The sequence below is a fragment of the Microbacterium mangrovi genome (genome assembly GCF_000802305.1).
GTDB classification, from domain to species: domain Bacteria; phylum Actinomycetota; class Actinomycetes; order Actinomycetales; family Microbacteriaceae; genus Microbacterium; species Microbacterium mangrovi.
The window spans coordinates 1-113,780 of sequence record NZ_JTDK01000002.1 but is presented as its reverse complement, the minus strand read 5'-3'; the positions used below and the strand labels follow the sequence as shown (position 1 = coordinate 113,780).

Below are 113,780 nucleotides of genomic sequence, written 5' to 3'. Positions count from 1 at the left end.
CGCCTTCGATCTGGAGGCGATGCGCCGCACGCTCGGGGAGGATTCGATCGGCGCCGGTGCGTTCGGGCCGTTCAAGGCGGAACTGGCCGCGGAGCTCGGGCGTCTCGGCTACTTCGTGAACGAGTACGCCATCGCGGACGTCCTGATGCACATCGCGATCGCTGCCGACCGCGTCGACCAGGGACGCCCCCTGGACGGCGTCGACGGCCGCGCCACGGATGCCACCGCCGAGGTCGCCGCGCTCATCGACCGGCTGATGCAGGAGCGGCTCGGCGTGCGGCTCGGCGCGGGGGATCTGCGCCACCTCGCCACCCTCGTGCTCACCCGGGTGGTCGCGCCGAGCGCGACCGAGCCGGTGCGCCCGGCCGCCGACATCGAGCAGGCGGTGACGGAGGTCGTGCAGGAGGCGGCATCCGAGTTCCTCGTGGACATCGCCGACGACGCCTTCATCCTCCGGCTCGCGCTGCACGTGGAGAACCTGCAGAGGCGTGCCCGCGAGCGCGCGTGGTCGCGCAACCCGCTGACCAAGTCCCTGAAGTCGACGTATCCGATGCTGTTCGAGGTGGCGGTGTTCATCACCAGCCGGCTGCAGGAACGGCTCGGCACCCCCATCGTCGACGAGATCATCGACGACGAGATCGCGTACGTCGCCATGCACGTCGGCGAACGCCTGGAGCGGCGCCGGCGGGCCGCGCAGCTGCTCACCGCCACGATCGTGTGCCCCGGGTACTACGAGCTGTCGGAGCTGCTGCGCTCGAGCGTGGACCGGTCGCTCGGGACGGCGATCGAGGTGGTCGGCGTGGAGACCCGCGTCGACCCGGACTGGTCGGCGATCGACACCGACCTGGTGCTGACGACCATCGACCCGGCGCATCCCGGCGATCGCATCGTGCGGGTGCAGCCGTTCCTCACCGACAGCGACATCGAGCGGGTCCAGGCCGTGGCGGGGCGCGTGCGCCGGGCCCGGCGCCTGGCCCGGCTGCGCGGCGAGCTGGAGCGGTACCTCGACGCGTCGGCCTTCGTGCACGGCCTCGCGCCCGTCGGGGAGGCGGCCGTCATCCGGCAGCTCGGGGAGCTGCTCATCCGCCAGGGCGTCATCGACGAGGACTACGTGACCGGCACGATCGCCCGCGAGGAGATGTCGTCGACGGCGTTCACGGATGCCCTGGCCGTGCCGCATGCCCTGACGATGACCGCCACGCGCACGGCGATCGCGATCGGCATCGCCGACCCGTCCATCCCGTGGGGCGACGGGCGGGTGCAGGTCGTCGCGATGGTCGCCTTCTCGGAGGCCGACCGCGAGGCGTTCCAGACCGTCTTCGAACAGCTCGTCGAGGTGTTCAGCGAACGCGAGTCCGTGCAGCGCATCCTGCGGGCGGCGACCACGTTCACCGCGTTTCTGGACGAGCTGGTCGCCGTCATCGACGGCTGAGGCCGTCCCCGTTCGACGGGGAGGGATGCCGCGGCGCCGACCGCAGGGCGGCGGCGATGACCGTGAACACGGCCGCCGGCAGGTAGAACAGCCCGATGCTCATGATGCCGAGCACCGTGAACGAGACCACCAGGACGGCGGCGACCACCGCCGCGATGGATGCCGCCCGCCCGCGCAGCACCAGCGGGACGGCGGCCACGACGGCCGGGAGCAGCAGTATCACGAGGTAGCCGCCGCCCATCACCTGCAGCACCGTCAGCGTCTGGGTGGTGCGGACGGTCCCACCGCTCGAGGAGGTGGTCGACGACGCCGTGCTGTAGAGCGGCAGCACGCTGAGCACGAGCCCGGCGACCAGCGCGAGGATGGCGGCGATGAGGCTCATCAGGCGCTTACGGGTCATCGTGCGCCCTCGGCCCGCTGCAGTCGCTCGCGAAGGCCCAGCCGCACCGCCGGCCACTCGACCGCGATGATCGAGAACACGACCGTGTCGCGGATCGTCCCGTCGCGCCCGAGCTGGTGGCTGCGCAGCACGCCGTCCTGCTTGGCGCCCAGCCGCGCGATCGCGGCACGGGACTGGCGGTTGTGCCAGTGGGTGCGCAGCTCGACGGCGATCGCACCGCACGCCTCGAACGCGTGTCCGAGCAGCAGCAGCTTGGCGGCCGTGTTGACCGCGGTGCGCTGAGCCGTGAGCCCCAGCCACGTGGCACCGATCTCGACGTGCCGGTTGGGCTGGTCGATGTGGAGGAACGTCGTCTGCCCCACGACGCGGTCGTCGGCGAGACGCCGCACCGCGAACGGGTTCATCGTGCCGGCGGCCGCCTGCTCCAGCCGGCGCTCGATGTCGGCGGCGACGTCGTCCGGGCGCGGCACCGACGTGTACCAGGCGTGCTCGAGGCCCTCGGCCGCATCCGCGAGGTCGCGCGCGTGCGCGAGCGACAGCGGCTCCAGCCGCACGTGCGCGTTCTCGAGCACCACCGGCGCCGCGAAGGCCGCGGCGCCGGCTGCGGCGGCGGTGATCGGCTCGCTCACTGCTGCGCGCTCGCGAGCAGCTGCTCGACGGCCTCGCGCAGCGCGGACAGGCGAGAGGCGGCATCCTCCGCGGAATCTCCGCGCACGTCGAGGTACGCCTTCAGCTTCGGCTCGGTGCCGGACGGACGCACGATGACGCGCGAGCCGTCCTCCAGGCGCATCCGCAGCACGTCGGCGGGCGGCACTTCGCCGTCGCCCTCGGGCTCGAGGAGGTCGTCGATCCCGGACACGGCGACGTCGCCGAGCGCGCTCGGCCGGTCCGCGCGCAGCGCCGCCATGATGCGCCCGATGACGGTGAGGTCCTCGACGCGGATCGCGACCTGGTCGCTGGCGAAGAAGCCGAACTCCTCCTCGAACGCCGCGAGCACGTCGGCGAGGGTGAGCCCGCGGCCGCGGGCCTCGGCTGCGATCTGCAGCAGTGCCACCGTCGCGGAGATGCCGTCCTTGTCGCGCACCGTGTCGGGGTTGACGAGGTAGCCGAGCGCCTCCTCGAAGCCGAACACCAGCCCCGGCGCGCGCGAGATCCACTTGAAGCCGGTGAGCGTCGCGTGGAAGTCGAGCCCGTAGCGCTCCGCGATCACCTGCAGCCCGGGCGACGACACGATCGAGCAGGCGAGGGATGCCGACAGGCCCGCGGTCACCGACAGGCGCGCGGCCCGCCAGCCGAGCAGCAGACCCACCTGGTTGCCGGTGAGGCGGCGGTAGCCGGCCTCGGCCGCGGCATCCGGGATCGCGACCGCGAGACGGTCCGCATCCGGGTCGTTCGCGATGACGAACTCCGCGCCGCTGTCGCGCGCGGTCGCGAAGGCCAGGTCCATCGCACCCGGCTCCTCCGGGTTGGGGAACGAGACGGTCGGGAACGCGCCGTCGGGCTGGATCTGCGCCAGCACGGTGGTCGGAGCCGGATACCCCGCGGCCTTCAGCACGCGGGCGGTGGTCTCCCACCCGACCCCGTGCATCGCCGTGTAGGTCCACGCCATCTCCGCGGCGCTCGCCGGAGCCGGACCCACCGCGGCGGTCGCGGCCACGTACGCCTCGACGAGCGATTCGGGAGCGGTCTCGTATTCGGTCGACCGGGGCAGGTCGCCCACCGGGCCGGACTCCGCGACCCGCAGGATGTGCGCGGCGATCTCGGCGTCCGCCGGCGAGACGATCTGCGAACCGGCATCCTCCCCGCCGAGGTACACCTTGTAGCCGTTGTCGTTCGGAGGGTTGTGCGAAGCCGTCACCATGACGCCGGCGGCGGCATCCAGATGGCGCACCGCGAACGCCAGCACGGGCGTCGGCAGCAGGCGCGGCAGCAGCACCGCGTGCAGGCCGGCTCCGGCGAACAGCTCCGCCGAGTCCTCGGCGAACACGCGCGAATTGCGACGCCCGTCGTAGCCGATGACGACGGTGGGGGAGGCATCCTCGCCCGCCTTCTCACGCAGATACGCCGCGAGCCCCGCGGCCGCCTGCGACACGAGTACGCGGTTCATGCGGGCGCTGCCCGGGCCGAGCTCGCCGCGCAGGCCGGCGGTGCCGAACTCCAGCCGGCCGTCGAACCGGTCGGCCAGCTCCGCCTCGGCATCCTCGTCGCCGTCCTTCGTACGCTGGATGAGGTCTGCCAGCTCGGCACGGGTCTGCTCGTCGGGATCCTGGTCGCGCCAGGCCTTGGCCCTCTTCAGCAGCTTGCTCACAGTCGACCCACCACCTCGGCGAGGAGTTTCGTGATGACCGGCTCGGCGAGCTGGCCGGCCTCGATGACTTCGGCATGGCTGAGGGGGGTCTTCTGGATGCCGGCCGCGAGGTTCGTGATCAGCGAGAACCCGAGCACCTCCATGCCGGCCTGGCGTGCCGCGATGGCCTCCAGGGCCGTCGACATGCCGACGATGTGCCCGCCGAGGGTCTTCGCCATCTGCACCTCGGCCGGCGTCTCGTAGTGGGGACCGGTGAACTGGCAGTAGACGCCCTCGTCGAGGGTGGGGTCGACCTCGCGGGCGATGGCGCGCAGCCGCTGCGAGTACAGATCGGTGAGGTCGACGAACGTGGCGCCCTCGAGCGGCGAGGCCGCGGTGAGGTTGATGTGGTCGCTGATCAGCACCGGGGTGCCCGCCGTCCAGGTCTCCTTGATGCCGCCGGCGCCGTTGGTGAGCACCATGGTCCCTGCCCCGGTCGCGGCGGCGGTGCGCACGCTGTGCACGACCCGGCGCACCCCGTGGCGTTCGTAGAAGTGGGTGCGGGCGCCGATGACGAGCACGTGCCGGCCGTCGCGGGCGCGGATGCTGCGCAGGGTTCCGGCGTGTCCGGCGACCGCCGACTTCGTGAATCCGGTGACCTCGGTGGCGGGGATCGTCGCGACCGTCTCGCCGAGCAGATCGGCCGCCTTGCCCCACCCGCTGCCGAGGGTCAGGGCGATGTCGTGGTGGTCGACGCCGGTGAGGCGCGCGATGTCGGATGCCGCGGACGCCGCGATCTCGAACGGATCGGCGGCCGGGTCATCGAGCGGGTTGACGAGGTTGTCGGACATGGAACCACATTAGAGGGCCGCAGTGCTGTGCGTGGGCGTTCACTTTCCGGTCGGCGGGCCCTGAGAGAATGGGATCCATGTCTGAAAGCTTCCTTCTCTCGCAGAGCGTCGCCATCATCGGAGGCGGCCCCGGCGGCTACGAGGCGGCGCTCGCCGCCGCTCAGCTGGGTGCCAAGGTGACGCTCGTGGAGCGGGTCGGGATCGGCGGATCCGCGGTCATCACCGACGTCGTGCCCTCCAAGAGTCTCATCGCGACGGCGGATGCCGCGGTCGCGATCGCCCAGGCGTCAGATCTCGGCGTGCAGCTGTTCGCGCACGACGCCGACGACAAGCCGCTGCGCCCGCAGCTCGCGATCAACCTGGCCGCGGTCAACCACCGGCTGCTGTCGCTGGCCCGCCAGCAGTCCGAGGACATGCACCAGGCACTGCTCGAGGCGGGCGTGCGCATCATCTCCGGACACGGACGCCTCGAGGGCCGCAACGCGGTCGTCGTGTCGACGGCGCCCGGCGGCACCGACTTCGAGCGCATCGAGGCCGACACCATCGTGGTGTCGGTGGGGGCATCCCCGCGCGAGCTCGCCACGGCCAAGCCCGACGGGGAGCGCATCCTCACCTGGACGCAGCTGTACAACATGAAGAAGCTCCCCGAGCACCTGATCGTGGTCGGATCGGGCGTCACCGGCGCGGAGTTCGCCGGCGCCTACATGAACCTCGGCGCCAAGGTGACGCTGGTCTCCAGCCGCGACCGGGTGCTGCCGGGGGAGGATGCCGACGCCGCCGCCGTGCTCGAAGACGTCTTCACCCGCGGCGGGATGACCCTGATGTCGAAGTCGCGGGCGTCGAGCGTGGAGAACACCGGTGACGGGGTGAAGGTCACGCTCGGCGACGGCACGGTGCTCACCGGCAGCCACTGCCTCATGGCGGTGGGGTCGATCCCGAACACGGCGGGCCTCGGCCTCGAGGATGCCGGCGTGCAGATGACCGCGTCCGGGCACATCCAGGTCAACGGCGTCTCGCGCACCTCGGTGCCCAACATCTACGCGGCCGGCGACTGCACGACCTTCTACCCGCTGGCATCCGTCGCCTTCATGCAGGGGCGCGTCGCGATCTTCCACGCGCTCGGCGACTCGGCCATCCCGATCGACAAGCGCAAGATCACGTCGAACATCTTCACCGCCCCGGAGATCGCGACGGTGGGCTGGCAGGAGCAGGACGTCATCGACGGGGTCGCCGACGGCGTGGTGCTGAAGCTTCCTCTCGCGGCCAACCCGCGGGCGAAGATGATGGGCGTCACCGACGGTTTCGTGAAGCTCATCGCGCGCCGCGGCAGCGGCACCGTGATCGGCGGCGTCATCGTCGCCCCGAAGGCGTCCGAGCTCATCCTGCCGATCGCGATCGCGATCGAGCGCCGACTCACGGTCGACCAGATGTCGCGCACCTTCGCGGTGTATCCGTCGCTGACCGCCACGATCATGGATGCCATGCGCGGCATGCACCTGGTCGAGCGCGCCGGCCACGAGCACGACTGACCCGGCATCCCGCCCTGCGTGCCGCACCCCCGCGCGTCGCGGGCGAGCCGCGGGCGAGCCGCGTCGTTCGGTCGTCACGATGTACGGCTCGTGGCGCGTTTCGTGACGACTGAGCGCGGGATGCCTCGTTCGGTCGTCACGATGTGCGGTGCGTGGTGCGCTTTGCGACGAGTGAGCGGTGTGCCCCAGCGGCGGGCGGGCTGATTGCTTGGGTCGTCACGATGTGCGGCGCGGGGTGCGTTTCGTGACGAGTGAGGCGCGGTGCCTCGTTCGCTCGTCACGATGTGCAGGGTGTGGTGCGCTTTGTGACGAGTGAGCGGTGTGCCCCAGCGGCGGGCGGGCTGATTGCTTGGGTCGTCACGATGTGCGGCGCGGGGTGTGGTTCGTGACGAGTGAGTCGCGGGATGCCTCGTTGGGTCGTCACGATGTGCGCGGCGTGACGCGTTTCGTGACGACTCAGCGCGGGATGCCGCGTTCGCTCGTCACGATGTGCCCGGCGTGGTGCGCCTTGTGACGAGTGAGGGGTGTGCCCGAGGGGCGGGCGGGCTGGTTGCTTGACTCGTCGCGATGTGCGGCGCGGGGCGCTTCGTGACGACTAAGCGCGGGATGCGTCGTTCGCTCGTCACGATGTGCGTGGCGTTACGCGTTTCGTGACGACTCAGCGCGGGATGCCGCGTCCGCTCGTCACGATGTGCGCCGGGTGCGCTTCGTGACGAGCGAGTGCGCGACGCGGGGCTGCGGCGAACGACGAGGGGGGATGCCGCGCGGCATCCCCCCTCGTCACTCGACCCGCTAGGAGATCGTCAGCAGCTGGTGGCCGGCGGACACCGTGGTGCCGGGTTCGGCGTTGATCGCGCCGATCACACCGTCCTTGTGGGCCTGGATGGGCTGTTCCATCTTCATGGCCTCGAGCACGACGACCAGGTCGCCCTTGACGACCTCCTGGCCCTCTTCGACGGCGACCTTCACGATCGTGGCCTGCATGGGCGACTTCACGGCGTCGCCGGAGGCGCCCGCCGACACCGTGGTGGTGTGGCTGCGCCGCGACGGCGGAACGGCCGCCGGGCGCCCGGCGCCCTCGCGCGGGGCGGCGACGATGCGGTCGGGGAGACTCACCTCGAGGCGCTTGCCGCTGACCTCGACGACGACGGTGTGCCGTGCCTCGGGGCCGGCCGGGTCGGACAGCTCGCCGTCCCACGGCGGGATGTCGTTGACGAACTCCGTCTCGATCCAGCGCGTGTACACGCCGAACTCGCCGTCTTCGGCCGTGAAGGCGGGTTCGCGCACCACCTTGCGGTGGAACGGGAGCACGGTGGGAAGGCCCGCGACCTCGAACTCGTCGAGCGCGCGGCGGGCGCGTTCGAGCGCCTCTTCACGGTTGCGGCCGGTGATGATCACCTTGCCGAGCAGCGAGTCGAAGGCGCCGCTGACGACGTCACCGGCGGTGACGCCGGAGTCCAGGCGCATGCCGGGGCCGCCGAACGTGCGGAACGCCTTGACGGGTCCGGGCTGCGGGAGGAAGCCGCGACCGGGGTCTTCGCCGTTGATGCGGAACTCGATCGAGTGCCCCTCCGGCTCCGGGTCGGGGTAGTCGAGCGTGCCGCCCTCGGCGATGCGGAACTGCTCGCGCACGAGGTCGATGCCGGTGACCTCTTCGGAGACCGGGTGCTCGACCTGCAGGCGGGTGTTCACCTCGAGGAACGAGATCGTGCCGTCGGCGCCGATGAGGAACTCGCACGTGCCGGCGCCGACGTAGCCGACTTCGCGCAGGATCGCCTTGGACGCCTGGTAGAGGATGCCGTTCTGCTCGTCCGAGAGGAACGGCGCGGGCGCCTCCTCGACGAGCTTCTGGTGACGGCGCTGCAGCGAGCAGTCGCGCGTGGAGACGACGACGACGTTGCCGGCGGCATCCGCCAGGCACTGGGTCTCGACGTGGCGGGGCTTGTCGAGGTACTTCTCCACGAAGCACTCGCCGCGGCCGAAGGCGGTGATCGCCTCGCGCGTGGCGGACTCGAACAGCTCGGGGATCTCGTCGAACTCACGCGCGACCTTGAGGCCGCGGCCACCGCCGCCGTAGGCCGCCTTGATCGCGATCGGCAGGCCGAACTCGCGGGCGAACGCGGAGACCTCGTCGGCGCCGTCGACCGGGCCGGGCGTGCCGGGGGCGAGCGGAGCGCCGACCTTCTCGGCCACGTGACGGGCGGTCACCTTGTCGCCGAGCGCCTCGATGGCCTCGGGCGAGGGGCCGATCCAGACGAGTCCGGCGGCGATGACGGCGCGGGCGAACTCGGCGTTCTCGGCGAGGAACCCGTAGCCGGGGTGCACCGCGTCGGCGCCGGAGCGGCGGGCGATGGAGAGGATCTTCTCGATCGACAGGTAGGTCTCGGCGCTGGTGGCGCCGCCGAGGGCGTACGCCTCGTCGGCGAGCTTGGCGTGCATCGCATCGCGGTCCTGGTCGGCGTAGATCGCGACCGAGCCCTTTCCGGAGTCGCGTGCGGCGCGGATGACGCGGACGGCGATCTCGCCGCGGTTGGCAACGAGAACCTTGGCGATAGCAGGCATGAATGTCAGCCTAGCGATGCGTGGACGTCCAGTTTTTGAGGAATCCGCACAAGAAAGGCCGCAAAACCTCGTCGGATGTCTCCTAGGCCCGCGGATCAGGCCGATCGCGTCTGCCAGAGCGCGGTCCACGAGACGCCGAGGTCGCGCACGAGGTGCCGCAGCGTCGACAGCGACATGCCCACGACGGTCGACGGGTCGCCGTCGACGCGTTCGATGAACGCGCCGGCGAGACTGTCGAGCGTGAACGCCCCGGCGACCTGCAGGGGCTCGCCGGATGCCACGTACGCGGCGATCTCCTCGTCGTCGACGTCGGCGGCGAACGTCACCGAGGCCACCGCGACGGCATGCGCCTCGACGGCCGGCCGCCCGGGCTGGAGCCGGAACACGCTGTGACCGGAGTGCAGGATGCCCGTCCCGCCGCGCATCTCGCGCCAGCGCGCCGCCGCCACCTCGGGACGGTGCGGTTTGCCGAGGATCTCGCCGCCGAATGCGAACATCGAGTCGCCGCCGATGACGATCCCGTCGAAGTCCGGATCGCGTTCGCGCAGCGTGGCCGCGACATCCGCGGCTTTGCGGCGGGCCAGCAGCAGCACGTGCTCGTCGGGCGTGAGGGTGCGCTCCTCCGCCTGCTCGACGGCGGCGACGACCGCCTCTTCGTCGACACCCGGAGCAAGGGTCTCGGGTTCGATGCCGACCTGCCGCAGCAGCATCAGGCGGGCGGGAGAGGTCGAGGCCAGGCAGACGCGCACCTGCCCAGCGTATTGCGCGTGGGATGCTGGATGCATGGATGCCGGCCAGCTCATCGACCTCGACATCGCCGACGTCGCGCACGGCGGGGTGTTCGTCGGCCGACACGAAGGACGCGTGGTGTTCGTGCCCGACACGCTGCCGGGCGAGCGGGTGCGGGTGCGGCTCACCGACACGTCCAAGGCGTCGTTCTGGCGCGGCGAGGTGCTCGAGGTGCTGGACGCCTCCAGCCACCGCCGCCCGCACATCTGGCGGCAGGCCGACCTCGACGTCCCGCCGCAGGATCGTCCCGGCGGCGCCGACTTCGGGCACATCGACATCCCCCACCAGCGCCGGCTGAAGGCGCACGTCATCGAGGACTCCCTGAAGCGGTTCGCCGGATTCGAGGCATCCGTGCTCGTGCATCCGGCCGGGGTCGGCGAGGACGAGCACACCTGGGAGCACCCGCAGGCCACGCGCTGGCGCACCCGTGTCAGCCTGCACGTCGACGCCGACGGGGCCGTCGGGCCCTTCGCGCAGCGCAGCCACCACGTCGTCCGGTTCGACGACCTCCCGCTGGCGACCGCCGAGATCGAGCGCGTCGCACGGGCGGTGGCCGATCGCGGCGGGGCTCAGCCGGGCCGCATCGATCTCGTCCAGCCGGCCGACGGGGAGGTTCGCGTCATCCCGCGTCCGGAGGCCACCCGCGGAACACCGCCCGCGGCGCGCGAGACCATTGTCGAAACCGTCGGACGCCACCGTTTCCGGCTGGATGCCGGGGGCTTCTGGCAGGTGCACCGGCTCGCCGCCGACACGCTGTTCGACACGGTGAGCGCAGCGCTCGGCGAGCTCGGCGTCGACCCGGAGGCGCAGCACTTCGACCTCTACGGCGGTGTCGGCCTGTTCGCGACGGCCCTCGCCGAGCACGGCGGAGGCCGCGTGCTCAGCGTCGAGTCGGATGCCCGGGCCACCGGCCACGCGGCGCAGAACCTGTCCGCGTGGCCGGACGCCGAGGTGGCCCGGGTGCGCGTGGACCGCTGGCTGCCGCGCTTCGCCGCCGACGCGGATGCCGCCGCCCGCGAACGCATCGGACGCGGTGTCGTCGTGCTCGATCCGCCGCGTTCGGGGGCGGGGCGCGAGGTGGTGCAGGCGCTCGCCGGCCTGGCGCCCGCCGGCATCGTCTACGTGGCGTGCGACCCGGTGGCGCTCGCGCGCGACCTGCGCACCTTCCGCGACGCCGGGTATGAGACGTCGCACCTGAGCGCGTTCGATCTGTTCCCCCATTCGCACCACGTCGAGACCATCGCGACCCTCCGGCGGCCGGGCGCTGCCCGGTAGTAGTGTGACGACGTGACACGCGTTGCCCTGATCGACGACCACGAGTCGGTCCGACTCGGGCTCGAAGCGGCCTGTGCGCGCACCGGAGGCGTCCTGGAGGTCGTGTTCTCCGGTGCGACGGTCCTGGCCTACCTCAAGGAGCGGCTCACCGTCCGGATGCCGCCCGCCGACGTCGTCGTGCTCGATCTCACCCTCGGCGACGGCACCACGGTGACCGAGAACGTGCAGCGCCTCACCGCCGACGGGTCGAGCGTCATCATCCACAGCGTCGCCGACCGCCCGGCAGCCGTCCGCGAGGCGCTCGCGGCGGGGGCGGTCGGAATCGTCAGCAAGGCGTCGCCCACCGGCGACGTCCTCAGCTCGATCATGCTCGTCGCCGCTGGCGAGGCGCTCAACAACGTCGAGTGGGCCAGCGCCGTCGAGGGCGATCGGGCCTTCGCCGACGCGCAGCTCTCGCAGCGCGAGCGCGAGGTGCTGCGCCTGTACGCCGCGGGTCTTCCGCTGAAAGCCGTCGCCGCGCAGCTCGGCGTCGCCTATTCGACGGCGAAGGAGAACATCACCCGCATCCGCGTCAAGTACGTCGAAGTCGGACGAGACGCCCCGACCAAGCTCGATCTGCGCCGCCGTGCCGAGGAGGACGGCCTGCTGCCCGAGGATGCGCCGCCCCGTGGCTTCTGAGGCGCGCACCGGGCCGACCCCGACCGGGGCTGTCGAATCGATCAGCGCCGTGGACCTCGGGCGGTTCACCTCCTCCCGCGTGGAGCGGGCCATCGAGGTCGTCGTGGGGTTCGGCTGCTCCCTGCTGGGCGCCCAGGGTCTGGCCGCGGCGCTCGGCGGTGCGGAGACGGCCGATTCCTGGCATCCGCTGCTGGAGCTGATCGTGTTCGTGCCGCTCGGCCTCATGATCGTGGCGTGCTTCACCGGGCGCGCCGTGAAGCTGTTCGCCGCGCTCTTCTCCGTCGTCGGGATCGTCGGCATCGCGCTGTGGCCGTTCATCCACGGCGCCGGCACGATGTCGGGCGAGGAGCAGCCGTGGATCTTCTTCCTGCTCAACGTCATCACCGCCGCGACGCTGCTGGCCTTTCCGCTGGTCTGGCAGGTCGTGCTGGCGTTCTTCGTGCCTCTCGAGTGGCTCGTGGTGCGGCTGGTCGGCAGCAGCGGGCAGCCGCTCGATGTTCCGATGTTCCTGCTGGAGGCGTCGTTCGCGCTCGTGCTGGGCTCGATCGTGGTGACGCTGGGGTGGCTGTTCCGGCGGGTGGCGGCGACGGTCGACCGTCGCCGTGCCGAGGCGGATGCCTCCTATGCCGAGGCGGTCGCGGCGGATGCCGCCGAGCAGGAGCGCCTCGCGGTGGGGGCCCTGATGCACGACAGCGTGCTGTCGGCTCTCATCGCCGCGGCACGCGGACATTCGCCGCGTGAGCGGCTGCTGGCGGTGAGCATGGCCAGCGAGGCCCTCACCCGGCTCGCCGACGCCGAGCAGGATGCCTCGATGGGTCCGGAGGGCCCGGTGGCGCTCGTGGTGATCGCCCAGCAGCTGCAGCGGGTCGCCGCCGATCTGGGAGTGCCGATCACCGTGCCGTGCCCGGATGCGGCCGCGGTGCCCAGCGCGGTGGCCCGCGCCCTCGCGATGGCGGGCGTCCAGGCGATCACGAACGCGGTGGAGCATGCCGGCGGAGCGGGCCTGGCCGCCTCGGTCACCGCGACGCGCGACCCGCTTCGGGTGCAGGTCACGGTGTCCGATCGGGGGAGCGGCTTCGACACCTCGCATGTTCCCGACGACCGCCTGGGCATCAGCGCATCGATCATGGCGCGGATGGCGGCGGTGCGCGGCCGCGCGTTCGTGGATTCCGGGCGGGACGGCACCACGGTGACGCTCACCTGGACGGCGTCGGAGCCGGTGGTGTGATGGGCGCCCGGCCGATCCTGCTGACCCTCGGGGCGGCGTTCACGATCTACCTGACCGTGCGCGGCGAGCTGTGGACGACGCCGCCGCTGCACCCGGGCGGGCTGCTCGTGAGCGACCTGCTGTACGCGGTGACGAGCATGCTGTGCCTGTTCGTCGGTGTGCGCGGCGACGACAGGGATTCGACCGACCGGCGCGGCCGTCCGCGCACGCAGGGCGTGGCGAGGCTGCCGTTGTGGGTGACGATCCTCGCCTTCGTGGTCGCGATCGTCCAGCCGCTGGTGACGACCTGGGCGGTGGGCGCGGCACTCGCCACGAGCGTGGTGGGCACGGCGTACATCGGCCAGATCGGTGCGCTCATGACGATCCTGATGGCCCGGCGTCGTCCGCTGTGGGCGTGGGCGGGCACGGCGGCACTGGTCGTGCTGTCGTCGGCATCCCTCGGCTTCCTCACGGCGCTCGGATCGGGCCTGGTCGGGTCGCTGATGTGGGTCGCGGCCGCGCAGCTGCTGCTGTGGTCGATGGACCGGGCCGTGCGCGACACCGTGCGCCTGGCCGAACTGCAGCGGACCGCGATCGCGCTGCGCGCCGACCAGGAGGGCCGCCAGCGGCAGCGCCGCGTGCAGGTGCAGCGGGCTCTGGAGGTCGCCGGGCCCGTGCTCACCCGCACCATCGAGACCCGCGGGGCCCTCTCCACCGCCGAGCGCGCGGAGGCGCTGCGGGCGGAGGCGCGGCTGCGTGACGAGCTGCGTGCCCCGCGTCTCCTGGACGACCATGTCCGGGCGGCGCTTGATTCTGCGCGCCGCCGCGGGATCCAGGTGACCCTCCTGGACGAGGGCGGCCTGGAGGGGGTGGATGCCGACGCCCTGTCGCGGATCCGCCGGTCGCTGGCGGTCATCATCGCGGGCGCCGATTCGGATCGCCTCTACATCCGCACCTCGCCCGACCCGCACGTCGCGGTGACGGTCGTGGGCCGGTCGGCGGCGGGGATGCTGTCGGACGAAGACAACGTGGACCTCTGGCACGAGATCCGTCACGACACCGAGTCCGCACAGAACGAGAACTGACGGCGGAGAAGTAGCCGCAGAAAAGAGTGGAGGTGAGGGGCGGCTCTGCCGCCCCTCACCTCGGCGGACGGTTACCCGAAAAACCGTCGGCCAGGGCCGAACTCACGATCGGTCTTCCCAGGACTGATCGTTCGGCCGAACGCGTTGAGAGCGTTCCAGCACATTTAGTATCGCTCGGTTGCTTGAGGTCGTCTGTAGGTATTTCGGGGGACAAATCCTGAGAGAACGCTGACAGCTCCGATTCGGCCCGTCTTCAGTCCGGGAAGTTGTTCCAGCCGCGCTCGCGCGCGAAGGGTCGGCGCAGCCCCCGCTGCGACAGCGACCAGGCGCTCGGGCGCCGATCGTCGTCCGCGAGCGCGTCGGCCGCCTCTTCGGCGTACGCGGTCGAGACGACGGCCAACAGGGCGCCCAGCTCCTCGTCCGTGGGGTTGCCGCGCAGCACCTCGACGCGCAGGGGCGCGGCATCCGTGTCCGAGTCGTCGGCGAGGGTCATAGGGTCCATTGTGCCGCGAGCGTCGCTCACAGCGGAATGTTCCCGTGCTTCTTCGGCGGCATGCTCGCGCGCTTGCCGCGCAGCGAGCGGAGGGCCTTCGCGATCGAGACGCGGGTCTGCGCCGGCTCGATGATGCCGTCGAGCTCGCCGCGCTCGGCCGCGAGGAAGGGCGACGCGACGTTGTACAGGTATTCGTTCGCGAGGCGCGCGCGGACGGCGGCGACGTCCTCGCCGGCCTCCTCGGCCCGCTTGATCTCACCGCGATACAGGATGTTGACCGCACCCTGTCCGCCCATGACCGCGATCTCGGCGGTGGGCCAGGCGAGGTTGATGTCGGCGCCCAGCTGCTTGGAGCCCATCACGATGTACGCGCCGCCGTAGGCCTTGCGCAGGATGACGGTGACGAGGGGAACGGTCGCCTCGGCGTAGGCGTACAGCAGCTTCGCACCGCGGCGGATGACGCCGGTCCACTCCTGGTCGGTGCCGGGGAGGTAGCCGGGCACGTCGACGAGGGTGACGATCGGCACCGAGAACGCGTCGCAGAAGCGGACGAAGCGGCTGGCCTTCTCGCCGGCCTCGATGTTCAGCGTCCCGGCCATCTGCGAGGGCTGGTTGGCGATGATGCCGACGGTGCGGCCCTCGACGCGTCCGAAGCCGATCACGATGTTCGGTGCGAACAGCGGCTGGATCTCGATGAACTCGCCGGCATCGACCACGTGCTCGATGACGGTGTGCATGTCGTACGGCTGGTTGGGCGAGTCGGGCACGATGGTGTTCAGCGTGCGGTCGGCGTCGGTGGTCTCCCACTCGAAGTCCGCCTCGTAGACCGGCAGCTCCGACATGTTGTTGTCGGGCAGATAGCCGAGGAGGGTGCGCACGTAGTCGATCGCGTCGTCCTCGTCTTCGGCGAGGTAGTGCGCGACGCCGGAACGGGTGTTGTGCGTGTACGCGCCGCCCAGCTCTTCCATGCCGACGTCTTCGCCGGTGACGGTCTTGATGACGTCGGGTCCGGTGACGAACATCTGGCTGGTCTTGTCGACCATCACGACGAAGTCGGTCAGCGCGGGGGAGTACACGGCCCCGCCCGCGGCGGGACCCATGATGATCGAGATCTGCGGGATGACGCCCGACGCCGCAGTGTTGAGGCGGAAGATCTCGCCGTACTTGCCGAGGGCGATGACGCCCTCCTGGATGCGGGCGCCGCCGGAGTCGAGGATGCCGATGCAGGGGATGCCCGAGCGCATCGCGAACTCCATCACCTTGATGATCTTGTCGCCCGCGGTCTCGCCGAGCGAGCCGCCGAAGGTGGAGAAGTCCTGCGAGTACACCGCGACGGTGCGCCCGTGGATGGTGCCGGTGCCGGTGACGACCGAGTCGCCGTAGGGGCGCGCCTTGTCCATGCCGAACGCGGTGGTGCGGTGGCGCACGTACTCGTCGAGTTCGGTGAACGAGCCCTTGTCGAGGAGGAGCTCGATGCGCTCGCGCGCGGTGAGCTTGCCCTTGGCGTGCTGTTTGGTCTTGGCGGTCTCCTCGGAGTCGACCACCGCCTCCTGGTAGCGTGCGCGCAGGTCGGCGATTTTTGCCGCGGTCGTAGAGAGGTCCGGCTGATCCGTCACGGATTCCAGACTAGCGATCGGTCTGCGCGCACGGTTGGAGGCTCAGCACAAGGCGATCCGACAGACTTGGTGGACATCCTCCCAACGGGCCGTCGGTCCTAGACTTGCCGGGTGTCCACCGAAGGTCAGTTCCCGCGCCTGTCCGCCGTCGCCTCCCGCGTCGAGATCGTCCCGGCAACGGGCTCCACGAACGCCGACCTGGTCGCCGCGGCCGCGGCCGACCCGGGCGCCCTGCCGCACCTGGCGGTGCTGCTCACGCACGATCAGACGGGTGGTCGCGGACGCCTCGACCGCACCTGGGTCGCGGGCCCCGGCCGCGCGCTGGCCGTCTCTGTGCTGGTGCGGGTGTCGGCGATCCCGGTCGCTGCGCGCGGGTGGATCCCCCTCGCGGCCGGTGCCGCGATGACGCACGCCGTCGCGGCGCAGCTGCCGCAGCACTCTGTGCGGATGAAGTGGCCCAACGACGTCCTCGTGGACGGGAACAAGATCTGCGGCATCCTCGCCGAGGTCGTCCCCGGCGACGCGGATGCCGTCGTCATCGGCTCGGGCGTGAACACGACCATGCCCGCCGACGAGCTTCCGGTTCCGACCGCGACCTCCTTCGCCGTGCTCGGCGCGGTCGCCGACGAGGACGCCCTGATCGCCGACTACGTCGACGGACTCGACCGGGCTCTCGCCGCGCTCGCCGGCGGGGCGTCCGACGCCGTGCGCTCCTCGGTGCAGACGGTGTGCGCGACGATCGGCCGCGAGGTGCGGGTGTCCCTGCCCGACGGGTCGACGGTCTCCGGCCGCGCCGAACGCCTCGACGACGACGGACGCCTGGTGGTGGCATCCGACGTGGGCGAGCGTGCACTGTCGGCGGGGGACGTCGTCCACGTGCGGTGAGGCGCGCCGTCGCTACTCCCGGAAGTGCGCCGGATCCGTGCGGGCGTCGTGCACGGCGATGTTCACGGTCGCCGGGGTGATCTCGTCGTCGGTCTCCAGGGGGCGCCGGGTGAAGTACTTCGCGCCCTTTCGCCAATAGATCGCCATGGGCACGAGCCCGATCGCGATGGTGCCGACGCCGATCGCGAGGATGAGCCACGCGGTGCCGGGGTCGTTCGACTTGAACTGGTTGGGGATCGACAGCACGAACAGCACCGCCATGAAGATCGCGCCGATCGCCGGCCACAGGCCGATGAAGATGAAGTTCTTCACCGACTTGAAGATGTGCTTGCGGTACGCGACCACGACGGCGGTGCCGGCGAGGGCGTAGTAGAACGCGATCTGGAAGCCGATGGAGTTGATCGCGGCGCCCATGATCGTGCCGACGCTGCCGAGGAAGTTCGAGCCGATGAACAGCACGAGCGAGACGCCGGTGACCACGAGCGTGGCGAACGCGGGCGTCTTCCACTTGGCGTGGGTGCGGCCGAAGGCCTTCGGCAGGGTGCGGTCGCGACCCATCGCGAACAGGGAGCGGGTGACCTGGATGAGGGTCGTCTCGAGCGTCGCCACGGTGGAGAGCATGACCGCGAGGATGAGGATCTTGCCGCCGATGCCGGGGATGATCGCCTGGCCGAGCTCGCCGATGAGGTTGCTGCTGTTCTGGATCGTCTTCTCCGGCAGCATCACCTGGACGGCGATGGTGAACACCTCGAAGAGCAGGAACACGATGATCACGCCGATGATGCCGCCCAGGCCCGACGCCTTCTTGCCGTTGTGGGTCTCTTCGTTGAGGTTGGCGCTGACATCCCAGCCCCAGTAGTAGAAGGCGGCGATGAGGGCGGCGCCGATGAAGCCGCCGAGGCCGCTGAAGTGGCTGAAGCCCAGCCACGACCAGGAGAACGCGGCGCCGGAGGTGTGCACGCCGGCCATCGCCTTCACGAGCGCGACGATGCCGAAGACGACGAGGATGCCGACTTCGATGGACGACATGATCCACTGCGCGGTCGCGGTGACGGTGACGCCGACCAGCACGCAGACGGCCATCACGAGGAACCACACCGCGCCGATGGCGGTGACGAGCCCCGTGTTGCTCGCGGCCTGCTCGTTGAACAGCGACACGGTGTACTGGCCGGCCGGCAGTGCTCCGGCGACCATGAAGATGGTGGCCGAGATCACCAGCGACCATCCGGACAGGTAGCCGAGCACCGGGTGCAGGGCGCGGCCCACCCAGGAATAGGAGGCGCCGGCGTTCACGTCGGCGCGGCCGAGGTACGAGAAGGCGAACGCGATGCCGAGCATCGGGATGCCGCACCACAGCAGCGCCGCCGGCGCGGCCAGGCCTGCGGCGGCGATGATGAGCGCCGTGCTGGCGGCGATGGAGTAGGCGGGCGCGGTGCCGGCGACGGCCATGACGACCGAGCCGAGGCCCGAGACGCCGTTCTCCTTGAGCTGATGCTCGGGCTCGTGTTCCGGGGCGGGGTCCAGGGTGGGGGATGAGGTCGACATGGCGGTCCTTCGGGGGTTGACGCACACTTCGTCGGGGGGACGGGCTGACGCTGAACGTACGCCCGATCGGCTCGGAAAACCTGATGAGGTCGTCCTGAATCCGTCGGGTACGGCTCGCCCCGGACGCGCGCCGGCGCGGTCACGGGATTCCCGGCTTGCGGGCGCACAATAGAGGGGTGACCCAGCCCATCGGGCCGATGACCCGCCCGCTCGTGCCGGTGCAAGGCGCGCCGACGCCCGAGCTGCGCGTCGCGCGCTTCCGCAAGCACGGCATCTGGCTCGTCTGGCCGGCCCTGGTGCTGATCGCCACCGCGGGCGCGACGGGGTACTTCTACGACAACCTGCCGTGGCCCTGGGCGAAGAACTGGATGCTGGTCGCCGTCGCTGCGGCCGTGGTCCTCCTCCTCGCCCTGCTGCCGTTCCTCGCGTGGTGGACGCACACGTACACGATCACCACGCGCCGGGTCATCGAGCGGCGCGGCATCCTCTTCTCGCACCGCCGCGAGCTCAGCCACGCGCGGGGCTACCACGTCACGCTGCGGCGCAGCATCCTGCAGCGCCCGTGGGGCACCGGCACGCTCACCCTGTCCGACGGCGTCGAGCAGCCGATGCGCCTGACGAACGTCCCCACCGCCGGACTCGTGAACGAGGTGCTCATCGACCAGGTCGAGGTGAGCCAGATGCTCGCCCACCGCGACGGCGGCAGCCTTCCCGGCCAGGCGATCCCCCCGATGCCCCCGATGCCCCCGGCTCCCGCGTCCTGAGCGTGCCTGCGGCTCCGCGCGCATGCGGGAGAATGGGTGCCGGACGGAAGGAGCACCATGGGTCTGCGAGTCGGTGTCGTCGGTGGAGGTCAGCTGGCACGGATGATGATCGCACCGGCGGTCGAACTCGGCGTGGAGATCCGGGTGCTCGCCGAGCAGCCCGGGATGTCGGCGGCGATCGCCGCGACCGCGGTGGGCGACTACCGCGACGCCCCGACCGTGCTCGCCTTCGCGCAGGACGTGGATGTCATCACCTTCGATCACGAGCACGTCCCGCAGGACGTGCTGCACGCCCTCGTTGACGCGGGCGTCGCGGTGCACCCGGGTCCCGAGGCGCTGCAGTACGCGCAGGACAAGCTCGTGATGCGCGCCAAGCTCGCCGAGCTCGGCGTCCCGCAGCCGGAGTGGGCGGCCGTGCACGACGCCGCCGAACTGCAGGCGTTCCTCGACGAGAACGGCGGCCGGGCGATCGTGAAGACGCCGCGCGGCGGCTACGACGGCAAGGGCGTGCGGGTCGTGGCATCCGGCACGGACGCCGACGACTGGTTCGCGGACGCCGCCGGCTCGCCGCTGCTGGCCGAGGAGCTCGTCGACTTCCGTCGCGAGCTCGCCCAGCAGGTCGCCCGTCGTCCCTCCGGCGACATGCGGGCGTACCCGGTGGTGCACACCGAACAGCGCGACGGCGTGTGCGCCGAGGTGATCGCCCCGGCGCCGGAGAGCACGCCGCGCCTGCAGGCGGTCGCCGCCGGGATCGGCACCGGCATCGCCGAAGGACTCGGCGTCACCGGCATGCTCGCCGTGGAGCTGTTCGAGACCACCGATGACCGCCTGCTCGTCAACGAACTCGCGATGCGGCCGCACAACAGCGGCCACTGGTCGCAGGACGGTGCCGTGACCAGCCAGTTCGAGCAGCACCTGCGGGCCGTGCTCGACCTGCCGCTCGGCGACCCGACGCCGCGTGCCCCGTGGACCGTGATGGTGAACATCCTCGGGGGCCCGACCGACGGCACGCTCGGCGACCGGATGCCGGCGGCCCTGCACGCCCACCCCGACGTCAAGGTGCACACCTACGGCAAGGAGCCGCGCCCGGGGCGCAAGGTCGGCCACGTCAACGCGACCGGGGACGCCCTCGACGACGTCACCTACGACGCCCGCGCCGCGGCCGCGCTCTTCCTGTGACAGCCTGTCCGTTCGCCGGAACGTCGCGCCGTTGCGACGATTTCCAGCGTTGCGCCCTACCCTGAGCAGGTGACTGAGCCGCAGCCCGCCACCGTGTCCAGCCCCGAGTCCGGCGCCTCCGCATCCCGCCCCCTGGTCGGGGTCGTGATGGGGTCCGACTCGGACTGGTCGGTCATGAAGGATGCCGCCGCGGTCCTCGGCGAGTTCGGCATCCCGTTCGAGGTCGAGGTCGTCTCGGCCCATCGCACCCCGGACAAGCTCATCCGGTACGGGCGCGACGCCCGTGCGCGCGGGCTGCGCGTGATCATCGCGGGCGCCGGCGGCGCCGCGCACCTGCCCGGGATGCTGGCATCGGTCACCGCCCTCCCCGTCGTCGGCGTCCCCGTGCCGCTGGCCCGGCTCGACGGCATGGACTCGCTGCTGTCGATCGTGCAGATGCCGGCCGGCATCCCCGTCGCGACCGTCTCGATCGGCGGCGCCAAGAACGCCGGCCTCCTCGCCGCGCGCATCCTCGGGGTGGGAGACCCCGCCGTGGCCGACGCGGTCGAGGCGTATGCGGCCGACCTCGAAGCCCAGGTGGAGGAGAAGAACCGCCGGCTGAAGGCGTCGCTGTGACCGCTGCATCCCTTGGCCTTCGCACCCAGCCGATCCGTCATCCCGACGGATCCGAGCAGGTGATGACGCGCCGCGGCTGGTGGCTCGTGCTGCTCAACTTCCTCATCCCCGGATCCGCACAGGTGCTGGCCGGCAACCGTCGCCTGGGGCGCTTCGGCCTCGTCTCGACGCTCGTGATGTGGGCCCTGCTCATCGTCACCGTCGTCGTGTCGCTGCTGTCGCGGCGCACCATGTTCGACCTCGTCACCAACGGGTTCGTGCTGCTGATCGCGGAGGTGCTGCTGGTCGCGTACGCGATCCTGTGGATCATCCTGACGATCGACACCCTGCGGCTGGTGCGACTCGTGCGCGTGCGCTCGTGGACGCGCCTGGGCATCCCGATCCTGTCCATCGGCCTGCTGGTCGTCGCGTCCGGCAGCGCCCTCACCGGCGCCAGCTACGCGCAGACCGCGCGCGACACGTTCGGCACGCTGTTCGGGGCATCCGGCCCGTCGCAGGCCCCGAGCGACGGCTACTACAACATCATGCTGCTGGGCGGCGACGACGGGCAGGGGCGCACCTCGATGCGCTTCGACAGCATCTCGGTGGTGTCGATCAACGCCGAGACCGGGGCGATCACCACCACCGGCGTGCCGCGCGACCTCGCCGGGTTCCCGTTCGCCAAGGGCAGCCCGATGCGCACCTACTACCCGACCGTGCACACCGGTCACGCCGACCCCACCTGCGGATGGGGGCCGGGCATCAACCAGCTCAACACCGAGGTGGTGGTGTGCGGGCACGGGGCATCCCTCTACCCGAACGCGAAGAGTCAGGGCTCGACGCCGGGCATCGAGGCCACCCGCGATGCGCTCGAGGGCATCCTCGGCATCAAGATCCAGTACTACGTGCTGATGAACTACGGCGGGTTCGCGCAGCTCGTCGACGCGCTCGGCGGGGTCGACATCACCGTGACCGAGCGGCTGCCGATCGGCGGCGGCCCCAAGTACAAGGGCCAGCCGGCCAGCGAATGGGCCAAGGGCTGGATCGAGCCCGGCCGGCAGCACATGGACGGCAACACCGCCCAGTGGTACGCCCGCTCCCGCGAGACGACGAGCGACTGGGACCGCGTGAAGCGTCAGGCGCAGCTCGAGCAGGCGATCGTGCATCAGGTCAACGCGACGACGCTTCTGACGCGGTTCCGCGAGGTCGCCTCGGCCGGTCAGAACCTGTTCAAGACCGACATCCCCGAGGGGATGCTCGGATACCTCGCCGATCTCGGCGTGAAGTCCCGGTCCGAGAAGGTGCAGGCCATGCAGCTCGTCCCCAAGCAGGGGGTCGATCAATTCAACCCGGACGTCGCCGCCATCCAGGCTCACCTGCAGAGCCTGCTGCATCCGGCGTCCCCGTCTCCGTCGAAGTAGGACCTCCCATGACGACGACCCTTCGCGTGGTGCTCGATCAGCTCGTCACCGCGACCGATCCGACCCTCGCATCCGCGTCGCGCGAGCTGGCCGCGGCGCTCGTGGAGACGAGTCCGGCAGGCTGCGACGTCGCCGCGATCGTGCCCTCGGGCGCCGACATCGTGAAGATCCCCGGGCTCGCGGAGGTGCACCGGCTCGGCCTCGGGCGTCGTGAGCTCGCGGCGGCGTGGCAGATGGGCGTGTCCGCGGGGGCGCCGCGCGGACTGGTGCACGCGCCGACGCTGCTCGCCCCGCTCGTGCGGCACGACCGGGTGCACGACAACGACCAGGTCGTCGTGACGCTCTGGGACCTGCAGGCGTGGGATGCCCCGTCCGGGATGCCGCGCACCACCGTCGCCTGGAACAAGGCGATGCTCAAGCGCGCGGAGAAGCACGCGGATGCGGTCGTCGTGCCCACCCACGCCATCGCCGAGCGTCTGGGTGAGATGACGCGCCTCGGCGCGCGCGTGCGCGTGATCGCGGGCGCGGCGCCTGCCGCGTTCGGAGTGCCGACGGATGCCGTCGGCCGCCGGCGGACTCTCGGCATCCCCGACGGGTGCATCGTCTGCGCCGGCGACGCCACCGACTCATCGGCCCTTCGCACCGCCTTCGACGCCGTCGCCCGGGCCGGGATCGCCCTCCCGGTCGTGGTGATCGACTGCCCCGACGACCAGATGCCCGAGGTCGCCGCGGCGGCGCTGGCCGCCGGGCTCCGCGACGGCCAGGTGCACACCCGCGGACGACTCGGCGACGCCGACCGCGCCGCGGTGCTGGATGCCGCGGTCGCGTTCGTCGCCCCGTCGCGCCGCTCCGCGTTCCCGTGGCGCGTGGTCGAGGCGCTGCGACTGGGCGTGCCGGTCGTCGCTGCGGCATCCCCCGACCACCGGGAGACGATCGTCGACGGCGGACTGGTGGTCGGGGAGACCCATTCCGCCGACACCGATGCGGACGTGCTGGCCGAGGCGCTGCAGCGCGCGCTGGCATCCACCCAGGCCGCGGACCGCCTCGGCGTGCTGGCGGCCGATCGCGGCCGCGCGTTCTCCTGGCACGAGGCCGCCGACCGGGTGTGGCAGCTGCACGCCGAGCTGTGACGGGCCCGGAGAACGCCCTGGTCGTCTGCAGAGGGTTCTCAGCGCCGGGTTCACTACAATCAAGGGTGGCCCGGACGCGAGTGCGTGTGGCCGCAAGGACATGTCTGTGACAACCACCACTCCCACTCTCGCAAAGAGCGCCTTCGACACCCCGGGCAAGGGGCGAGGGCTCCTCGACATCTTCAACCACCGGTATCTGCTGAAGCTGCTGATCGGCAAGTCCACCTCGCTGCGCTACCGCAACTCGGTGATGGGCTGGCTGTGGTCGTACGCACGGCCGACGGTGCAGTTCCTCCTCTACTGGTTCGTGATGGGGCAGCTGCTGGGCATGCACAAGAACGTGCCCTACTTCCCGATCTACCTGTTCTCCGGGCTCGTGGTCGTCAACTTCTTCAACGAGGCGATCGGCAACGTCACGCGGTCGATCGTGGACAACAAGGCGCTCGTGCGCAAGATCTACCTGCCCCGCGAGCTCTTCCCCGTCGCCGCGCTGATCAGCGCGTTCGTGAACTTCCTGCCGCAGCTCGCGGTGCTCGTGGTCGTCTGCATCTTCAACGGCTGGGTGCCGACCTTCGAGAACATCGGCATGTTCCTCGGCGGCATGGCGATCGTGATGCCGTTCGTGCTCGGGCTCGGCCTCATCTTCTGCGCGGTGAACGTGCGCTTCCGCGACGCGCAGAACGTGGTCGAGATCATCCGCACGATCGCGACCTGGTCGTCGCCGGTCATGTACACGTGGCAGATGGTCTACAAGCACGCCCACGGGTGGCATTCGTGGCTCTTCGACATCTACATGAGCAACCCGGTGACGGTCGCGGTCGAGCTCTTCCACAAGGCGTTCTGGGGCCCGGTGGTCCCCAAGGACGACCTGAAGGCTCTCGCCCAGGTGGCGTTCCCGCCGCACTTCGGCCTGTACATCGTCTTCGGAGTGATCGTCACGATCCTCCTCCTGCTCATCGGCCAGATGGTCTTCCGCCGTTTCGAGCGCACCTTCGCCCAGGACCTGTAAATGACGACCGATTCCATGAGCACCGACGCCCCCGAGCGCAAGCCCGTCCCCGACTACTCCAACGCGCAGCCGAGCATCATCCTCGACCACGTGTCGAAGTGGTTCAGCAAGCGCACGACGCACTCCTTCAAGGAGGCGTTCATCAACTGGGCCAAGCGCAAGTCCGTGCGCACCCAGCAGTTCCAGGCGCTCAACGACGTGTCGTTCACGATCCACGAGGGCGAGTCGGTCGCCGTCATGGGCCTGAACGGCTCGGGCAAGTCGACGACGCTCAAAATGGTCTCCGGCGTGCTGCTGCCCGACGAGGGCAAGGTGCGCACGCGGGGCCGCGTCGCCGGACTCATCGAGGTCGGCGCCGGCTTCCACCCCGACCTCACCGGTCGCGAGAACGTCTTCCTGAACGCCGCCATCCTCGGCATGAGCGAGAAGGAGACCAAGGAGCGCTTCGACCAGATCGTCGAGTTCAGCGAGATCGGCGACTTCATCGATCAGGCCGTCAAGCACTACTCCTCGGGCATGTTCATGCGTCTTGCCTTCAGCGTGGCGATCCACGTGGAGCTGGACGTGCTGCTCGTCGACGAGGTGCTCGGCGTCGGAGACGCCCCGTTCCGCGCCAAGTGCAACGCGAAGCTGCGCGAGATGAGCGAGAACGGCGTCACGATGATGATCGTGAGTCACAGCGCCGGCCAGGTGCGCGAGCTGTGCTCGCGCGGCATCGTGATCCGCAAGGGCAAGGTCGTCTTCGACGGCCACATCGACGACGCGCTCGACGTGCTGAACGGCAAGTAGCGGTCACCCGGCCGCGATTCTTCGCTCCTTCTCAGCATTCGGCGCGTTTACTTGGGCGGGTGATGATCGGCTCGCGCAACTGGCATTGGTGGGTGCTGTACGGCGCGCTGGCGGTGATCGCGTTCGGCGCGCGATTGACGATCGTGGTGCGCGGCGGTGGCCTGCTGACCCTCGGCGCCTACGACGACGGCGTCTATTACGCGGCCGCCGACGCCCTGGTGCACGGCCGGCTGCCGTACCGGGACTTCCTGTTCCTGCAGCCGCCCGGCGTCATGCTCTCGGGCACCCCGTTCGCCTGGTTCGGCAGCGTGACCAGTGATGCGCTGGGCCTCGCGGTCTGCCGGGTGGCGTTCATGGCTCTCGGCGCCCTCAACACGGTGCTGGTCGCGGTGATCCTGCGGCGCTTCGGGTATCTCGCGGCGGCGGTCGGCGGATTCTTCTACGCGTTCACCTACGTCGCGGCATACAGCGAGCGCAGCATCCTGCTCGAGCCGGTCGGCACGACCGGGGTGCTCGTCGCGCTGGCGATCCTCGCGCATCCGGCGATGGTGCGCCGCACGGTCTGGCCCGTGCTCGCCGGCGTCGCCCTCGGCGTGGCGTGCGGGTTCAAGATCTGGTACGCGGTGCCCGCCGCCGTCATCGTGCTGTTCGCCTGGCGTGTCTGGTACAAGGTGCTGCTCGGACTCGTCGCGGGCGTGACCGCGCTGTGCCTGCCGTTCTTCGTGAACGCCCCCGCGCAGATGTTCACGCAGATCGTGACCGATCAGACGGGGCGCGGCCGGGCCGCGTACACCCTGCTGGAACGGATGCAGATGATCCTCGGCAGCTACCGGGTGCGCAATCCGGCGCTCGTGGATGCCGGCCTCACCACCGACCGGCTCACGGTCATCCTGATCTTGGTCACCGTGGTCCTCACCGCGATCGCGTTCACCGTGCGCGGCGGGCGGCTGTATCCGCTGCTGCTCGTGGTCGACGTCGGGCTGCTGCTGGCGGTGCCCTCGTTCTACCCGCACTACGCGGCCCTCACGACGCCGATGATCGCGCTCGTGACCGGCCTGGCCGTCGGGAGGGTCGCGGAGCTGGTGCGCGTGCGCGCGGCAGGCTTCGCGATCGCGGCCGTCGCGATCCTCGGGATCATCGGTCTCAATGCGGGGATGATCGCGCGCGGTTTCGGCGTCCCTGTGCCCGTCACCGGTCTGACGTCGGCCGCGGCGACGGTGGACGGATGCGTGATGTCCGACGACCCGACGATCCTCGCGGTGATGAACGTCCTCAGCCGGGACCTCGCGCGCGGCTGCCCGATGCAGCCGGACCTCACGGGCTGGATCTATGACGCCGACACTCTGATGGTCGCGGGCCAGGACGTTCCGCGCTCGGTGAACCCGTTCTGGCAGAAGCACGCGGTGGCGTACCTGACCTCGGGCGCCGCATCGATCATCGTCTGGCCCAATGGGTTCGGCCGGGCGTCGACGGTGGACCTGACCGCCGGCCCGGTGCTCTTCCAGGAAGGGAGGTGGGTCCTGCACGCGACCGCGCCGTGACGCGCTCTCAGGACCTCCACACCAAGGCACCGCTAGGGTTTGACGGTGACCGTCGTCGAACCGAGCCCTTCCGTCGCGCCCGCGCGCCGCACGGGTCGGGCGGCGACCTCCGGCCGGGTCGGCGGAGACGACAAACAGCGCAAGGACATCCAGGCGCTGCGTGCGATCGCGGTGCTCGTCGTCGTCGTCTACCACTTCTTCCCCGGCTTCCTGCGCGGCGGATTCGTCGGCGTCGACATCTTCTTCGTGATCTCCGGATTCCTGATCACGAGCCACCTGCTCTCCCGGCCGCCGCGCTCGGCGCGCGACCTCGCGGAGTTCTGGGGCCGCCGCATCCGGCGTCTCCTCCCGGCCACGTTCGTCGTCCTCGCGGTGACCGCCGTCGGCGTGATCATCTGGGCGCCGCAGACGGTGTGGACGAACTGGGAGACCCAGATCGCGGCGTCGGCCCTGTACATCGAGAACTGGTTCCTCGCCGGCCAGGCGGTCAACTACCTCGCCGCCGACAATGCGGCCAGTCCGGTGCAGCACTTCTGGTCGCTGTCGGTCGAAGAGCAGTTCTACATCATGTGGCCGATCGTGCTCATGCTCGCGGTGCTGCTCGCATCCCTCGCGCGTCCGGCGCTGCGCCGACGCGTCGTCACGGGCGTCCTCGGCCTCGTCGTGGCGGCTTCCTTCGTCGTGTCGGTCTGGGTGACCGCGACCAACCCGGCCGGCGCGTACTTCCTCACCTGGACCCGCATCTGGGAGCTCGGCATCGGCGGACTCGCCGCCTGCGGGTTCGGATGGATCCAACGACGGCTCGAAGGACGCGACGGCTGGCGGGTGGTGCTGGCGTACCTCGGCCTGGCGATGATCGCCTGGTCGGCCCTGACCTTCACCGGATCGATGCCGTTCCCGAGTTACACCGCGGCGCTGCCGGTGGTCGGTACCGCGCTCGTGCTGGTCGCGGCCGTGCGAGGTGGCATCCTGTCGCCGCGACCGGTGATGTCGTGGCAGCCCGTGCAGTTCGTGGGTGACGTCTCGTACGGCCTCTATCTGTGGCACTGGCCGCTGGTGGTGCTGCTGCCGTACGTGATCGGCCACGCGCTGCACCGCTCGGACAAGATCGTCGCGATCATGGCGGCCGTCGTCCTCGCGTGGCTGTCGAAGGTGCTCGTCGAAGACGTCTTCCGCGGTCGCAAGCCGCTCGGGATGCCGCTGCGGCGGTCGTTCATCTTCGCGGCCACGGGCATGATCGTCTTCGTGGTCGCCGCTGCAGGCGTGGTGGGCTGGCAGGCGTACCGGACGGCATCCGAGAAGACCGCCATCTCGCATGCGCTCAACGACCCGTCGTCGTGTTTCGGCGCGCGCGCCCTGGCGCACCCGTCGTCGTGCACGCCGCACGGCGACAAACTGGTGACCAGCCCCACGTTCACCGCCGCCGACCAGCCGGCGCCGTACAAGGACGACTGCTGGATCCTCGGCGACTTCGCCGAGCAGAAGACCTGCCATTACGGCAGCAGTGCGCCCGACGCCGTGCAGGTGGCACTGGTCGGCAACTCGCACGCCGGTCACTGGCTGCCCGCGCTGCAGCAGATCGCGGAGCAGAAGAACTGGTCGATCACGACCTACCTGATCTCCGAGTGCTACACGGTCGACGCGGTCGTCAACTACGAGTCCCCGGCGCGGACCTCCAACTGCCTCGCCTGGAACAAGAAGGTCATCGAATCGGTCGCCGACAAGAAGTACGATCTCGTCGTCTTCTCGAATCGCACCTTTGCGAGGATGCCCGGAAAGACGCTGGCGCAGACGCAGGTCGCGGCGGAGCGGGAGTACGAGAGCGTGCTGCAGAAGTGGAGTGCGGCCGGCCGTCACGTCCTCGTGCTGCATGACACCCCGTACGCGACCGATCTGCCGGACGTGCCCGACTGCGTCGCCAAGCACATCAGCGACCTCTCGGCGTGCGACGGGACGACCGCCCGCAAGCAGGGCGATCCCCTCGCGACCGCCGCGCAGCAGCTGAACGACCCGCGGGTGAAGATGCTCGACCTCACCGACCGCATCTGCTCGGGCGACACGTGCTACTCGGTCGTCGGCGGCGTGATCGTGTACTTCGACCGCGGACACCTGTCGGCGACCTTCGCCCGCTCGCTGACGCCCGACATCCGTGCCGCGGCCGACAAGCTCCTGCAGGGCTGACCGCGCTCGAAGGTGACCCAGAGCTCCTGGTCGGCCGGTGAACAGGGAACGGTGAATAGGATGTCTGGATGCTCCTCTCCGTCGTGATTCCCTGCTTCAACGAAGCAGAGGGCATCGACCGCACGGCCGAGGTGCTCAGCGCCGAATTGGCGTCGGTCGCGGAGGAGTTCGAGGTGATCCTCGTCGACGACGGCAGCACGGACGACACCCTTCCCCGGCTTCGTGAGATCGCCCGCCGAGACCCGCGCTTCCGCTACGTCGCCTTCAGCCGCAACTTCGGCAAGGAGTCGGCGATGCTCGCCGGTCTCGATGAGGCGGCCGGGGACGCGGTCGCGATCATGGATGCCGATCTTCAGCATCCACCCGAGATTCTGGCGCGGATGCTGCCCTTCCTTGAGCAGGGCTTCGACCAGGTCGTCGCCCGACGCACCCGGACCGGCGACGCGAAGGTGCGTTCGTTCGCGTCCCGGCTGTACTACCGGATCATGGATCGCATCGTCGACGTCCCGCTCGAAGACGGGGTGGGCGATTTCCGGGTGCTCAGCCGCAAGGCCGTGGACGCCCTCCTCACTCTGCAGGAGTACAACCGGTTCTCGAAGGGCCTCTTCTCGTGGATCGGGTTCGAGACGGCCACGGTCGACTACGAGAACGTGACGCGGGAGATCGGCCAGAGTAAGTGGGGCTTCAAGAGCCTGTTCAATTACGGACTGGACGGGGTGCTCTCGTTCAACAGCCGTCCGCTGCGCGCCGCGATCTACTTCGGCCTGGTCATCGCCCTGATCGGCGTCGTGTATGCGATCTGGGTCGTGGCCGATGCCCTGATCAGCGGTGTCAGCGCACCGGGTTACGTCACGACGATCTGCGCCGTCATCGTGTTCGGCGGGCTCAACATGCTCATGCTCGGCATCGTGGGCGAGTACATGGGCCGCATCTATCTCGAAACCAAGCGCCGCCCGCACTACGTGCTGAAAGAAGCGGTGCGGCCCGTACGCCGGTCCGGCGGCGACGACGAGACGACGCGGCCGGCCCCGTGACGTCCTCATCGGACGGGGCGGCCGCGACGCCGCCGGGGTCGCGCGAAGATCGTCCCCTCATCGTCAACCTGAAGCGCCTCGTCCGTTTCGGGCTCGTCGGCGTGGTCAACACCGGTGTGTACTACGGCCTCTACCTGGCGCTGCACACATTCCTGCCGTACCTCGTGGCGCACATCATCGCGTTCCTCATCGCGATGATCGGCTCGTACTTCCTGAACTGCTGGATCACCTTCAAGATCCGCCCGAGCTGGCGGACCTTCCTGCTTTTCCCGCTGTCGAACGTGACGAACTTCGTCATCACGACGGTGGGCCTGCAGATCGCGGTGGGGGTGTTCCACTGGAACTCGCAGTGGGCCCCGCTCGCGGTGGCGCTCATCGCCGTGCCGATCACGTACGTCGTCGCCCACTACGTCATGATCGGCCCGCTGAGCCGGCTCGGCGACAGCAATCCCGAGGCAGCCGCCGCGCGGCCTACTTCGAAAGCGTGATCGTCAGCCCTGGCGGCAGGTCGTAGTACAGCTTGTAGCGGTCTTCCCAGACGGTGCCCGGGGTGGGGTCGGCGTGGTGCACGTAGTCGGCGAACGGAAGCGGTCGCAGCATCACGCTGGACTTCCCAGCGGCGGCAGCCGCCCGTGCGGCCTCGAGCCGGTGCGTCGCCGCCACGGTGATGATGCTGTAGACCACGAAATAGCCGGCCAGCAGGCCGATCGCCGCAGCTCCGGCGACCGCTGCCAGCCCGGACAGGGACACGGGGCCGAGCCCGCCCGCGGCCTCCTGGAAGAGCACGTTCACCAGGACGAGTATCACGCAGTAGGTCGCGAGGAACAGTCGCGGGCCCAGGGGTGAGACCACCGCCAGCGGTGCGACGAGGATGAGCACCGTCCCGAGGCCGGCGGCGAACAGAAGCCGCCGCTCGCCCGTCAGCGAGAACGCGATCGTGACGAGTGCCGCGAGCAGCAGCAGCGCGCCGAGGCCGGCGAACGTCCCCCAGCCGGAGGGGACCAGGGTGAGCGCGGTGTCCGGCAGAAGCACCGACAGCGGCACCACCGTGATGAGGAACAGCACGATGAGCACGAGTGGCGCGATCGCCCGTCGCACTCCGCCGCGGCGGGCGACGATGACCGCGAGGAGGATGACCGCCCCCGCCAGGACGATGTTCAGGGCGACGTTGTCGACCACCCCGCGGCGGCTGACCTGCTCGAGGAGCTTCGTCATGATGCTCTCGGTCCCGCCCACCTGCTGATACTGCCCACCGCCGGCGGCACCGCCGGGCAGCGCACGACCGTAGGCCCCGTTCGAGAACATCATGGCCGCGCCGAGGAGGAAGCCGATCACCCAGCCCCACGCGTCAAGCGAGACGCGCCGTCTGATCAGCTGCGCGACCAGCACCACGAGGGAGGCGACGACGAAGTAGAGCGTGACGTTCTCCATGAACTGCGCCGCGAGGAACGCGAGCACGATGATCCCGATCATCCGCAGGACGCGGTGGGCGGGCGGCTGCTCACGCCGCCAGTCCCGCTGCACGGCGCGGAGGTAGACGAGCACCAGTAGGGTGCTCAGCGTGTAGTTCGTGAATCCCGACAGCCACGAGACTGTCTCGCGCCACATGGTCAGTGGCATCGCCAGGAGCAGTGCGGTGGTGATCGCGTAGCCCCACACCGTCCGGTTGCGACTGAGGTCCACGATCAAGAAGATGAGGGCGGTGAGCCCGGCTCCCACCACCAGCGGGGCGATCAGCGGGACCCGGGTCAGAGCCAGCACCACGAGGTTGGCGACGTACCGCCCGTTGTAGTCGGCGAACAGCGTGTGCAGGCGCTCCGCTCCGATGCTCGAACCCCACGCCCAGTCGTCGCCGTTCGCCGGGAACAGGAAGGCGAGCGCGCTCAGCACGACGAACGTGGTGAGCAGCCAGATGGTCTCGAACCGGCGCCCCATGCCGACCTGTCGGACGGGCTGTTCCTGCGTGCGCGGCGGCGACGGGATCGGATTCTGCACCCGGGCAGGATAGCCGTCGTTTCTGGCGCGCCCCTGGACGCCTCCAGGTTCGGGCCGCGTCGGGTCGGCGCTGTGGGCGGATCTTCACCTTTACTCAGGCGCGACCGGGTTTAATGGCTCAGTGACAGAAGGCGCGCGCAGCACTCGATGGTGGATCCTCTACGCGGTCATCGCCGTCGTCGCTTTCGGTTCCCGACTCGCCATGATGCTGCGCGGCGGGGGCCTCGACAGTGTGGGCAAATACGACGACGGCGTCTACTACGCCGCCGCGGCCGCCTTCGTGCACGGCCGGATGCCGTACGCCGACTTCTTCTTCATCCAGCCGCCGGGCGTGGTTCTCGCCGGCGCCCCGTTCGCCTGGTTCGGTTCCGCGACGACGGATGCCACCGGCTTCGCGGTCGCACACGTCGCGTTCATGATCGTCGGCAGCGTCAACGCCGTGCTCGTGGCCGTCATCCTGCGACGCTTCGGATTCGTCGCCGCCGCCGTCGGCGGGCTCGGCTACGCGATCTCGTTCGTGACGGTGTTCACCGAGCGCAGCATCCTGCTTGAGCCGTTCGGCACTCTCGGCATCCTCGTCGCGCTGCTGGTGCTGTCGCGCCCAGCGTGGCGGGCGCGCACCCCGTGGCTGCTCGCCGCCGGTGCCGCCCTCGGCATGGCCGCGGGCTTCAAGATCTGGTACGTGGTGCCTGCACTGATCATCATCGCGTGGTCGCGTCGCGGCTGGTGGCGGATGCTTCTCGGGGCGATCATCGGCGGATGCCTCATCTACCTCCCGTTCTTCCTGCGCGATCCGGGGGCGGCCGTGCAGCAGATCATCCTCGATCAGCTCGGGCGGGCCGACGCGTCGCTGCCGCCGCTGCAGCGGCTGGGCCTCATCCTGGGCGACTTCACCATCCCTCCCTCTCTCGCGCACCACGGCCTCACCCCCCTCCGGCTCACGGCGGTACTCGCGGTCATCGCACTGGCGGCGACGATCCTCGCGGCCACCGTCCGCGGCGCGCGGCTGTACGTCGTGCTGCTGATCGCGAACCTGACCATCCTGCTGACCGCGCCGTCGTTCTTCCTGCACTACACCGCGCTGACGTCCCCGATGCTGGCCCTCGTCTTCGGCGTGGCGGTGGGGCGCTTCGTCGAGCTCGTTCCGATCCGCGGCGTGGGCGTGGCTGCCGCCGTCGCGATGATGGCGGTCGTCGCGGCGCTGAACGTCCCGATCGTGTGGGCCGGCTACGGCGACAAGATCCCGATGGCGGCGCTCACGGCGAAGGCGCACCAGGTGAAGGGCTGCGTCCTCTCCGACGACCCGACCATCCTCGCCGCGACCTCCATGCTCACGCGGAATCTCGAACAGGGTTGTCCGCTCATCGTGGACATCACGGGACTCACGTACGGCCCCGACCGCGAGGTGAAAGCCGACGGCACCGTCGTGCCCCGATGGCTGAATGAGCGGTATCAGGCCCACCTCGTGCGGTACTTCACGTCGGAGCCGGCGGTCATCCTCGGCCGGCCGGGCACGGCGCTGAGCAAGAAGTCGTACCTGGAGATCACGAAGGGGACCATCCTGCATCACCAGCCCGGCATCGTGCGCGCCACGCCCGACGGTGTGAAGCTGCACGCCGAGATCGTCCTCGTGAAGATGCCCTGAACAGTCCTCCGAGGGGGGATTCTTCTCCCGTTCTTAGTGCGATCCGCATTGGATGGAACCGTGAGGAACGGCGCGCGCGACATTCGTTGGTGGATCCTGTACGGGTCGATCGCCGCTGTCGCCTTCGGCGCGCGCCTGCTGATGGTGCTGCGCGGCGGTGGCCTCCTCGGCGTCGGCGGCTATGACGACGGCGTCTACTACGCGGCTTCGGCCGCGCTGGTGCACGGCCGGCTGCCCTACCGGGACTTCCTCTTCATCCAGCCGCCCGGAGTCGTCGTCGCGGGTGCCCCGTTCGCGTGGTTCGGCTCCCTCACGTCCGATTCCCTCGGGTTCGCCGCGGCGCACCTCGGCTTCATGCTCGTCGGGGCGATCAGCGCCGCCCTCGTGGCGGTGATCCTGCGCCGTTTCGGATTCATCGCCGCGGCCGCCGGCGGGCTGGCCTACGCCGTCTCGTACGTCGCCATGTATGCGGAGCGCAGCATCCTGCTGGAGCCGTTCGGCACGCTCGGCATCCTGCTCGCGCTCGTGGTGCTGTCGCGGCCGCGCCTGCGCGCTCAGCCGGGCTGGCTGATCGCGGCCGGGGTCGCGCTGGGCATGACCTGCGGATTCAAGATCTGGTACATCGTGCCCGCCGTGATCATCATCGCCTGGTCCGGACGTGGCTGGTGGCGGATGCTGCTCGGGGCCGTGATCGGCGGATGCCTCATCTACCTGCCGTTCTTCCTCGCCGATCCGGCAGCCGCCGTCGGTGAGATCGTCCTCGACCAGCTCGGTCGCTCCGGGGCTTCGCCCTCGCTCGGATCGCGCGTGCACATGATCGTCGGCGACTATCCCGCGCCGACCGCGCTGGCGCACCTCGGCGTCAACAAGTACACCGTGACGATCGTCAGCGCCCTCGTCGCGCTCGCGGCGGTCGTGATCGCCGCCACGGTGCGCCGCGCGCGGCTGTACGTCGTGCTGTTCGTCGCCGATGCGGTCGTGCTGCTGACCGCGCCGTCGTTCTTCCTGCACTACACCGCGCTCACCGCGCCCATGCTCGCACTCGTCTTCGGCGTGGCGGTGGGGCGGGTCGCCGAGCTCATCCGCGTGCCCGGGGCGCGGTTCGCGTTCGCCGGCGGAGTCGCGGTGCTGCTGGTCGCGCTCAACGCCCCGACGGTGCTGCACGGCACCGGCCGGGAGGTGCCCGCGCCGCGGCTCACCGCGGAGGTGCAGGCCGTCGACGGCTGCGTCATCGCCGACGATCCGACCCTCCTCGCGGTCACCGACGTGCTCAGCCGCGACCTGCGGGCCGGATGCCCGCTCTGGCCCGATGTCACCGGCTACACCTACGGGCCGGCGCAGGAGCTGCGCGCGAACGGGCAGATCGTTCCGCGCGTGTCCAACGCGAAATGGCAGCGCACCGTCGTGCGCTATCTGACCTCCGGGTCGGCGGTGATCCTCGGCCGCCCCGACACCGGGCTGTCGAAGGCGTCCTACCGCATCGTCACGGACGGCGAGGTGCTGCACTCACCCGACGGCGTCGTGGTGGTCGTCCGCACGGTGGGGCACAGCGGATAGTCGTCCTGCTCAGCGGCGCTGCATCCGATCGGCGGTCTGTCGCGCGGTGCGGCGCACGGCGCGCTTGACGCGGCTGGCGGCGTCACGGAGGCGACTGGTCTTGCGCGGCGGCTTCTCGACGATCGCCCGCAGGGTGCGGTGGCCGCTCTCCAACACGAAGGTCGACTTCACGCCCGGCACGCGGGTGCCGATCCGCAGGCGCACCGCGCCCGCGTCCGGCCGCACCAGCACCAGCTGCTGCCGGTCGCCGGCCACCTCGATCGTCGCGGCCGCCTTGTACCAGCCGTCCGTGCGCTGCGGGCGGCCGAGCATCAGCTGGCCGCTGCGCAGCAGGGACCGGGCCGCGCGCTTGCCGGCGCCGTCCGGGTTGATCTCCACCTTCGTCGCGCCCGACCAGTCCGCCCCGGCCGGGAGGCCCGTGACGTCGATGATGGTGCGGTCGCCGTCGCGGCGCACCGTGCCGGTCGGCTGCACCAGGACGGACAGCGGCTGACCGGTCTGGTCGAAGTCGAGCACCACCTTGCCGTCCGGGCGGGTGTACACGGCTGCGGAGCCGGTCTCGTCGAGGACGATCGCTGGCGTGATCTCGCCCGGGATCATCTTGTGCTGGGTGGTGCCGCCGAGCGTCCCGCGGGCGGTGAAGTGCCAGATCCCGCGCGAGAGCGGCTTGCCCATCGCGGCCGTGGCCGGTTCGATCCGGCCGGTCGCGGTGAGGAAGAAGTCCGGATCGTTGCCCTCGTCGAGCCAGTGCAGCCGGGCCTCGGTGGGCACCATCCAATTGATCCGCGAGCTCTGCGAGCGCACGCCGATCTCGACGGTCGCCCCGGCGACGTCGTCGGTGACATCGAGCAGCTCGGGCGCGAACACGCCGTCGTAGCCGGCGGGGAGGTCCTTCACGATGCGACCGTCCTGCATCCGGTGCCGGAAGCGCCGCCCGGTGCTGTCCACCCACATGGTCTCGACATCGAGCTCGACCGACCCGTCGCGCCAGCGCGCGCCGGTCACGCGGGACTCGGCCGGGATGTTGGGATCGTCGGCGAGCAGCGATTCGAGGAGCGCCTCGTCGCCGGACCGCAGCAGCTGCGCGCGCATGGTCAGGTTGCGGGTGAGGGCGACGTCGTCCCGTTCGGGGAAGGATGCCGCCTGAATGGCGTGCGCTCGCTTGAACAGCATCGCGCGCTCGGATGCCGGGCGCGCCAGATAGACGTTGTTGAACGTGCCCATGAGACGTGACCGATACTGATGGCGCCGGAAGAGGTCGCGCTGGGTCGCCAGTTCGTCCGCGTCGAGGTCCGCGTCGATGGCGCGGATCACCTCTTCGAGCCAGTCCCACCAGTCGTCGCGCGACCGGCGGAACGTGGTCGACCCGCTGCCGCCGGTGACGTACCAGTGGTAGTACGGGGTGCTCGCCATCGTGGAGATCACCTCGGCGTGCTTGGCGACGAGCACGTTGAAGAAGATGTCCTCCCACACCACCCGGCCCCCCTCGCGGAACCGGATGCCGTGCTCGTTCAGGAACGCCCGGCGGTACAGCTTGTGCGGATTCGCGGGGATCAGCGGGTGCATCGTGGTGAGGAACTTCGCCTGTGGCAGATCTTCGCGGTACGTGTCGACCGCCCAGCCGGGGTCGTGGGTGCGCGCCTCCTTGCCGTTGAGGACGTCCGCCCCGGCGGCCTTCGCGAACGCGTACCCGTCGCGGAGGGCATCCGGGTACAGCTCGTCGTCGTGGTCCATGTACGCGACGTACTCGCCGCGCGCGAGGTCGGTGCCGATGTTGCGGGGGCGGCACGGCCAGCCGGAGTTCTCGATCTGCGTGACCCGCATGTACGGACGCGACGCGGCGAGCTCCTGCAGCCGGGCGTAGGTGTCGTCCGGGGAGCCGTCGTCGACGAAGATCGCCTCCCACTCGTCGTGCGGAAGCGACTGGCGATCGAGCGACCTGATCACCCGGTCGAGGCCCTTTCCGGGCCGATACGTGGCGACGACCACGCTGACCTTGACGTCCTCAGCCATGTGCCGCCTCCAGATAGCTCTGCAGGGATGCCGCGGCATCCGCCGGGACGAAGCCGGTCGCTTCGATCTTGGTCAGGTCGAGCACGCTGTTGCGCGGACGCGGAGCCGTCGGCCCGGACGCCGACGCGAAGTACTCGTCGGTCGAGACGCCGGTGACGCGGGACGGATCGTGGCCGGCGGCCGCGAAGACGGCGCGGGCGACGTCGGCCCAGCTGGTCGGATCCCCGCCCCCCGTCAGGTTGTACACGCCCGCGGGCGCGCGGTGCTCGAGCAGGTGCCGGATGCCGCGGGCGATCTCCTCGGTGAACGTGAGCCGCCCCATCTGGTCGTCGACGACGCGCGGATCGACGCCGCGCTCGGCCAGGGACTGCATGGTGCGCACGAAGTTCTTTCCGTCGCCGATCACCCACGAGGTGCGCACGACGTAGTGGCGCGGGACCGTCGAGACGGCCAGGTCCCCGGCGGCCTTGGACTGCCCGTACACGCCGAGCGGCCGCAGGGCGGCATCTTCCGGGTACGCGCCCCGCAGCGACCCGTCGAAGACGTAGTCGCTGGACACGTGCACGAGCGTGATGCCGTTTTCGGCCGCGACGGCGGCCAGCGCGGCGACCCCGGTCGCGTTGGCGGCCCAGGCATCCTGCCGGCCATCGGGCGTCTCGGCGAGATCGACCGCGGTGTAGGCGGCGGCATTGACGATCGTGTCGTAGTCGCGCCAGCGGCGCGCCGTCGCCAGGTCGGCGGCGGTGAGGTCGAGGTCGGCTCGGGTCGCGTACTCGATGTGCGGCGCGTCGCCGAACTCGGCGCGCAGCGCCCGGCCCAGCTGGCCGGCCGCGCCCAGCACGAGGACCTTGGCGGGCGCCATCGGCGTGACGTCGGCCAGTCGCGGGTGGGCCAGGTCTTTCGCGGAGATCTCCACCCGGTCGAGGGGGATCGGCCACGGCACGGCGACCGTCTCGTCGGCGAGGTTCAGGAACGTGTAGCTCGCGGTGGGCGACCAGTGGTCGTTCACGAGGTACGTGTAGGCGGTGTCGGGTTCGAGGGTCTGGTACGAGTTGCCGACCCCGCGCGGCACGAAGATCGCCGTGGACGGATCGATCTCGGCCGTGAACACCGCGCCGAACGTGGGCCCCTCGCGCAGGTCCACCCAGGCGCCGAAGATGCGGCCGGTGGCCACCGAGACCCACTTGTCCCACGGCTCCGCGTGGATGCCGCGGGTCGTGCCGATCGCGTCGTTGAACGAGACGTTGTTCTGCACCGGGCCGAAGTCTGGCAGGCCGAGCGCCGTCATCTTCTCGCGCTGCCAGTTCTCCTTGAACCAGCCGCGGCTGTCGCCGTGCACCGGCAGATCGAACAGCACGAGGCCCGGGATGCCGGTCTCGCGCGCGGCGAGGGGCTTGCTGAATTCGGTCATTCGGGTCTCGTTTCGTCTCGCTTCGCTCGCGGGGCGACCGGCGCTCACTGGCCCTGGGCGGCGTAGAAGGCCTCGGTGGCATCCTTCGCGGGCGCCCACCACGCCTCGTTCGCGCGGTACCAGTCGATCGTCGCGGCAAGACCCGCCTCGAAGTCGCGGTACCGTGGCTGCCAGCCGAGCTCGGTGCGCAGCTTCGTCGAGTCGATCGCATACCGCAGATCGTGCCCGGCGCGGTCGGCGACGTGGTCGTAGGCGCCGGCATCCTGACCCATGAGCGTCAGGATCAGCTCGACGACCTCCTTGTTGTTCTTCTCGCCGTCGGCGCCGATGAGGTACGTCTGCCCGATCTCGCCCTTCTCGAGGATGGTGAGGACCGCTGCGGAGTGGTCGTCGGCGTGGATCCAGTCGCGCACGTTCTGCCCGGCGCCGTAGAGCTTGGGCCGGATGCCGCGGATCACGTTCGTGATCTGGCGCGGGATGAACTTCTCCACGTGCTGGTAGGGCCCGTAGTTGTTGGAGCAGTTGGAGATCGTGGCCCGCACCCCGAACGAGCGCACCCAGGCGCGCACGAGCAGGTCGCTGCCCGCCTTCGTGGAGGAGTAGGGGCTCGACGGGTTGTACGGCGTCTGCTCGGTGAAGCGCTCGGGATCGTCGAGCTCGAGGTCGCCGTACACCTCGTCGGTGGAGATGTGGTGCAGGCGCGTGCAGTGCCGGCGGGCCGCCTCCAGGAGCGTGTACGTGCCGACGATGTTCGTGTCGAGGAACGGGCGCGGGTCGTTCAGCGAGTTGTCGTTGTGCGACTCGGCGGCGTAGTGCACGACGGCGTCCGCATCGGCGAAGAGTCCGTCGACGAGCGCAGCATCCGCGATGTCGCCCTGCACGAACGCGAACCGGTCGGCGGGGAGCCCCGCGAGCGACGCACGGTTTCCGGCGTAGGTGAGCTTGTCGAGCACCGTCACGTGGTGGTCGGTGTGCGCGATCACGTGGTGCACGAAGTTCGATCCGATGAACCCCGCACCCCCCGTCACGAGCAGACGTGCCATCAGCGACCCCTTTCCAGGACTTCGAGCAGGTACGATCCGTACCCGGACTTCACCAGCTTCTCGGCGCGCTCGCGGAGTTCGTCGTCGTCGAGGAACCCCTGCCGCCAGGCGACCTCCTCGGGCACGCCGATCGACAGTCCGGTGCGCCGCTGCATCGTGCGCACATACTCCGCGGCATCCGTCATCTGATCGAACGTGCCCGTGTCGAGCCACGCCGTGCCGCGCGGGAGCACCTCGACCTGCAGCTTGCCGCGCTCGAGGTAGGCCCGGTTGACGTCGGTGATCTCGTACTCGCCGCGCGGAGAAGGCGCCAGGCCACGGGCGATCTCGACCACGTCGTTGTCGTAGAAGTACAGGCCGGGCACTGCGTAGTTGCTCTTCGGCGCGGCGGGCTTCTCCTCCAACGACACCGCCCGGCCGTCGTCGTCGAACTCGACCACGCCGTACGCCTGCGGCTCCGCGACCCAGTAGGCGAACACCGCGCCGCCGTCGACATCCGCGTACTGCTTCAGCTGACGGCCGAGGCTCGGTCCGTACAGCAGGTTGTCGCCGAGCACCAGGGCGACCTTGTCGTCGCCGATGAAGTCCGCGCCGATCGTGAACGCCTGTGCGAGGCCGTCCGGGGAGGGCTGCCGGGCAAAGGTGAGCCGGATGCCGAACTGCGAGCCGTCGCCGAGCAGACGCTCGAAGAACGGAGCATCGTGCGGAGTCGTGATCACCAGGATGTCGTCGATGCCCGCGAGCATGAGGGTCGACAGCGGGTAGTAGACCATCGGCTTGTCGTACACCGGGATGAGCTGCTTGGAAACGCCCAGGGTGATCGGATGCAGCCGGGTGCCCGAGCCGCCGGCGAGGATGATGCCCTTCACCATGCCATCCTCGCAGACGCCGTGGGTCCGCTCAGGCCAACAGGCGCTCGACCTCGGCGGTGATGCGCTCCACCGAGTGGCCGTCGACCATCGGCAGCGTGCGCTTCAACCGCGCCGCGAAGAACTCGCGGTCGGCTGCGTAGCCGTCTCCGGTGAGCTGGCGTCGCAGGATGTCGACCAGTTCGTCGCCGGTGTAGCCGATCGGACCCAGACCGTGCTCGGGGTACGACCAGTAGCCCGGGACATAGGTGTGCCCGCCGTTGAGGAAGGTGTCGTGGTCGAACTGGAAGTACGACACGTCGGCCCCCGCAAGAGCGGCCTCGAAGAAGATCGAGGAGTAGTCCGTGACGACGCTTCGGCACCGGGTGAGCAGCTCGTGCACGTCGTCCACCGAGGTCATGAGTTCGACTCCGGGAGCCATCAGGCCCGGATCGATCTGCGTGCGGAAGTTCGGGTGGGGGAGGAACACCAGCCGAGTGCCCGTCTGCTTCGCGATCTCGGCCAGGGCCGGGTCGTTGATCAGGCCCAGCCAGTTGCGCGCGAACTCCGTCTGCTCGAACGGTTCGACGAACGCGCGAAGCTCGCCCTGCCCGGTCTTGCGCGCCAGCATCGTGTGCCGCCACGTCGGTGCGAACAGCACGATGTTGCGCGCCGCCGGATCGGCGTTCGCCGCCAGGCGGGCGACCTCGTCGTGTCGCGGAAACCCGGTCAGCCGGGCCTGCTGCGAGGTGAGGGTATACGACGAGTAGTCCTCGACGATGGACTGCTGCTCGTCGACGCTCGCGGTGGTGATGATGTCGATCGGCTTGCGGTTGAACCAGATCGCGAGATCGTGCTGCATCACACCGTGCTCGAGGTACACGTAGCGCCACGGGCGCTTCTTTCCCGGGTAGGCGCTCAACGGCATGGGCTCGGTCATCTCCACGTCGAGGTGGGTGGAGATGACGACCGCGGCTTCGCTCAGCAGCAGCTGGTGGGTGTGCGAGCCGTAGGCGACGAGCCGGAACCCGTCGCGATCCAGGCGCGCCCAGTCGGACGAGTCACGGTCGAGCACGAACCAGGCGTTCACGTCGGGCCGTTCCTGCTGCAGGTGCCGATACAGGTACTCTGCACTGTCGCCGGCGGCGTGCACTTTGTCCATCAGGATCCAGGCGTTCGCGAAGCGGCGGCCGCGGCCGGTGCGCTGGGCGAGGGTGAGCCGGCGCCGGGTGCGGAGCCGGTCGGCCCTGCCGCGTGTGCCGACCCGATTCTGGTAGGTCCAGGGGAGAAGGGCCCCGACTTCGGCGCGGAATCGTCCCTGGGCCCGACGCCACATCCGCCGCGCAGTGCTGGTGGCCGCCAACGTGACCGATTGTCGAGGGAACAGGTCGAAAGCCTGGTAGGAGCCGGTGGAGAGCTTGACAGCACGGCCGTTCAGCTGCAGGGCGACCTCACTGCCCGCCGGCAACCAGACGATCCGTTCGAAGAGGAGTCGCTGGTCGAAGACGTCCAGTCGCCGGGTCTTGGTCGTGAGGGGAGTGAGGGGCGAGCCGTCGCGGGTGAACCGTTCGTCAGGCCGTTCGCCGACGAACAGGTAGCGCAGCTCGATGCCGCGGCGATCGGACGACACGATCTTGGCGACGCCCTCGGTCGGAATGGGCGATCCCTTCAGCGCGAGCAGCAGGCAGCGGTGATCGACACCGAGTCCGGTCACGTTGTAGCCGATGATGCTCCGGTCGGCGACGTGCTCCAGCACGTGGGCGACGCCGGCGAGCACCTCCGCCTTCTCCGTGGGCGTGAACCAGGTCGCCTTCTGCGTGACGTTGGCCTCGCGCGGCAGGAACCAGCGCACGTCGTAGAGGAACAGCTGGTCGAGCCACAAGGGGACGTGACCCTTGGCAGCTGCACGGCGGAACAGCGGAAGGTAACCGCGCTCGAATCGGCCGAAGTAGAAGTCGGGGTTCTCGCGGACGGTGTCCACCGCCGAGTTCCCGGCGGCGCGCTTGCGATAGTAGTACTCGGCGTGCGGGAGGAACAGCACGTTCGCCGATGGTGCTTCGAGGAGGTACTCGGCCACGAAGAGGGCGTCCTCGGCGACGTGCAGGTCGCGGGTGAAGCGCACTCCCGACGCGTCGATGAGGTCGCGGCGGAAGAACGCCGATGCGGCCTGCGACTGGATGTAGGTGGGATGCTTCTCGAGATCGACCAGCTGTGTGCCGTCGGCGTACTTGAACCGGAGGACGTGGCTGTGCGTGCTCGTGTCGGTGGCCTCGTCGTAGTTCTGCACGTTCGTGGACGCGAGGACGACCTCGTCGGATCCGTGGTGGAGCAGCGCGTTCGCCGTCGCGGAAAGGTAGTGCGTGCCGACGAAGTCGTCCCCGTCGGGGAGGCCGATCCACTCGCCGCGGGCTGCCTCGATCCCCGCGTTGCGTGCCGCGCTCACGCCCTGGTTCTCCTGGCGGATCACGTGGCCGAGGTGGGAGGTCTCATCGAGCCAGCGCTGCGCGATGTCGCCCGAATCGTCCGGCGACCCGTCGTCGACGAAGATGTACTCCACCGTGTAGGGCCCGCCGTGCTGGTTCGCGAACGACGCCAGCAGGTCGGGCAGGTAGGGAGCGGATTCGTAGAGCGGAACGACGATGCTGAAGCTGATGGTGCGGTTGCTCAAGCGTCTTCCCCTCAGACCCGCTCGCGGAGGGCGGCCATCACGGCGACTTCGACGGTGACGATCTGGCCGGTCACGTCGGAATCGAGGAGGTGGATGGTGACCCGCGCCACGTCGTCGGGGTCGAGGAGCGTGCCGTCGGGTTCGTCGCCGAAGGCGGCGGTGCGCATCGGTGTCGCCGTGCGCTGAGGATTGATGCAGTTGATGTGCACGCCGGTCTCGGCCCACTCTTCGGAAAGCGCCTGGGTCAGGTTGACGACGCCGGCCTTGGTCGCGGAGTACGTGCTGTAGTTCGCCCGGCCGCGGGTGTAAGAACTCGACGTGAACAGCACCACCTGCCCGCCGGTCTCTTCGAGGTACGGGTGCGCTTCACGGCAGATGAGCGCCGGCGCCGTGAGGTTGGTCTGAATGGTGTTCTTGAGATCGTGCTTGCTGGTCTCGGTCAGCGGCGCGATGCGCAGCACACCCGCCGTGACGATCACCGCGTCGATGCGGCCCAGCTTCTCCTTGGCCTTGGCGAGGGCCTTGCGCACCTGCTTGGCGCTGGTGACGTCGGTGCCGGTGGAGGACCGGCTGAACTCGCGCACCTCCGCACCGGCGGCGATGGCCTGTTCGACGATGCTCGCGCCGATTCCGTAGCTCCCGCCGAAGACCACGATGCCTTTGCCGGTCAGGTCGGGCAGGGTCGTCACGGTGTCGGACGAGATGCTCGCCGACTGCAGCTGGAACAGCTTGTCGGCGATGTGGATGTCGATCGGCTCGGTGACCTTCATGTTCTCGGGGGTGCCGTCGACGACGAAGATCGGGACCTCGGGGAGGTACTGGAAGACGACGCCGCAGTCGTCCGTCGCCTTGAACGCCGGGTCCTGGTTCGCGATCTCGTACGCCCGGCGGATCGTGGAGAGCCGGAACGCCTGCGGAGTCTGGCCGCGGCGCAGCCGGGAGCGGTCCGGGATGTCGGTGATGCGCCGGTCTTCGCTCACCTGGATGATCGTGTCGGCCGACGGGATCGCCGTGTCCACGGCGTCGTACTCGTCGAGCGCGGCGACGCAGTCGTGGATGATGCGATCGTCGATGAAGGGCCGCACGGCGTCGTGGAACAGCACCTTGGTGTCGTCGCCGGTGAGCGCGGCGATGGCGAGCTGGGTGGTGTCGTTGCGGGTCGCGCCACCCGGCAGGATGCGGCTGAGCTTGGGAAACCGCGGGTCGACCTTGAAGTGGTCGAGTTCGCCGATCGCGCTGGCGTTCATCATGATGATGATCTCGTCGATCTCCGCACTCGCCTCAAGCGCCTCGAGGGTGTGCTCGACGATCGCCTTGCCGGCGATGCGGATCAGCTGCTTCGGAATGCCGAGTCCGACGCGGACTCCGATGCCTCCGGCGAGGACGACGGCGACCGTCTTGGTTTCTGTGCTCACGTGATCAGTACCTCAAGGATTGCGGAAAGGCGACGGCCGCGAGGGGCCCCGACTAGTTTAGGAGCGCGACCCTGCGGATGTCCTGCACCCCCGCGTAGGGTCGGAGTCCCACCCGCATCCCGGCCGAGGTTTCGATTCATGACACGACAGACTGACCGGATCGCCGCCCTGGTGACGCGGGTCCTCACCGAGACGCGCTGGCCCTCCGTGATCGTGGACGTGCTCGCGCTCCTCGCGATGGCGATCTTCTGGAACGCGCCCTGGGCGATGACGGCGGCGGCGATCGTGATCGTCGCCGCGACGCTGGCCGCCCTGGTCTGGGAGGACCCGCCGTACTGGACGGGGCGGTTCCTCACGTCCCACCTCATCCTCCTGGCGGCGGCGGTCGCGATGTTCACCGACGGCTGGTCGGTCGTGGGAATCGTCGGCGTGGTGCTCGTCGGCGGAGCCGTGGCCACCGAGGGGGCGCTGGTGCGCTCGATGCCGAGCCTGGACATGACGCCGTCGGCCAACATCCTGCCCGTCGCGGTGCCGCGCCCGCTGGCCGGTCCGAGCCGCTTCTTCCACATCCTGCTCAGCATCGCGACGGTGGTGGCGGTGGCGTCGGCGGCGTTCGACCTGGTGTGGCTCGCCGTCGTGGTCGCCGCGATCGTGTTGGTCGTGGACGGCGGCTACATCGCGAGCCTCGTGCGGCGCTCCATGCAGCGCGACGCCTCGGGAAAGCGTGCCCGCGCCAAGGTGAGAGAGCTCGGGCCGGTCTTCTACGTGCACTGGGACGCGCCCGCCGAGGGGCACTACCAGGTGACGATGTGGGTGCCGTATCTGGAGCGGCTCGGCGTCCCGTTCGTCATCATCGTCCGCAGCCGCAAGCAGCTGGACGCCCTGGCGTCGCGCGTCGCGGCCCCCGTGCTGCTGTGCGTGACCGCGGAGGAGATCGAGCGCAGCATCCTGCCCAGCGTCCGCGCGGTCCTGTTCGTGAACACTGCGCTGCGCAACGCGCACTATCTGCGGTTCAACGAACTCCGGGCCATCCAGCTCAACCACGGCGACAGCGACAAGCCGGCCAGCGCCTCCCGGCAGTTCCGCGCCTACGACCGCAATCTCGTCGCCGGGCAGGCGGCGGTGGACCGGTTCGCGCACTACGGCGTCGAGATGCCGCGGGAGCTGGTGCGGATCGTGGGGCGTCCGCAGGTGGAAGAGGTGGAACGTCCCACGCAGCCGCGCACGGGCGCACCCACGGTGCTCTACGCCCCGACCTGGGCGGGCTTCTTCACCGACTCGAACCTCAGCTCGCTGCCCTCGGGCGTCGCGATGGTCGAGGATCTCCTGGAACGCGGATGCACGATCGTGTTCCGGCCGCACGCGTTCACCTCCCGCAACGCCGACCTGCAGGCGCAGGCGGACCGCATCCGGGCCCTGCTCGCCGATGACGCCCGCCGCACCGGGCGCGCCCACCTGTTCGGCGCGGTCGCGGAGAGCGAGATGACGGTGGTGGACTGCTTCAACGCGAGCGACGCGATGGTCGCGGACGTGTCGAGCATCGTCTCGGACTACCTGTATTCGGAGAAGCCGTTCGCGATGGCGTCGGCGGGCATGCCGCGCACCGAGTTCACCGCCGCGTACCCGGTCTCACAGGCGGCATACGTCGTCGACCCCGACCGGTCGTCGTTCCACGCTGCCTTCGACGCGATGCTCGGCGACGATCCGCTCCGGGCGGAGCGCGTGCGGCTGCGCCGCCACTACCTGGGCGACTTCCCCGCGGAGGGGTACTCGGAGGTCTTCGTTCAGGCCTTGCGCGAAGAGCTCGCCGCCGAGACAACACGCTGAGCGACGGCATCCGCACACGCGGACCCCGCCCGTCCTTCGGGGATCTGCACCCAGCGGTCGGCGAACGCCTTGGCGGTCTCGGCCGACGCCTCGTCGGCGGCGATCGCCGCGATCAGCTGCGCGCTGTCGCGCACGATCGGGCCGGGCAGATCGTGCCGGTAGTCGAGGTAGAAGTCGCGCGACGCGATGTACTCGTCGAGGTCGGGGGCGAGGAAGTAGGTGGGGATGCCGAGGGCCGCGGCCTCGTAGAGCACCGACGAGTAGTCGGTGACGAACAGGTCGGCCACCTGCAGCAGCTCCTGCGTCGAGAAGCCCGCCGCGGTGTCGACGTCCGGACCGAAATCCCGCGGCATCAGGGGATGCAGCTTGACGACGAGGTGGATGCCGGCATCCCTCATCGCCGCTGCGAGCTCGACCGCGTCGACCGCGACCGAGCCGTCGAGGCGGAACGTCGGGGCGAACACGGCGATGCGCTTGCCGCGCAGGTGCGGGTGCACGTCGAAGATCGCCGTGCGCGTGGCCGCGACCCGCTCCGGGTCGACGAGCCGGTCCACGCGCGGCAGCGGGGCGATCTCGATCCGTGACGCCGGCACTCCGAACGCCTCCGCATACGGCGCACGGCATGCTTCGCCGCTGGCGAGCACCATGTCATAACCCCGGTGCATCCGCATGGCCGCGGCGAGGCGCGCGTCGCGGCCCTCCGGGTGGTCGAGGATGCTGAGGCCGAACTTCTTGAACGCGCCCAGCGCGTGCCAGATCTGGATGACGGTGAGCCCGGGGCCGTGCCGCAGCAGGCTCGCGACCATCGCGTAGGTGTCGATGACCAGCACGCGCGAGGTCGCGACGTGGTAGAGCTGCTCGAGCATGTGCACGGCGTAGCCGAGCTTGGCGAGGTACCCGGGCGGCACCATCCGCACCAGGGTGACGACCTTCACCGACGGGTCGGCGCGACGGATCGCGGCCTCCAGGTCGACGAAGTCCTCCGGCACCGTCTCGTGCTCGCGGCTGATCATGACGACCTTGCGCCGCCGCGGCAGCACCCGCAGCGGCAGATAGGCGAGGTTGAGGCCGATGCGGGCGGCTCCGGCCACCAGCAGACGCAGCCCCATCGCGCCGCTCGCACGGGTGGGGGCGATGTTGCCGCCGCCGGGCGCGGCCGCCTCGGGGCGCGCCGTCTCGCGCGGGGTCAGGATGAGCTCGCGCACGATTCGCTCGCTGGAGTGCCCGTCGCAGGCACCGAGGAACCGCTCCCGGAACGCCTCCTCCGCCCCGGTGTACCGCGCGGAGCGGATCGCATCCGGAAGCCCGGCCGGATCCTTCACCAGCGGGCCGGTGACGTACTCCTCGAACGGGTAGTAGAAGTCGCGCTCCGCCGTGTACTGCTCGAGGTCCGGGCAGAAGAACACGATCGGGCGCTTGAGGAGCGCGAACTCGAAGATCGTCGACGAATAGTCGGCGATGAGCACGTCGGCCGCCATCAACAGCTGGGTGATCTCGCGGTCGGCGGTGACGTCGATGATGCTCGTGACGTCGGGCCGGGCGACGATGAGCGGCTTGACGAACGGATGCATCTTGACCATGACCACCCAGTCGTCCCCGAGGTCGCGGGTGAGGGCATCCCAGTCCACGCAGTCGTAGTCGAACACGGCGGTGAGGTGGCCGGGGCCCCGGAAGGTCGGGGCGTAGAGCGCGATCTTGGTCGACTCCGAGATTCCATAGCGCTCGCGCACCTCGCGATTCGCGTTCGCCACGAAGTCCGCGTCGAAGAAGACGTCGGTGCGCGGCACGCCCAGCGGCTTGACCTTGGCGATGTCGATCCCATACGCCTCGGCGTAATTCGCGCGGACCGCGCTGGAGGACACCGTCGCGTCGGTGTAGTTCTTGTGCGCCAGGGAGCCCTTGGCGGGGCCGCCCGGCAGCCCGTCGCGGCTCCAGCCGACCCGCTTGAAGGCCCCCGCCGCGTGCCACACCTGCAGCAGGCGGGATTCGGACCGGATCTTCCACGAGTAGATCAGCGGGTAGTAGTCGTCCACGACGATGGTCTGCGCGGTCGCCGCCAGCCACGGCAGCCGGAAGATGTCGCGCACCCGGCGCCGGTGCGCCATGCTCCGCTTGAACAGCCCGATGATCTCGGCATCCGGGTCCTGCCGTCGGATCTCGTCACGGAGGAACTCGATGTTGCCGCTGTAGTCCGCGCGCGAATCCGAGAGGAAGAGCGTCCGCGCGGGCTTGACGCGCACGAGGCGGGTCAGGATGCCGTAGGTCACCGCGTACGGGGCGAAGCGCAGCTGGTGGAGGAAGCTGACGCGGCGAAGGATGCTGCGGGGGCTGGGCATGACGGACGAGTCTATTGGACCGGCCTGAACGCGCCCGGGGAGCGGGCGAGGGACGCGCGGCGGTTCGGGTGCGGCCCAGAAACGCCCAATAGCATTGCGGACCATGGGTGGAGCGAGATCCGGCGTGCGCATCAGCGCGATCATCCCGATGTACGGCGTGGAACGGTATCTCCCGGAGCTGCTGCAGAGCCTGTCGGCGCAGGAGCCGGGGGACTACGAGATCGACTACCTCTTCATCGACGACGGCTCGCCCGACCGCTCCGGCGACCTCGCCGAGGAGTGGCTGGCCGGCTCCGGGGCATCCGGGCGGGTCATCCGGCAGCAGAACGCAGGGGTGAGCGCGGCCCGCAACCGGGGGCTGTCCGAAGCGACCGGCGACTGGGTGACCTTCCCGGACTCCGACGACATCCTCGACGCCCGCTACTTCCGCAACGTCGCCCGGTTCATCCGCCGCGACGGGGAGCGGGTGAGCCTCGTGGCCGCGCGGCTGCTGCGGCTGTACGACGCCGACGGATCCATCCAGGACGTCCACGCGCTGCAGTTCCGCTTCGCGGCCGGCGACCGCCGTGTGTCGATGACCGAGTACCCCGACTTCTTCCAGATGAACGCCGCGTCGTCGTTCTTCCGCCGGGCCGACCTGGAGCGCACCGGCGTGCGGTTCCCGCTCGGCCTGCACGCCTCCGAGGACGCCATGTTCGTCGCGGACCACCTGCTGCGCTCGGGCGCGGAGCCCGTGCTCGGTCTCGTCGCCGACGCCACTTACATCTACCGTCGGCGGGCGACGGCCGACTCCGCCGTCGACCTGTCGCGCCTGGATCCGGTGGGCAGCATCGGCCGGTTCCACGACGCCTACCTCCCGCTGATGCAGCGCGCCGCGGCGATGGGGCCGGTGCCGGCGTGGCTGCAGTCGATGTTCCTCTACGAGTGCCAGTGGCTGCTTCCGGCGGCGACCGCAGCCGAGAGCGAGGTGCCGCCGCTGTCGGATGCCGACGGAGCCCTGATGCTCGCCGCGCTCGCCGACTGCGCGCATTTCGTGGACGAGGACGTGCTGTTCCGGTACGACGCGTCTGCCCTGTCTCTCGAGGCGCGGCTGCTGCTGCAGCTGCTGTCGGGGCGCAGCATCCCGGCCTGGGTGGGGGCCTACCGCGACCGCGGACACGGGGTCGACCTGCCGATCGCCGCCGGAGCCGAGGTCACCGTCGTCGGCCCGGACTGGAAGCCGCTCGACATCACGGGGGAGCGCACCGCGCCGGATCACTTCGGCCAGAAGGTGCTCGAGCGCTGGCACGGCACGATCCCGAAGGATGCCCGCGTGGTCGTCGACGGGGTGGCGCGCACCGAGGTGCCCCGCCGCTGGGAGGATCGCCCGGCCCAGCAGTGGGACCGGCATCGCCGCGTGGTCGTCGGCTGGACCCCGGGAACACTGCCGTCCCGTGCCGACGAGGTGCGCGTCTGGAAGCCCGTGCCCGGCCCGTTCGGCTCGTTCGGGCCGCGCGCGCAGTGGCGCCTGCGGCTCTGGCGCCGGCGCGTCGCGCGGATCGTGAAGAAGGCGCGCGGCCGCGCCTGAGGCGATCGCGCGCATCCGTCCGGTCAGGCTGCGTCCGCGCTACCGCCCCGAATCCGGTGTATAAGCATCATCGCGGCTGCTTCTCGGCTGTGTCGGGGGCCCCTCAGGGCGGTGTCACAGTCGTGAACCGGTAAGGTCATTCAGTGTCCAAAAGCCCTCATCCCGGCCGCTATCGGGCGGATCGTGGCGGTCGTCACGCCGCGCGCCCGCGCGGTCGTCGATGGCCGTGGGCGGTCGGCGTCCCCCTGGTGATCCTCGGCATCCCCGCGGTGCTGGTGGGCATCTTCGCGATGCAGGCCGTCTCGGTCGAGCAGGATCTCACCTCGGCGAAGACGCAGATGTCGTCGATCATGCACTACGTGAAGAACGGCGACTCGGGCCAGATCGCGAAAGCGGGCGATCAGATCGCCGCAAAGACGCAGGATGCCGCGTCCACGGTGCGGGGGCCGCTGTGGGATCTCGCGGTGAACATCCCCGTGGTCGGCGAGAACGTCGACGCGGTGCGTCGCGCGACCGAAGCCACCAACATCCTCGTCGAGGGGGCGCTGCCCGCCGGGGTGAAGCTGCTCGGTGCGCTGAAGATCGACAAGCACTCGGTCAGCGGCGGCGGGATCAACCTCGAACCGGTGGTCTCGGCGAGTGACTCCCTGCCCCGCATCAAAGCGGCGTTCGCGGACGCGAAGACGACCTTGGCGGGCGTCGACCAGACGAAGATCCTCCCGGTCGTCAACAACGCGATCAAGTCCCTCGTGACGGTCGTCGACCAGGCCGGTCCCGCGCTCGACACGGTCGAGCAGTACCTGCCGACCTTGCTGGACATCGCCGGTGCGCACGGCAACCGCACCTACATGCTGATCTTCCAGAACCTGGCGGAGTCGCGCGCTCAGGGCGGCCTGCCCGCCGCGACGGCGATCATCACGATCAACAATGGGCACTTCAAGCTCGAGAAGCAGACCAGCACGTTCAGCTTCCCCCGAAACGTCCAGGTGATCAGTCCGCCGTGGGAGACCCAGGCGCTCTACGACTCCGACACGTTCATGGGCTTCGGCAACTTCACGCGGACCCCCAACTTCACCACCACCGCGAGCGCGTTCGACGCGCTCTGGTTCAACACCACCGGCGGCCACCTCGACGGCGTCATCTCACTGGACCCCGTGGTGCTCTCGTACATGCTCAAGGTCACGGGGCCGATCGTCACGGGCGATCACCGCACCCTCGACTCGACGAACGTCGTCGACGCTCTGCTGAACAACGCCTATATCCGCTATCGCGGCAACAAGGCGCAGGATCTCTTCTTCGGGAGTGTGGCCGAGAAGGTGTTCTCGAAGGTGTCGTCGGGCAGCTACGACATCATGAAGATGCTCGGTCAGTTCCAGATCGCGATCAAGCAGGACCGCCTGCACGCCTGGTTCCAGAATCCGGACGAACAGAAGATGGCCGCCGATTTCGGCATGGTGGGTGACCTCGAGACCACCAACAAGAAGACCACGCAGGCGGGGATCTTCCTCAACAACGCCGACTACAGCAAGCTCGACTACTTCCTCAAGACCAAGGTCACGCTGACGTGCGACGCGAAGGCGGGCACGATGACCGAGGCCATCACGATCACCAACACTGCTCCGCTGACGGGTCTCACGAGCTACCAGCTGAACCGGCGTCCCAAGTACCTGCAGGCACCGACGACGCAGATCTTCGACGTCATGTACTTCGCGCCGCCCGGCTCGACGATCACCGGCGTGACCCCGATCGGCGGCGACTCGTACTACGACGCGCGCGTCGGCTTCGAGAACGGGCGAAACGTGCAGAGCGTGCGCGTGTTCGTGCCGACGGGCACGAGCAAGGTGGTCACCTACACCAGCACGATCCCCAAGGGTGCGCGCGGACCGTTCTCGATCGCCACGACGCCGACGGTGGTCCCGACGGCGAACACCACGGTGTCACCGACCTGCGGTGCTCTCGTCACGGCGAAGAAGTAGCCGCGGCGGGACCGGCCGGCGCCGTCACGCCTTGCGGGCGAGCAGGCGCTTCGCCCGGCGCTTCGCGCGGGCGACCAGCGAGCGGTTTCCTCGCGCGAAGACGACGCGCTTCGCACGCGTGACCGGTCCGACGGGTTCCTCGGTGAGCTTCCAGTACTTCTTCGTCTTCGTGATGCCGTCTGCATTCGGACGGTAGGGCGGCTGGGTCAGGGACAGATGCGGGCGCTCCCAGGCGACGTTGCGTCGCACCACCTTGGCCGGTGAGCCGACGGCGATGACGTTGTTGGGGATCCGCCCGGTCACGAGTGCGTTGAACCCGATCACGCTGCCGTCGCCGACCACGGATCCACCGAGGGCGCACGCACCGTAGGCGAACCAGACGTGGCTGCCGATGGTGATGCTCCTCGACTTGTTCACGCGTCCGCCCGTGACGACGTCGTAGACGGCGTGTCCGTCGTCGGCTCGGAACTGGTTGCCGCTCGCGATCATCACATCGTCGCCGAAGGTGATGCTCGTGCCCTCGACGGCACTGATCGTACTCGTCGACGTCATCGTGACGTTGTCGCCGAAGGTGATCGTCGAATCCTGGCCGACCCGGATGCTTGCGCGGATCGCGCCGTCGCGCGTGCCGGCGCCCAGGATGAGCGTTCCGTTGTCGCCGTCGAAGGTCAGGTCGAGTTTGACGATGCGTGCGCGCTCGTGGACGACGAGCCGATTGTTCTTTCCGCGGAAGCGGACGTTCACGCCTTCCCGGAACTCGGAAGGGCTCTCGATGACGTTGCCGTCGTCGTCGGCGTACTCGTGGAGTCGATCAACGGTAACCATCCGACCATGCTAGTGGGGGCCATGTTGAGGGCGGAGCGTGGAGGGGCGCCCTTACCGGTGACGGGTGACGAGTTCCTCCAGGAACGATACGAGGATCTCGTGCTCGTCGCGGTGCCGACGATCCGACTGCATCGGCTCCGCGACCGCCACGACATCGACCTTCGGGTCGTCAAGGATGTGTTGCAGACGGCTCACAAGAGTGTCGGCTCGTAGCGAGGCGTATCGGTATCCGATGTGCCCGGGGACGTAGGTTCCGCGCGCGTACCCGAAGTACTGGCTGAACGAGGACATGACCGACAGGTCCGTTCCGCTCCGGAAACGCGCACCGCGTGTTGCTCTTAGCTGTTCGGGGAAGCGATCCTCGATCTCCATCAGCGAGGATCGACGATGCGCATACGGCGCGTGCAGCAAGCTGTGGGTGATCTCGAACCCGAAGCTCTCGGCGATCAGAGCGCGATTGTTGCTCGCGGCGGCCAGATGCGGCGCGTGGTCTGTGCCGCCGTACTGGAGGGGAACTCCCGTCGGGAAGAACTTCGCCACTCCGTTCGAGAAGAAGAATGAATCCGGTCGAAGGGGACGAGCGACGATGAAGTCGTCGTTGAAATAGATGAAATGTTCGGCGAGTCCACCAATCCGGTGCAGGCTGGCCTCGATCGCATGGGAATTGAAAACCGGCAGTGAGTCGAAGTCGGGGAAGATCTCGGTGTGGTCGACGACCTGGACATCGGGGAACTCGTTCAGAACGCGGCTCGGGGTCTGTCGATCAGTGACGACGAAGATATTGCGCACCCACGGCAGATAGCGCCTGACAGAGCGGATCGAGTAGTACAGCTCGTCGCGGCTCACGTACCGCTCCTCACGAGCACTGTCATGCGCCACGTCAACACTGCCGTCAACCAGGAACGGGGCGCGCCGCGCGCGCCATGCGGGGTCGCTGCCGTCGACCCACGTGTAGACGACATCGATGGGGAAGCTGATGGTGTTCCAATAAGGCAGGCCCGACGGCGTCGCCGTTCCGTCTTCCATCCACCGCTGCCAGCGGGAGTCGTCAACAGAGGCGGGGCCGTCACGCCCATCCGGACTAATGCGCTGTCCGTCGACCGTCGGCCACAGCTGAATCGATCCGAGCAACCGGCCCGATGCGTCATCCAGCGTGAGGGCGGTCGCTGAGGGCGCGACCACGGGGGCCAGCGTTGTCGGCGTCCATGGCGTCGCGAGCAGTTCGTTGTTCCATCGGGCGCTGACCTGTATCGGGAGGTCGACAGCGTGAATCGCGCGAAGCACGGACGCGACATCCTCGTGGGCCGCTGCAATGCGCCATGCGGACTCGCGCGGCGTAGCGGGTCTCCACTTCACGCCCTCGGCCTCGAGTCGCGCGATCACGGCCATTCGTAGGGATTCTCCGTCGACAGCCGGTGCCGCGTCGTTGATCGGTTCCACCGCCTCTCGGGGTGCCGACGCCGAAGGTCGCTTCTCCGACGCCAGCAGCTCCCCGAAGATCGTGAGCCAGGCGGGCATGACGTTGTCGGAGTCGAACTGCCAGGCGGCTTCCCGCGCCCGTCGCCCGAACTCGAGTCGGCGTTCCTCGTCCGCCATCAGTGTCCGCAAGCCGCTGGCGAGGCCCATACGGCTGTTCATAGGCACGATGATGCCGCCCCGCGTCGCATCAAGGATTTCTCGTGGTCCGGTCGCCGTGTCGTAACTGACGACCGGAACCCCCGCGGCCTGCGCCTCCAGGAGCGTCATCGGCAGGGCCTCGGATCGTGAGGAGAGCGCGAAGATCGACGCTTTCGCCAGCTGGGAATCGATGTCGGAGACCGCGCCGGGCAACTCAACCCTGGTCTCGAGCCCGTTGCGTCGGATCTCGGTGAGAATACGCGGCTTCGCCGGCCCGTCGCCATAGATTCGCAGACGCCATTCCGGATGCTGTTCGGTCGCGACGGCGAATGCGCGGACAAGATGATCGAACTGTTTGGCGGGCACGAAACGGCCGGCCGACATCACCAGAGGCTGGCGCAGTGAGCTCTGGGCGAACGATGCAACGTCGACGCCGTTCGCGACGACACCGATTCGCGGCGCATCCTCGCCCAGCTCCGTGCGGATCCAATCCGCGTTCCGAGCAGTCAGGACCACAATGGCATCCAGTCGGTGGGCGCAGGCTCGAAGAGGATCAAACCCCGGACCGCGGGCCGCGGAGAATCGGTGCTCCTGGTGCACGATCCGCGCTCGAGGCGGGACGAATCGACTCGCCAGCAGAGCGAGAGCGGGGGTCGTTGTCACAACGATATCCGCACTCACACGACGGAAGGCGTCTTCGACAGCCGAGTCCGACCCTGCGTCGAACTGGTCGTCCCAGATTCGGGGGATGAGAAGTGAGGGGCGAAGCGTCTCGTCGCGGCGCTTCGTCGCGTACTTCACCTTCACGCGCGGGTCGACCGCGAAATGGGATGCACTCGCGGCCTTGTGCAGCGACAGGATCGTGACCTCGGCGTGGTCCGCCATCCAGTTCGCTTGAGAGATGATCGTGCGCTCGGTGCCCCCGGCGGCATCCGCCGTCGTGAGGACGTACGTGACCTTCATCGGGCGACCTGCGACTCTCTCCAATTTCCCGTGCGAACCGCGAGACGGCCATCGCCGGTGAAATAGACCTTCGAGTAGAGCGCCGTCCCCGAAGCATCCCGGTAGACGAGCATCGGGACGTTGACAGCACTCCCATAGCGCGCGAGATCCCCGGTGTCGCCGACGACCGCGGTCTCTTCACCGTTCCTCTTGAAGGCGAAGTCCCAGTACTCGGGATCGAGCTGTGCGCCGGACTTCAGCCCCGCCAAGGTCACCGTCCATCCATTGGCCTCGGCGATCGGCTCGATCGCCACTGTTCGGCCGCGATTGCGGAGGACGAGACTGCCCTCGGTGACCGCCGCGTCGAGAAGGAGAACGATCCCGTCGACGGATGACCGGATGCCCCGGACGACGGTCGCAGCCTTCGGCGTGACGACCGTGACAGCTGCTCCGTCCTTCTCGTCAGAAACTCGGTACCAATGGTTCTCTCGCGTCAGCGGTCCCTCGACCGCCCCTGAGGAATCCCGACTGGGAGCGGTGAGCGGGAACTCGCGCTCACCGTCGACGAGTTTGAGTGCGTGTGTGCCCGATGCCGGCAGGACGACACCGAGGTCGACCACGAAGCGGTCCACATCCCCAGCCGAGTAGCAGGGATCGATCAGGACGTCGGTGCCGATCCGGAGCTTCGTGGATTCGTGCCGCGGTTGAAGGAACTTGACCGCCACCGTCAGGATGCGGCCGTCTGGGCACGCCGCCTGTTTCACAACGAAGAGGGGCCTCGCGGCCGGTCGTTCACGGCCGGATGCGCGCAACTTCTGCGCGGCGCTCCGGAGCCGGCGCGCCAGGCGGCGTGGTGCTGTCGTCATGTGATGCTGTACTCCCCAGGGCGTCGGTCCGGTTCGCCGATGCGCAGATTCAGGTCAGTGATCGCCGCGTCGAAGACGCGCGCGCACGCGCCCTGATCCCAGTAAGGGAAAGTGTCGCGCACGCGCTTGCGGTAGAGGTGCGGCGTGCGGCCGGCGACAGCGTCATCGATGGCCTGCATCGCCGCATCGGCCGTCGTGCAGACCGGACCGAACCCGTCCCGCTCGAAGTCGAAGTAGCCGGGGTACAGCGTGTGCGTGATGCCGTAGACCGCCCCGCCGTCGATGTGCATGTAGACCACCCTCGCCTCGGCGAATGCCGCGTCGAATGCCACTGACGAGTAGTCGGTGAGGAACACGGCGGCGTTGCCGATGAGTTCCTGTACGTCGGCTTTGTCGTAGGTGGTCACCTCGACATGGTCGGGGATGGCGTCGTACGGAAAGTGCTCGGCGAGATTCGGGTGCGGAACGAAGGTGACCGTGTACCCGCGCTGCGCGAGGGAGCGCAGGCGGTCGTCTCCCAGCACGCCGAGGATGGACCGGATGAACGGCGAATCGCGGAACCCCGCCTTGGGCTTGCGGAGTTCGCCGGACGCCGTCGGAGGCTCGAACAGTCCATTGCGCCAGGTGGGGGCGATCACGATCGAGCGCCGCTTCTCGACCGGCGCGGCATCGGCGATGCGGCGCAGGCTGTCGAACCGGGGGAGCCCGGTCATGCGGGCTTCGCGATCTGTGAAGACGTAGGGCGAGTCATCGCCGGCGATGGCCTCGTGCTCCTGCGGGGTCGATGTGATGAACAGGCGCATCTTCTGCCTGTTCAGCCAGATCGACAGGTCGTTGTGGATCACCCCGTGCTGCAGGAAGGTGAACGTCCACGGCGCGTGTCGCAGCAGATAGCGATCGAAGATCGGACGGCTCACATCGATGCCGACATGCGAGGACAGGTACTGCGTGGTCTTGTTCAGCAGGAGCTGGTGCCGCAGCGACCCGTACGGGACGAGACGGAACCCTTCGGCCTTGAGCCGCGCGAAGTCGGGCGAATCCGAACGCAGCACGAACCACGCGTTGACCTCGGGGTGATGCTCCATCAGCCACCGATACATGTGCTCGGCGTTGTCGCGGCCCATGTTGGCACGGTCCATCAGCAGCCAGGCATCGTCGAATCCGCTCGCGACTCCGGGAACGCGCGCCAGGCCACGCACCACCGCGGCACGGCTCAGCCACGACCTCCGCGCCTGGCGCAGCGCGGCACGCCAGCCCTGACGACCGGGGGTCTCCGGTGCTGCGCCGACGGCGGATCCGGGCCGCAGATGGTCCTCGACCTGCGCCGCGAAGGCATGGGGATCGTCGGGGACGGCCGGGGCTTCCCCGTCGGCGAGCAGGATCGCGACATCGACGCCGTCCACCCGCAGGCTGTGGCGGCCATGGATCGGAATCCACACGATGCGTTCTTGATAGATCGTCGAGCCGAACGCCTCGACGGCGCGGCGCTTGCCGTAGACGGGCTCGGCGGGCGCACCGTCGGTCTGCAGCTCTTCGGTCGACGTGGGCGACCAGCGGGTGTGCCGCACCTGCATCAGCGCCGCATCGGCATCCACGCCGACGATGTGCGCGGCCGCGGCGACGCCGGTGCGCCCCTTGAGCGCCAGGAGCATGTCACGGCGTTCGTCGGCGGCATCCGCTCGCTCGGCGTGCGACGAGAAGAGCTGGTCGTCGAAAAGAGCGAGGACGTCGCGGAATGCCGCGCGGAACCGCGCGCCGTCCGCCCCGCGGAGGGAGGTCGCGCGTCGCACGGTGGTGTTTTCGAAGGCCAGGAGACGCGAAATGGTTCGCAGTGAGTACCAGTGCTTCCAGGACGTCTGGGCGGGAGAGTCGGGAAGACGTCGGGCGATCTCATCGAGGAGCGCGAGATAGCGGGCGGCATCCCCGCGCAGCCGCGCGGTCTGCGCGTCGAGGGGAGGGAGCGGTCGCCGGAGATAGAGAGTGCCGCCCACGAAGCGGACCGCGGTCGGAGCGCCGCGGTGCTCGAGCAGGTCGATCACCAGAAGCTCGTCGTAGTACTGGTCGGTGGTCTCTCCGGCCGGCCCGACCGGAGAGCGGCGCAGGGCCAGCCGGCTGACATCCCCGGTCAGACCGTTCAGCGTCGCATCGAGTGCGACGGTGCGGCCCGGGTGGGGTTCGACCCACGCGGCGGTCGAGCTCAGACTGCGACCGGGAACGGCGATCGCATCGACCGATTCGCCGTGCTCGGTGATCTCGCCCACGAGAGCTTCGACGTAGTTGCGTCCCAGCACATCCCGTGCGTTCGGGAAGGTGACCCAGTCGCCGGCGGCCCGGGCGAGCGCCTCGCGCCGTGCCGTGGAGGCGTCGGGGACGGAGGCCTGGAGGACCGTGGCGCGGATGCCGCGGTCGTCGACGGCCTCCGCCACGCGCAGCTGCAGTGCGTCGGAGCCGATCACGGCGAAGATGCACTCGACGTCGGTGAGCACCTGCGTGGCCAGCGAAGCCAGGAACTCGTCCAACTCAGTGCCGTCGGCGCGCACGACGACGATCAAGGAGAGGACTACGGAGTGCATGTGGGCCGGGAGGGTGAGGTGAACGCAAGGGAAACAGATCATTAAGAATGATCTGAGAATCAGTATATTGCCCAGATCCTCATTGCCTTTTCGGAGGTACGGCGCGCCTCCCGGTTGCGTGGTCCTCCGTCGCTCATGCCTCCCGGGCCGCGGCGTCCGCCGCTGCGCGATACGCCGCCAGGATCTCGGGGCGGGTGTCGACGGCGGGGGATGCCTCCACCGGCACCTGCCAGGCGGGGCGCTCCCCGGTCAGCGCCCACCCGGCCTGGCGGGCGGCCCCGAGCGCGACGTACTCCGCGGGTTCGGGCACCGTCACCGGGAGGTCGAAGACCTGTGCGGCGATGCGGGAGACCGCCGGGTTTCGCGCGGCACCGCCGATGAGGCGGATGCGGCGCGCGTCGACGCCCTGGGCGCGGATCGCTTCGAGGCCGAGGGCGAGGGAGCAGAGCATCCCCTCGATCGCGGCACGGGCGAGATGCGGGCGGGTCGTCGTGGCGAGGGTCAGCCCCGAGACGGATGCCCGGGCATCCGGCAGGTTCGGAGTGCGCTCGCCCTCGAACCACGGCACCAGGACGACGCCTCCGGCGCCCGGTTCGGCCTCGAGTGCCAGGGCGCCGAGTTCGTCGTGCGAGACGGCCAGCAGCGCGGCGACCGCGTCGAGCACGCGGGCGGCGTTCAGCGTCGCGATGAGAGGGAGGTAGCGGCCGGTGGCGTCGGCGAATCCGGCGACTGTTCCGGTGGCATCCGCCGTGGGCCGGTCGGTCACCGCGAACACCGTGCCGGAGGTGCCGAGCGACACGACGACGTCGCCGGGGGCGGCGTCCAGACCGAGCGCGGCGCCGGCGTTGTCGCCCGAGCCGGCTCCGACGACGAGCTCGCCGGCCCGCACCGACTCCGCCGGGCCGAGCACACGCGGCAGTACGGCGTCGTGGCCGAGGGCGCGCACGAGCAGGTCGCGATCGTAGCCGTCCGGGCCGTGGTAGGCGGTGCCGGATGCGTCGGAGCGGTCGGTCACCAGCTCGTCGAGCTGCGGGTCGTCGGGGCCGAAGCCGCGCAGCCGCCAGGTCAGCCAGTCGTGCGGAAGGGCGACGGCGGCGACACGGGCCGCGTTCTCGGGCTCCGCGTCGCGCAGCCAGCGCAGCTTCGTCGCGGTGAAGGACGCCACCGGGACGACGCCGGTACGCCGGGCGTACTCCGCGGCGCCGACCTCGCGGACGAGGTCGGCTGCGGCATCCGCCGAGCGGGTGTCGTTCCACAGCAGCGCCGGACGGATGACCCGGCCCTCGGAATCCAGCGCGACCATGCCGTGCTGCTGACCGCCGATCGAGACGGCCGCGACGTCGTCGAGGCCGCCGGCATCCCGGATCGCACTCTGCAGTGCGACCCACCACGCGTCCGGGTCGACTTCGGTGCCCTCCGGATGGGAGGCGCGGCCGGTGCGCACGACGTCGCCGGTGGCGAGATCGACGATCACCACCTTGCAGGACTGGGTCGACGAGTCGACACCGGCGACGAGCGTGCGATCGGTCATCTCAGCGAGCACCCATCAGGTGCTCGGCGGCCAGCTGCTGCAGGCGGACGAAGCCGAAGCCGCGGGCACCGAAGTAGCCGGCGGGGTCGAAGTCCTCGTAGGCGGAGCGGTCGGCCAGGAGGTCGTCGTAGGACTCGCCGGCGCCGAGCGTGGGCTGGCGCAGCTCGTCGACGCGGGCCGCGGCGAGGGCTTCCTGCACCTCGGGGTCGGCCCGGAACGCGCGGGCGCGCTCCTTCAGCAGCAGGTACATGCGCATGTTGGCCGCAGCCGAGTCCCACACGCCGGTCTCGTCCTCGGTGCGCGAGGGCTTGTAGTCGAAGTGGCGCGGACCGTCGTACGCGGGTCCGCCGTTCGGGCCGCCGTTCTCGAGCAGGTCGACGAGCGCGAACGCGTTGTGCAGGTCGCCGTGGCCGAACACGAGGTCCTGGTCGTACTTGATGCCGCGCTGGCCGTTGAGGTCGATGTGGAAGAGCTTGCCGCGGTCGAGCGCCTGCGCGATGCCGGCGGCGAAGTTGAGTCCGGCCATCTGCTCGTGCCCGACCTCGGGGTTGAGGCCGACGAGCTCCGGACGCTCCAGGGAGTCGATGAACGCGATCGCGTGCCCGAGGGTGGGCAGGAGGATGTCGCCGCGCGGCTCGTTCGGCTTCGGCTCGATCGCGAAGCGGATGTCGTAGCCCTTGTCGGTGACGTAGTCGCCGAGCAGGTTCACGGCCTCGCGGTAGCGCTCGAGCGCGGCGCGGATGTCCTTCGCGCTGTCGTACTCGGCGCCCTCGCGGCCGCCCCACATGACGAAGGTCTTCGCGCCGAGCTCCGCGGCGAGGTCGAGGTTGCGCAGCACCTTGCGCAGCGCGAACCGGCGCACGGCGCGGTCGTTGGAGGTGAACCCGCCGTCCTTGAAGACCGGGGCGGAGAAGAGGTTGGTGGTCACCATCGGGACGATGAGGCCGGTGGCACCCAGCGCGCCCTTGAGGCGGTCGATCTGGTTCTGGCGCTCGGCGTCGGTGGAGCCGAACGCGAAGAGGTCGTCGTCGTGGAAGGTGAGGCCGTAGGCGCCCAGCTCGGAGAGCTTCTCGACGACGTGCACCACGTCGAGGGCGGGGCGGGTGGGGCCGCCGAACGGGTCGGCGCCGTTGTAGCCGATCGTCCAGAGACCGAAGGAGAACTTGTCGTCGCGCGTGGGCGTGGGGACGGTCATGGCATTCCTGTTCGTCGTCGAATTGGTATTTGTTGGAGCATACAACATATGGCGGAAAAGGTCTAGTGTGGAGGAATGGTGATGGAAGCGGTGCTGGGCGCCCGCGAGGCGAATCTGGGGCGTGTCCTGCAGATCCTCCATCTGGAGGGTCCGCAGCCGCGAGCGAGTCTCACCGAGCGCACCGGACTGAACAGATCGACCACCGCGAGCCTCATCGCGGAACTCGTCGAACTCGGCCTCGTCGAAGAGAGCGCCCCCGAGCCGACCAACCGCGTCGGCCGCCCGTCGCCGGTCGCCTCCGTCGATCCCCGGGTCGTCGCGATCGCCGCGAACACCGAGGTGGATGCCGTCACGCTCGCCGCCGTGCGCCTGGACCAGACCGTCGCGCTGCGCGAGCGGATCCCGGTCGACGGCCCCCTCACGCCCGAGCAGACCGCCGACCTCATCGCCGGCCGGGTGCGCGACTGGCAGGATGCCGCGCTCGCCGGATCCCGCATCGTCGGAATCGGGATGGCCGTGCCGGGACTCGTCCGGGTCGCCGACGGGCTCGTGCGCCAGGCGCCCCACCTGGGCTGGCGGGATGCCCCGCTGCGCGACCTCGTCGCATGCCGCACCGGATTGCCGGCCTTCGTCGAGAACGACGCGAGCCTCGGCGCCGTGGCCGAGCACCTCTTCGGCGCCGCGCGCGGCATCGACCACGTCGTCTACCTCGACAGCGCCAGCGGCATCGGCGGCGGACTCGTCGTGCACGGGATGCCGGTCACCGGCGCCGCCGGATACGCCGGCGAGTTCGGGCAGAACCGTCCCGGCATCCTCGACGCCGCCGACCAGCGCGCGCCCGGCGGCGTGCTCGAGGACGAGGTCAACCGCGACCGCGTCCTGGCGCTGCTCGGACTGAGCGGAGTGGACGAGACGATGCTGGCCGCCGCGATCGCGTCCTCCGCCGATCCGGCGGTCGCGATCGAGCTCTCCCGCCAGACCCGGGTGCTGGCGGCGGCGCTCGCCAACGCGGTCAACGTGCTGAACCCCTCCATCGTCGTGCTGGGCGGCTTCCTCGCGACGCTCGAGGAGCTCGCCCCCGACGATCTCGCCGCGCAGGTGCGCGCCCAGTGCATGCCCGCCAGTGCGGAGGACCTCGAGATCCGCCCCGCGCTGCTCGGCGTCGACCGTCAGCTGGTGGGCGCGGCGGAGGCCGCGTTCCGCGAGCTGCTGCGGGCTCCGGCATCCGCCGTTCCGGTGGTCTGACCCGCGTCAGGTGCGGTGGGGGAGACCCTCGTCCGGTTCGGGACTCGCGAGGCGCTCGCGCCACGACCGGGTCTGCCCGGCTCGCACCGCGCACACCACGAGGATCATCCAGCCCGCGCCGAACAGCGCGACGCTCTCGAACACCGAGTTGGTGAGGATCGTGACGAGGATCATCGGCACCCACGCGTAGACGATCGAGCCGCGCTGGCTCGCGACCAGCCACGACCGCACCAGCGCGACGCCGGCGAGGGCGGCGAACAGGACCACGCCCACCCAGCCGACCTGCAGCAGCAGGTCGGCGTACCCATTCAGGGATGTCGTGTAGCTGCGGTCGATCGAGTAGTTGATGGACTGGAACGGATACTGCTCCAGCGGCCACGGGCCGAACCAGCCCCAGCCCTGCACGGGATAGGTGCGCACGTACGGGGCGAGCACCCGCCACAGGTTCGCCCGGATCGAGAACTCCGACCCTGCCGCGCGGATGATCTGGTGCCGCAGCAGATACGCCGCGATGACCCCGAGCAGCACGATGACGCCGAGCACCCACTGGACGGGGGCCCGGTCGCGGGGGCGCACCCGGCGCACCAGCGTCAGGGCACCGGCGGCGAGTCCGACGGCGGCGGCGAGCACCAGCACCACGGGGGAGCGGCTGAACACCGCGAGAAGGCCCGCCACCACGACGGAGAACCCCGCCAGTCGCGGGGAGACCGATGCGCTGCGCCACTCGATGAAGAAGGTGACCAGGGCCAGGACGGCCACGAAGCCCAGCATGTTGCGCGAGCCGAAGATGCCCTCGATGGGCCCGAACTGCGCGATGTTGCCGTCGATGCCGAACAGGTGCAGCGGGTGCGGCATGAGGATGCCGACGACGATCTCCAGCCCGAGCGAGATCGACAGCAGCCAGCGCATCACGTCGCCGAGGGCGCGCGCGGTCTGCAGGGTGTCGCGCACATGCCCGACGACGATCGCGAGCAGGGCGATCCCGACCTGGGAGATCGTGCCGATCACGGTGTCGGACGGCGAGGCGCTCCAGAACACGCTGATCGCGCACCAGCCCACGAAGAGGATCAGCGAGATCGGCACGAGGTGCAGAAAGCGGATCTCCTGGCGGCGGGCCACCAGCATCCCGACCCCGATGACGCACAGGCCCACGATGATCGTGACGTACGTGACGGTCCCGGCCAGCCATTGGATCGCGTTCGCCGACAGCACGGCGGCGAACGCGGCGAGAGTGAACGCCCGTGCCATCCCCGCGGAATGGAGGAGCGCCGGAAGCCACCGCGTCGGGGCGGTCGGGACGGGCGAGGTCATCGCACTCAGGCTACCCGCAGGCCGTGGTCCGGCCGGGAGGACAGGTCAGATGACGACGATGTCCGTGGCGCGCCACCGGGACCCGATGGCTTCGAGCCGCATCGTGATCGCGCGGATCCGGTCGCCGGGCCGGACCACGACGGCCGCCTCGATGGCGTCGGCGGCCGGTGCGGTCCAGCGCACGCTCAGGATGCTGATCGCCGGGCGCACCGGTGCCGAGCCCGACCGCCGTCGTGCCTGCGCGGCCTGCGTCGCCCGCTGGACGAGCGCGCGATAGGGCTCCTGCGCGAGGAAGCGGGCGAGCTGCGCCGGCTCGCGAACCCCGGCGCGCACCTCGAGGATGCCCCGCGCGAGGTTGCGGATGAGCGCCTCCGGGTCGGGGAGCGCGGCCACCGGCCGCCTCCGGTCGTCGTCGTCCCACAGCGGGATGTGTGCGAGTGTCGCCGGCATCGGGCCCCCTCGGTGTTCTGCAACTGCAACGGCAAGTTCCGAACACGGGCCCGACTCCCACCCTAGGGCCGATCACAGCCGCCCGCTATGAGAAGTCCCTTAGGTTTCTTAGAGCATCGCGATGGACTCCGCGCGCCATCGACCCCGGAACTCCTCGAGCCGCACCGCGACCGCCCGGGTGCGCGCCTTTCCGGCGACGATGACCGTCGCCTCGACGACGTCGTCGGCAGGCCAGGTGCAGCGAACCGTGGTCACCACCACCGCCGAGGTCGCCGCCGGGATGCCGCGCGCACTCCGGGCCCGCGCCGCCAGGTTCGCCCGCACGACGATGGACCGGAACGCCGGCTCCGACATCCAGCGCGCCAGGTGCTCCACCGGCCGCATCCCCGCGATCACCTCCAGCACGCCCTGCGTGAGGTTGTGCAGCAGCGGTGTGGGGTCGGGGAGCGCGGCATCCGTGCGGGGCTCGGACGTCGAACGCGGATACGACACGTACGGGGCCGGTCGGGCCGCGGGTGGCGACATGTGTCCTCCTCAGGGCGGCGGATGCTCGTCGCCCCATCGAACACGGAACGTCGATGCTGCTTCAACCGACGCCCGCCGGCCTGTGGATAACTCCGCTATCGCAGCGGCACCGGCTTCACCCGCACCGGTGCCATCCACAGCGTCACGAGCACCGCCGTCACCGCGCCCGCCGCCATGATGCCGGCGAGCACGACGATCTGGAACCGGCCGGCCTCCAGCGGCGAGACGCCGCCGAAGATGGCGCCGACGAACGCCCCCGGAAGGGTCACCAGCCCCGTCGTCTTGGTCTGATCGGTCGACGGGATGAGGGCCGAGTACACGGCCTGTCGTGCCAGGTCGCGCGTGGACTGGCGGGGTGCGGCGCCGAGCGCCATCCATCCCTCGACCTGATCCCACTGATCGATCGTCATCTCGGTGAACCGGCGTCCGGCGAGGGTCGCGATGCCCATCGAGTTGCCGATCACGATGCCGCCGATCGCCAGGACGTAGCGGGCGGAGAACTCGATCGCGCCGGTGGTGAACACGACGACGAGGGTCACGGCGATCCCCGCCGCCATCGCCGAGAACATCATCAGGGCGTGCGACCCCGACCAGCCGATCCGGTGCGTGGCCGTCGAAGACGCCACGACGAACATCACCACCAGGGCCAGCCCCACCCACAGCGCGTTCGTGATGACGCCGGTGAGGATGACGCTCACCACGGCGAGCTGCAGCATCCCCCGCAGCACCGCCAGCGCCGGCGCCCACCGGTGCGGCGCGCCGAACACGGCGAGCACCCCGGTGGCGACCGCGATGAGCACGGCGACGCCGATCAGGGTGGAGACCAGCACCGAGGTCGTCACGCTACGAGGGTATGCCGCTTCTTCGCGTGCCGGCGGTCACACCAGGTCGTCGGACAGACGACGCCGCGACACCGGCAGGTACATCAAGCCGACCAGCACCACCATCACGGCGGCGAAGGCCAGAGTCACCCAGCCGCCGCCGAGGCCGAGGCCGCCGACGGCCTCCGGCTTCGCGAGCCAGTCCGCGACCGATGCTCCGAGGGGCCGCGTCACCACGTACGCGAACCAGAAGCTGAACACCGCGTTCCAGCGCCAGAACCGGTACCCGATCGCCGGGACCAGGATCAGCACCGCGAAGAGCGCGATGGAGGCCACGTATCCGAGGCCGAGGCCGTACGCCGTGAAGTCGCCGAGGGCCGTGCCCATGGCGAACGTGGCGACCACGGCCGCCCAGTAGAACAGCTCGCGGCGGGTCGTGGTGACCTCATGCACCGAGAGGGTTCCCTCCGTGCGCCGCCACAGCACGAAGACCGCGGCGAGCACGAGCGCGTAGAACAGGGTCGACAGCGGATACGGCACCCCGAAGGCGACGTGCACGACGTCGGCGGCCATCGTGCCGAACACGCCCACCATCGCGACCGTCAGCCAGTACGCCCAGGGCGTGTAGCGACGGCGCCCGAGCTGGATGACGAGCGCCACGACGAACGCCGCGAAACCGCAAAGGACCGCGACGACGGGCGGCATCACGTGGATGCTGAAGTCCGACGCGGCCTCGCCGAGTGCCGTTGACACAGCCTTCGTCGCCCAGAACAGCGGGGTCGGGTCGGGAACGCGCTGCGGAGAGCGCCGCACACGGGCCGCCTGCCGACCGGTGACGAGTGGCTGCATCCTCTCAGTGAACGACGAGCGCTCTCAGAATCGTCTGAGATGCGTTCAGCCGGTCGGCAGGGTCAGGGTGAACGTCGTCCCCGACGACGACGTGTCGGTCACCTCGATGCGGCCCCCGTTGCGGTCCGCCAGGTCGCGCACGAGCGCGAGACCGAGGCCGAACCCCTCTCGCGTCGAGCCGGCATCGCTGTGCGCGAACCGCTCGAACACGCGATACCGGTCGATGCCCTGGAGCCCCGGACCGTGGTCGGTGACCGCGAGCGCGAACCGGCCCCGGGCTGCGGTGACCGCCGACACCTCGACGGAGGATCCGTCCGGAGAGTGCGCGATCGCGTTGTCGACGAGGGCGACGATGCTGCGGCGCAGCGTCGCGGGCGGCACACGGGTGCTGATGCCGGGTTCGATGGTCACGTTCAGCCGGATGCCGCGCGGTGTGCCGAGCAGGCGCAGGTCGTCCACAGCCGGTTCGATCACGTCGGCCACGGCATACGGCTCGGCGGTGTCCTCGCGCGGGGAGGAGGCCAGCAGCAGATCGGTGATCACATCGCCGAGCGCGGCCACGTCAGCGCGCAGCTCGTCGAGGTTCTCGCCGGGGTCCTCGCCGGCATCCAGGTCCTGCTTGAGCACCTCGACCCGCGCGCTGATGACGGTGAGCGGGGTGCGCAGCTCATGGCTGGCATCCGCCACGAAGGTCCGCTGCATCCGGAGCGCGTCGCCCAGGGGACGCACCGCCCGTCGCGCGATGAGCCAGCTCAGCAGGCTGGCCAGGATGATCGCGCCCACCCCGACGATGACGAGCGCGGCGAGCACGGTCTGCGCATCCACGTAGATGCGCGTCTGGCCGGGCGGCGGCTTCTCGAGGCGTTCGCGAGGCGCCGACTGCCGCACGACGTAGATCACCGACACCACGACGACGAGTGCCACGATGAGGGCCGCCACCGCCGTGATCTGCGCCGTGACGATGCGCGACGCGCGCGTGATCGCGGCGGCGTCGGCACTGGTCTGCGCGGGGCTCTTGCGGGTCATGTCGTGCCTCGGGATCGCCGGGGGATCAGAGCTGGCCCAGCCGGTAGCCCTTGTGGCGAACGGTCAGGATGATGTCGCGTTCGGTCTTGCGGCGCAGGTAGTGGACGTACGTGTCGACCGTGCCGGGCTGATCTTCGGTGCTGAACACGGTCCGCAGGATCTGCTCCCGCGTGTAGGTGCGCTCCGGATGCTCCGCGAGCAGGCGCAGGAGGGACGACTCGCGCGGGGTCAGCAGCACGCGGCCGAGATACGGGGAGTGCACGAAGTCGTCGTCGGGGTAGAAGGTCCAGTCGCCGATCGGAAGCGCCTTCCCCTGCGGATCGAACGTGCGCGTCAGCGCGCGCAGGCGCGCTTTCAGCTCATCGAATTCGAACGGCTTGACGAGGTAGTCGTTGGCGCCGGCATCCAGCCCCTCGACCTTGTCGGACGTGGTGCCGAGCGCCGTGAGCATGAGGATCGGCGACGCGATGCGCTGGGCGCGCGCCTTCTGCACGATGTCCATGCCGTCGGCATGCGGCAGGCGCCGGTCGATGACCATGACGTCGTGGTCTCCGCTGAGCGCGCGCTCGAGCCCCTGCTCGGGATCGGCGACGAGCTCGACCTCGAACGACGTGGAGAGCACCTTCGCCGTGAGCGGCCCGAGCTTGGGGTCGTCTTCGATGAGCAGGAGGTACGGACGGGCGCCCGGCTCGCGGGCGCCGGGGTCGCGCAGGGGAGGGGCGCTGGTCACGGGGCCATGCTAGTGCGGCGGGCGTGCGAGGATGCCGTGGCGCCGGGCACGGTCACATCCGCTGCGTGATCACGCGGGCCGTGGCGACCGGGTCGGCGCGGTGCATCACCGACTCGGGGACGACCACCAGTTCGGCGCCGGGCACCGCGCCCGCCAGCCGGTCGGACGAGCCGATGAGGAACGGGAACGTCTGCTCACCGCGCAGCACCGTGACCGGTTGGGTCACCGCCAGCGCGTCGGCGCTCGGCTGCTTCAGGCGCAGGGTGAGCTGCGCGTCGTAGACGACGGACTGCCCGAGCGGGGCGAGGGCGGCGAGCATCCCGTTGGTGCGACCGGCGTCCACCATGTCGGCGGGCAGTCCGATCGCGCCGAGCTGGAAGGCCGCGACGGCCTCCTCGGGATGCCCGTCGTCGACCAGCTGCTGAAGGCGGACGACGAGCTCCTCGCCGTAGCCGGCGTCGTCGAACTGGATGGGCGGTTCCGACAGGAACAGTGCGCCGGTCGGCACGCCGCGGTGGGCTGCGTAGAGGGCCAGGATCGCACCGGACGAGTGGCCCAGCACGGCATCCGCCCCGCCGACCGCGTCGATCACGGCGGCGAGGTCGGCGACCTCGTCTTCGGGGGTTGATCCGCGCTTGTCGCCGCTGCCCACGCGGGCTCGGCGATCCCAGGTCACGGCCCGGAAGCCGGCGTCGGCGAGGGCCTCGGCGAGGGGGCCGGCATCCGCCCCCGTGGAGAGGGCGCCGTTGACGATCACGACGGTGCGCCCGTCGCCCACCACGGTGTATGCGATCGGGGTGCCGTCGGCAGATGCTGTCGTACTCATGTGGCCCATGCAAGCACCGACCTCCGACATCCGGGAGTCATCGTCAGAAGGGAGGATGTTCTCCGTGTTCGCGGCGGGGCGCGAGCGGGTGGCCGGCGCGGCTCCCCGGTCTTCCGGAACGACCAGGCGCATCGGCATTCCCTGGTGGGTTGCCGGGTGGTCGGTCGGGGACGAATCGGACGGCGGCCGGGGGTCGGGTGCGGTATCCGCGTCGTGTGGGTGAGGTGAAGTGGAGGATGCCGCCGGGGAGTTGCTGCACGGTCCAGTCGGTGTGGTGTTTCACGGTGTGGTGGCGTTCGCAGAGGCAGGCGAGGTTGCACAGGGCGGTGGGTCCGCCGTCGGCGTGTGCGGTGGTGTGGTCGATGTCGCATTTTTTGGCGGGGCGGCGGCAGCCGGGGAACCGGCAGGTCTCATCCCTGGCTTGCAGGAGACGTCGCATGGCGGTGCAGGGTCGGCGTTTGTCGACGGTGACCGGGGTTCCGGTGGTCGGGTCGGTGAAGATCCGGTACCAGTCGTCGGATCCGCCGGCGAGGTGTCGGGCGGTGTCGTCGTCGACGAGGCCTGCGCCGGGGATCTGCGTGCCGCCGAACGTGGTGCCGGCCAGGGTGGAGGCGGGGATGGTGAGGTGCACGGTGGCTGTAATGGCGCCGAGTGCATCGCGGTGTTCGGGGGTGGTGCCGTGCCCGTCGGGGACGCTGGTGAGCAGCAGGTCCAAGGCGACATCGGCCATGATCTGCGCCCTCGTGCGCTCATCCGGAACGAACTCCGTGTCCGAGTCAGTCGCATTGCCCTCGGCCGCTGCGGCGTCTTCTTGGTTTTGGGTGTGGAGTTCGGTGGCGATGTCGGTGAGGCGGTTGTAGGTGCCTTCGATGTGGGCGGTGGGGCCGGTGATGATCAGCTGCCCCACGCCTGGCTCGAGCACCCGTTTGCGTACGGACCGGCGTTGCACGGCTTCCTTGATCCGGTCCTGGGTGCCGTGGGGGTCGAGCCGGTCCACCAACACACCCAGGGCGTCCTTCAGTTGGGCGGGAGTGAGCTCGCCGGCCAGGTCGATCGCGTACCGCTCATACTTCCGCCGGATGTCGGGGTCGTCGATGACGCCGCCGACGTCCGCGATCGTGGTCGCGTGCTGCGGGGACACGTTGCCGTCGCTGACCTCGTACATGGTCTCGGTGAACCGGGTCATCAGCACGTGGGCTTGGTTCACCCGGGACGCGACCTGGTACTCGGACAGGCGCAGCGCGGCGGCGATCTCGGCGTAGATCTCCCGCATCGCCAATTGCGATGCGGACACCACCGCCCCGGTGTCGGTCTGCTGGGCGCGCTCGTGTTCCCGCCGTCGTACCAGGGCGGCGACCCCGGCGAAGAAGTGCATCTCGACCGCGAACGCGGACGCGGCCCGGGCCCGCGCCGCCCCCAGATCATCGACCAGCATGTCCAGGTCAGACAGCACCGGAGAGAGCCCACCGTGCGACGTGTCGGCCATGGTGCTCCCTCCGATCCGTTGAAATGTTCGAACTCGATACCTCCACACTATCGAACACGCATCCACAATGCAAGCGGGTTGCAGCACATCTTGATGCCCAACCCGGGCGAGCGTTTCGTCTCGCTACGCTCGCTCAACGACCGGCGGACGCGGGGACGTGTCGTCTCGCTGCGCGGTTCCTGGGCGAGCGCCAGCGACACGAAGGGCGCTCAACGGCCGGGGTGCAGGACTGCCCATCCCGGGCCACTACCGGCGGCGGAGGAGGATGACGCCGTCGTCGAGGGTCGCGGGGGAGCCGTCGGGGGCCGTGGCGTCCCGGCGGCGCACCTCGCACAGCACGGTCTCCCAGGCGGCCGGGTCGTAGGCGAGACGGGCGAGGTCCTCGTCGGGCGGCAGCAGCTCGGCGGCGTGCTCGTGCAGCTGCGAGGCCCATGGCGGGGGCGCGGCGTGCGAGGTGATGAGAAGGTGCCCGTCCGGGGCGACGAACTCCGCCGCCCGCCGCAGCACCGCCACCCGGTCGAGCATCGTCGGGGAGTGCAGGAAGCTGGCGGTCACCAGCGCGAAGCGCCCGTCGGTCTCGAACGTCTCGAGGTCTGCGGCGACGAACCGCAGCCGATCCTCGAGGCCGCGCTCGCGGGCGGCCGCCTCGCCGCGTGCCACGGCAGTGGGTGAGATGTCGACGGCGGTCACCGTCCAGCCGTGCTCGGCGAGCCACACGGCATCCCCGCCTTCGCCGCAGCCGAGGTCGAGTGCGGTGGCGGGCTCCAGTCCGGTGGCGACATCCGCGAGCACGGCGTTCACGCGGCCCGACCAGACGCGGTCGGACTCGGCGTACCGCTGCTCCCAGAAGGCCGCCGCGGCGGTCGGCTCGGCGTGCGGATGCGGGGATTCGGTCATGACTCCCAGTCTTGCCCGTCCGAGGACGAGAATGTGAGGGATCGGCCCCTTCACCCTAGGCCGATCGAGGTCAGCGATATATCGTTGTATATCGCTGAGAAACGCTCGGCGGGGGAGGTCATCATGAGCGGTACCAACTCGGGCGGCTTCGGCGCCTACGGATTCGGCAACGGCCAGCATCGCGAAGGGCTCTGGGACGCCCTCGGCCAGTTGCGCTCGACGTTCGAGCAGCGCATGAGCCCGCGCATGTCCAAGGGCGACGTGCGCGCCGCCGTCATCGCCCTGCTCGCGGAGCAGCCGATGCACGGCTACCAGATCATCAGCGAGATCGAGCAGCGCAGCAACGGGGCGTGGAAGCCGAGCGCCGGCTCGGTCTACCCGACGTTGCAGATGCTCACCGACGAGGGACTCCTCACCGCGACGGAGGCGAACGGCCGCAAGACCTATTCGCTCACCGAGGCGGGCCGGGCCGAGGCGGCGGCCGCCGCCGACAAGCCCGCCCCGTGGGAGGCGACGTCGGCCCGCGAGCACGGCGCGCTGCCCAAGGCCGGGATCGAGCTGCTGCAGGTCGCCGCCCAGGTCGGCCGCACCGGCAGCCCCGAGCAGGTCGCCGAGGCGGTCGTCGCGCTCGACGAAGCCCGGCGCAAGCTCTACGGCATCCTCGCGCAGGGCTGACCGCGTGGCATCGGCGCGAATCACCGGCAGACGGTACCGGCGGATCCTGCGATTCGCGGGCCGCGTGATCGTCGAGATGTGGTGGTTCGAGCTGTTCCTGCCGCGCTTCGGCCTGGGGCGCCGCGCCGCGGCCGGGCGCGACGCGCGTCTGACCCGCATCGCCCGGCGCTTCCATGCGCTCGCGATCGAACTGGGCGGGCTGATGATCAAGGTCGGGCAGTTCCTGTCCGCGCGCCTGGACGTGCTTCCTCCGGCGATCACCGAAGAGCTGGCGGGCCTGCAGGACGAGGTGCCCCCGGTGCCGTTCGCCGGCATCCGGGAACTCGCCGAGGCGGAGCTCGGGATGCCGCTGGAGCGCGCGTACGCGGCGTTCGACGAGACCCCCGTCGCCGCGGCATCCCTGGGGCAGGCGCACCGGGCGCGGCTGCCGGACGCGATCGCGGCCGAGACCGGATTCGCCGACGTCGTCGTCAAGGTGCAGCGTCCCGGGATCGACCAGATCGTCGACACCGACCTGGCGGCGCTTCGCCAGGTGGCGCGGTGGCTGAGCCGGGTGCGGGTCGTGGCATCCCACGTCGACACGCCGGCGCTGGTCGAGGAGTTCGCGCACACGAGCCTGCAGGAGATCGACTACCTGCACGAAGGCGCCAGTGCCGAGCTGTTCGCCGAGGACTTCGCCCCCGACCCGCGGGTCGGCGCGCCGATCGTCGCGTGGGAGCGCACCACCCGGCGCGTGCTGACACTGTCGGACGTCACCGCGATCAAGATCAACGACGTGGCATCCCTGCGCGCGGCCGGGATCGATCCGTCGGCGGTGGCGGCCGTCTTCGCCGAGGTCATGTTCGAGCAGCTGTTCACGCACGGGCGCTTCCACGCCGACCCGCACCCCGGCAACATCTTCGTGACACCGCTTCCGGATGCCGTCCCGGGTGCCGGGCCCGGATGGCGCCTCACGTTCATCGACTTCGGGATGATGGGAGCGATCCCGGATTCGCTGCGCGCCGGCCTGCGGCGCCTGCTCATCGCGATCGCCGCGCGCGACGGCAAGGGACTGGTCGCCGGCATCCAGGACGTCGGGATGCTGCTGCCCAACGCCGACACGTACGCGCTGGAGAAGGCGCTGACCGAACTTTTCGCGCGTTTCGGGGGTATGGGATTCGCGCAGCTGCGGGACGTGGATCCGGCCGAGTTCCAGAAGTTCGGCGACGAGTTCGGCCACGCGATCCGCGCGCTGCCGTTCCAGCTGCCGGAGAACTTCCTGCTCGTGATCCGCGCGATGTCGCTCACCTCCGGAGTCTGCAGCGCGCTGGATCCGCAGTTCAACATCTGGAGTTCGATCGAGCCGTTCGCGTCGCGGCTGCTGTCCGAAGAGGGCGGCAGTGCGATTCAGGATGCCGCCAAACAGGTGCTGTCGACCCTCGGCGTGGTCGCCCGGCTCCCCAACCGCATCGACTCGGTGATCGACCGGATCGAGGCCGGAAGGCTCGATGTGTCCACCCCGGCGCTGGATCGCAAGCTCGAACGACTGGAGCGCGTGGCACGCCGGGTGATGTCCGCGGTGATCTTCGCAGGGCTGCTGGTCGGGGGCATCCTGCTGCTCCCGGTGAGCCCTCCGCTGGGTGTCGTCTTCATGATTGCATCGGCGCTTCCCCTGATTCATTCGCTCTTTGCGGGCGCAGTGGGCCGTCGCTGAGTACGCTGGTCCTGTGGAGCACAGGATCTTCGGCACGACCGTCGCGTCGGTCTACCCGCTCTACCTGAACAAGGTGGAGCGCAAAGGCCGATCGAAGGACGAGCTCGACGAGGTCATCACGTGGCTCACCGGCTTCGACGAGAACGGGTTGCAGCAGCAGCTCGCCGAGGAGTCGACGTTCGCGGAGTTCTTCGCGGACGCCCACCTCAACCCGAACGCCTCGCTCATCACCGGGGTCGTCTGCGGGGTCAAGGTGCAGGAGATCGACGATCCCCTGATGCAGAAGATCCGCTACCTGGACAAGCTCGTCGATGAGCTCGCCCGTGGCAAGGCGATGGAGAAGATTCTGCGGACAGCATGAGGATGCCGGCATCCGCCACCACCCCGGCGGGCACGCCCGCCCCAGAAAACGTCTGCGCCGCACTCGTCGGCGCGGCACCCCGGTCGCCTCGGCGACCCGAACAACAAGAAGGAAAGACACGATGGCTACTGGCACCGTGAAGTGGTTCAACTCCGAGAAGGGCTACGGATTCATCGCACCGGACGACGGCTCGGCCGACCTGTTCGCGCACTACAGCGCGATCGCAGGCGACGGGTTCAAGGAGCTCCAGGAGGGGCAGAAGGTCGAATTCGACGCCGAGCGCGGACCCAAGGGCATGCAGGCAGCGAACATCCAGGCGCTGTGATGAACTGACCGTCGGCCGGAACCTCGATCGGGGTTCCGGCCGGCGGCGTCTTCGGGCCCCGGCGTGAACCATCGGGCGGTCCGGTCTCGTGTCACTGATGCCACCCGGCGATCCGGCCGGGGGCGCACACTTGAGCGTGTGAGGGGGCGACACAGAGGATGACGGCCGACGATGCTGCTCTGCTGCGCGCCCTGAACGACGAATACGCCCCGTCGCTGCGGCGGTATGTGATCTCCCTCACCGGGAGCACCCTGCAGGCGGACGACATCGTCCAGGAGACCCTGCTGCGCGCCTGGCGCAAGCCGAGCGTGCTCGACCAGAGCGGGGCATCCGCCCGTGCGTGGCTTTTCACCGTCGCCCACAACCTCGTGATCGACGGGGTGCGCAGCGCCCGCAGCGTGCACGAGATCGCGACCGACGAGCTGCCCGATGCGCCCACCGAAGACGACATCGACGCCCGGTTCGACCGCTGGCTGGTCGCGGACGCCCTGGCCGGCCTGTCGTACGAGCACCGGGCGGTGATCGTGCACGCCTACTACGGCGGGCGGTCGACGGCTGAGATCGCCGGGGCGCTCGGCATCCCGGAAGGCACCGTGAAGTCGCGCATGCACTACGGGCTGCGCGCACTCAAGCTCGCTCTGCAGGAGAAGGGGGTGACCCGATGACCGAGGTGACGCAGGATCACGCGCTGTTCCACGAGTGGGATGCCGCCTATCTGCTCGGTGCCCTGTCGGCAGCCGACCGGCGTGCGTACGAGGAGCACCTCGCGTCGTGCCCGTCGTGTGCGGCGGCCGTCGCCGACCTCGCCGGCGTCCCGGCGCTGCTCGGCGCGGTTCCTCGCGACGAGGCGCTGGCTCTGCTCGACGAGGTGGATGCGCGGTCCGCCGAAACGCGGACGGTCCCCGATCTGGTTCCGGCCCTCGCGGGCCGGGTGCGCCGCATCCGCTTGCGCCGGCGCTGGCTGACCGCCCTGGTCGCGAGTGCGGCAGCGGTGGTGGTCGCCGTCGGCGCGATGTTCGTGCCGTCCCTGATCACGCCGGTCGCGGCGCCCACCGTCACGGCGAGCCTGCACCAGCCCGCGGCATCCTCCACGCGGCTGCCGCTCACGGCCGACGTCACCCTCACCACGAAGAAGTGGGGAACGTCGATCGGCATGGTGTGCCGGTGGACGGCGTCCGCCTCGGGCGGTTACGAGCGCTGGGACTACGGCCTGTGGATCGTGACCGCCGGCGGCAAGGCGCAGCGCGTGGCGACCTGGACCGCGGGCCCCGGAGACGTCGTGCGCACGACGGATTCCACCTCGGTCCCGGTGGCGGACATCGTGCGGATCGAACTGCGCTCGAGCGACGGCCGCACGGTGCTGCTGGCGGCGCCGGTGCGCGCGACGACCTGAGTGGGGCCGCCGCGCGCAGCGGTGGCTGCTACTCGCAGCCGATGCCGTCGTGGTCGCTGTCGAGGCGGTAGATGTCGACGCCGATGACCTTGACGGGGCCGACCACGTAGGCGGGGCCGTTGCCGCCGCCGCCGGCGCAGTCCACGTCGCTCGCGATCGGCACGCACGCCCACGCGTAATTCGGGTCGCACCGCGGTGCGGCGGCGATGGCCGCGGTCGCGGCCGACACCTTGGCGATCGTCGGGTATCCGTACTTGCGGCCGGTGACCTTGACGGTGATCCGCTTGCCCTTGGTGCCGGCGGTCAGCTTCAGCGTGGAGTACTTCGCGCCGGTGATCGCCGTGCCCGAGACGTACCACTGATAGGCGAACGCGGTGCCGGTCGTCCACGTCCCCGGGTGGGCGGTGAGGATCTTGCCGACCTGCTTGGTGCCGCTGATGGTCGGGGTGGATGCCGTCGCCACCTTGAGGGTCGCGGGCGAGGTCCTTACGACGGTCGCGTACCCGGACTTGGTGCCCGTGACCTTGACCGTGATGTTCTTGGTCTTCAGCGAGGTGCCGAGGTACAGCGTGGACCTCGTCGCCCCGGTGATGTAGACCCCGTTCGCGTACCAGTGGTACGAGAACGCCGTGCCGGTGGCCCAGGTGCCGTGGTGAGCGGTGAGGGTCTTGCCGTACAGCGGTGTGCCGGTGATGGTGGCCGGGCCGGAGAGCGTCGTCCGCAGGGTGGATGCCGAGGTGCGTGCCACGGTCGGGTATCCGGACTTGGAGCCCGTCACCCGGACGCTGATCCGCTTGTCGCGCTGGGCCGCCGTGAGCTTGAACGCGGAGGCGCTCGCCCCGGTGATCGCGGTGCCGTTCGCGTACCAGTGGTACGAGAACGTCGTGCCGGGGCTCCAGGTGCCGGGCACAGCCTTGAGGGTCAGACCGACGGCGGCGTAGCCGGAGATCTTCGGGGTCGCCGGGCGCATGACGAGTTTGGTTCCGACGGAGGTCCGCGCGACGATCGCGTACCCGGTCTTCGACCCGGTGACTTTGACCGTGATGCTCTTGCCGTCCTGCAGCGTCGTCAGGCGGAAGGTCGGTGCAGTGGCGCCCGGAATGGCGGTTCCCGCCGCGTACCACTGATACGCGAAGGTCGTCCCGGTGGTCCAGATGCCGGGCTTGGCGGTCAGTGTCGTCCCGACGATCGCCGACCCTGCGATCGTCGGCACGGCGGTGGAAAGGCATCCGGTCGCCGTGACCGGGGCCGTGAACAGGGTGCCGGCGGCGTCGGTCGGGGCGAACGTCGCCGTGTAGTCGCCGGCCGGGGCATCCGGACGGGCAGTCAGCGTCGTGCTGAATGCGCCGGTCCCATCCACCGTGATCGGGGACAGGGATGCCGGGTCGACGAGGTTCACGGAATCGACGTTCGAGATCGAGACCTCGTAGCTTCCCGGAGCCTGGCCGGTACCGGTGACCGTGAAGTCGTGTGCGAGGCACACCGGCGACGGGCTGACCGACACGGTCGGCCCGAGGCCGTCGGCGAGGGCCGGCATCCCTCCGATCGAACTGATGGCGAGTGCGGCGACCACGGTGATCCCCGCACGCGAAAGCAGCGTCTTCGTCTGCATCCTGTTCACTCTCCCGATTGCTCGTGAATCTCGACGCAGGCGCAGCGGTGCGCTCTCCCCAGCGAGAATTCCCCAGTTGACGCCTGCATCCCATGTGCCGACGCCGATTTCGCGAGCCTATCAGCACGACGGAAGGCGGCTCGGGCCGACGTAGCACGCGGCATACTGGCGGCATGCGCCGCGTGGCCCTGGGAACGGGACTGACGCTCGCCGTCCACGAGCAGGGCGACGGTGAGCCGGTGCTGCTGCTGCATGCCTGGGGCGAGACCCATCGCGTGTTCGACGGTCTCGTTCCGCTGCTGCCGGGTTCGCTGCGGCTCATCGCGCCCGATCAGCGCGGCGTCGGCGACAGCGCGAAGCCCGCGGGCGGCTACGGACCCCGGGATGCCGCGGACGACATGATCGCCCTGCTCGATGCGCTCGGCATCCGGCGGTGCTGGGTCGTCGGCACCTCCAGCGGCGGGTACGTCGCCCAGCAGATCGCGGCGGAGCATCCCGACCGCGTGCGCGGCCTGGTGCTGATCGGCTCGCCCAGCGATCTGCGGGGCCTCGTCCCGGATGCGCTCCGGAGCCTGCTGGAGGGCTTCGGCGACCCGGTGACGCGCGACGACGTGGCCGCCGTGAACGCGGCGATCGCCGTGCACGCACCGGTCGCGCCGGCGTTCCTCGCGGTGCAGACGGACGCCGCGCTGACGATCCCGAAGCACGTGTGGCTGGCGGTACTGGACGGATTGGCCACCGCCGTTCCACCGACGCGCGGCGGGAGGATCGCCGTGCCGACGCTCATCCTGTGGGGCGCTGACGACGACGTGCTCCCGGCCGCGCAGGCCGACGAGCTGGCGCGCGCGATCCCCGGCAGCCGGCTGGTCAGCTACGAGAGCACCGGCCATCTGGTGCTGTGGGAGCGGCCCGAGCGGGTGGCCGCGGACCTCGCCGCATTCATCGCGCCTGAGCCGAGGCATCCGGATCCGTCACGAGTGCACGGTTGAGGTCGCCACTCGTGACAGATCCGCGGCCGCCCGGGTCAGGGGATCGGGTCGTCGCCGCGCTGCCAGGCGATCGCGATGAGGCGCCGCAGCACGTCGAGGTCGATGTCGGTCAGCTTCTTGACGTAGACGCAGCCGGCGCCCTCGGTGTAGGTGCCGAGCCGGGGGAGCAGGGCGGCCCCCTCCGGCAGGTCCTTGAGCCCGTAGAGCGAGAGCTGGGCCTTGCGCGGCGAGAACGCGGTCTTCGGCCAGTCGCCCTGGCGCTTCGGGTCGGACGGCGAGACGTAGCGGTAGCTGCCGTACCCCACCATCGACGGGCCCCACATCACCGGGTCGGCGCCGGTCACCTCGCGGAAGATCGCCGCGAGGGCGATGCCGTCCTCACGGCGCTGCCGGGGCGTCGCGGCATCCAGGAACGCCGACACGTCGGCATCCGTCGGCTTCGTCTTGATCTCGCTCATGGCTCGATTATGGATGCCTCGCGTCGCGCTCGCCGGGATCCTGCTGCATGGCCGGGAGGCGAGTACGGTGGATGCCACCCAGCGAAGGAGGCGTCCATGTCGTCCGAGAACCACAGCGCGCACGGCCCGGACCACGTGCCCGAGCCGGGGGAGCCGACGGTGCCCGAGCTCGAAGAGGACGAGAACATCGCCCCGCGCCCGGAGGAGGAGATCGCGGACGTGCTGCGGGCCGAACCCGACGTCGCAGACCACGCCCGCCACGACGACTGACCTCCCGTCGCTTCAGGATGCCGCGGAGTACGCGAGGATGCTCTCGGCGGTGTCGACGAGGGATTCGTCGACGGACCGCGGCTTCCAGCCCAGCACCCGTTCGGCCTTCGCACCCGTGGACGGGAAATCATGGCCGAGCTGGGGGCGCAGGGCCCTCAACTGCGGGTTGACCACGCCCATCGCGCGGGCGACGAAGACCGGCATCTCGCGGGTCGGCACCTTCGCCGCGCGGTCGCCGAGACGCTCGCGCAGGATGCCGGCGATCTCCACGACTCGCAGGCTGCGTCCGGAGGTCGCCAGGAACCGCTCGCCGACGGCTGCCGGATCGGTCATCGCGCGGAGGTGGAGGTCGGCGACGTCGCGCACGTCGACCCACCCCGTTCCGAACGGCGGGCAGACCGGGAAGGCGCCGCCGAGCAGCCCCCGGACGACGCGCAGCGACGGCGGGTCGTCCTCGCCGAGCATCGGCCCGAGGACGGCGGTCGGATTGACGACCGCGAGTTCGAGGCCGTCGCCTTCGCGTGCGACGAACTCCCACGCGGCGCGCTCGGCCAGGGTCTTCGACTTCGGGTACGGCGCGATGTCGGCGGTGACGTCCGTCCAGTCCTCCTCCGTGAAGGGCCGCGACTCGTCGGGATGCCCGTACACGATGGCCCCGGACGCGCTGGTGAGCACGACGCGCTTCACCCCGGCATCCCGCGAAGCGCGGAGTACCCGGAGCACCCCGTCGCGGGCGGCGGCGATCATCTCGGCCTCGTCCATGGCTGCGCCGCGCAGCGTCGGCGAGGCGACGTGCAGTACGAAGTCGGTGCCGCCGGCGGCGTCGGACCAGCCGGCATCGCCCTGCAGGTCGGCGGCGAGGACGGTGAGCCGGGCGTCGTCGAAGTCGGTGGCGGCGTGCAGTTGGGCGCGTACCCCGGCCTCGCGGCGGAGGTCGCGCACGGTGGTGCGCACGTCGTGGCCGGCTTCGAGCAGTTCGCGGATGCACCATCCGGCGATGAAGCCGGATCCGCCGGTGACGAGGACCGTAGACATGGGGGCTCCTTGGTAGAGTCAAATGGAGAGGTCTCCGATTACCGTAACGGAGAGTTCTCCGGTTAGCAAGGGGAGTCATGGTCCGATCCGACGCACGCGAGAACCGCGAGCGCATCCTCGTGGTCGCCCGGGAGGTGTTCGCCGAGCCCGGCGAGGCATCCCTCAACCAGATCGCCCAGCGCGCCGGCGTCGGAGCCGGCACGCTGTACCGGCACTTCCCGACGCGCGAGGACCTCGTGCTGGCGGTCTACCAGGACGAAGTGGAGCGGCTCGTCGGCGCCGCACCGGAACTCCTTGCGGCGAACGCACCGATCGACGGACTGCGCCTGTGGACCACCGACCTCGTCGCCGCGATGCGCCAGAAGCACGGACTGGGGGAGGCCCTCGGCCAGAGCGCGCACCAGGCGGCCGCCGACCGGTCGTATGGTCCGGTGATGGCGGTGATCACCGCCTTCTTCGAGGCCGGGAAGGCCGACGGGTCGATCCGGGTGGATGCCCATCCCGCCGACTTCCTCATGCTCACCGGTGCCCTGTGGCGGGCGATCGGACACGCCGACGCCGACTCGGGGCGCATGCTGGAGCTGATCCTCGACGGACTCCGCACCCGCTGAGACGTCAGCGCGCCGGGGAGTGAACCCGCCGCGCGCGCCGTACGTGTCACCATTGGAGCAGGATGCCGTCGGCATCCCTCCCCGTCGGAAGCCGCCGGCATGACGATCAGGACCGAGAGCCGCATCACCGTCGCCCGGGATGCCGGCGCCGTCTGGGACTACCTGCGCGACGTCGCACGCTGGACGGAGTGGGCGCCCACCGTGCGGGAATGCCGCATCCGGGGCGGCGGCCCCTTCGAGCCGGGCGCCCGGGTGGAGCAGCGGGCGCACGACTTCGGTGTGGACCACCGCCGCACCGAGCAGGTGACCCGCGTCGACGCCCCGCGAGCCATGGAGTTCGCCGGCACGATGGGCTCCTCCCGGGCGCGCTGGGGGATGGAACTCCAGCCGGCGGGCGAGGCCTCCACCCACGCGACGATGTGGGTCGAGGTCGACCTCGCGAACGTCATGCGCGTCATCCCCGGGCGGGTGCTGCGAGACCGGGTGCAGCGCACCAGCGACCGCGAGATGGCCGCGATCCGGTGGGCGCTGGAACGCGGCGGCGAGCCGGGCGCGCCGTGAACGATGCGGATCGCGAGCGGGCGCGCCTGATCGACACGTACCGCAAGAAGGCGAAGCACTACGACCGCGCGTCCCGGCTGGCGCCCGTGCCCTTCTACCCGCAGCGCGCGCAGCGGCTCCGCGCCGTGCGGGCGCTGGCCCTCCACGCCGGCGACCGGGTGGTGGACGTGGCCTGCGGCACGGGCCTGAACTTCCCGCTGATCGAAGAGCGGATCGGCCCCGGAGGACGGATCGTCGGCGTCGACCTGACCGATGCGATGCTCGCCCGCGCGCGCGAGCGGGTCGACGCGGCCGGATGGGCCAACGTGCGCCTCGTGCAGGGGGATGCCGCCGACTTCGCGTTTCCCGGCGGGGTCGATGCGATCGTGTCCACCTACGCCTTGACGCAGGTGCCGGGCGTCGGCCGGGTGATCGCCCACGGTGCGGCGGCGCTCGCCGTCGGGGGCCGCTGGGTGGTGCTCGACCTCAAGGTCCCCGACGGGCTCCCCGGATGGATGCGGCAGGTCGGCGTGGCGGCGGTGCCGACCTCCGCGTCGCTCGCCGCCTGGGTCGCGCGACGCCCGTGGGAGGCGGTCCGCGATGCCATGCGGGAGGAACTCGACGACCCGCGCTGGACGGAGCTGTGCCTCGGCACCGCATTCCTCGCCGTCGGATCCGGGCGCGTCAGGTGACGCGGCGGATCGCGGGCGGCATCCAGCTCCCGTCGAGGACCGCCGCCTGCGGCGAGTACATGCGCAGCGCGGGCCGGAACGGTCCGGCCGGGGCGGGCAGCCAGTTCGCCCGCCGCTTCGGATCGGAGGGTTCCCGCGCGCTCAGGAACACGGTGATCCCGCCGTCGTCGTCGTATTCGATCCCCGGCGTACGGTCGCCGAGGGAGTAGCGGGCGAGGGGGTTCTCGACGAGGAAGTAGTCCGGCACGTCGTACATGGTGACGCTCCAGAACGCATCGACGGGTGGCACCGGCGACAGGCGCAGCTCGTAGTCGGACGCCCCGGTGAGGGGCTCGCCGTCGGCATCCAGATAGGTGAGGGCGTACGACGCCTCGTAGCCGTGGTTTCCCCACAGCCCGCCCAGCGCCACCAGGGCCCGCTGCAGGATGCGGCGGTCCGGGTCGGTGATCTTCCACGACGGATCGTCGATCGTGCCGATCTCGAAGAAGTCCGTGTTGTAGTCCGTGGCGTGGATGGCGGGAAGCCAGCCGTTCACCAGGGCGGTGCCGCCGCCGGTGCGCAGCGCGGTCTCGACGCGCTCGCGCCCGATCCCGAATCCCGCGCGAAGGGCCTCCAGCACGTCGTCGGGCATGCCGATGATGGGCTGCGCCCCGCTCAGGCCCAGCTCCTCGAGGTGGACCATCATGTGCCGGTCCGAGTGACCGGGAGGGAACTCCTCTCCCCACGTGCGCACGCGCTCGAAGAACCGGATCGGATCGGCGGGGTCGCCGACGACGTGCGGAACACCCGCCGGGGCGACGTGCGGAGCCGTGGACTCGAGCGTGGTGGCATCCTGCAGCGCCCGCACGGCGCGCAGGTCGTCCTCGCCGGACACCGCCCACCGCCCGACGATCGACGCGACCCGGGTGGGGAACCGGATGATCACCTCGTCGCCGGCACGGCCGTCCCAGTCGGGGGCGACGAGCAGGAAGTCCCCGCCCCCGCCGCCGATCGACCGCGTGCCGACGTACGCGAAGTTGTTCGTCCAGGCATCCACGAACTGCAGCACGTAGTAGCGCCCGCCCGTGTTCGGGACGTGCAGCCGCACCGGTCCGGGGCCGGTGTCGACCTGGGCCATGCTGTAGACCGTGTCGTTGTTGATCGACACGAACGTGTCGGCCGGGGTCGCGAGAGCGCGGGCGTGCCCGAAGCTGTTAAACGCAGCGCGCGGCACCGATCCGACCCGCTGCTGCGTGTAGCGGACCACCTGCTCGAGGTTCGCGACGAGCGGATAGCCGAAGACGTACGCCTGGGCGGCCATCTCCGTGAGGTCTGCGTCAGCCATGTCGCACCGTGCTTTCTGATCCGATCAGGGCCTTCCGGCTCGATCAGGGGCTTCCCGGTCGATCGCGACTCTACGCCGACGCCGCGGGTCGCGTCAGTGCTTCAGCTCCTCGGCGAACATCACGAGGATGCCGCTCGGACCGCGCAGATACGTGAGCTTGTAGACGTCCCGGTAGTTCGCGACGCCGCGCAGCGGGAAGCATCCGTGACGCGCGGCGATCGCCAGAGCCTCGTCGATGTCGTCCACCGAGAACGCGATCCGGTGCATCCCGATCTCGTTCGGGAGCGTGGGCTCGGTCTCGATCGCGTCGGGGTGGAGGTATTCGAACAGCTCCAGGCGGCCGTGGCCGTCGGGTGTGCACAGCATCGCGATCTTGGCGTGGTTGCCGTCGAGCCCGACGGCGGTGTCGGTCCACTCGCCCTGCACCGTGTCGCGGCCCATGACGGTGAGGCCGAGGTCGGTGAAGAAGGCGATCGCCGCGTCGAGATCCCGGACGGCGATGCCGACGTTGTCGATTGTGATGGCCATGCGAGGATGCTACTGACCCGCTCGGTCCGGGAAGTGACCAGACTGGATGCCATGACCGGATCCGCCCGCCCGTGGGTGCTGCACGTCGACCTCGACCAGTTCATCGCCGCGGTCGAGGTGCTGCGCCGGCCCGAGCTCGCCGGCAGGCCGGTGATCGTCGGCGGCCGCGGCGACCCGACCGAGCGGGCGGTCGTCTCGACGGCGTCGTACGAAGCCCGCGAGTTCGGGGTCGGGTCGGGGATGCCGCTGCGCATCGCCGCGCGCAAGGCGCCGGATGCCGTCATCCTGCCCGTCGACGCACCCACCTACACGGCCGCGTCGAAAGAGGTGATGGCGACACTGCGCGCCCAGCCCGGGGCCGTGGTGCAGGTGCTCGGATGGGACGAGGCGTTTCTGGGAGTCTCGACCGACGACCCCGAGGCGTATGCGCGCGACGTGCAGCGCGCGGTGCTCGAACGCACCCGGCTGCACTGCAGCGTCGGCATCGGCGACACGCTGGTGCGGGCCAAGAACGCGACCGACTTCGGCAAGCCGCGCGGCACGTTCCGGCTGACCGCGGACAACTGGCTGGAGGTCATGGGCGACCGGCCAACCGTCGCCCTGTGGGGGATCGGGTCGAAGATCTCGAAGCGGCTCGCGGCGCACGGCATCCACACCGTGACGGAACTGGCGCACGCCGACGAAGCCGAGCTGGTCGCGGAGTTCGGCCCGAAGATGGGCCTGTGGTACCGGCAGCTGGGGCGTGGCGACGGGGCATCCGTCGTCGACGACACGCCGTGGGTGGCGCGTGGGCACGGACGCGAGACGACGTTCCAGCAGAACATCGTCGAGCGCGCCGAGATCGAGGATGCCGCCCGCGAACTCGTGCGGCAGGTGCTCGAGGACGTCGTCGCCGAAGGCCGCCCTGTCGTCGGCGTGGGGATCAAGGTGCGCTACGCGCCGTTCGTCACGAAGAACCTGGTGCACAAGATCCCCGCGACCTACGACCGCGAGACGGTGCTGACCGAGATCCTCAAGCTCGTGGCGAAGATCGAGCCGGATCGGCCCCTTCGCCTGCTCGGCGTGCGGGCGGAGCTGGCGATGCCCGACGACGCCCGCGAGGGCCACACCCCCACCCGCAGCGGGTGGTGAGGGGGAGCTCAGCCGAGGCGTTCCAGGGGGTTGTCCTGGAGCTTGCGGACGACGCCGCCGTCGACGAGGCGGCGAGCCGACGTCGCGGGCTTGCGCGCGGCCTGCTCGACGACGCACGCGCCGAACACCGCGGCCAGGTCGCCGCGCGAGTAGCCGGCGAGCACCTCGCGGAGGAACTCCTCGGGCAGGGCGTCCGCCCCGACGCCGGAGATGTCGAGCCCGGTGGCCGTCTCGAGCAGGTGCCCCTCGACGTCGAACTGCGGGTCGACGCTCGGCCAGTTGTGACGGACGACCACCTCGAGCACCCGCTGCCGGCGCTCGGCCGGCCAGCCGGCACCCGCCGTGAGCGCGACGGCGACGTGTCCGCCGGCGTGCTCGTACGAGATCGTGTGGTTGTCGAACTCGGTCACCGTGCCGATGTCGTGCAGCAGCGCGGCGGTGTAGAGCAGCTCGTGGTCGACGTCCTCGAGCCCGGCGACCACGGCGAACCCCTCCGCCCACAGCCACGACCGGATCGCATGCGCGGTGATCGACGGCGGCTGATACGCGACGGCGAGGGCATAGGCGCCGCGCGCGGCGGCGGTGTCGGGCACGGGAAAGTCGGCGATGCGCATGGACACAGCCTGGCACGGCGTCAGGACAACAGCGGACCGAGTTGCTCGGCGGCGGACTGCAGCCGGCGCACGAGCACCCCCGGATCGGCGACGCGATCGCTCGGCCCGGAGTACCCGACGGCTCCGGCCGGCATCCCGCCGGCACCCCGGATCGGCACTGCGATGCATCCGTACCCGCGGATGAGCTCGCCCATCTGGCGTGTCGCGCCCCACTGCTCGAGGTCGGCCGCCGCCGCGTCGACGACGGGTCCGGATGCCTGGGAGGCCGCAAGCAGGAGCCGCCCGATGGCGGTGCGCTCCGGCTCGCGGGTCAATCTCAGAGGATCGCGCAGCGGAAAGTCGGGGTCGGCGTCGACGATGAAGACGCGTCCGTTGTCGAATCTCGCGATGTGGATGCCGCCGCGGATGTCGGCCCGGAGCTCGGCGACGACGTCCCGAGCGGCGGAGGGAAGCCGCGCCGGGGCGGCGAACGCGGCGAGCTGGATGACCTTCGCCCCGAGCGCGAAGCCGGCCAGGTCGGGGGTGCGCACGAGGTACTCGTCCTGCACGAGCAGGTTCAGCAGCCGGTAGGTGGTGGCGCGCGGCAGCCCGAGCGCGACCGACACCTCGCGGGCGGTCGTGCCCGCGCCCAGTTCGGCGACGGCCTCGAGGACGGTGAGCGCGCTGTGGATCGCGCGCGGCTGGCGGGCGGTCAGGGTCGGTGCGGGGTCAGTCACCGTCCGCCTCCCGCGCGACGCCTCCGAGCACCTGGGCGGCGACCGGCTCGTCGTAGGCGCCGATCGACGACGCGACGCGGCGCATCCGGAGCCGTCGCCACGCGACGGCCGCACCCAGCGCGACCGCCAGCGCCAGCGCCACCCACACGCCTCCGTTGCCGGCCAGCACCTCGACGACCAGGTACACCGCCAGACCCGTCGCGAGGAGGATCGCGCCCGCGATCGCCGTCGCGCCCACCCGCCACGTCAGCTCGCCGATCCGCCGCAGGAACACGGGCGCGGCGACGCACACCAGACCGTACGCGACGATGAAGCCGATCGCGGAGACGACGATCATCGCCTGCATCGCCGGCCAGGCATCCACCCCCGCGGCGACGACGGCGAGCGGCACGACCACCACGACCGGCACGGCGACGAGGACGGCGCCGATGGGCGTGTGCAGCCGGGGATGCGTGCGACCGACGACCGCCGGGGCGACTCCGTCGCGGCCGAGTGCGAACAGGATCCGGGTGAACGCGGTGGTCGACGCGATCGCGCAGGCGAGGAAGGATGCCGCGATTCCCACGTCGATGACCACGCCCCAGCCGTCGAGGCCGTGACGGGCGGCGAGCGTGTTCACCGGCGAGCCCGAGCCGCCGAGGTCGAGACCGAGCGCGCGGAAGCCGGCGACCTGGGTGTATGCGGCCAGGATGTACAGGGCGCCCGAGACGATCACGGTCCACACGATCGCGCGCGGGATGTTCCGCAGCGGCCGGTGGGCTTCGACGCCGAGGGTCGCCGCGCTCTCGAAGCCGACGAACGCGGTGAGCGCGAGCATCGTGCCGGCCGCGAGCGCCGTGGGCGACAGGCCGGCGGCAGGCAGGATCGCCCCGACGTCGAGGGGGCCGATCGTGACGACGAGCACGACGAGCAGCGACACGATGATCGCCATCGAGATCACCTCGACGACGAGGGCCAGCCGCGTGGACAGCCGGATGCCCCGCACCAGCACGACCGCCAGCACGATGCCTTCGGCCAGCAGCACGAGGATCGTCGGTCCGGGTCCGGCTGCCGCCGGCCACACGCGCTGCAGCAGCATGAGCACGTAGTGCGCACCGCCGAGGAGGGCGAAGATCGCGACGAAGGCGTAGGCGACGAGGATCGCCGCACCGGTTGTGATCGCGGCGACCGGGCCGAGCCCCTTCGCCGCATAGGTGTAGAGCGACCCGCTGGTGACCATGCGCCGGGCGAACTCGCCCACGGTGCGGGCCACGAGCAGGGCGACGAGGCCCGCGAGCAGCACTGAGAGCACGGTCTGGTCGCCCGCGACGCCCGAGACGAGCAGGATCATCGTGGTCGCCGCCGCCGAAGGCGCCACCGCGGCCACCGACTGCGCGAGCACGTCGACGAACCCCACGCTGCGCCGGTCGAGACCGTCCAGGGGCGAGCGTCCGGCGAAGTCGCGGACGGGGGCGGGGCGGGCGATCGCCCGCTCGAGTGCGGTCATCGGGAACCTCCGCGCCCGACGCTAGCCGGGGCCCGTTGCCCGTCGGATTCTGCCGTGTTTCGCGCACGTGTCCTCGAATGAGACGCCCCGAGCGGGTCGTCCCGTTCGGGGTGCGCGAGGCTTCACACCGCCGAGACGGTGGCGCAACGCGGCACCGGCAGGCTCGGGGCATCCGTCGTCCTCCCCTCGAAGGGACCGTCCCATGACCCAGCTCGAAGACCCCGTCGTCGCGGCATCCTCCAAGCGGATGCTGCGCGGCTCGCTCGGCGTGACCGCCATCGTGTTCATGGTGGTGGCCGCCGCCGCCCCCCTGACCGTCGTCGGCGGTGCCGCACCGCTCGGCATCCTGCTCGGCAACGGCGTGGGGTTCCCCGCCCTGTACGCCGTCTCGGCCGTCATCCTGCTGCTGTTCGCGGTGGGACTTGCCGCCATGACCCGCCACGTGCCCAAGCCCGGCGCGTTCTTCACCTACGTCGGCTACGGTCTCGGCCGCTCGAGCGGCCTGGCCGCGGCGTGGATCGCGATGCTCGCCTACACGACCATCCAGATCGCCGTGTACGGCTACATCGGCTACATCCTCGGCTACACCGCCGACACGTACCTGCACGTGAACGTGCCGTGGTGGCTGTACTCGCTGGTCGTCATCGGGCTGGTCGGCGTGCTCGGATACCGGCACATCGACCTGTCCAGCAAGGTGCTCGCGGTGGTGCTCGTCGCCGAGGTCGGGATCGTGCTCGTGCTGGTCGCGGCCGTCGTCGTGCAGGGCGGCGCGCAGGGCCTCAGCCTCGCACCATTCCAGCCCGCGAACGTCGTCAGCGGATCGCCCGGCGTCGGCCTGATGATGGCGATCGCCGCCTTCATCGGTTTCGAGGCGACCGCGATCTTCCGCGACGAGGCCCGCCAGCCGCACAAGACGATTCCCCGCGCCACCTACACGGCCGTGATCGGCATCGGCGTCTTCTACACGCTCGCCGCCTGGGGGCTCGTGATGGCGTGGGGTCCCGACCACGTCGTCGCCGAAGCCGCGAAGGACCCGGGCAGCCTCATCCTCCGCACGATGGCGGCCTACCTCGGCACGGCCGGCGAGGTCATCACGAACGTGCTGCTGATCACGTCGATGTTCGCCTGCGTGCTGTCGTTCCACAACGTCATCACCCGGTACCAGCACTCGATGTCCAACGCCGGCGTGCTGCCCGAGCGGGTCGGCTCCGTGCACCACCGGCACCTGTCGCCGCACGTCTCGTCGCTCGTGCAGACCGTCACCGCGGTGCTTCTCACGATCGTGTTCGCCGTGCTCCAGCTCGATCCGGTGCTGGCGGTGTTCACCTGGTTCTCCGGGGTCGCGACCGTCGCGATCGCGCTGCTCATGGCGGCGACGTCGGTGGCGGTGATCATCTACTTCCGCCGGACCGAGAAGGATGCCCGCCTGTGGAACACGGTGATCGCCCCGGCCCTGGGGTTCGTCGGCCTGATCCTTTCGACCGTGCTCATCGTGGCGAACTTCCCGGTGATGGTCGGCGACACCGACGCGAAGGGCGATCCGGCGTTCGGACCGCTCAGCTGGTTCCTGCTGCTGCTGGTCGTCGTGTTCCCCGTCATCGGGTACGTGCAGGCCTGGTGGATCCGCACCCGCCGCCCGGCCGCCTACGCCAAGCTCATCGACACCATCGCCGCCTGACCACGATCCGACCGGAGAAGAGACATGACCATCACCGACATCGCATCCGTCCCGGCCTTCGCGGCGCCCCCGGCGCCGCAGCATCCGCTCTCGTCGTTGACCGCGGCCGAGATCGACGCCGTCCGGGGCATCGTGCGGGGCCTGGCCGAGACGACCGAGTGGACGCGCTTCGCGTACGTGGGGCTCGAGGAGCCGGCCAAGGGCGAGGTGCTCGCCTGGCAGGAGGACGACGGTCCGCTGCCCGAACGCCGGGCGCGCGTGCAGCTGCTGGACATGCGGTCCGCGCGGTCCACGGACCTCGTCGTCTCGATCGAGACCGGCACCGTGCTGCGCACGAGCGTGCTCGACGGCTCGGACGGCCAGCTCCCGATCCTCGACGCCGAGTTCGAGGAGGTCGGGGTGATCGCGAACGCCGACGAACGGTGGGTGGCGGCGCTCGCGGCCCGCGGGCTCACGGTCGACGACGTCGTCCTGGTGCCGCTCTCGGCCGGGCATTACGGGTTCGCGGCCGAGAAGGGGCGCCGCATCCTGCGCACCTTCGCGTTCCAGCAGTTCTCACCGTCCGACCACCCGTGGGCGCACCCCGTCGACGGCCTGACCGCCTACATCGACGTCGCCGACCGCACCGTGATCGAGATCATCGACACCCCCGGGTTCGAGATCCCGCAGACGAGCGGCAACTTCGACGATCCCGAGCTCCAGGGTCCGCCGCTCGAGGGCCTGAAGCCGATCGAGATCTCCCAGCCGCAGGGGTCGAGCTTCACGGTCGACGGCGAGGAGATCACCTGGGGACAGTGGCGCCTGCGGATCGGATTCGACACCCGCGAGGGGCTCATCCTGCGCCAGCTCGCGTTCGCCGATCGCCCGGTCATGTACCGCGGGTCCATCAGCGAGATGATCGTCCCCTACGCGGACCCGGCGCCCAACCGCTTCTGGCAGAACTACTTCGACACCGGCGAGTACCTGTTCGGCCGGTACACGAACGAGCTGGAGCTCGGCTGCGACTGCGTCGGCGACATCACCTATCTGGATGCCACCCTGGCCGACGAGCTCGGCTCGCCGCGCACGGTTCGCAACGGCATCTGCCTGCACGAGGAGGACTTCGGGTCGCTGTGGAAGCACACCGACCTGTTCACCGGGTCGAGCGAGGTGCGCCGCCAGCGGCGCCTCGTGATCTCCTTCTTCACGACCGTCGGCAACTACGACTACGGATTCTTCTGGTACCTGTACCTGGACGGCACGATCGAGTGCGAGGCGAAGCTCACCGGCATCCTCTTCACCTCCGCCTACCCGGGCCCGCAGGACGACGGATCGTCCTACCCGTTCGCATCTCAGGTGGCACCGGGACTCGGCGCGCCGTACCACCAGCACCTCTTCTCGGCGCGTCTGGACATGACCGTCGACGGGGTCGCGAACGTCGTCAACGAGATCGATGCGGTGCGGCTGCCGATCTCCGAGACGAATCCGTACGGCAATGCGTTCACCAAGTCCGTGACCCCCATCGTCTCCGAGAAGGTGTCGGGCCGCGTCGCCGACGGGGCCGCGAACCGCGTGTGGCAGATCGCCTCGACCGAGAAGGCCACCGAGCAGGGGCAGCCCACGTCGTACGTGCTGTTCCCGACCGAGACGCCGACGCTCATGGCGGATGCCGCGGCATCCGTCACCGCCCGGGCCGCGTTCGCGACGAAGAACCTGTTCGTCACCAAGTACGACCCCGATGAGCGGTACGCGGCGGGCGACTTCGTCAACCAGAATCCGGGCGGGGCCGGCATCCCGCAGTTCATCGCGGGCGACGAGCCGCTCGTCGGCGAGGACGTCGTGCTGTGGCACACGTTCGGGCTGACGCACTTCCCGCGCAACGAGGACTGGCCGGTGATGCCGATGGACTACGCGAAGTTCACGCTGAAGCCGTACAACTTCTTCGAGCGCAACCCGACGCTGAACGTGCCCGCGCCGGCGAGCGATCACTGCGCTCCCGGTCACGGGTCGCACGCGGACGGTCACGGCCACGGCGCGCACGGCCACCACAATCAGTAGATGGGCGAGATCCTCCATCTCTGGGCGCTCGCGCCCGCCGCGGTCGGCACCTGCTGCATGGCAGCCGACCGCCGGCGGGCGCGGGTGCCCGAGCTCGTGGCCTCCGCGGTCATGCTGCTTGCGATGCTCGACCTCGTCCGGGAGGAGCCGCTCGTCGTCCCGATCGTGTGGGCCGCCCTGCTGCTGGTCTCGGCGATGGCCCTCGCCGCCGTGCGCGGCGTGCAGCGGCGGCGCGCGGATGCCTCGCCGACGGTCGCGGGTTCCGTGGGGATGACGGTGCACTCCACGATCGGCATGGTCGTGATGGCCGCCCTCGTGGCGATGATGGGCCATCACACGGCATCGGGCACGGCGCCGGTGACCGGCATGGCGGGGATGCACGCGGGCGGGGGCGGATTGCCGGCGCTCGTCGCGCTCGCGGTGGGCGTGTACGCGGTGGCATCCGTCGTCGCGGCGCTCCGTGCGCACACCCGACTCGACCGGGGCCAGTTCGTCGCGATGGGCGCGTCGACCGCGCTCATGGCGCTCGCCGTCCTGGTGTGAGGGGTATCTCGCGCAGAATGTCAACCCCTGCGGCCTGATCGCCGTGCCGCGTTACCTTTCTGAGGTCGGCGTGAGCTGCGGCAGCGGCGGCGAGGAGGGATGACGTGACTGCAGTGGGACTGGCGCAAACGGCGGCGCTTCTGGACGACCGGTACGCACTGCACGAGCGCGTCGGGGTCGGCGGGATGGCCGAGATCTATCGCGCCGAGGATGTCGTCCTCGGCCGCACGGTGGCGATCAAGCTGATGCGCTCCGACGCGGAGGTGCTCGCTTCGCCCGCGCGGGTGCAGCGGGAGGCGGATGCCCTGGCGACCCTGAACCATCCCGGCGTGGTGACGCTGCTGGATGCGCGGATCGACGGGGGCGACCCGCGCTACCTGGTCATGGAGTTCGTCGACGGACCGACGCTCGCCGACCTGCTCGGCAACGGGCCGCTCCCGGCCGGTTCGGTCGTGCGGCTCGCCGCGGATGTCGCTACGGCGCTCCAGGCCGTGCACGGCGCGAACCTGGTGCACCGCGACATCAAGCCCTCGAACCTTCTGCTGGCACCCTCGTCCCGGCCCGGCCAGCGCTTCGACGTGAAACTCGCCGACTTCGGGCTTGCCCAGGTGGTTGGCTCGCCGTCGGTCACCTCACCGGGAATCGTGTTCGGTACGGCGGCGTACATCGCCCCGGAGCAGGCCCGCGGCGAGGGGAGCGGGCCGCCGGCGGACATCTACGCGTTCGGTCTGGTGCTGCTGGAGGCCCTCACGGGGCAGCGCGCCTTCGGCGAAGGGGCCGGGGCGGGCGTCGTGGTGGCGCGCCTCCTCGACGACCCGGTCGTGCCGGAGTCCGTCGACCCGCAGTGGGCGCAGCTGATCCGCCGAATGACCGCCGCGGATCCGGGTGAGCGGCCGACGGCGGCGGAGGTCGTCGAGACCCTCGCCGGGCTGCCGGCTCCCGTCATCCGCCCCGTTCCGCATGCCGTCGACGGGCCGCGCCCCGAGAACGTGGATGCCCGGACGGCGGTGGTCGAGATCCCGCCCGTGCCGCGGGTTCGAACCCGGCACCGGGCGCGCCGTCGGCGCCGGCTGCGCCCGCTCGTGGCCGTCGCCTCCGTCGCGGCAGGGCTCGCGTGCATCCTCATGCTCGTGATCGGCTTCGCCACTCAGGGGGCTGCGACCGAGGCCACAAACCCCGGGGCTGTCCCGTCCATCGCACCGGGCGCCGTCCCGGACGACGATCCGCCGGTCATGGCGACCTCGGTCACCAAGGCGCAACCGGCTGCGAGCACCCCGCAGCCGGCTGCCGTGCGGACGACAGCCCCCGCCGCGAAGACGCCCTCGGGACAAGCGAAGGCGGCCGGTCACGACAACGGCCACCCGGGTCAGGGAAGCCCGTCGAGCAACCGCGGAAACGGCAACGGGAACGCGCACACGCAGCCCAGCTCCCCGAAACACGGCTCGGGCAAGGGCGGCCCCGGCGGAGCGCCCTGACGAATTGGCGCCCGATTCGTTGCGACGGGGGACTGTGGTGGCCGCCGGGGGACCGCTCCGTGCAAGGTGGACTACTCACCAGGCGATGAACGCCTACGCAAGTTGGCTCGGTCGACTACTCAAAAGGTGGCTGTTGGCGGTTGACGTGCTCGTCCCGCCCGTATCGTGGCGCGATGCACAACACGCGGTTCGATGCCCGTCGGAACAGTCTGAACGCGATCCGGCTCGGGCTCGCGGTGATGGTGATCGTTGCGCACTCGTGGCCACTGAGTGGTCGAGCGGAGCCTCAGTTCGTTGGTGAGTACAACGAGCCCGGGGCGTGGGCGGTGGCGGGGTTCTTCGTGATCTCCGGTTACCTGATCACGATGAGCCGGGATCGTACGAGCCTCGGCCCGTTCCTGTGGCGCAGGTTTCTTCGCATCTACCCGGGCTTCCTGGTGGCGATCGTGTTGACCGCATTCGTTCTTGCACCCGTCTCTGCGTTGGTGACAGGGGAGTACTCCTTCGCGCCGGCCATCGAGTATGTGGTGAAGAATCTCGCCCTGTACAACCTCACCTTCGACATTCCGGGCACCCTCGCCAGCGCGCCGTTTCCGGGTGCTTGGAACGGCTCTCTGTGGACATTGTTCTTCGAGGCGCTCTGCTATGTCGGCATCGGTCTTGCCGTGAGTTTGGTGCCGAGTCGCTGGCTGGGCCGTGTGCTCATGGCCGTTCTCGTCGCGGGCACTGCTGTGACCGCGATTCACGTCGCCTTCGGTGTTCTTCAGGTGAACCTCGTCCTGCACCTGGTGCGCCTCGGAACCTACTTCGCGGCCGGTGCGCTGATGTACGTCTACCATGATCGCGTTCCGCTGAACTGGCTGTTGGGGACCGCTGCCGCTGTCGCCGCGGTGGCGACCGTGGTGGCGGGGACATTCCAGTTCCTGTCACCGATCCCGCTTGCGTACCTGGCAGTGTGGGCGGGAGCGGTGCTGCCGCTGCACCGGGTCGGCGCGACCAGTGACATCTCGTACGGGATGTACATCTACGCCTTCCCGGTGCAGCAACTGCTGGCAATCACGATCGGCGCGCACACGTCACTGGTCGTGTTCATGCTGCTGTCGATCGTGCTTACGATTCCATTTGCGTGGGCGAGCTGGCGATTCATCGAGCAGCCCGCGATGCGGCTGCGTCGACTTGTCACTGAACGGCGATCCGTTCCGGCGCGCCCCAGTGACGCGGCGCCCACTCGGTGAGCGCCCACGGGAACGCCGCCATTGAGAAGGCATCCTCGGGTCTTCGACCTTCGGCGGCGTTCGCCTGCCGATACTTGGTGCTGAGATCGCCTTGGGGCGACCAGGGGTCTACGCCAAGGAACTGTTGCTCGTAGGATCCAGGTTCGGCGTTGAACGCGTGTACCCAGTTGTTCGAGTCTGTGCACACCATGCCGTATCGCTGGATTGCTCGGATCACCACCCGGAGGAACGGCGAGTACGGTCCGGTCGGCGACAGGTCGAGGGTTGCTGGCAGCCGAGCCCATTGACCATGGATTGGTACCTGATCGGCCGGATCTGGAGTGTCGCCATCGCCCGACTGGGCGGGCCAGGACGCGCCTCTAGTGACGTACCTCGCACCGTTGGGATCAATCGCTTCGCCGAGGCTGTCAGGCACCGCCATGTTGGCGCAGGTGAACGCGATCGCATGGTCGATCTGCCCCTTGCGAACGCCGGCGATGTCAATCCACCCGGCCCAGTTGTGCATGCGCACGACGGTATTCGAGCCCTGCTGGAGTTGCATAGCAAAGTTGCTTGCTTCCCACCTCGCGAGGTCGGGCTCGTACAGTGAGAAGCCTCCCGTTGAAGCACCGAACCGGTTCTCGAACCCCGCTGCTGCGGTGACCCAGTAGTACTCACGGATCAGGCCCGTGCCGATGTCGATGATCACGACCGAGGAGTCTTCCCCGCCCTGCAGCGCGGTCGAGTCGAGCCATGCGGGCCATGGAACCCAGCCGCTGAGGATCTGCTTCCCGTAACCGCTTCGTCCGAACCCGCTGCAGTCCATGTAGATGTGGTCGCATCCGGGCATCCGTGAGTCGACGATGATCGGGTTGACCGGATGGGTGCCGCTCACGCTGGTGTTGAGTGCCGTCGGCCCGAATCCGGCCCCGTAGTTGATATGGGTTGCCATCCAGTTCGCTTGGGCCGCCGAGTTCCTGGCGACGGGCATTGCGGACACATCGCGTGTGAAGACGGACCCCTCTGCGAGGTAGGGGTCGAACGGGGACCGGCGGATGGTGGTGTAGTCCGCCTGCAACGTGCGCCATTGTTTGGCGTCCCACCCCCGCTGGCTGACCGGCCGCCACCGGTCGGTAGCGGGATCAAACAGCCGCGCAAGGTTACCCATCTCAGAAACCGATCTTGCTGACCTTGAGGCTGTTCACGCTGAACGAGGATGTCGCTGATGTGTTCCGGAGCCAGACGCGCTTCGGGTGGGCTGTTGCGGAGCCCGGCAGATAGGAAGCCGCGTCGGAAAGGTCGTAGACGCGCACATTCCCTGACGGGTCCGTGACAGTCGCGGTGGTGCCATAGATCTGCAGCGTCCACAGACCTGGCTCCGGGATCAGCGTGTCACCGCTTCCACCGGGCGAGGTCGATCCGCCGCGCCCATTTGATGTGGTCAGCCCGGCATGAGTGGGGTCGAGAACGAGCTCGACGTATCCTTCGGGCGTAGCCTGGTCGCGAAGAGAGAGGTTGAAGGCGCCACGCGTTGCGCCGGACATGGCTGTGACATCGATCTCGGCGCGAATGTTCTTGCAGCCCGGGTTCAACGGCAGCATTGCGATGCCCGTGGATCCAGAGCTCACGGCGTGGCCGGAGCCGTCGATGTTCCATGCAATGCCTGTCTTCCATGCTCCCGTCTGCGTCCCACCGAGAGCGTTGTCCGGCACGCGACCGGTGATATCCGTTGCGGCGGCCCCGCTGAAACTGTCAGATACCATGACCGTGAGCTCGGTCGGATCTGGGAAATCGTGGACGAACGGTCGAACGCCCGAAGCCAACACGTATCCCGGCTTCGGCATGGGGGTGATCAAGACACTGCGTGGGTAAGTGCCGGACGTCGTCAGGGTGGCCCCTGGCGAGAGCGTCGCACCAACGCCTCCACCACCCGAGGTCCACACATATTCCGCACCGACGACACCACTAGGAACGGTGAAGGTTGAAGTGGCGTCGTTCCACGCCGGGGCTGGAGGAAGCACCGGAACGGGTGCTTCGTACGACGCGGGATCGAGCCACAGCACGGGGACGCCGTTCCTGGTGGTCTGCTCAGGCGGCGTCTCGGAGAGGACGGGGTAAAAGCCCCAATCAGCCGGTTCGGTTCTGCCCCCAGAACCCAGCGCCGTCGCGATGGCGACCTCCATAACCCCAGGCGCCAGACCCGACTTCATGACTGTTCCGATCACGCTTGACATCCTGATGGTGCAAGTCGCCGATTTGAGCACGACTGCAGCTGGTTCCCCAGCGACGCGGAAGTCGGGAATCGAGGCTCGATCTGACGACATGAACGGTTCCAGAACTGCGCCGGATGCCCGATCTCTCACCTCAAGCGGGGTCGTAAAGCCGGTGTCGGACGGGAGGAACGCCTGCAGTGTCGTGTTTCGCTGGGGCTCTCCGTTGTCGGGGTCGACGATCGTGCTGCCTGCGAAGTAGTCGTGGATGTGGTCCATGGAGAGCTCCTGGAAGGTCGAAGTGGTCATCGGCAACAACAAACCTTTCGCAGCGCAAAGGCCCCCTCCCCGTTCATCAGCCCTGATTGAGTAGTCCGATGCTCGTTTTTGAGTGTTGCATCGCGGTTCCGCACAGCAACCGATATCTCGTCTGCCCGTACTCGGTGAGTCGGCTTCCCCTTGGGCGCCCGACCATCAGCGGGTCTTTGTCCTGCTGACCGGGCGCCTTGCGGCGTCAGGCCGCCGCACGCGACTACCGGTCGTCGGGACCGTTGGATCGTGGCCCGGTCGCGGCCCAGAGGACGAGCCCGAATGCCGCCCAGATCGGAACCATCGTGATGAGGAACGGGCGGATCGTGTCGCTCGCCGAGTGCGAGTGAGCGTCGACTGCGACGAACACCAGAAGGGTGCCGAGGGCCAGCAGAAGGGACGCGACGGTCAGCACCAGCTTCTGCGCTCTCATGCGCCTGATTATCGCAAGGTCGGCGGCATGGCGGGAATCCGGGGCGCGGTCATCGTCGCGTCTCGTACCGCGTGAGAAGCACGCCGTCGGGGAACGGCCGCACCTCCACCAGGCGCAGGCTCACCCACGAGTCGAGGGCCGGGAAGAACGGCGTGCCGCCCCCGACCAGTGCCGGGTGGGTGACGATCGCATACTCGTCGATCAGTCCGGCCCGGACGGCGGTCGCCGCCAGGGTGGCGCCGCCGATGTCCATCGGCCCGCCGTCCTCGGACTTGAGCCGGGTGATCTCGGCGACGGCATCCTCGGTGACCAGTCGGGCGTTGCCGTCGACCGTGGTGAGCGTCGTGGAGAACACCGCCTTGGGCATCGCCCGCCAGCGACGGGCGTACTCGATGTGCGCCGGCGTCGCACCGGGCTGCTGGTCGGCGGTCGGCCAGTGGGAGTTCATCGTCTGCCACAGCCGGCGCCCGTACAGTGCGAGGCCAGTGGCGCCCACCCGGTCGGACCAGAACTGGAACAGCTCGTCGCTGGGTTCGCTCCAGCCGAGGTCGTCGCCGGGTGCCGCGATGTAGCCGTCCAGGCTGACGTTCATGCCGAAAGTGAGTTTGCGCATGGCGTCAGCCTGCTCCGGGTCGGCACGCGGCGTAAAGGGGCGATGCGGGAGGATGGGGGATCATCCGGTGAGAAGAAGGGATCGACGCCATGGCCGACGACGACCGAACCATGCTCCAGTCCGCGCTCGAGGCCGCCCGAGCGGGCGCCGCCACCGGGGGGATCCCGATCGGGTCGGCGCTGTTCATCGACGGCCGACTGGTCGCGACCGGGCACAACCGCCGGGTTCAGGATGCCAGCGTCATCCACCACGCGGAGATGAACTGCCTCGAGAACGCCGGTCGGCTGCCGGCCGCCGACTATGCTCGGGCGACGCTGGTCACCACCCTGTCGCCGTGCGACATGTGCACCGGGGCGGCGCTCCTCTACGGCATCCCTCGCGTCATCGTCGGCGAGAACCGCACCTTCGTCGGCGGGGAGGACCTGCTGCGCAGCCGGGGCGTGGAGGTCACCGTCCTCGACGACCCCGAGTGCGTCGAGCTGATGACCGCGTTCATCGCAGCCCACCCCGCCCTGTGGGCCGAGGACATCGGCGAGGACGAGTCCGACCGGCCGTGACCGCCCCGCTCAGCCGACGAGTCCGACGCGGTCGACCCGGCGGTGGTAGCGCATCCCGGAGATCCCGCCGAGGATCGCACCGCCCAGGCTCACGAGCGCCACGATGATCGCCGTGAGGATGCCGGAGAGGGTCAGCGCCCCTTCGTTCAGAGGGATGCGCGGGAAGCTGTTGAGGTTGCCGAGGATGTTGTACTGGCTGCCGAAGATGAGCCCGACGATCGCGACGATCACAGCGATGATCAGCGCCCACAGCCACACGGCGACGCCCTGCTTGGCCCCGTCGAAGCGGGCCATGCGGCCGGCCACGTAGCCTCCGCAGAAGTAGGCGACGAAGAGGATCACCACGAGGGCGATCGCGCCGATGATCCCCACCGTGGGGGCGTTCGCGTTCGCCTGGTTCGCGGCGCCCTGGGCGCTTCCGCCGGCCCGGCCGAGCCCGACCGCGGCGCCGGCGGCGGCGACGAGGGCGGTGAGGAGGATGCCGGTCCCGGCCGCGGTGAGCCAGCCGAAGAACGCCGACCCGAACTTCATGCCCCCGAACCGGCTCCGTTCCCGCTCGAGGACTTCTTCGCGGAGGGTGCGGGCGTCGTCGACGGGGACGGTGTCGTTGCGGACGGGGTGCGCGTCGTCCGCCGGAACGGCGTCTCGGCGGAGAGGGTGCGTGCGGTCGTCGGGGACGGTCTCTGCGCGAGGGGCCTCGCCCGGGACGGCTTCCCCGGGTCGCCGGGGCTCTTGAGGTGTGTTCTCGGACATGTCCCTGCTCCATTCGCCGTCGCGGTGGGTGGTCGTCATGGACGGGACGCTAGGCGGATGGCGGGCGAACGCGAAGGTGGTTGACATTCGGGACAGGTGCGGGGAGCATCCGCATCCTGATTCTCCGCGCGCCGGTCATGGCCGGTCGACCGGCTCACCGCCGGTCCATTCCCCCTCCGCCTCCGCCTCGGCCTCTGCCGCGGCGGTGGCCGGGTCGCTGCCGCGCGCGACGTCGAGCATCGCCGACACCATCGCGTTGCCCACCGCGATGAGCGGCACGGCGAACAGCGCGCCGGGAACACCGGCCAGGCCGGTGCCCGCGGCGACGCCCACGACGACGGCGAGCGGATGGACCTTCACGGCGCCGCCGACGAGCAGCGGCTGCATCACATGGGCCTCGAGGAGGTGCACGAGCAGCACCCCGGCGAGCATGAGCAGCGCCTGCAGGGGACCGGCGAACACGAGGGCGATTCCGACGGCGATGATCCCGGACACGATCGCGCCGATCACCGGGATGAACGAGAACAGGAGCACGATGACGCCGATCGGGACGGCGAGCGGCAGGCCGAGGAGGAAGGCGACCAGCCCGATGCCGACGCCGTTGACGACCGCCACCAGGATCTGCACGCGGACGAAGCTCGTGAGGGTGGTCCAGCCGGCGGCACCCCCCGCCTCCAGCGCGGGGCGGCCGCTGCGGGGGAAGAGGCGCGTGATCCAGCGCCAGATGCCCGCGCCGTCGATGAGGATGAAGATCGTCGCGAACAGCGTGATCAGCGTGGAGGTGAGGATTCGGCCCGTGGTGGTGCCGACCCGCAGGGCCCCGCCGATGAGGACGCCGCTGTCCTTCTGCACGAATCGTCCCGCCTCACGGAGGTAGGCCGCGAACTGCGCGTCGCTCACGCTCCACGGCGGGCGGCGCAGCGCGTCGCGGACGCGGGCGTACGCGGCGGCGGATTCCTGCTCGAGCTGCGGCAGTCCCGCGTGCACCTGCCAGACCACGACCGTCACGAGGCCCGCGACCACGGCGACGAAGACGACGAGGCTGACGAGGATCGCCACCCACTTCGGCCAGCGATGCCGGGTGAGGAAGGCGACCGCGGGCTGGAGGAGCGCCACGATGAGCACCGCGACCAGCACGGGCACGACGATCTCGTGGAACGTGGCCACGAGGAAGACCGCGACGCCCGCCAGCGCGATGATCGCGAGCATCCTCCACGACCACTCGGAGGCGGTGCGCACGCCCCGTGGAACGGAGGACGGGCGCGGAGACGATGGACTGGTGAACGAAGTCATGGCTCCCCCTGTGATCGTTCGATCGATCGCAGGAGATTACGCCCGGCCGGGCGGTGTCACACCCGGGTGGACAAATGGTCCGACGGCTCGTATGCGGGCTGCTTCAGGCGAACCCGTCACACCCGCCGGTATTGCGCCACGACGGGGCAGTCGAAGGGGTCGCGCGCGGCGAGCCCGACGTCGTTCAGGTAGGCGATGACGATCGCGTACGAGCGCCGAAGCGACGTCTCGGTGTAGGGCACGTCGTTGGCGGCGCAGTAGTCGCGGACGATTCGGCGGGCCTTGGCGAGGTGCGGCCGGGCCATGCTCGGGAAGAGGTGGTGCTCGACCTGGTAGTTGAGGCCGCCCATGAGCCAGGTGGCCCACCATCCACCGCGGATGTTGCGCGATGTGCGCACCTGCTTGGAGAAGAAGTCCAGCTTGGCGTCGGCGGCGATGATCGGCATGCCCTTGTGGTTCGGGGCGAAGGAGGCGCCCATGTACACGCCGAACACGGCCGACATGACGCCGATGAACGCGAAGGCCATCCCGATCGGCAGGAACAGGAACACCGGGGTCAGGACGAGCGCGAACCGCACGGTGAGCATGCCCAGTTCCGTCCACCGGCTCTTCACCGGACCGCGGCTCGTGAGGTGGCGGATGCTGTGGAAGTGCAGGTTGAACCCCTCGAACGTCAGCAGGGGGAAGAAGAGCCAGCCCTGCTTGCGGGTGACGAGGCGCCGCAGACCGCGGGCCCGGGAGGCATCCTCCTCGAGGAAGGAGATGGTGTCGACCTCGATGTCGGGGTCTTTGCCGACCCTGTTCGGGTTCGCGTGGTGGCGGTTGTGCTTGGAGTCCCACCAGGAGTAGCTCATGCCCACGACGGCCACGAGCACGCGGGCGAGTCGGTCGTTCGCGGGGCCGCCGACGAGGATCTGCCGGTGCGCGGCCTCATGGGCGAGGAAGGCGACCTGGGTGAACACGATGCCGAGCGCCCCGGCGATGAGCAGCTGGAACCAACTGGCACCCAGCAGGACGAATCCGGTGATCGCGCCGCCGAACGCGACCGCCAGCGCGACGCCGACGAGGCCGTAGAACCACGGCGCTCGCCGTAGCAGACCCGTCTCGCGGACGACCCGGGAGACCTGGGTGTAGGCGCGGGTGATCGGCGGGAAGTCCTCCGCCCGGGCGTAGGTCTGTCGAACCGGCCCGAGAGTCGGGGTGGCGGCGTCCTGCAGAGATGTCATGGTCAGCGCCTTCTGGGAGGCCAGCGGCCAGACGGCGACTGGTGCGAAGCCAAAGGCAGGTGCCGATCGCTACCGCACACGCTACGCCGCCTCATATTCCGCAAGCTGAATACGCGGTGGACGGTGGGGGCCGTGAGCGAGGGGATGCCCGATGCGGTGGCGCCGGCGGCATCCCGTGTGCGATCGTGAAGCGTTCCGAACCTCGTGTCGTGCACCGGAGGAGCCATGAAGCAGATCGTCCTCGTCGGGCGCGGCGGTCCCGACAAGCTCGAGGTCCGCGAAGCCCCGGATCCGCGCCCCGGTACCGGCGAGGTGCGCATCCGGGTGCGCGCGAGCGGGATCAACTTCGCGGACATCCTCGCGCGGAAGGGTCTGTATCCGGATGCCCCGGCGCTGCCCACCGTCGTCGGCTACGAGGTCTCCGGCACCGTGGACGAGGTCGGCGGCGGCGTCGATGCGGACTGGATCGGAAAGGATGTCGTCGCACTGACGCGCTTCGGAGGGTACGCGGACGCCGTCTGCGTGCCCCGCGTGCAGGTGTTCGACAAGCCGCGCGCGCTCTCGTTCGAGGAGGCCGCCGGCATCCCCGTGAGCTACCTCACCGCCTGGCAGCTGCTCGTCGTGATGGGGTCGCTCAAACCGGACGAGACGGTGCTGATCCACAACATCGGAAGCGGTCTCGGGCTCGCCGCCATCGACATCGCGCGGCATGTGGGCGCCACGATCTACGGCACGGCCAGCGCGGGCAAGCACGCGTTCCTCCGAGAGCGGGGAGCGGACGAGGTCATCGACTACCGTGCGACCGACTGGTCGGCCGAGGTGGATCGCCTCACGCAGGGCAGGGGCGTGGCGCTGATCACCGATCCGCTCGGCGGCAGCCACTGGAAGAAGAGCTACCGGGCGCTGCGCGCGACCGGTCGACTGGGCATGTTCGGCGTGTCCACCGCCAGTTCGTCCCGGTTGCCGGGGCCGCTGCGGCTCGGCCGGGTGGCCGCCGGCATGCCGCTGTTCCATCCGGTGGGGCTGATGAGCGCCAACCGGGCGGTCTTCGGGGTGAACCTCGGGCACATGTGGGGCGAGCCGGAGATGGTCGCGGGGTGGATGTCGATCCTGCTGGACGGTGTCGACGACGGCTGGGTGCGCCCCCATGTCGACCGGGCTTTCGCGTTCGACGACGCCGGAGCGGCCCACACGTACATCGAGGACCGTCGCAGCACCGGGAAGGTCGTGCTCACGACCTGAGGGAGTTCGGCCGACCAACCGCGCGGCGTTGACGAGGGGCGAGCGCCGGGACCGCGGGTGCGCTTGACTGGGACGATGCTGATCGACCGCATCCGGGATCTGGTCCGGGAACACTACGTCTTTCCCGACATCGCCGCCACGATCGCCGACAGCCTCGACGGGTTCGTGGTCGACGAGACCGACGAGCCGGCGGCGGCCGCGGCGCTGACGGCCGCCCTGCAGGCCGTGAACGGCGACGGCCATCTGCGGGTGCGCTACTACGCCGAGCCGATCGAGCCCGACCCCGACCCGGGCGACTTCATCGCGGGGCTCGTGCGGGAGCACGGGCCGGGCGTCACCGAGGTGCGCCGCCTCCCCGGCAACGCAGGACTGCTCGTCGTCGGGCCGGTGATCCCGACGGGGGAGTACGCCGGGCCGGCGATCTCGGCGGCGCTGACCCTGCTGAAAGGCGCCTCGCCGCTGATCATCGACCTGCGCGGATGCCTCGGCGGCGTGCCCGAGACGGTGTCGATGATCGTCAGCCATCTGACCGGCGACGAGCCGGTGCACGTGCAGGACCTGGTGCGCCGCGACGGCGGCATCACCCAGTACTGGACCGTGACCTACGTGTCGCCGAAGGTCGATCCCGGCATCCCCGTCTACGTGCTCACGAGCGCCCGGACGTTCAGCGGCGGCGAAGAGCTCGCGTACGACCTGCAGGCGCTGGGTCGCGCCACCGTCGTCGGCGAGCAGACCGGGGGCGGCGCCCACCCGCGTGAGGACTTCGAACTCACGCCGCACCTGCAGCTGCACGTCCCGACGGCCCGCTCGGTGAACGCCGTCACCGGCACCGACTGGGAGGGGGTCGGCGTGACACCCGACATCCCGTGCGCGGCATCCGACGCGATCGAGGTCGCGCTGAGGGATGCCGCCGCCGCCGACACCGTCGGTGATTGACTGGGATCCGGGTTCATCGTCCTGAGGAGGTCGTCGTGTCGTTCTGGATCTGTGCCACGTGCGCGGTCGAGCATGCGGAGCGTGTCGAGGTGTGCGCGATCTGCGCCGACGATCGGCAGTGGGTGCCGGCCGAAGGGCAGATCTGGACGACGCTCGCCGAGCTGCGCGAGACGGGCGGACGCGTCGAGGTGCTGGAGCGGGAGCCGGACCTGTGGGCGGTGCGCAGTCGTCCCGGCGTCGGCATCGGCCAGGAGTCCAAGCTGCTGCGCACGGATGCCGGGTGCCTGCTGTTCGATCCGATCGGCTACCTCGACCAGGCCGGTGTGGATGCCGTCGCGGCGGTGGGCGACGTGGTCGCGATCGTCGCGAGCCACCCGCACATGTACGGCGTGCAGGTCGAGTGGGGACGCGCCCTCGGTGCGCCCGTGCTGGTCGCCGAACAGGACCGGCAGTGGGTCGCGCGGCCCGATCCGATCATCCGGACCTGGTCGGGCGACCTGGAGATCCTGCCGGGCGTGACGCTGACCCAGCCGGGCGGACACTTTCCGGGGAGCGCCGTCGTGCACTGGGCCGCCGGGGCTGAGGGCCGGGGCGTGCTGCTGGCGAGCGACACGATCTTCGCGAACCCCGACCGCACGTCGGTCAGCTTCATGCGCAGCTACCCGAACCGCATCCCGCTGTCCGGGCGGGTCGTCGACCGGGTCGCCTCGCACGTGGAGCGGTTCGCCTTCGACCGGCTCTACGGCAACTTCGACAACGTCATCCCCGTGGATGCCCGGGCCATCGTGCGCCGCTCCGCGGACCGGCACATCGGCTGGGTGAACGGTGACTTCGACCACCTGACCTGAGCCGTCGTCATCCGACGAGCTCAGCGCGTGAAGGCTTCGAGGTCGAGAGCGACCAGGTCGGGGCGAGCCGGGGGGAGCCGCGCGGGCACCACCATCCCGACGCGCGGCCAGTGCTTGATCCGCAGCACGGCCTCGACGGTCACCGTTCGCGGTTCGATGTCCGGTGCTGCGGCGATGACGTCGAGCATGCATTTCGAGAAGGGGCCGCGGCCGACGGGCTCGGAGACCGCGAGGATCTCCGCCGTTCCCTTGACGGCATCCGCCATCGGGTCGCTGAAGAACCTCTTCAGCCATCCTGCTTCGCCGCTCATGGCATCAGCCTAGATCGCATCGGCGCGGGCATGATTGGATCATGGTCGAGATCTCGGACGACGACTTCGAGCGCATGGTGTCCGAGGTGTTCGACGCCCTCCCCGACGACATGGTGCGCGGGCTCGAGAACGTCGGGATCGTTGTCGAGAACCAGCCTGCCGGCCAATGGCCGCGGCTCTACGGGCTCTATCGGGGGCATCCCTTGACGAAGCGCGGGGTCTACGGCTTCGGGGAGCTTCCCGACCGGATCACGCTCTACAAGAACAACATGCAGGAGCACAGCGCCGACCTCGACGCCCTGCGCACCCGGGTGCGGATCACGCTCGTCCACGAGATCGGCCACTACTTCGGCCTGGACGACGCCCGCCTGCAGGAGCTCGGCTGGGCGTAGCCTCGCGCGGGCTGCTCAGCCGTGGCCCTCGTCGCTGATCCGCCACCCCTGAGGCGTCTGTACGAAGCAGAACTCCCACCCGGGCAGATTGCCCGCTTCCGCGCCGTCCATCCCGGTCTCGACCAGGTCCACCGGGTAGCAGTCGCCGACCGGGCCTTCGGCCCGTGAGTAGTCGAGGATCTCGCCGGAGCTGCCGAGCAGTGCATCCAGGGGATTGCGGGGACCGCACAGCGGATCGAGGTCGGCTCCCGGCGCGATGAGCGCCGCGGCGACGGCGCAATCGTGCGCCTTGGCAGCACGGAGATACACGTCGAGCACTTGATCGGGCGACGCGCTCGCCGGCGGGATCTCGCGCTGCACCGCGGCCGCCTGGTTCGCCGCTTCGATGCCGAACACGCCGACGGTGAGGATGACGGCCGCGATCACGGAGCTGCCGATGAGACGTCGGCGTCGCGTCGTCATCGCCATGTTCGCTCTCCCTCGCAGCGCGGAATCGGGGCGCAGCGGGCCTCGGTTCTATCCATTGGATCGTAGTGGTCCGAGGTGGTCGGAGTCCGGAATCCTTTCGGGCTAGAGCTTGCGCAAGTGGCTTGCGAAACATATGGTCGGAGTTGTGAGCGTTCATGGTCTTCGGGCACGCCGACGGCCCCTGTTCGCGGCCGGCAGGACCTCGTCTCTGCGCCGACGGCACCGAACGTTCGGCCTCATGCTCATGGTGGGAGTCGCCGTGGCGTTTGGCGCTTGCCGCGCTGTTGCTCAGGAATCCATGCCGCTGGATGTCGCGGCGCTTGCGTCGCACACCTCTCCTTTTCAGGCGAAGATCCTCAAGGACGGCAAGGTCACGGCTTCCGAGTATGAATCGGCGATCCTCGGCCAACGGGCGTGCGTTCAGGCGTCGGGCGGCACAGTGAGCGAAATATCCCGCACGGGCAACAACGAACTGGCGTTCAGGTACACCATCGATGCGTCGACCGACGCCGAGCTCGCTGGCGCCGAGCGACGGAGCGAGGCGTGCATCCCGAAGTACATCTCCGAGGTGGGGAAGGCCTGGGCCTATGAGCAGCGCCGGTCGCCGCTCTTCTTCTTGATCCCGAACCAGGCACTGACAATGGCCGCGGAGTCGAGGTCTCCGTCGTCCCAGATCATTCGGAACCCACCGGTGATGCGATAGAGCTCCACGATGCGGTCGCGCGGGACCCAAACCCGATCGAACAGATTGCGCAGCTCCAAACCGTTGCGATAGACCGCCAGGTGCTGCGCGCGGGGGAGGCTCGAACTCGTCGGGATAACCCCGCGGCGCAGGGAAAGCCCCATGGGCCAGAATTCAGCCGTGGGAGAACCGCCGGCCTCAGGGGACGTGCGATCACTCATTGGTCGGTCACGCCGAGAATCGTCGCACAGTCGCTTCGATTCGTCGACCGTCACTGAAACCGGGCGAGCCTACGCGGGGAGAAGACGCCCACCGTGACTCCTCAGTCGCCGCGCATCCCCATGGCGCGGCGGATGACGAAGTCGAAGGCGCGGTCCCCGAGCAGTCGGCGTGCGGTGATGAGGGGCTTGGCGCCGAAGCCGACGGCGTATCGGGTCCTGGGCTTCGAAGCGGTCACCGCCTTCGCGATGGCATCGGCGACGACCGAGGGCGAGGAGTCGCGGTTCGCTCCCGAGCGCAGTGTCTTCGCGACGGAGGCGGCCTGACGGGCGTACGGGCCGGAGGCGGAGGATGTCTCGAGGCTGTCTGCGGCGATGCCGGCCCATTCGGTGGCGATGCCACCCGGCTCGATGACGACGACGTGGATGCCGAAGGGTGCGACCTCGAGGCGCAGGCAGTCGCTGAGCGCCTCGACGGCGAACTTGGTCCCGTGATACCAGCCCCCGAGCGGCGTGTAGATCTTGCCACCCATGGAGGAGATGTTCACGATGGTCCCGCTCTGCTGTGCACGCATGTGCGGCAGGACGAGCTGGCTCAGGCGCATCGCGCCGAACACGTTGACGTCGAACTGGCGGCGCGCCTCGTCCATCGGAACGTCCTCGATCGCGCCGTACGAGCCATACCCGGCGTTGTTCACGAGGACGTCGAGCCGGCCTGTCTCGGCGACGATCCTCGCCACGCCCGCTCTCATCGAGTCTTCGTCGGTGACGTCCATCGCGAGCGTGCGGATGCCGTCGGAACCGAGCCCCTGGAGACGGTCCGTGCGGCGCGCGGCACCGTAGACGGTGAATCCGAGGTTGTGGAGCTTACGTGCAGTGGATTCGCCGATGCCGGAGGAGGCGCCGGTGACGAGGGCGGTCTTGGTGGTCATGTGAGCGAACGCTACTCGGATGGAGGCTTGCGTAGATCCTTGATCCCGGTGCGGCGCTTCTTCGCTTTCAGGCGCCGTTCGGTGGCGCCTCGAGTCGCCTTCGTCGGTCGCCGCGTCGGGGAAGGCGGTCGCAACGCGTCCGCCACCAACGCGGCCAGGCGAGTGCGCGCGGCGTCTCGGTTGCGCAGCTGCGCGCGATGCTCGGATGCCGTGACCGTCAGCACTCCGTCCACGAGGCGACCACTCAGCCGATCGAGGATGCGGTCGCGCTGTACCTCCGAGAGGACCGTCGAAGCGGCGGCATCCCACACGAGTTCCACGCGAGAGTCCGCGGTGTTCACGCCCTGGCCGCCGGGGCCGGAAGACCGCGAGAACCGCCACGACAGCTCGGACTCGGGGATCGTCAGCCCGGGCGTCACTCGCAGGCCGGGACGATGAGCGGCAGGCATGCATCCATCATGCTCTTCCAAGTGCTGCGGACGACGGGGGATAGGGTGACGAGGTGACCGTGCCAGTTCCGCCGACCCCGGCCCCTGTCTCGCGGCCGGGTGCCGTCTACTTCGTCGGGCGGGTCGTTCTGCGGCCGTTGTTCTGGCTGATGTATCGCCCGCGCATCGTCGGTCGAGGAAACGTCCCCGAGCACGGACCGGTGCTGTTGGCGAGCAATCACCTGGCGGCACTCGACACCGTCATCATCCCGACATCCGCGTCCCGTCCTGTGCAGTTCCTCATCAAGGCGTCGTACTTCACGCGCGCCGGGATGGTCGGCCGGTTCATGCGCTGGTTCTTCACGTCGATCGGCGGCGTTCCGGTGCATCGCGCGACCGGTCGCGACGCGCGCGCCGCGCTCGACGCCGGAAGCAGCATCCTGCGCGCCGGGAGCGTCTTCGCGGTGTTCCCGGAGGGGACGCGCTCGCGCGACGGGAAACTCCACGCCGGTCACGGTGGCGCGGCATGGATGGCGCGTGACACCGGCGCCACCATCGTGCCGGTCGGATTGATCGGCACCGGTACCACCAAGCCGCTGAGCCACCTGCTCCCGGGAAAGCCGCGCCTCGAAGTGCGCTTCGGCGAGCCGCTCGACCTCTCCGACCTGGACGGCGTCCCGGACGGGAAGGCCCGTCGCGAGATCACCGAGCGGATCATGGCCGCCATTGCCCAGCTCAGCGGCCAGGAACGCTCGGGCAGTGTGAACGCAACCTCCCGGGACTGACGGCGAATGGGCCGGGATCGCTGATCCGACCCGGCTAACACCTGCGCCGTGCCTAGGCACCACCTGGTTCGCGTCGATTCGGCGACGTTTCGGCAACCGGTTGGTAAGGAGTCGTCGGGCATGCACCCGTGCAGTGGATTCTCAACTCCTGAGGACTGGATGTTGCGCAAAGACATTGCGGAACGTACTCTCGATCTCGCTGCGACCGGCCCGACGGAGTGACGCGTGCATCCCGGAATACATCGATGACGCGGGCAAGGCCTGGGCCCACGAGCAGCTTCTGTCGCCGCACCGGTGAGACGAATCAACATGTTTGAAGTTGGAGAGCGGGTGTCTTTCTGATGGAGGTCATCCTCATTGCTGCGCGGATGCTCGGTGGCGGGTACTTCGTGTGGGCCGGCAGCGCGAAGATGAGCAAGAGCCGGCAGTTTTGGTCTGAGATCATGGGCTACAAAATCGTCGGCTCCGGCACGTCAGCTGTTCTTGCGTCAGTTCTTCCGCCCGTCGAGTTCATCTGCGGCCTGATGTTCGCAGCGGGAGTCGCCCCGACTCTCACGGGCATCGCGCTTCTTCTCCTGTTGCTTGTGTTCAGCGGCGCCATCGTGGTTTGCCTCGTCCGGAGGACGGGCAACGACTGCGGGTGTGGTTCCACGGGGACCAAGGTCACGCCCATGCTGCTCGTGCGCAACGCGATTCTTGCTGGGCTGATCGTCGCGGGGACCTTCTCGACGTCGCCCACTTACCCGGGCGAATTCATCGTGCTCGCCGCGGGTGCCATCGTCGCGGCGATCATCGCGGTCGCCTTGCATCAACAGGTCTCAGAGTAGAAGAGGAACGAATATGTCATCACGGAGGAACCTCCTCAAGGGAGCTCTTGCTGGCTTTGCCGCTGCAGGACTCGGCAGCTTGTCGCTGGCCGGGGCTGTCAAGCCATCGTCGCTGTAATAGCCGGCGCCAACTCCTTCGAGAACCGCATTCCTGGCCCCGGCCCGAGGTGTGAGCCGCCCCACCCGAGCCTCGGACTGAGTACGCGTCCTGCAAGGGTTGCGTCGATGATATTCACTTACTGCGACTGAATATACATTGGGAGTATACTAGCTCTCACTAGGGAGGCGAGGGCATGGTCAACGACGTCGACATTGTCCGCATGATCGAGCGTGCCCCGCTGCGGACGGCTCGGTATGTGGAGCTTCGCGAGCTCGGCACGAACATGTGGCGGACGCTCGATCGACTCGCTGACCAGGGCGCCGTGGCTCGGCTGGCACATGGCGTCTACACCGTGCCCCCGGATGGTCGCGATGGCCGTACCTGGCGCCCCACGCTGGAGGCGGCAGGCCTCGCGGTCGCGACCGCGCGTTTCGGCAATCGCAACGCGGTCCTCATGGGGCTGGGTGCTGCGCGTCATTGGGCGGCGACCCCGCGCGCGATCGGTGTCACCACGGTCGCCGTGCCCGAGGCGGGGCGGCCGCCCGTTGAGTTGGGTGGGGGAGGGCGGGTTCACCTTATCCCTCGTGACCTCGATCGCCTCGATGCGGTCCTGGAGACCACCGAGCTCGGGCGGGCACTCGTCACCACGCCCGCGCAGACGCTCTACGACCTGACGATGAAACCGGCCCAGGGCGGGATGCCCGACGAGGCCGCCGCAGCGGCGCGCAACCTGCAAGGTCAGGTTCGGGGCGAAGATCTTCAGGCGGTCGTGGACACCTTCGGTCGGGCGAACCCAGCGCTCAGGAAGATGCTGAAGGCGATGGATGAAGAGGCGCGTCATGGCGCAAATGGGTGATGGTCGACCGAAGCCGATTCCCGGCGTGCTCGACCCCGCTGAGCAGCTCGCCGTCGAGGAGCGGTTCGGTGTTGCGGCGGAGCAGGTCGTCCGCGATCACGTCATCTCGCATGCCCTCGCCGCGATCGCCAGCGTCGGCACGGACGACGTCGTGTTCTTCGGAGGCACCGCGCTCTCGCGCATACATCTTGCTGTCGTACGCCTGTCGGAGGATATCGACCTGATCGCGCGGAGCGACCGCGGCGAGGTCGCCGACAAGATCGAAGCCGCCATCGTCACGCGGTTCCGGCGCACCTTCGGAACAGTGACGTTCACACCGCGCATTCGGGACACCCGGCATCCCAACACTGCGGTGATGCAGGTCGGCACCACGCGCGTTCAGATCCAGCTGTTGGGGTCCGAGGGGTATCCCGACTGGCCGACGGAGATCGTCGACATCGAGCAGCGCTACAGCGACGCTCAGCCGGCGAGGCTACGCGTGCTGACGCCCGCAGCGTTTGTCGCATCGAAGCTGTCGTCGTGGAACGATCGTGCGGCTCCGCGTGACCTCTACGACTTGTGGGCGCTGGCAGTAGCCGGGAAGATCGACGCCGAGGCCGAGAAGGTGTTCGGCAGGTTTGGACCGTACACGAGCGCATCCAGGGTCGCATTCACGCGTCTGCCGACGGATGCCGAGTGGTACGACGCTCTCGCCCACCAGTGCAATCCTGTCGTGACTCCGACGGAAGCAGCCAGAGTCGTCCGCGAGGCGCTCGCCGCGACCTAGGAGCCGCGGACCCTGGCGCCGAGCGTTGCTAGCTAGAAGGTTCCTCTCGGATGTTGTTGCGGCTTCCTGCTGCCACCCATGTGGCGATCGCCCTGACCTGGACGCGCTGGGCACGGGACTTGAATGGCGTCGCGACAAGAATGAGGAGGAATGCTGCCGCCGGGCCGATCGCTGGCAAAGGCCAGTCCATTAATGCGGAGACGAGCGGCATGAGTACGCAGACGAGCGCGCAGACCAACAGTGCACGCCAGATCCGCTCGAGTCGTTGCACGCGGGCCAATCGCTTCGCATACTCTGCGAAGTCATGGCGTTCCCACGCAGGCGGCATCACTCGCTCATCGTACGGGGCGGATTCATCGAGCATGATCGCGAACTCCGGGTCTTCCGGCTGCGACGTGCTGGTTCTCACTCACTGCGGGCCGCGCCCCCTCATCCGGCAACTCCAGCGATCGGGCTCTCCCGGTCGTGATCTCTTCACGTGGATGGTTGACCCGCTTGCTGTGGGCTTGCCGGCTCAGCCCCGACCAAGACGACAAGAGAGGCCGCCCGCGGCAGTCAGGCTAGGCGGAGACCCACGTGAGTCCCCGACGGGCCTCGAACGGGACTTCCTCGACATCGAACGTCGCTTCCGTTCGTCAATCCGTCAAGAGCGTCAGAGTTGCAGGGAATCCACTCCCGAGCCGAGCGCGTCAATGTACTCGAAAGATTCTGTGGCCGCTTTCCGCGACGCGTGTTCGGAGTCCGACGCTGAGAAGAGCACGACGCGCTCTTCGTAGAGATCGTCGAACTTGATCACGCTGCGGACTGCGAATAACGCCATCTAGCCATCATCGCTGAGGCGGCCGGGTAAAACTTTGGCGGAGGATGGGGTGTCTGGTTTCAGGACATAGGTCTCTCGTGATC

At 69.7% G+C, this 113,780-nt stretch carries 104 protein-coding genes (1 of these 104 running past the window's edge); 51 read left to right on the top strand and 53 right to left on the bottom strand.

Annotated elements, in window-relative coordinates; all coding sequences use genetic code 11:
- Positions 1 to 1,432, top strand: partial view of a BglG family transcription antiterminator gene (locus LK09_RS02285; protein ID WP_052226319.1) — the 3' portion only. The gene continues 485 nt to the left of window position 1, outside the view; 1,432 of the gene's 1,917 nt are visible here — the last part of the coding sequence; its start codon lies beyond the left edge, outside the window; it ends in the stop codon at positions 1,430 to 1,432.
- Here LK09_RS02285 and LK09_RS02280 read toward each other — a convergent pair.
- Genes LK09_RS02280 through LK09_RS02265 form a run of 4 tightly spaced genes read right to left on the bottom strand, consistent with a single transcriptional unit; the run spans position 1,419 to position 4,970 of the window.
- Complete coding sequence (locus tag LK09_RS02280; RefSeq protein WP_156138619.1) at positions 1,419 to 1,832, bottom strand: hypothetical protein; 414 nt, start codon at positions 1,830 to 1,832, stop codon at positions 1,419 to 1,421. The genes LK09_RS02285 and LK09_RS02280 overlap by 14 nt on opposite strands.
- Complete coding sequence (locus tag LK09_RS02275; RefSeq protein ID WP_231562930.1) at positions 1,829 to 2,461, bottom strand: GNAT family N-acetyltransferase; 633 nt, start codon at positions 2,459 to 2,461, stop codon at positions 1,829 to 1,831. The genes LK09_RS02280 and LK09_RS02275 overlap by 4 nt, the downstream gene beginning before the upstream one ends.
- Positions 2,458 to 4,140: a phospho-sugar mutase gene (locus tag LK09_RS02270; protein WP_039395302.1), complete on the bottom strand. Its 1,683-nt coding sequence runs from the start codon at positions 4,138 to 4,140 to the stop codon at positions 2,458 to 2,460. The genes LK09_RS02275 and LK09_RS02270 overlap by 4 nt, the downstream gene beginning before the upstream one ends.
- The gene (locus tag LK09_RS02265; RefSeq protein WP_039395299.1) at positions 4,137 to 4,970 is read right to left on the bottom strand and encodes a purine-nucleoside phosphorylase; all 834 of its coding nucleotides are present in this window, start codon (positions 4,968 to 4,970) and stop codon (positions 4,137 to 4,139) included. Before LK09_RS02265 ends, LK09_RS02270 begins: the two co-directional genes overlap by 4 nt.
- A gap of 77 nt (positions 4,971 to 5,047) precedes the next feature.
- Here LK09_RS02265 and LK09_RS02260 point away from each other — a divergent pair, with 77 nt between their 5' ends.
- Positions 5,048 to 6,499 carry an NAD(P)H-quinone dehydrogenase gene (locus tag LK09_RS02260; protein ID WP_407939135.1) on the top strand — a complete coding sequence of 484 codons (1,452 nt, stop codon included), beginning with the start codon at positions 5,048 to 5,050 and terminating at the stop codon, positions 6,497 to 6,499.
- 792 nt (positions 6,500 to 7,291) lie between these two features.
- Here LK09_RS02260 and LK09_RS02255 read toward each other — a convergent pair.
- Complete coding sequence (locus LK09_RS02255) at positions 7,292 to 9,061, bottom strand: acetyl/propionyl/methylcrotonyl-CoA carboxylase subunit alpha (RefSeq protein WP_039395293.1); 1,770 nt, start codon at positions 9,059 to 9,061, stop codon at positions 7,292 to 7,294.
- Positions 9,062 to 9,156: 95 nt separating this feature from the next.
- Positions 9,157 to 9,810: a Maf family protein gene (locus LK09_RS02250; RefSeq protein WP_039395290.1), complete on the bottom strand. Its 654-nt coding sequence runs from the start codon at positions 9,808 to 9,810 to the stop codon at positions 9,157 to 9,159.
- 34 nt (positions 9,811 to 9,844) lie between these two features.
- On the opposite strand from LK09_RS02250, the gene LK09_RS02245 reads away from it, so the two are divergent.
- From LK09_RS02245 to LK09_RS02230, 4 genes are read left to right on the top strand one after another with little or no spacing between them, the layout of a single operon-like run.
- Positions 9,845 to 11,125 carry a class I SAM-dependent RNA methyltransferase gene (locus tag LK09_RS02245; protein ID WP_039395287.1) on the top strand — a complete coding sequence of 427 codons (1,281 nt, stop codon included), beginning with the start codon at positions 9,845 to 9,847 and terminating at the stop codon, positions 11,123 to 11,125.
- Positions 11,126 to 11,137: 12 nt separating this feature from the next.
- Positions 11,138 to 11,803: a response regulator transcription factor gene (locus LK09_RS02240; protein WP_039395284.1), complete on the top strand. Its 666-nt coding sequence runs from the start codon at positions 11,138 to 11,140 to the stop codon at positions 11,801 to 11,803.
- Positions 11,793 to 13,031 carry a sensor histidine kinase gene (locus tag LK09_RS02235; protein ID WP_156138618.1) on the top strand — a complete coding sequence of 413 codons (1,239 nt, stop codon included), beginning with the start codon at positions 11,793 to 11,795 and terminating at the stop codon, positions 13,029 to 13,031. The genes LK09_RS02240 and LK09_RS02235 overlap by 11 nt, the downstream gene beginning before the upstream one ends.
- The gene (locus LK09_RS02230; protein WP_039395281.1) at positions 13,031 to 14,095 is read left to right on the top strand and encodes a hypothetical protein; all 1,065 of its coding nucleotides are present in this window, start codon (positions 13,031 to 13,033) and stop codon (positions 14,093 to 14,095) included. Before LK09_RS02235 ends, LK09_RS02230 begins: the two co-directional genes overlap by 1 nt.
- A gap of 253 nt (positions 14,096 to 14,348) precedes the next feature.
- On the opposite strand, the gene LK09_RS02225 is transcribed toward LK09_RS02230, so the two are convergent.
- A complete protein-coding gene (locus LK09_RS02225; protein WP_039395279.1) occupies positions 14,349 to 14,588 on the bottom strand; it encodes an acyl-CoA carboxylase subunit epsilon in 240 nt (79 codons plus the stop codon).
- A gap of 26 nt (positions 14,589 to 14,614) precedes the next feature.
- Positions 14,615 to 16,204, bottom strand: coding sequence for an acyl-CoA carboxylase subunit beta (locus LK09_RS02220; protein WP_407939134.1), 1,590 nt, complete (start codon positions 16,202 to 16,204; stop codon positions 14,615 to 14,617).
- Between the two features lie 111 nt (positions 16,205 to 16,315).
- On the opposite strand from LK09_RS02220, the gene LK09_RS02215 reads away from it, so the two are divergent.
- Positions 16,316 to 17,089, top strand: a complete 774-nt coding sequence (locus LK09_RS02215; RefSeq protein WP_052226315.1) for a biotin--[acetyl-CoA-carboxylase] ligase — start codon at positions 16,316 to 16,318, stop codon at positions 17,087 to 17,089.
- 12 nt (positions 17,090 to 17,101) lie between these two features.
- On the opposite strand, the gene LK09_RS02210 is transcribed toward LK09_RS02215, so the two are convergent.
- Positions 17,102 to 18,634 carry an APC family permease gene (locus tag LK09_RS02210; RefSeq protein WP_052226314.1) on the bottom strand — a complete coding sequence of 511 codons (1,533 nt, stop codon included), beginning with the start codon at positions 18,632 to 18,634 and terminating at the stop codon, positions 17,102 to 17,104.
- 176 nt (positions 18,635 to 18,810) lie between these two features.
- On the opposite strand from LK09_RS02210, the gene LK09_RS02205 reads away from it, so the two are divergent.
- The 11 genes from LK09_RS02205 to LK09_RS02155 all read left to right on the top strand — a co-directional run bounded on the left by LK09_RS02205 (position 18,811) and on the right by LK09_RS02155 (position 30,764).
- Complete coding sequence (locus tag LK09_RS02205) at positions 18,811 to 19,398, top strand: PH domain-containing protein (RefSeq protein ID WP_039395273.1); 588 nt, start codon at positions 18,811 to 18,813, stop codon at positions 19,396 to 19,398.
- A gap of 57 nt (positions 19,399 to 19,455) precedes the next feature.
- Positions 19,456 to 20,577 carry a 5-(carboxyamino)imidazole ribonucleotide synthase gene (locus tag LK09_RS02200; RefSeq protein WP_039395270.1) on the top strand — a complete coding sequence of 374 codons (1,122 nt, stop codon included), beginning with the start codon at positions 19,456 to 19,458 and terminating at the stop codon, positions 20,575 to 20,577.
- Between the two features lie 147 nt (positions 20,578 to 20,724).
- Positions 20,725 to 21,192: a 5-(carboxyamino)imidazole ribonucleotide mutase gene (gene purE / locus LK09_RS02195; RefSeq protein WP_039395730.1), complete on the top strand. Its 468-nt coding sequence runs from the start codon at positions 20,725 to 20,727 to the stop codon at positions 21,190 to 21,192.
- Positions 21,189 to 22,592 (top strand): LCP family protein, encoded by a 1,404-nt coding sequence (locus tag LK09_RS02190; RefSeq protein ID WP_039395267.1) that lies wholly within the window; start codon positions 21,189 to 21,191, stop codon positions 22,590 to 22,592. Before purE ends, LK09_RS02190 begins: the two co-directional genes overlap by 4 nt.
- Positions 22,593 to 22,600: 8 nt before the next feature.
- On the top strand, positions 22,601 to 23,722 hold the full coding sequence (locus LK09_RS02185) for a glycosyltransferase (protein ID WP_039395264.1): 1,122 nt from the start codon (positions 22,601 to 22,603) through the stop codon (positions 23,720 to 23,722).
- Positions 23,723 to 23,828: 106 nt separating this feature from the next.
- Positions 23,829 to 24,731: an ABC transporter permease gene (locus LK09_RS02180; protein ID WP_231562929.1), complete on the top strand. Its 903-nt coding sequence runs from the start codon at positions 23,829 to 23,831 to the stop codon at positions 24,729 to 24,731.
- The gene (locus LK09_RS02175) at positions 24,732 to 25,520 is read left to right on the top strand and encodes an ABC transporter ATP-binding protein (protein WP_231562928.1); all 789 of its coding nucleotides are present in this window, start codon (positions 24,732 to 24,734) and stop codon (positions 25,518 to 25,520) included. It begins immediately after the preceding gene.
- Positions 25,521 to 25,579: 59 nt separating this feature from the next.
- Entirely contained in the window at positions 25,580 to 27,061 is a 1,482-nt protein-coding gene (locus tag LK09_RS02170) for a dolichyl-phosphate-mannose--protein mannosyltransferase (RefSeq protein WP_156138617.1), read from the top strand.
- Positions 27,062 to 27,106: 45 nt separating this feature from the next.
- The gene (locus LK09_RS02165) at positions 27,107 to 29,242 is read left to right on the top strand and encodes an acyltransferase family protein (protein WP_052226313.1); all 2,136 of its coding nucleotides are present in this window, start codon (positions 27,107 to 27,109) and stop codon (positions 29,240 to 29,242) included.
- Positions 29,243 to 29,310: 68 nt separating this feature from the next.
- A complete protein-coding gene (locus LK09_RS02160) occupies positions 29,311 to 30,276 on the top strand; it encodes a glycosyltransferase family 2 protein (protein WP_052226312.1) in 966 nt (321 codons plus the stop codon).
- A complete protein-coding gene (locus LK09_RS02155) occupies positions 30,273 to 30,764 on the top strand; it encodes a GtrA family protein (RefSeq protein ID WP_197060949.1) in 492 nt (163 codons plus the stop codon). Before LK09_RS02160 ends, LK09_RS02155 begins: the two co-directional genes overlap by 4 nt.
- Here the strand turns inward: LK09_RS02155 and LK09_RS02150 are convergent.
- Entirely contained in the window at positions 30,748 to 32,271 is a 1,524-nt protein-coding gene (locus LK09_RS02150; protein WP_039395256.1) for a DUF6056 family protein, read from the bottom strand. The two genes, LK09_RS02155 and LK09_RS02150, sit on opposite strands and share 17 nt — an antisense overlap.
- A 121-nt stretch (positions 32,272 to 32,392) precedes the next feature.
- On the opposite strand from LK09_RS02150, the gene LK09_RS02145 reads away from it, so the two are divergent.
- Both LK09_RS02145 and LK09_RS02140 read left to right on the top strand, forming a co-directional pair.
- Complete coding sequence (locus LK09_RS02145; protein ID WP_039395252.1) at positions 32,393 to 33,916, top strand: hypothetical protein; 1,524 nt, start codon at positions 32,393 to 32,395, stop codon at positions 33,914 to 33,916.
- Between the two features lie 60 nt (positions 33,917 to 33,976).
- Entirely contained in the window at positions 33,977 to 35,473 is a 1,497-nt protein-coding gene (locus LK09_RS02140; RefSeq protein WP_039395247.1) for a hypothetical protein, read from the top strand.
- Positions 35,474 to 35,482: 9 nt separating this feature from the next.
- On the opposite strand, the gene LK09_RS02135 is transcribed toward LK09_RS02140, so the two are convergent.
- From LK09_RS02135 to LK09_RS02110, 6 genes are read right to left on the bottom strand one after another with little or no spacing between them, the layout of a single operon-like run.
- Positions 35,483 to 37,486, bottom strand: a complete 2,004-nt coding sequence (locus tag LK09_RS02135) for a glycosyltransferase family 2 protein (RefSeq protein WP_052226311.1) — start codon at positions 37,484 to 37,486, stop codon at positions 35,483 to 35,485.
- Positions 37,479 to 38,897: a sugar nucleotide-binding protein gene (locus LK09_RS02130; protein ID WP_039395245.1), complete on the bottom strand. Its 1,419-nt coding sequence runs from the start codon at positions 38,895 to 38,897 to the stop codon at positions 37,479 to 37,481. The genes LK09_RS02135 and LK09_RS02130 overlap by 8 nt, the downstream gene beginning before the upstream one ends.
- A gap of 44 nt (positions 38,898 to 38,941) precedes the next feature.
- Positions 38,942 to 39,940, bottom strand: coding sequence for a dTDP-glucose 4,6-dehydratase (gene rfbB / locus LK09_RS02125; RefSeq protein ID WP_039395242.1), 999 nt, complete (start codon positions 39,938 to 39,940; stop codon positions 38,942 to 38,944).
- Complete coding sequence (gene rfbA, locus LK09_RS02120) at positions 39,940 to 40,809, bottom strand: glucose-1-phosphate thymidylyltransferase RfbA (protein WP_039395711.1); 870 nt, start codon at positions 40,807 to 40,809, stop codon at positions 39,940 to 39,942. The genes rfbB and rfbA overlap by 1 nt, the downstream gene beginning before the upstream one ends.
- 31 nt (positions 40,810 to 40,840) lie before the next feature.
- The gene (locus LK09_RS02115; RefSeq protein WP_039395239.1) at positions 40,841 to 43,456 is read right to left on the bottom strand and encodes a CDP-glycerol:glycerophosphate glycerophosphotransferase; all 2,616 of its coding nucleotides are present in this window, start codon (positions 43,454 to 43,456) and stop codon (positions 40,841 to 40,843) included.
- An 11-nt stretch (positions 43,457 to 43,467) separates the two neighbouring features.
- Entirely contained in the window at positions 43,468 to 44,871 is a 1,404-nt protein-coding gene (locus LK09_RS02110) for a bifunctional cytidylyltransferase/SDR family oxidoreductase (RefSeq protein ID WP_039395236.1), read from the bottom strand.
- A gap of 138 nt (positions 44,872 to 45,009) precedes the next feature.
- Between LK09_RS02110 and LK09_RS02105 the strand changes: the two genes are divergently transcribed.
- Positions 45,010 to 46,698: a CDP-glycerol glycerophosphotransferase family protein gene (locus tag LK09_RS02105; RefSeq protein ID WP_052226310.1), complete on the top strand. Its 1,689-nt coding sequence runs from the start codon at positions 45,010 to 45,012 to the stop codon at positions 46,696 to 46,698.
- On the opposite strand, the gene LK09_RS02100 is transcribed toward LK09_RS02105, so the two are convergent.
- Positions 46,656 to 49,034: a CDP-glycerol glycerophosphotransferase family protein gene (locus LK09_RS02100; RefSeq protein WP_039395234.1), complete on the bottom strand. Its 2,379-nt coding sequence runs from the start codon at positions 49,032 to 49,034 to the stop codon at positions 46,656 to 46,658. The two genes, LK09_RS02105 and LK09_RS02100, sit on opposite strands and share 43 nt — an antisense overlap.
- Positions 49,035 to 49,137: 103 nt before the next feature.
- Between LK09_RS02100 and LK09_RS02095 the strand changes: the two genes are divergently transcribed.
- A complete protein-coding gene (locus LK09_RS02095; RefSeq protein ID WP_082007994.1) occupies positions 49,138 to 50,601 on the top strand; it encodes a glycosyltransferase family 2 protein in 1,464 nt (487 codons plus the stop codon).
- 143 nt (positions 50,602 to 50,744) lie between these two features.
- Complete coding sequence (locus LK09_RS02090; RefSeq protein WP_156138616.1) at positions 50,745 to 52,577, top strand: DUF4012 domain-containing protein; 1,833 nt, start codon at positions 50,745 to 50,747, stop codon at positions 52,575 to 52,577.
- Positions 52,578 to 52,601: 24 nt separating this feature from the next.
- Here LK09_RS02090 and LK09_RS02085 read toward each other — a convergent pair whose 3' ends face one another.
- The 6 genes from LK09_RS02085 to xylA all read right to left on the bottom strand — a co-directional run bounded on the left by LK09_RS02085 (position 52,602) and on the right by xylA (position 62,126).
- Entirely contained in the window at positions 52,602 to 53,402 is an 801-nt protein-coding gene (locus LK09_RS02085) for an acyltransferase (RefSeq protein WP_039395225.1), read from the bottom strand.
- 51 nt (positions 53,403 to 53,453) lie between these two features.
- Complete coding sequence (locus tag LK09_RS20495) at positions 53,454 to 55,982, bottom strand: stealth conserved region 3 domain-containing protein (RefSeq protein WP_052226309.1); 2,529 nt, start codon at positions 55,980 to 55,982, stop codon at positions 53,454 to 53,456.
- Complete coding sequence (locus tag LK09_RS02070; protein ID WP_156138615.1) at positions 55,979 to 56,773, bottom strand: hypothetical protein; 795 nt, start codon at positions 56,771 to 56,773, stop codon at positions 55,979 to 55,981. The genes LK09_RS20495 and LK09_RS02070 overlap by 4 nt, the downstream gene beginning before the upstream one ends.
- Positions 56,774 to 56,823: 50 nt before the next feature.
- Complete coding sequence (locus LK09_RS02065) at positions 56,824 to 59,400, bottom strand: CDP-glycerol glycerophosphotransferase family protein (protein ID WP_197060948.1); 2,577 nt, start codon at positions 59,398 to 59,400, stop codon at positions 56,824 to 56,826.
- 133 nt (positions 59,401 to 59,533) lie between these two features.
- Entirely contained in the window at positions 59,534 to 60,931 is a 1,398-nt protein-coding gene (xylB, locus tag LK09_RS02060; RefSeq protein ID WP_039395217.1) for a xylulokinase, read from the bottom strand.
- A gap of 1 nt (position 60,932) precedes the next feature.
- Positions 60,933 to 62,126: a xylose isomerase gene (xylA, locus tag LK09_RS02055; protein ID WP_039395213.1), complete on the bottom strand. Its 1,194-nt coding sequence runs from the start codon at positions 62,124 to 62,126 to the stop codon at positions 60,933 to 60,935.
- A 75-nt stretch (positions 62,127 to 62,201) separates the two neighbouring features.
- On the opposite strand from xylA, the gene LK09_RS02050 reads away from it, so the two are divergent.
- Entirely contained in the window at positions 62,202 to 63,371 is a 1,170-nt protein-coding gene (locus tag LK09_RS02050; RefSeq protein ID WP_331454258.1) for an ROK family transcriptional regulator, read from the top strand.
- Positions 63,372 to 63,377: 6 nt separating this feature from the next.
- On the opposite strand, the gene LK09_RS02045 is transcribed toward LK09_RS02050, so the two are convergent.
- From LK09_RS02045 to LK09_RS02000, 10 genes are all read right to left on the bottom strand, one after another.
- Positions 63,378 to 64,682, bottom strand: a complete 1,305-nt coding sequence (locus LK09_RS02045) for an O-antigen ligase family protein (RefSeq protein ID WP_039395207.1) — start codon at positions 64,680 to 64,682, stop codon at positions 63,378 to 63,380.
- Between the two features lie 45 nt (positions 64,683 to 64,727).
- The gene (locus LK09_RS02040) at positions 64,728 to 65,132 is read right to left on the bottom strand and encodes an Rv3235 family protein (protein WP_052226308.1); all 405 of its coding nucleotides are present in this window, start codon (positions 65,130 to 65,132) and stop codon (positions 64,728 to 64,730) included.
- Positions 65,133 to 65,240: 108 nt separating this feature from the next.
- Positions 65,241 to 65,657, bottom strand: coding sequence for an Rv3235 family protein (locus LK09_RS02035; protein ID WP_039395204.1), 417 nt, complete (start codon positions 65,655 to 65,657; stop codon positions 65,241 to 65,243).
- Between the two features lie 95 nt (positions 65,658 to 65,752).
- A complete protein-coding gene (locus tag LK09_RS02030) occupies positions 65,753 to 66,499 on the bottom strand; it encodes an ABC transporter permease (protein WP_039395201.1) in 747 nt (248 codons plus the stop codon).
- A 36-nt stretch (positions 66,500 to 66,535) separates the two neighbouring features.
- Positions 66,536 to 67,327 carry a COG4705 family protein gene (locus LK09_RS02025; protein WP_052226307.1) on the bottom strand — a complete coding sequence of 264 codons (792 nt, stop codon included), beginning with the start codon at positions 67,325 to 67,327 and terminating at the stop codon, positions 66,536 to 66,538.
- A gap of 45 nt (positions 67,328 to 67,372) precedes the next feature.
- Positions 67,373 to 68,353, bottom strand: a complete 981-nt coding sequence (locus LK09_RS02020) for a sensor histidine kinase (RefSeq protein WP_039395198.1) — start codon at positions 68,351 to 68,353, stop codon at positions 67,373 to 67,375.
- 25 nt (positions 68,354 to 68,378) lie between these two features.
- Positions 68,379 to 69,083 carry a response regulator transcription factor gene (locus tag LK09_RS02015; protein WP_231562927.1) on the bottom strand — a complete coding sequence of 235 codons (705 nt, stop codon included), beginning with the start codon at positions 69,081 to 69,083 and terminating at the stop codon, positions 68,379 to 68,381.
- Between the two features lie 52 nt (positions 69,084 to 69,135).
- Positions 69,136 to 69,909, bottom strand: coding sequence for an alpha/beta fold hydrolase (locus tag LK09_RS02010; protein WP_039395688.1), 774 nt, complete (start codon positions 69,907 to 69,909; stop codon positions 69,136 to 69,138).
- Between the two features lie 43 nt (positions 69,910 to 69,952).
- Positions 69,953 to 71,395 (bottom strand): HNH endonuclease signature motif containing protein, encoded by a 1,443-nt coding sequence (locus LK09_RS02005; RefSeq protein WP_052226306.1) that lies wholly within the window; start codon positions 71,393 to 71,395, stop codon positions 69,953 to 69,955.
- A 246-nt stretch (positions 71,396 to 71,641) separates the two neighbouring features.
- Complete coding sequence (locus LK09_RS02000) at positions 71,642 to 72,292, bottom strand: class I SAM-dependent methyltransferase (RefSeq protein ID WP_039395195.1); 651 nt, start codon at positions 72,290 to 72,292, stop codon at positions 71,642 to 71,644.
- Positions 72,293 to 72,415: 123 nt separating this feature from the next.
- Here LK09_RS02000 and LK09_RS01995 point away from each other — a divergent pair, with 123 nt between their 5' ends.
- From LK09_RS01995 to LK09_RS01970, 6 genes are all read left to right on the top strand, one after another.
- Positions 72,416 to 72,967, top strand: coding sequence for a PadR family transcriptional regulator (locus LK09_RS01995; protein ID WP_039395192.1), 552 nt, complete (start codon positions 72,416 to 72,418; stop codon positions 72,965 to 72,967).
- A 4-nt stretch (positions 72,968 to 72,971) separates the two neighbouring features.
- The gene (locus tag LK09_RS01990) at positions 72,972 to 74,660 is read left to right on the top strand and encodes an ABC1 kinase family protein (RefSeq protein ID WP_039395190.1); all 1,689 of its coding nucleotides are present in this window, start codon (positions 72,972 to 72,974) and stop codon (positions 74,658 to 74,660) included.
- Positions 74,661 to 74,673: 13 nt separating this feature from the next.
- On the top strand, positions 74,674 to 75,021 hold the full coding sequence (locus LK09_RS01985) for a DUF2200 domain-containing protein (RefSeq protein WP_039395187.1): 348 nt from the start codon (positions 74,674 to 74,676) through the stop codon (positions 75,019 to 75,021).
- Between the two features lie 121 nt (positions 75,022 to 75,142).
- Positions 75,143 to 75,346, top strand: coding sequence for a cold-shock protein (locus tag LK09_RS01980; protein WP_039395184.1), 204 nt, complete (start codon positions 75,143 to 75,145; stop codon positions 75,344 to 75,346).
- 158 nt (positions 75,347 to 75,504) lie between these two features.
- Positions 75,505 to 76,011: a sigma-70 family RNA polymerase sigma factor gene (locus LK09_RS01975; protein WP_052226305.1), complete on the top strand. Its 507-nt coding sequence runs from the start codon at positions 75,505 to 75,507 to the stop codon at positions 76,009 to 76,011.
- Positions 76,008 to 76,739, top strand: a complete 732-nt coding sequence (locus LK09_RS01970; RefSeq protein WP_052226304.1) for an anti-sigma factor family protein — start codon at positions 76,008 to 76,010, stop codon at positions 76,737 to 76,739. The genes LK09_RS01975 and LK09_RS01970 overlap by 4 nt, the downstream gene beginning before the upstream one ends.
- Positions 76,740 to 76,767: 28 nt before the next feature.
- On the opposite strand, the gene LK09_RS21880 is transcribed toward LK09_RS01970, so the two are convergent.
- Positions 76,768 to 78,351: a hypothetical protein gene (locus LK09_RS21880; protein ID WP_052226303.1), complete on the bottom strand. Its 1,584-nt coding sequence runs from the start codon at positions 78,349 to 78,351 to the stop codon at positions 76,768 to 76,770.
- Positions 78,352 to 78,524: 173 nt separating this feature from the next.
- Here LK09_RS21880 and LK09_RS01960 point away from each other — a divergent pair, with 173 nt between their 5' ends.
- The gene (locus tag LK09_RS01960) at positions 78,525 to 79,340 is read left to right on the top strand and encodes an alpha/beta fold hydrolase (protein ID WP_052226302.1); all 816 of its coding nucleotides are present in this window, start codon (positions 78,525 to 78,527) and stop codon (positions 79,338 to 79,340) included.
- Between the two features lie 35 nt (positions 79,341 to 79,375).
- Here LK09_RS01960 and LK09_RS01955 read toward each other — a convergent pair whose 3' ends face one another.
- Entirely contained in the window at positions 79,376 to 79,798 is a 423-nt protein-coding gene (locus tag LK09_RS01955) for a DUF1801 domain-containing protein (RefSeq protein WP_039395181.1), read from the bottom strand.
- 96 nt (positions 79,799 to 79,894) lie between these two features.
- Here LK09_RS01955 and LK09_RS21350 point away from each other — a divergent pair, with 96 nt between their 5' ends.
- Positions 79,895 to 80,068: a hypothetical protein gene (locus LK09_RS21350; RefSeq protein ID WP_156138614.1), complete on the top strand. Its 174-nt coding sequence runs from the start codon at positions 79,895 to 79,897 to the stop codon at positions 80,066 to 80,068.
- A gap of 12 nt (positions 80,069 to 80,080) precedes the next feature.
- On the opposite strand, the gene LK09_RS01950 is transcribed toward LK09_RS21350, so the two are convergent.
- Positions 80,081 to 81,103 (bottom strand): SDR family oxidoreductase, encoded by a 1,023-nt coding sequence (locus LK09_RS01950; protein ID WP_039395179.1) that lies wholly within the window; start codon positions 81,101 to 81,103, stop codon positions 80,081 to 80,083.
- Between the two features lie 77 nt (positions 81,104 to 81,180).
- Here LK09_RS01950 and LK09_RS01945 point away from each other — a divergent pair, with 77 nt between their 5' ends.
- The 3 genes from LK09_RS01945 to LK09_RS01935 all read left to right on the top strand — a co-directional run bounded on the left by LK09_RS01945 (position 81,181) and on the right by LK09_RS01935 (position 82,946).
- Positions 81,181 to 81,714, top strand: coding sequence for a TetR/AcrR family transcriptional regulator (locus LK09_RS01945; RefSeq protein ID WP_039395176.1), 534 nt, complete (start codon positions 81,181 to 81,183; stop codon positions 81,712 to 81,714).
- Between the two features lie 99 nt (positions 81,715 to 81,813).
- Positions 81,814 to 82,275, top strand: a complete 462-nt coding sequence (locus tag LK09_RS01940; protein ID WP_039395172.1) for an SRPBCC family protein — start codon at positions 81,814 to 81,816, stop codon at positions 82,273 to 82,275.
- On the top strand, positions 82,272 to 82,946 hold the full coding sequence (locus LK09_RS01935) for a class I SAM-dependent methyltransferase (RefSeq protein ID WP_039395169.1): 675 nt from the start codon (positions 82,272 to 82,274) through the stop codon (positions 82,944 to 82,946). The genes LK09_RS01940 and LK09_RS01935 overlap by 4 nt, the downstream gene beginning before the upstream one ends.
- Here the strand turns inward: LK09_RS01935 and LK09_RS01930 are convergent.
- Together LK09_RS01930 and LK09_RS01925 are read right to left on the bottom strand one after the other, a co-directional pair.
- Positions 82,939 to 84,270 carry a DUF1254 domain-containing protein gene (locus LK09_RS01930; protein WP_039395166.1) on the bottom strand — a complete coding sequence of 444 codons (1,332 nt, stop codon included), beginning with the start codon at positions 84,268 to 84,270 and terminating at the stop codon, positions 82,939 to 82,941. The two genes, LK09_RS01935 and LK09_RS01930, sit on opposite strands and share 8 nt — an antisense overlap.
- A 93-nt stretch (positions 84,271 to 84,363) precedes the next feature.
- Positions 84,364 to 84,798 (bottom strand): VOC family protein, encoded by a 435-nt coding sequence (locus tag LK09_RS01925; protein WP_039395152.1) that lies wholly within the window; start codon positions 84,796 to 84,798, stop codon positions 84,364 to 84,366.
- A gap of 51 nt (positions 84,799 to 84,849) precedes the next feature.
- Between LK09_RS01925 and LK09_RS01920 the strand changes: the two genes are divergently transcribed.
- A complete protein-coding gene (locus LK09_RS01920; RefSeq protein ID WP_197060947.1) occupies positions 84,850 to 85,929 on the top strand; it encodes a DNA polymerase IV in 1,080 nt (359 codons plus the stop codon).
- An 8-nt stretch (positions 85,930 to 85,937) separates the two neighbouring features.
- Here the strand turns inward: LK09_RS01920 and LK09_RS01915 are convergent, their stop codons facing one another.
- Genes LK09_RS01915 through LK09_RS01905 form a run of 3 tightly spaced genes read right to left on the bottom strand, consistent with a single transcriptional unit; the run spans position 85,938 to position 88,745 of the window.
- Complete coding sequence (locus LK09_RS01915; protein ID WP_039395149.1) at positions 85,938 to 86,543, bottom strand: HD domain-containing protein; 606 nt, start codon at positions 86,541 to 86,543, stop codon at positions 85,938 to 85,940.
- Between the two features lie 20 nt (positions 86,544 to 86,563).
- Positions 86,564 to 87,259 carry an IclR family transcriptional regulator gene (locus LK09_RS01910; protein WP_039395146.1) on the bottom strand — a complete coding sequence of 232 codons (696 nt, stop codon included), beginning with the start codon at positions 87,257 to 87,259 and terminating at the stop codon, positions 86,564 to 86,566.
- Positions 87,252 to 88,745, bottom strand: a complete 1,494-nt coding sequence (locus tag LK09_RS01905) for an APC family permease (protein ID WP_039395142.1) — start codon at positions 88,743 to 88,745, stop codon at positions 87,252 to 87,254. Before LK09_RS01905 ends, LK09_RS01910 begins: the two co-directional genes overlap by 8 nt.
- A gap of 202 nt (positions 88,746 to 88,947) precedes the next feature.
- On the opposite strand from LK09_RS01905, the gene LK09_RS01900 reads away from it, so the two are divergent.
- The 5 genes from LK09_RS01900 to LK09_RS01880 all read left to right on the top strand — a co-directional run bounded on the left by LK09_RS01900 (position 88,948) and on the right by LK09_RS01880 (position 95,713).
- Positions 88,948 to 90,423 (top strand): APC family permease, encoded by a 1,476-nt coding sequence (locus tag LK09_RS01900; protein ID WP_039395139.1) that lies wholly within the window; start codon positions 88,948 to 88,950, stop codon positions 90,421 to 90,423.
- A gap of 24 nt (positions 90,424 to 90,447) precedes the next feature.
- Positions 90,448 to 92,460, top strand: coding sequence for a primary-amine oxidase (locus LK09_RS01895; protein WP_039395136.1), 2,013 nt, complete (start codon positions 90,448 to 90,450; stop codon positions 92,458 to 92,460).
- The gene (locus LK09_RS01890; RefSeq protein ID WP_039395133.1) at positions 92,461 to 93,003 is read left to right on the top strand and encodes a hypothetical protein; all 543 of its coding nucleotides are present in this window, start codon (positions 92,461 to 92,463) and stop codon (positions 93,001 to 93,003) included.
- Between the two features lie 104 nt (positions 93,004 to 93,107).
- On the top strand, positions 93,108 to 94,478 hold the full coding sequence (locus LK09_RS20485; RefSeq protein WP_156138612.1) for a serine/threonine-protein kinase: 1,371 nt from the start codon (positions 93,108 to 93,110) through the stop codon (positions 94,476 to 94,478).
- A 173-nt stretch (positions 94,479 to 94,651) separates the two neighbouring features.
- Positions 94,652 to 95,713: an acyltransferase family protein gene (locus LK09_RS01880; protein WP_052226300.1), complete on the top strand. Its 1,062-nt coding sequence runs from the start codon at positions 94,652 to 94,654 to the stop codon at positions 95,711 to 95,713.
- Here the strand turns inward: LK09_RS01880 and LK09_RS01875 are convergent.
- From LK09_RS01875 to LK09_RS01860, 4 genes are all read right to left on the bottom strand, one after another.
- The gene (locus LK09_RS01875) at positions 95,658 to 96,860 is read right to left on the bottom strand and encodes a hypothetical protein (protein WP_039395130.1); all 1,203 of its coding nucleotides are present in this window, start codon (positions 96,858 to 96,860) and stop codon (positions 95,658 to 95,660) included. The two genes, LK09_RS01880 and LK09_RS01875, sit on opposite strands and share 56 nt — an antisense overlap.
- Before the next feature lies 1 nt (position 96,861).
- The gene (locus LK09_RS21345) at positions 96,862 to 98,211 is read right to left on the bottom strand and encodes a hypothetical protein (RefSeq protein WP_156138611.1); all 1,350 of its coding nucleotides are present in this window, start codon (positions 98,209 to 98,211) and stop codon (positions 96,862 to 96,864) included.
- A 223-nt stretch (positions 98,212 to 98,434) separates the two neighbouring features.
- On the bottom strand, positions 98,435 to 98,644 hold the full coding sequence (locus LK09_RS01865) for a hypothetical protein (protein WP_039395123.1): 210 nt from the start codon (positions 98,642 to 98,644) through the stop codon (positions 98,435 to 98,437).
- A 49-nt stretch (positions 98,645 to 98,693) separates the two neighbouring features.
- Positions 98,694 to 99,257, bottom strand: coding sequence for a dihydrofolate reductase family protein (locus tag LK09_RS01860; RefSeq protein WP_039395120.1), 564 nt, complete (start codon positions 99,255 to 99,257; stop codon positions 98,694 to 98,696).
- Between the two features lie 89 nt (positions 99,258 to 99,346).
- Here LK09_RS01860 and LK09_RS01855 point away from each other — a divergent pair, with 89 nt between their 5' ends.
- On the top strand, positions 99,347 to 99,814 hold the full coding sequence (locus LK09_RS01855; protein WP_082007990.1) for a nucleoside deaminase: 468 nt from the start codon (positions 99,347 to 99,349) through the stop codon (positions 99,812 to 99,814).
- 9 nt (positions 99,815 to 99,823) lie between these two features.
- Here LK09_RS01855 and LK09_RS01850 read toward each other — a convergent pair whose 3' ends face one another.
- From LK09_RS01850 to LK09_RS01840, 3 genes are all read right to left on the bottom strand, one after another.
- The gene (locus LK09_RS01850; protein ID WP_231562926.1) at positions 99,824 to 100,606 is read right to left on the bottom strand and encodes a YrzE family protein; all 783 of its coding nucleotides are present in this window, start codon (positions 100,604 to 100,606) and stop codon (positions 99,824 to 99,826) included.
- 96 nt (positions 100,607 to 100,702) lie between these two features.
- Positions 100,703 to 101,860, bottom strand: a complete 1,158-nt coding sequence (locus LK09_RS01845; RefSeq protein WP_082007988.1) for an AI-2E family transporter — start codon at positions 101,858 to 101,860, stop codon at positions 100,703 to 100,705.
- Between the two features lie 116 nt (positions 101,861 to 101,976).
- On the bottom strand, positions 101,977 to 103,086 hold the full coding sequence (locus LK09_RS01840; RefSeq protein ID WP_039395117.1) for a fatty acid desaturase family protein: 1,110 nt from the start codon (positions 103,084 to 103,086) through the stop codon (positions 101,977 to 101,979).
- Between the two features lie 225 nt (positions 103,087 to 103,311).
- Between LK09_RS01840 and LK09_RS01835 the strand changes: the two genes are divergently transcribed.
- The 3 genes from LK09_RS01835 (at position 103,312) to LK09_RS01825 (ending at position 106,112) form a co-directional block, all read left to right on the top strand.
- Positions 103,312 to 104,328, top strand: coding sequence for a zinc-binding dehydrogenase (locus LK09_RS01835; RefSeq protein WP_039395114.1), 1,017 nt, complete (start codon positions 103,312 to 103,314; stop codon positions 104,326 to 104,328).
- Positions 104,329 to 104,403: 75 nt separating this feature from the next.
- On the top strand, positions 104,404 to 105,264 hold the full coding sequence (locus LK09_RS01830) for a S41 family peptidase (protein WP_039395111.1): 861 nt from the start codon (positions 104,404 to 104,406) through the stop codon (positions 105,262 to 105,264).
- A gap of 35 nt (positions 105,265 to 105,299) precedes the next feature.
- On the top strand, positions 105,300 to 106,112 hold the full coding sequence (locus LK09_RS01825; RefSeq protein ID WP_039395106.1) for an MBL fold metallo-hydrolase: 813 nt from the start codon (positions 105,300 to 105,302) through the stop codon (positions 106,110 to 106,112).
- Between the two features lie 20 nt (positions 106,113 to 106,132).
- On the opposite strand, the gene LK09_RS01820 is transcribed toward LK09_RS01825, so the two are convergent.
- Complete coding sequence (locus LK09_RS01820) at positions 106,133 to 106,423, bottom strand: hypothetical protein (protein ID WP_039395104.1); 291 nt, start codon at positions 106,421 to 106,423, stop codon at positions 106,133 to 106,135.
- Positions 106,424 to 106,464: 41 nt separating this feature from the next.
- Between LK09_RS01820 and LK09_RS01815 the strand changes: the two genes are divergently transcribed.
- On the top strand, positions 106,465 to 106,815 hold the full coding sequence (locus tag LK09_RS01815) for a metallopeptidase family protein (protein WP_039395101.1): 351 nt from the start codon (positions 106,465 to 106,467) through the stop codon (positions 106,813 to 106,815).
- A 15-nt stretch (positions 106,816 to 106,830) separates the two neighbouring features.
- Here the strand turns inward: LK09_RS01815 and LK09_RS01810 are convergent, their stop codons facing one another.
- Positions 106,831 to 107,283, bottom strand: coding sequence for a hypothetical protein (locus LK09_RS01810; RefSeq protein ID WP_039395098.1), 453 nt, complete (start codon positions 107,281 to 107,283; stop codon positions 106,831 to 106,833).
- Positions 107,284 to 107,521: 238 nt separating this feature from the next.
- Here LK09_RS01810 and LK09_RS01805 point away from each other — a divergent pair, with 238 nt between their 5' ends.
- A complete protein-coding gene (locus LK09_RS01805; protein WP_039395095.1) occupies positions 107,522 to 107,986 on the top strand; it encodes a hypothetical protein in 465 nt (154 codons plus the stop codon).
- A 301-nt stretch (positions 107,987 to 108,287) separates the two neighbouring features.
- Here LK09_RS01805 and LK09_RS01800 read toward each other — a convergent pair whose 3' ends face one another.
- On the bottom strand, positions 108,288 to 109,115 hold the full coding sequence (locus tag LK09_RS01800; protein WP_039395092.1) for an oxidoreductase: 828 nt from the start codon (positions 109,113 to 109,115) through the stop codon (positions 108,288 to 108,290).
- An 11-nt stretch (positions 109,116 to 109,126) separates the two neighbouring features.
- Positions 109,127 to 109,564 carry an alternative ribosome rescue aminoacyl-tRNA hydrolase ArfB gene (gene arfB / locus LK09_RS01795; RefSeq protein ID WP_039395090.1) on the bottom strand — a complete coding sequence of 146 codons (438 nt, stop codon included), beginning with the start codon at positions 109,562 to 109,564 and terminating at the stop codon, positions 109,127 to 109,129.
- Between the two features lie 53 nt (positions 109,565 to 109,617).
- On the opposite strand from arfB, the gene LK09_RS01790 reads away from it, so the two are divergent.
- The 4 genes from LK09_RS01790 to LK09_RS01775 all read left to right on the top strand — a co-directional run bounded on the left by LK09_RS01790 (position 109,618) and on the right by LK09_RS01775 (position 112,877).
- Positions 109,618 to 110,328, top strand: coding sequence for a lysophospholipid acyltransferase family protein (locus tag LK09_RS01790; protein WP_231562925.1), 711 nt, complete (start codon positions 109,618 to 109,620; stop codon positions 110,326 to 110,328).
- A gap of 341 nt (positions 110,329 to 110,669) precedes the next feature.
- The gene (locus LK09_RS01785) at positions 110,670 to 111,155 is read left to right on the top strand and encodes a MauE/DoxX family redox-associated membrane protein (RefSeq protein ID WP_039395087.1); all 486 of its coding nucleotides are present in this window, start codon (positions 110,670 to 110,672) and stop codon (positions 111,153 to 111,155) included.
- A gap of 293 nt (positions 111,156 to 111,448) precedes the next feature.
- Positions 111,449 to 112,111 (top strand): type IV toxin-antitoxin system AbiEi family antitoxin domain-containing protein, encoded by a 663-nt coding sequence (locus tag LK09_RS20480; protein WP_052226298.1) that lies wholly within the window; start codon positions 111,449 to 111,451, stop codon positions 112,109 to 112,111.
- Entirely contained in the window at positions 112,080 to 112,877 is a 798-nt protein-coding gene (locus LK09_RS01775) for a nucleotidyl transferase AbiEii/AbiGii toxin family protein (RefSeq protein WP_082007987.1), read from the top strand. Before LK09_RS20480 ends, LK09_RS01775 begins: the two co-directional genes overlap by 32 nt.
- A 652-nt stretch (positions 112,878 to 113,529) precedes the next feature.
- On the opposite strand, the gene LK09_RS21335 is transcribed toward LK09_RS01775, so the two are convergent.
- Positions 113,530 to 113,697: a hypothetical protein gene (locus LK09_RS21335; protein WP_156138609.1), complete on the bottom strand. Its 168-nt coding sequence runs from the start codon at positions 113,695 to 113,697 to the stop codon at positions 113,530 to 113,532.
- Positions 113,698 to 113,780 lie beyond the last annotated feature (83 nt).

What these genes read in the sequence shown, in the direction of transcription:
- LK09_RS01855 (WP_082007990.1), top strand. Translation starts at nt 99,347, where the DNA reads ATGGCCGACGACGACCGAACCATGCTCCAGTCCGCGCTCGAGGCCGCC.
- LK09_RS01840 (WP_039395117.1), bottom strand. Translation starts at nt 103,086, where the DNA reads ATGACATCTCTGCAGGACGCCGCCACCCCGACTCTCGGGCCGGTTCGA.
- LK09_RS01835 (WP_039395114.1), top strand. Translation starts at nt 103,312, where the DNA reads ATGAAGCAGATCGTCCTCGTCGGGCGCGGCGGTCCCGACAAGCTCGAG.
- LK09_RS01900 (WP_039395139.1), top strand. Translation starts at nt 88,948, where the DNA reads ATGACCCAGCTCGAAGACCCCGTCGTCGCGGCATCCTCCAAGCGGATG.
- LK09_RS21880 (WP_052226303.1), bottom strand. Translation starts at nt 78,351, where the DNA reads ATGCAGACGAAGACGCTGCTTTCGCGTGCGGGGATCACCGTGGTCGCC.
- LK09_RS01890 (WP_039395133.1), top strand. Translation starts at nt 92,461, where the DNA reads ATGGGCGAGATCCTCCATCTCTGGGCGCTCGCGCCCGCCGCGGTCGGC.
- LK09_RS20480 (WP_052226298.1), top strand. Translation starts at nt 111,449, where the DNA reads ATGGTCAACGACGTCGACATTGTCCGCATGATCGAGCGTGCCCCGCTG.
- LK09_RS02160 (WP_052226312.1), top strand. Translation starts at nt 29,311, where the DNA reads ATGCTCCTCTCCGTCGTGATTCCCTGCTTCAACGAAGCAGAGGGCATC.
- LK09_RS01930 (WP_039395166.1), bottom strand. Translation starts at nt 84,270, where the DNA reads ATGGCTGACGCAGACCTCACGGAGATGGCCGCCCAGGCGTACGTCTTC.
- LK09_RS21335 (WP_156138609.1), bottom strand. Translation starts at nt 113,697, where the DNA reads ATGGCGTTATTCGCAGTCCGCAGCGTGATCAAGTTCGACGATCTCTAC.
- LK09_RS01875 (WP_039395130.1), bottom strand. Translation starts at nt 96,860, where the DNA reads ATGGGTAACCTTGCGCGGCTGTTTGATCCCGCTACCGACCGGTGGCGG.
- LK09_RS01820 (WP_039395104.1), bottom strand. Translation starts at nt 106,423, where the DNA reads ATGAGCGGCGAAGCAGGATGGCTGAAGAGGTTCTTCAGCGACCCGATG.
- LK09_RS01810 (WP_039395098.1), bottom strand. Translation starts at nt 107,283, where the DNA reads ATGGCGATGACGACGCGACGCCGACGTCTCATCGGCAGCTCCGTGATC.
- LK09_RS01960 (WP_052226302.1), top strand. Translation starts at nt 78,525, where the DNA reads ATGCGCCGCGTGGCCCTGGGAACGGGACTGACGCTCGCCGTCCACGAG.
- LK09_RS01815 (WP_039395101.1), top strand. Translation starts at nt 106,465, where the DNA reads ATGGTCGAGATCTCGGACGACGACTTCGAGCGCATGGTGTCCGAGGTG.
- LK09_RS02095 (WP_082007994.1), top strand. Translation starts at nt 49,138, where the DNA reads ATGGGTGGAGCGAGATCCGGCGTGCGCATCAGCGCGATCATCCCGATG.
- LK09_RS01970 (WP_052226304.1), top strand. Translation starts at nt 76,008, where the DNA reads ATGACCGAGGTGACGCAGGATCACGCGCTGTTCCACGAGTGGGATGCC.
- LK09_RS20495 (WP_052226309.1), bottom strand. Translation starts at nt 55,982, where the DNA reads ATGAAGGTCACGTACGTCCTCACGACGGCGGATGCCGCCGGGGGCACC.
- LK09_RS21345 (WP_156138611.1), bottom strand. Translation starts at nt 98,211, where the DNA reads ATGACCACTTCGACCTTCCAGGAGCTCTCCATGGACCACATCCACGAC.
- LK09_RS02065 (WP_197060948.1), bottom strand. Translation starts at nt 59,400, where the DNA reads ATGCACTCCGTAGTCCTCTCCTTGATCGTCGTCGTGCGCGCCGACGGC.
- LK09_RS02100 (WP_039395234.1), bottom strand. Translation starts at nt 49,034, where the DNA reads ATGCCCAGCCCCCGCAGCATCCTTCGCCGCGTCAGCTTCCTCCACCAG.
- LK09_RS01975 (WP_052226305.1), top strand. Translation starts at nt 75,505, where the DNA reads ATGACGGCCGACGATGCTGCTCTGCTGCGCGCCCTGAACGACGAATAC.
- purE (WP_039395730.1), top strand. Translation starts at nt 20,725, where the DNA reads ATGGGGTCCGACTCGGACTGGTCGGTCATGAAGGATGCCGCCGCGGTC.
- LK09_RS02000 (WP_039395195.1), bottom strand. Translation starts at nt 72,292, where the DNA reads ATGACCGAATCCCCGCATCCGCACGCCGAGCCGACCGCCGCGGCGGCC.
- LK09_RS02025 (WP_052226307.1), bottom strand. Translation starts at nt 67,327, where the DNA reads ATGCAGCCACTCGTCACCGGTCGGCAGGCGGCCCGTGTGCGGCGCTCT.
- LK09_RS02020 (WP_039395198.1), bottom strand. Translation starts at nt 68,353, where the DNA reads ATGACCCGCAAGAGCCCCGCGCAGACCAGTGCCGACGCCGCCGCGATC.
- LK09_RS02225 (WP_039395279.1), bottom strand. Translation starts at nt 14,588, where the DNA reads ATGACCCTCGCCGACGACTCGGACACGGATGCCGCGCCCCTGCGCGTC.
- LK09_RS01920 (WP_197060947.1), top strand. Translation starts at nt 84,850, where the DNA reads ATGACCGGATCCGCCCGCCCGTGGGTGCTGCACGTCGACCTCGACCAG.
- LK09_RS01805 (WP_039395095.1), top strand. Translation starts at nt 107,522, where the DNA reads ATGCTCATGGTGGGAGTCGCCGTGGCGTTTGGCGCTTGCCGCGCTGTT.
- LK09_RS01950 (WP_039395179.1), bottom strand. Translation starts at nt 81,103, where the DNA reads ATGTCTACGGTCCTCGTCACCGGCGGATCCGGCTTCATCGCCGGATGG.
- LK09_RS02265 (WP_039395299.1), bottom strand. Translation starts at nt 4,970, where the DNA reads ATGTCCGACAACCTCGTCAACCCGCTCGATGACCCGGCCGCCGATCCG.
- LK09_RS02255 (WP_039395293.1), bottom strand. Translation starts at nt 9,061, where the DNA reads ATGCCTGCTATCGCCAAGGTTCTCGTTGCCAACCGCGGCGAGATCGCC.
- LK09_RS01945 (WP_039395176.1), top strand. Translation starts at nt 81,181, where the DNA reads ATGGTCCGATCCGACGCACGCGAGAACCGCGAGCGCATCCTCGTGGTC.
- LK09_RS02130 (WP_039395245.1), bottom strand. Translation starts at nt 38,897, where the DNA reads ATGACCGAATTCAGCAAGCCCCTCGCCGCGCGCGAGACCGGCATCCCG.
- LK09_RS01940 (WP_039395172.1), top strand. Translation starts at nt 81,814, where the DNA reads ATGACGATCAGGACCGAGAGCCGCATCACCGTCGCCCGGGATGCCGGC.
- LK09_RS02035 (WP_039395204.1), bottom strand. Translation starts at nt 65,657, where the DNA reads ATGTCGCCACCCGCGGCCCGACCGGCCCCGTACGTGTCGTATCCGCGT.
- LK09_RS01850 (WP_231562926.1), bottom strand. Translation starts at nt 100,606, where the DNA reads ATGACGACCACCCACCGCGACGGCGAATGGAGCAGGGACATGTCCGAG.
- xylA (WP_039395213.1), bottom strand. Translation starts at nt 62,126, where the DNA reads ATGACCGTCCCCACGCCCACGCGCGACGACAAGTTCTCCTTCGGTCTC.
- LK09_RS02260 (WP_407939135.1), top strand. Translation starts at nt 5,048, where the DNA reads ATGTCTGAAAGCTTCCTTCTCTCGCAGAGCGTCGCCATCATCGGAGGC.
- LK09_RS02045 (WP_039395207.1), bottom strand. Translation starts at nt 64,682, where the DNA reads ATGACCTCGCCCGTCCCGACCGCCCCGACGCGGTGGCTTCCGGCGCTC.
- LK09_RS01980 (WP_039395184.1), top strand. Translation starts at nt 75,143, where the DNA reads ATGGCTACTGGCACCGTGAAGTGGTTCAACTCCGAGAAGGGCTACGGA.
- LK09_RS01800 (WP_039395092.1), bottom strand. Translation starts at nt 109,115, where the DNA reads ATGACCACCAAGACCGCCCTCGTCACCGGCGCCTCCTCCGGCATCGGC.
- LK09_RS02135 (WP_052226311.1), bottom strand. Translation starts at nt 37,486, where the DNA reads ATGGCTGAGGACGTCAAGGTCAGCGTGGTCGTCGCCACGTATCGGCCC.
- LK09_RS02175 (WP_231562928.1), top strand. Translation starts at nt 24,732, where the DNA reads ATGACGACCGATTCCATGAGCACCGACGCCCCCGAGCGCAAGCCCGTC.
- LK09_RS01880 (WP_052226300.1), top strand. Translation starts at nt 94,652, where the DNA reads ATGCACAACACGCGGTTCGATGCCCGTCGGAACAGTCTGAACGCGATC.
- rfbB (WP_039395242.1), bottom strand. Translation starts at nt 39,940, where the DNA reads ATGGCACGTCTGCTCGTGACGGGGGGTGCGGGGTTCATCGGATCGAAC.
- LK09_RS02210 (WP_052226314.1), bottom strand. Translation starts at nt 18,634, where the DNA reads ATGTCGACCTCATCCCCCACCCTGGACCCCGCCCCGGAACACGAGCCC.
- LK09_RS01845 (WP_082007988.1), bottom strand. Translation starts at nt 101,860, where the DNA reads ATGACTTCGTTCACCAGTCCATCGTCTCCGCGCCCGTCCTCCGTTCCA.
- LK09_RS02245 (WP_039395287.1), top strand. Translation starts at nt 9,845, where the DNA reads ATGGATGCCGGCCAGCTCATCGACCTCGACATCGCCGACGTCGCGCAC.
- LK09_RS21350 (WP_156138614.1), top strand. Translation starts at nt 79,895, where the DNA reads ATGTCGTCCGAGAACCACAGCGCGCACGGCCCGGACCACGTGCCCGAG.
- LK09_RS01925 (WP_039395152.1), bottom strand. Translation starts at nt 84,798, where the DNA reads ATGGCCATCACAATCGACAACGTCGGCATCGCCGTCCGGGATCTCGAC.
- LK09_RS01865 (WP_039395123.1), bottom strand. Translation starts at nt 98,644, where the DNA reads ATGAGAGCGCAGAAGCTGGTGCTGACCGTCGCGTCCCTTCTGCTGGCC.
- LK09_RS02050 (WP_331454258.1), top strand. Translation starts at nt 62,202, where the DNA reads ATGGTGATGGAAGCGGTGCTGGGCGCCCGCGAGGCGAATCTGGGGCGT.
- LK09_RS02005 (WP_052226306.1), bottom strand. Translation starts at nt 71,395, where the DNA reads ATGGCCGACACGTCGCACGGTGGGCTCTCTCCGGTGCTGTCTGACCTG.
- LK09_RS01915 (WP_039395149.1), bottom strand. Translation starts at nt 86,543, where the DNA reads ATGCGCATCGCCGACTTTCCCGTGCCCGACACCGCCGCCGCGCGCGGC.
- LK09_RS01775 (WP_082007987.1), top strand. Translation starts at nt 112,080, where the DNA reads ATGAAGAGGCGCGTCATGGCGCAAATGGGTGATGGTCGACCGAAGCCG.
- xylB (WP_039395217.1), bottom strand. Translation starts at nt 60,931, where the DNA reads ATGACCGATCGCACGCTCGTCGCCGGTGTCGACTCGTCGACCCAGTCC.
- LK09_RS01785 (WP_039395087.1), top strand. Translation starts at nt 110,670, where the DNA reads ATGGAGGTCATCCTCATTGCTGCGCGGATGCTCGGTGGCGGGTACTTC.
- arfB (WP_039395090.1), bottom strand. Translation starts at nt 109,564, where the DNA reads ATGCCTGCCGCTCATCGTCCCGGCCTGCGAGTGACGCCCGGGCTGACG.
- LK09_RS02085 (WP_039395225.1), bottom strand. Translation starts at nt 53,402, where the DNA reads ATGGTTACCGTTGATCGACTCCACGAGTACGCCGACGACGACGGCAAC.
- LK09_RS02105 (WP_052226310.1), top strand. Translation starts at nt 45,010, where the DNA reads ATGACACGACAGACTGACCGGATCGCCGCCCTGGTGACGCGGGTCCTC.
- LK09_RS01895 (WP_039395136.1), top strand. Translation starts at nt 90,448, where the DNA reads ATGACCATCACCGACATCGCATCCGTCCCGGCCTTCGCGGCGCCCCCG.
- LK09_RS01955 (WP_039395181.1), bottom strand. Translation starts at nt 79,798, where the DNA reads ATGAGCGAGATCAAGACGAAGCCGACGGATGCCGACGTGTCGGCGTTC.
- LK09_RS02040 (WP_052226308.1), bottom strand. Translation starts at nt 65,132, where the DNA reads ATGCCGGCGACACTCGCACACATCCCGCTGTGGGACGACGACGACCGG.
- LK09_RS01995 (WP_039395192.1), top strand. Translation starts at nt 72,416, where the DNA reads ATGAGCGGTACCAACTCGGGCGGCTTCGGCGCCTACGGATTCGGCAAC.
- LK09_RS02185 (WP_039395264.1), top strand. Translation starts at nt 22,601, where the DNA reads ATGACGACGACCCTTCGCGTGGTGCTCGATCAGCTCGTCACCGCGACC.
- LK09_RS01860 (WP_039395120.1), bottom strand. Translation starts at nt 99,257, where the DNA reads ATGCGCAAACTCACTTTCGGCATGAACGTCAGCCTGGACGGCTACATC.
- LK09_RS01905 (WP_039395142.1), bottom strand. Translation starts at nt 88,745, where the DNA reads ATGACCGCACTCGAGCGGGCGATCGCCCGCCCCGCCCCCGTCCGCGAC.
- LK09_RS02230 (WP_039395281.1), top strand. Translation starts at nt 13,031, where the DNA reads ATGGGCGCCCGGCCGATCCTGCTGACCCTCGGGGCGGCGTTCACGATC.
- LK09_RS01830 (WP_039395111.1), top strand. Translation starts at nt 104,404, where the DNA reads ATGCTGATCGACCGCATCCGGGATCTGGTCCGGGAACACTACGTCTTT.
- LK09_RS02200 (WP_039395270.1), top strand. Translation starts at nt 19,456, where the DNA reads ATGGGTCTGCGAGTCGGTGTCGTCGGTGGAGGTCAGCTGGCACGGATG.
- LK09_RS02280 (WP_156138619.1), bottom strand. Translation starts at nt 1,832, where the DNA reads ATGACCCGTAAGCGCCTGATGAGCCTCATCGCCGCCATCCTCGCGCTG.
- LK09_RS02010 (WP_039395688.1), bottom strand. Translation starts at nt 69,909, where the DNA reads ATGAGTACGACAGCATCTGCCGACGGCACCCCGATCGCATACACCGTG.